This is a genomic window from Lacrimispora sp. (assembly GCF_031982545.1).
GTDB lineage: Bacteria > Bacillota > Clostridia > Lachnospirales > Lachnospiraceae > Lacrimispora.
This window is the reverse complement of sequence record NZ_DALYXB010000014.1, coordinates 57,672-154,851: the sequence shown is the minus strand read 5'-3', so window position 1 is coordinate 154,851 and position 97,180 is coordinate 57,672. Positions and strand designations below refer to the sequence as shown.

General features: G+C 42.3%; 88 protein-coding genes (1 of these 88 running past the window's edge). 17 read left to right on the top strand and 71 right to left on the bottom strand.

The genetic code is table 11. The annotated features are described in order from the left end of the window. Positions 1 to 60 precede the first annotated feature (60 nt). The 17 genes from dnaB to ABS301_RS21245 form a co-directional block, all read right to left on the bottom strand. Positions 61 to 1,395 carry a replicative DNA helicase gene (gene dnaB / locus ABS301_RS21325; RefSeq protein ID WP_349667922.1) on the bottom strand — a complete coding sequence of 445 codons (1,335 nt, stop codon included), beginning with the start codon at positions 1,393 to 1,395 and terminating at the stop codon, positions 61 to 63. Positions 1,396 to 1,406: 11 nt separating this feature from the next. Continuing rightward, on the bottom strand, positions 1,407 to 1,853 hold the full coding sequence (gene rplI / locus ABS301_RS21320; RefSeq protein WP_349674120.1) for a 50S ribosomal protein L9: 447 nt from the start codon (positions 1,851 to 1,853) through the stop codon (positions 1,407 to 1,409). Beyond that, complete coding sequence (locus ABS301_RS21315) at positions 1,853 to 3,913, bottom strand: DHH family phosphoesterase (protein ID WP_349674119.1); 2,061 nt, start codon at positions 3,911 to 3,913, stop codon at positions 1,853 to 1,855. Before ABS301_RS21315 ends, rplI begins: the two co-directional genes overlap by 1 nt. A gap of 112 nt (positions 3,914 to 4,025) precedes the next feature. Continuing rightward, positions 4,026 to 4,430: a LytR/AlgR family response regulator transcription factor gene (locus ABS301_RS21310; RefSeq protein WP_349674118.1), complete on the bottom strand. Its 405-nt coding sequence runs from the start codon at positions 4,428 to 4,430 to the stop codon at positions 4,026 to 4,028. Positions 4,431 to 4,620: 190 nt separating this feature from the next. Beyond that, entirely contained in the window at positions 4,621 to 4,962 is a 342-nt protein-coding gene (locus ABS301_RS21305; protein ID WP_349674117.1) for a P-II family nitrogen regulator, read from the bottom strand. 17 nt (positions 4,963 to 4,979) lie between these two features. After that, positions 4,980 to 6,215 (bottom strand): ammonium transporter, encoded by a 1,236-nt coding sequence (locus ABS301_RS21300; RefSeq protein WP_349674116.1) that lies wholly within the window; start codon positions 6,213 to 6,215, stop codon positions 4,980 to 4,982. A gap of 182 nt (positions 6,216 to 6,397) precedes the next feature. Then, positions 6,398 to 8,104, bottom strand: coding sequence for a carbon starvation CstA family protein (locus ABS301_RS21295; RefSeq protein WP_349674115.1), 1,707 nt, complete (start codon positions 8,102 to 8,104; stop codon positions 6,398 to 6,400). Positions 8,105 to 8,533: 429 nt separating this feature from the next. Next, entirely contained in the window at positions 8,534 to 10,063 is a 1,530-nt protein-coding gene (locus tag ABS301_RS21290) for a bifunctional metallophosphatase/5'-nucleotidase (RefSeq protein ID WP_349674114.1), read from the bottom strand. A gap of 4 nt (positions 10,064 to 10,067) precedes the next feature. Next, positions 10,068 to 10,877, bottom strand: coding sequence for a phosphonate ABC transporter, permease protein PhnE (gene phnE, locus ABS301_RS21285; protein WP_349674113.1), 810 nt, complete (start codon positions 10,875 to 10,877; stop codon positions 10,068 to 10,070). 13 nt (positions 10,878 to 10,890) lie between these two features. Beyond that, positions 10,891 to 11,712: a phosphonate ABC transporter, permease protein PhnE gene (gene phnE / locus ABS301_RS21280; protein ID WP_349674112.1), complete on the bottom strand. Its 822-nt coding sequence runs from the start codon at positions 11,710 to 11,712 to the stop codon at positions 10,891 to 10,893. Next, positions 11,709 to 12,467: a phosphonate ABC transporter ATP-binding protein gene (gene phnC / locus ABS301_RS21275; RefSeq protein ID WP_502877991.1), complete on the bottom strand. Its 759-nt coding sequence runs from the start codon at positions 12,465 to 12,467 to the stop codon at positions 11,709 to 11,711. The genes phnE (ABS301_RS21280) and phnC overlap by 4 nt, the downstream gene beginning before the upstream one ends. A gap of 81 nt (positions 12,468 to 12,548) precedes the next feature. Beyond that, entirely contained in the window at positions 12,549 to 13,664 is a 1,116-nt protein-coding gene (locus ABS301_RS21270) for a phosphate/phosphite/phosphonate ABC transporter substrate-binding protein (RefSeq protein WP_349674110.1), read from the bottom strand. 52 nt (positions 13,665 to 13,716) lie between these two features. Beyond that, positions 13,717 to 14,691: a LacI family DNA-binding transcriptional regulator gene (locus tag ABS301_RS21265; protein ID WP_349674109.1), complete on the bottom strand. Its 975-nt coding sequence runs from the start codon at positions 14,689 to 14,691 to the stop codon at positions 13,717 to 13,719. A gap of 164 nt (positions 14,692 to 14,855) precedes the next feature. Continuing rightward, positions 14,856 to 17,063: a DNA topoisomerase III gene (locus ABS301_RS21260; protein ID WP_349674108.1), complete on the bottom strand. Its 2,208-nt coding sequence runs from the start codon at positions 17,061 to 17,063 to the stop codon at positions 14,856 to 14,858. 49 nt (positions 17,064 to 17,112) lie between these two features. Then, positions 17,113 to 18,072: a M14 family metallopeptidase gene (locus ABS301_RS21255; protein WP_349674107.1), complete on the bottom strand. Its 960-nt coding sequence runs from the start codon at positions 18,070 to 18,072 to the stop codon at positions 17,113 to 17,115. A gap of 18 nt (positions 18,073 to 18,090) precedes the next feature. Then, positions 18,091 to 18,297, bottom strand: coding sequence for a hypothetical protein (locus ABS301_RS21250; protein WP_349674106.1), 207 nt, complete (start codon positions 18,295 to 18,297; stop codon positions 18,091 to 18,093). A gap of 240 nt (positions 18,298 to 18,537) precedes the next feature. After that, complete coding sequence (locus ABS301_RS21245) at positions 18,538 to 19,338, bottom strand: alpha/beta hydrolase (protein WP_349674105.1); 801 nt, start codon at positions 19,336 to 19,338, stop codon at positions 18,538 to 18,540. A 268-nt stretch (positions 19,339 to 19,606) separates the two neighbouring features. On the opposite strand from ABS301_RS21245, the gene ABS301_RS21240 reads away from it, so the two are divergent. Beyond that, positions 19,607 to 22,108, top strand: a complete 2,502-nt coding sequence (locus ABS301_RS21240) for a glycoside hydrolase family 31 protein (RefSeq protein WP_349674104.1) — start codon at positions 19,607 to 19,609, stop codon at positions 22,106 to 22,108. A 146-nt stretch (positions 22,109 to 22,254) separates the two neighbouring features. Here ABS301_RS21240 and gltS read toward each other — a convergent pair whose 3' ends face one another. After that, complete coding sequence (gltS, locus tag ABS301_RS21235; protein WP_349674103.1) at positions 22,255 to 23,436, bottom strand: sodium/glutamate symporter; 1,182 nt, start codon at positions 23,434 to 23,436, stop codon at positions 22,255 to 22,257. Between the two features lie 13 nt (positions 23,437 to 23,449). Then, positions 23,450 to 24,139, bottom strand: coding sequence for an RraA family protein (locus tag ABS301_RS21230; RefSeq protein ID WP_349674102.1), 690 nt, complete (start codon positions 24,137 to 24,139; stop codon positions 23,450 to 23,452). Positions 24,140 to 24,276: 137 nt separating this feature from the next. Between ABS301_RS21230 and ABS301_RS21225 the strand changes: the two genes are divergently transcribed. Then, complete coding sequence (locus ABS301_RS21225) at positions 24,277 to 25,188, top strand: LysR family transcriptional regulator (RefSeq protein WP_349674101.1); 912 nt, start codon at positions 24,277 to 24,279, stop codon at positions 25,186 to 25,188. Positions 25,189 to 25,283: 95 nt separating this feature from the next. Here ABS301_RS21225 and ABS301_RS21220 read toward each other — a convergent pair whose 3' ends face one another. From ABS301_RS21220 to ABS301_RS21210, 3 genes are read right to left on the bottom strand one after another with little or no spacing between them, the layout of a single operon-like run. Then, complete coding sequence (locus tag ABS301_RS21220; RefSeq protein WP_349674100.1) at positions 25,284 to 26,183, bottom strand: LysR family transcriptional regulator; 900 nt, start codon at positions 26,181 to 26,183, stop codon at positions 25,284 to 25,286. Between the two features lie 56 nt (positions 26,184 to 26,239). Then, a complete protein-coding gene (locus ABS301_RS21215; RefSeq protein ID WP_349674099.1) occupies positions 26,240 to 27,505 on the bottom strand; it encodes an aminotransferase class V-fold PLP-dependent enzyme in 1,266 nt (421 codons plus the stop codon). Positions 27,506 to 27,507: 2 nt separating this feature from the next. Beyond that, positions 27,508 to 28,848: an APC family permease gene (locus ABS301_RS21210; protein ID WP_349674098.1), complete on the bottom strand. Its 1,341-nt coding sequence runs from the start codon at positions 28,846 to 28,848 to the stop codon at positions 27,508 to 27,510. Between the two features lie 445 nt (positions 28,849 to 29,293). On the opposite strand from ABS301_RS21210, the gene ABS301_RS21205 reads away from it, so the two are divergent. After that, the gene (locus ABS301_RS21205; RefSeq protein ID WP_349674097.1) at positions 29,294 to 30,136 is read left to right on the top strand and encodes a helix-turn-helix domain-containing protein; all 843 of its coding nucleotides are present in this window, start codon (positions 29,294 to 29,296) and stop codon (positions 30,134 to 30,136) included. On the opposite strand, the gene ABS301_RS21200 is transcribed toward ABS301_RS21205, so the two are convergent. Both ABS301_RS21200 and ABS301_RS21195 read right to left on the bottom strand, forming a co-directional pair. After that, positions 30,133 to 31,128 carry an alpha/beta hydrolase gene (locus tag ABS301_RS21200; protein WP_349674096.1) on the bottom strand — a complete coding sequence of 332 codons (996 nt, stop codon included), beginning with the start codon at positions 31,126 to 31,128 and terminating at the stop codon, positions 30,133 to 30,135. The genes ABS301_RS21205 and ABS301_RS21200 overlap by 4 nt on opposite strands. A 13-nt stretch (positions 31,129 to 31,141) precedes the next feature. Beyond that, the gene (locus ABS301_RS21195) at positions 31,142 to 32,530 is read right to left on the bottom strand and encodes an MATE family efflux transporter (protein ID WP_349674124.1); all 1,389 of its coding nucleotides are present in this window, start codon (positions 32,528 to 32,530) and stop codon (positions 31,142 to 31,144) included. 191 nt (positions 32,531 to 32,721) lie between these two features. Between ABS301_RS21195 and ABS301_RS21190 the strand changes: the two genes are divergently transcribed. Next, the gene (locus tag ABS301_RS21190) at positions 32,722 to 32,868 is read left to right on the top strand and encodes an LDCC motif putative metal-binding protein (protein ID WP_349674095.1); all 147 of its coding nucleotides are present in this window, start codon (positions 32,722 to 32,724) and stop codon (positions 32,866 to 32,868) included. A gap of 60 nt (positions 32,869 to 32,928) precedes the next feature. Here the strand turns inward: ABS301_RS21190 and ABS301_RS21185 are convergent, their stop codons facing one another. The 10 genes from ABS301_RS21185 to licT form a co-directional block, all read right to left on the bottom strand. Continuing rightward, entirely contained in the window at positions 32,929 to 33,945 is a 1,017-nt protein-coding gene (locus ABS301_RS21185) for an ABC transporter permease subunit (protein WP_349674094.1), read from the bottom strand. Then, positions 33,946 to 35,001, bottom strand: a complete 1,056-nt coding sequence (locus ABS301_RS21180) for an ABC transporter permease (RefSeq protein ID WP_349674093.1) — start codon at positions 34,999 to 35,001, stop codon at positions 33,946 to 33,948. Next, positions 34,994 to 36,514 (bottom strand): sugar ABC transporter ATP-binding protein, encoded by a 1,521-nt coding sequence (locus ABS301_RS21175; protein ID WP_349674092.1) that lies wholly within the window; start codon positions 36,512 to 36,514, stop codon positions 34,994 to 34,996. The genes ABS301_RS21180 and ABS301_RS21175 overlap by 8 nt, the downstream gene beginning before the upstream one ends. 149 nt (positions 36,515 to 36,663) lie before the next feature. Continuing rightward, positions 36,664 to 37,746, bottom strand: coding sequence for an ABC transporter substrate-binding protein (locus tag ABS301_RS21170; protein WP_349674091.1), 1,083 nt, complete (start codon positions 37,744 to 37,746; stop codon positions 36,664 to 36,666). A 168-nt stretch (positions 37,747 to 37,914) separates the two neighbouring features. Then, entirely contained in the window at positions 37,915 to 39,357 is a 1,443-nt protein-coding gene (locus ABS301_RS21165) for a sensor histidine kinase (RefSeq protein ID WP_349674090.1), read from the bottom strand. After that, positions 39,341 to 40,966 (bottom strand): response regulator, encoded by a 1,626-nt coding sequence (locus tag ABS301_RS21160; RefSeq protein ID WP_349674089.1) that lies wholly within the window; start codon positions 40,964 to 40,966, stop codon positions 39,341 to 39,343. The genes ABS301_RS21165 and ABS301_RS21160 overlap by 17 nt, the downstream gene beginning before the upstream one ends. Positions 40,967 to 41,155: 189 nt before the next feature. Then, positions 41,156 to 42,907 carry a carboxylesterase family protein gene (locus ABS301_RS21155; RefSeq protein WP_349674088.1) on the bottom strand — a complete coding sequence of 584 codons (1,752 nt, stop codon included), beginning with the start codon at positions 42,905 to 42,907 and terminating at the stop codon, positions 41,156 to 41,158. Positions 42,908 to 42,928: 21 nt separating this feature from the next. Next, positions 42,929 to 44,368, bottom strand: a complete 1,440-nt coding sequence (locus tag ABS301_RS21150; protein ID WP_349674087.1) for a glycoside hydrolase family 1 protein — start codon at positions 44,366 to 44,368, stop codon at positions 42,929 to 42,931. 19 nt (positions 44,369 to 44,387) lie between these two features. Next, entirely contained in the window at positions 44,388 to 46,259 is a 1,872-nt protein-coding gene (locus ABS301_RS21145) for a beta-glucoside-specific PTS transporter subunit IIABC (RefSeq protein ID WP_349674086.1), read from the bottom strand. Positions 46,260 to 46,464: 205 nt separating this feature from the next. Then, positions 46,465 to 47,304 (bottom strand): BglG family transcription antiterminator LicT, encoded by an 840-nt coding sequence (gene licT / locus ABS301_RS21140; protein WP_349674085.1) that lies wholly within the window; start codon positions 47,302 to 47,304, stop codon positions 46,465 to 46,467. Between the two features lie 336 nt (positions 47,305 to 47,640). Here licT and ABS301_RS21135 point away from each other — a divergent pair, with 336 nt between their 5' ends. Then, positions 47,641 to 48,399, top strand: a complete 759-nt coding sequence (locus ABS301_RS21135; RefSeq protein WP_349674084.1) for a class I SAM-dependent methyltransferase — start codon at positions 47,641 to 47,643, stop codon at positions 48,397 to 48,399. A gap of 72 nt (positions 48,400 to 48,471) precedes the next feature. Here the strand turns inward: ABS301_RS21135 and ABS301_RS21130 are convergent, their stop codons facing one another. Genes ABS301_RS21130 through ABS301_RS21115 form a run of 4 tightly spaced genes read right to left on the bottom strand, consistent with a single transcriptional unit; the run spans position 48,472 to position 54,029 of the window. Next, complete coding sequence (locus ABS301_RS21130; RefSeq protein WP_349674083.1) at positions 48,472 to 50,925, bottom strand: glycoside hydrolase family 31 protein; 2,454 nt, start codon at positions 50,923 to 50,925, stop codon at positions 48,472 to 48,474. Between the two features lie 4 nt (positions 50,926 to 50,929). Then, positions 50,930 to 51,757: a carbohydrate ABC transporter permease gene (locus tag ABS301_RS21125; protein WP_349674082.1), complete on the bottom strand. Its 828-nt coding sequence runs from the start codon at positions 51,755 to 51,757 to the stop codon at positions 50,930 to 50,932. Beyond that, positions 51,757 to 52,635, bottom strand: a complete 879-nt coding sequence (locus ABS301_RS21120; protein WP_349674081.1) for a carbohydrate ABC transporter permease — start codon at positions 52,633 to 52,635, stop codon at positions 51,757 to 51,759. Before ABS301_RS21120 ends, ABS301_RS21125 begins: the two co-directional genes overlap by 1 nt. Before the next feature lie 35 nt (positions 52,636 to 52,670). After that, a complete protein-coding gene (locus ABS301_RS21115) occupies positions 52,671 to 54,029 on the bottom strand; it encodes an ABC transporter substrate-binding protein (protein WP_349674080.1) in 1,359 nt (452 codons plus the stop codon). Positions 54,030 to 54,178: 149 nt separating this feature from the next. On the opposite strand from ABS301_RS21115, the gene ABS301_RS21110 reads away from it, so the two are divergent. Together ABS301_RS21110 and ABS301_RS21105 are read left to right on the top strand one after the other, a co-directional pair. Beyond that, entirely contained in the window at positions 54,179 to 56,023 is a 1,845-nt protein-coding gene (locus ABS301_RS21110) for a cache domain-containing sensor histidine kinase (RefSeq protein WP_349674079.1), read from the top strand. After that, complete coding sequence (locus tag ABS301_RS21105; RefSeq protein WP_349674078.1) at positions 56,020 to 56,760, top strand: response regulator transcription factor; 741 nt, start codon at positions 56,020 to 56,022, stop codon at positions 56,758 to 56,760. Before ABS301_RS21110 ends, ABS301_RS21105 begins: the two co-directional genes overlap by 4 nt. Positions 56,761 to 56,809: 49 nt before the next feature. Here the strand turns inward: ABS301_RS21105 and dagF are convergent, their stop codons facing one another. Genes dagF through ABS301_RS21075 form a run of 6 tightly spaced genes read right to left on the bottom strand, consistent with a single transcriptional unit; the run spans position 56,810 to position 61,197 of the window. Next, positions 56,810 to 57,544 (bottom strand): 2-dehydro-3-deoxy-phosphogluconate aldolase, encoded by a 735-nt coding sequence (gene dagF, locus ABS301_RS21100; protein ID WP_349674077.1) that lies wholly within the window; start codon positions 57,542 to 57,544, stop codon positions 56,810 to 56,812. Positions 57,545 to 57,547: 3 nt separating this feature from the next. After that, complete coding sequence (locus ABS301_RS21095) at positions 57,548 to 58,678, bottom strand: DgaE family pyridoxal phosphate-dependent ammonia lyase (RefSeq protein ID WP_349674076.1); 1,131 nt, start codon at positions 58,676 to 58,678, stop codon at positions 57,548 to 57,550. Positions 58,679 to 58,696: 18 nt separating this feature from the next. Continuing rightward, on the bottom strand, positions 58,697 to 59,524 hold the full coding sequence (locus ABS301_RS21090) for a PTS system mannose/fructose/sorbose family transporter subunit IID (protein ID WP_104437840.1): 828 nt from the start codon (positions 59,522 to 59,524) through the stop codon (positions 58,697 to 58,699). Position 59,525: 1 nt separating this feature from the next. After that, positions 59,526 to 60,275: a PTS mannose/fructose/sorbose/N-acetylgalactosamine transporter subunit IIC gene (locus ABS301_RS21085; protein WP_104437841.1), complete on the bottom strand. Its 750-nt coding sequence runs from the start codon at positions 60,273 to 60,275 to the stop codon at positions 59,526 to 59,528. 12 nt (positions 60,276 to 60,287) lie between these two features. After that, positions 60,288 to 60,779: a PTS sugar transporter subunit IIB gene (locus ABS301_RS21080; RefSeq protein ID WP_349674075.1), complete on the bottom strand. Its 492-nt coding sequence runs from the start codon at positions 60,777 to 60,779 to the stop codon at positions 60,288 to 60,290. Position 60,780: 1 nt separating this feature from the next. Beyond that, positions 60,781 to 61,197, bottom strand: coding sequence for a PTS sugar transporter subunit IIA (locus ABS301_RS21075; protein WP_170072407.1), 417 nt, complete (start codon positions 61,195 to 61,197; stop codon positions 60,781 to 60,783). A gap of 275 nt (positions 61,198 to 61,472) precedes the next feature. Between ABS301_RS21075 and ABS301_RS21070 the strand changes: the two genes are divergently transcribed. Further along, positions 61,473 to 62,342: a MurR/RpiR family transcriptional regulator gene (locus ABS301_RS21070; RefSeq protein WP_349674074.1), complete on the top strand. Its 870-nt coding sequence runs from the start codon at positions 61,473 to 61,475 to the stop codon at positions 62,340 to 62,342. An 81-nt stretch (positions 62,343 to 62,423) separates the two neighbouring features. Here the strand turns inward: ABS301_RS21070 and ABS301_RS21065 are convergent, their stop codons facing one another. After that, positions 62,424 to 63,716 (bottom strand): four-carbon acid sugar kinase family protein, encoded by a 1,293-nt coding sequence (locus ABS301_RS21065; protein ID WP_349674073.1) that lies wholly within the window; start codon positions 63,714 to 63,716, stop codon positions 62,424 to 62,426. Between the two features lie 264 nt (positions 63,717 to 63,980). Here ABS301_RS21065 and ABS301_RS21060 point away from each other — a divergent pair, with 264 nt between their 5' ends. Then, a complete protein-coding gene (locus ABS301_RS21060; protein ID WP_349674072.1) occupies positions 63,981 to 65,765 on the top strand; it encodes a sigma-54-dependent transcriptional regulator in 1,785 nt (594 codons plus the stop codon). Positions 65,766 to 65,829: 64 nt separating this feature from the next. Next, complete coding sequence (locus ABS301_RS21055; protein ID WP_349674071.1) at positions 65,830 to 68,469, top strand: cation-translocating P-type ATPase; 2,640 nt, start codon at positions 65,830 to 65,832, stop codon at positions 68,467 to 68,469. A gap of 62 nt (positions 68,470 to 68,531) precedes the next feature. On the opposite strand, the gene ABS301_RS21050 is transcribed toward ABS301_RS21055, so the two are convergent. Further along, a complete protein-coding gene (locus ABS301_RS21050; protein ID WP_349674070.1) occupies positions 68,532 to 69,101 on the bottom strand; it encodes a TetR/AcrR family transcriptional regulator in 570 nt (189 codons plus the stop codon). Positions 69,102 to 69,255: 154 nt separating this feature from the next. Between ABS301_RS21050 and ABS301_RS21045 the strand changes: the two genes are divergently transcribed. After that, positions 69,256 to 69,765: an HXXEE domain-containing protein gene (locus tag ABS301_RS21045; protein WP_349674069.1), complete on the top strand. Its 510-nt coding sequence runs from the start codon at positions 69,256 to 69,258 to the stop codon at positions 69,763 to 69,765. Positions 69,766 to 69,794: 29 nt separating this feature from the next. Here the strand turns inward: ABS301_RS21045 and ABS301_RS21040 are convergent, their stop codons facing one another. The 16 genes from ABS301_RS21040 to ABS301_RS20965 form a co-directional block, all read right to left on the bottom strand. Next, positions 69,795 to 70,226: a GNAT family N-acetyltransferase gene (locus ABS301_RS21040; RefSeq protein ID WP_349674068.1), complete on the bottom strand. Its 432-nt coding sequence runs from the start codon at positions 70,224 to 70,226 to the stop codon at positions 69,795 to 69,797. An 18-nt stretch (positions 70,227 to 70,244) separates the two neighbouring features. Then, positions 70,245 to 70,643, bottom strand: a complete 399-nt coding sequence (locus ABS301_RS21035; protein WP_349674067.1) for a hypothetical protein — start codon at positions 70,641 to 70,643, stop codon at positions 70,245 to 70,247. Between the two features lie 23 nt (positions 70,644 to 70,666). Further along, the gene (locus ABS301_RS21030; RefSeq protein ID WP_349674066.1) at positions 70,667 to 71,428 is read right to left on the bottom strand and encodes a class I SAM-dependent methyltransferase; all 762 of its coding nucleotides are present in this window, start codon (positions 71,426 to 71,428) and stop codon (positions 70,667 to 70,669) included. Between the two features lie 52 nt (positions 71,429 to 71,480). Beyond that, the gene (locus ABS301_RS21025; RefSeq protein ID WP_349674065.1) at positions 71,481 to 71,963 is read right to left on the bottom strand and encodes a hypothetical protein; all 483 of its coding nucleotides are present in this window, start codon (positions 71,961 to 71,963) and stop codon (positions 71,481 to 71,483) included. A 28-nt stretch (positions 71,964 to 71,991) separates the two neighbouring features. Then, positions 71,992 to 72,780 (bottom strand): class I SAM-dependent methyltransferase, encoded by a 789-nt coding sequence (locus ABS301_RS21020; RefSeq protein WP_349674064.1) that lies wholly within the window; start codon positions 72,778 to 72,780, stop codon positions 71,992 to 71,994. Between the two features lie 231 nt (positions 72,781 to 73,011). Then, positions 73,012 to 73,524, bottom strand: a complete 513-nt coding sequence (locus ABS301_RS21015) for a GNAT family N-acetyltransferase (RefSeq protein WP_349674063.1) — start codon at positions 73,522 to 73,524, stop codon at positions 73,012 to 73,014. Between the two features lie 415 nt (positions 73,525 to 73,939). Beyond that, positions 73,940 to 74,206: a 30S ribosomal protein S18 gene (gene rpsR, locus ABS301_RS21010; protein WP_097004577.1), complete on the bottom strand. Its 267-nt coding sequence runs from the start codon at positions 74,204 to 74,206 to the stop codon at positions 73,940 to 73,942. 20 nt (positions 74,207 to 74,226) lie between these two features. Continuing rightward, positions 74,227 to 74,679: a single-stranded DNA-binding protein gene (locus tag ABS301_RS21005; RefSeq protein WP_104437856.1), complete on the bottom strand. Its 453-nt coding sequence runs from the start codon at positions 74,677 to 74,679 to the stop codon at positions 74,227 to 74,229. Between the two features lie 22 nt (positions 74,680 to 74,701). Next, the gene (gene rpsF, locus ABS301_RS21000; protein WP_349670140.1) at positions 74,702 to 74,989 is read right to left on the bottom strand and encodes a 30S ribosomal protein S6; all 288 of its coding nucleotides are present in this window, start codon (positions 74,987 to 74,989) and stop codon (positions 74,702 to 74,704) included. Positions 74,990 to 75,141: 152 nt separating this feature from the next. Then, positions 75,142 to 75,339 carry a DUF951 domain-containing protein gene (locus ABS301_RS20995; protein ID WP_104437858.1) on the bottom strand — a complete coding sequence of 66 codons (198 nt, stop codon included), beginning with the start codon at positions 75,337 to 75,339 and terminating at the stop codon, positions 75,142 to 75,144. Between the two features lie 47 nt (positions 75,340 to 75,386). Continuing rightward, the gene (locus ABS301_RS20990) at positions 75,387 to 76,376 is read right to left on the bottom strand and encodes an aldo/keto reductase (RefSeq protein WP_349674123.1); all 990 of its coding nucleotides are present in this window, start codon (positions 76,374 to 76,376) and stop codon (positions 75,387 to 75,389) included. A 31-nt stretch (positions 76,377 to 76,407) separates the two neighbouring features. Continuing rightward, a complete protein-coding gene (locus ABS301_RS20985; RefSeq protein WP_349674062.1) occupies positions 76,408 to 77,139 on the bottom strand; it encodes an NAD-dependent protein deacylase in 732 nt (243 codons plus the stop codon). Between the two features lie 72 nt (positions 77,140 to 77,211). After that, positions 77,212 to 78,261, bottom strand: coding sequence for a GNAT family N-acetyltransferase (locus tag ABS301_RS20980; protein WP_349674061.1), 1,050 nt, complete (start codon positions 78,259 to 78,261; stop codon positions 77,212 to 77,214). A gap of 3 nt (positions 78,262 to 78,264) precedes the next feature. Beyond that, positions 78,265 to 79,185, bottom strand: coding sequence for a DUF2156 domain-containing protein (locus tag ABS301_RS20975; protein WP_349674060.1), 921 nt, complete (start codon positions 79,183 to 79,185; stop codon positions 78,265 to 78,267). Positions 79,186 to 79,209: 24 nt separating this feature from the next. Next, on the bottom strand, positions 79,210 to 79,614 hold the full coding sequence (locus tag ABS301_RS20970; protein WP_349674059.1) for a hypothetical protein: 405 nt from the start codon (positions 79,612 to 79,614) through the stop codon (positions 79,210 to 79,212). A 93-nt stretch (positions 79,615 to 79,707) separates the two neighbouring features. Continuing rightward, positions 79,708 to 80,676, bottom strand: coding sequence for an AraC family transcriptional regulator (locus tag ABS301_RS20965; protein ID WP_349674058.1), 969 nt, complete (start codon positions 80,674 to 80,676; stop codon positions 79,708 to 79,710). Between the two features lie 187 nt (positions 80,677 to 80,863). Here ABS301_RS20965 and ABS301_RS20960 point away from each other — a divergent pair, with 187 nt between their 5' ends. After that, positions 80,864 to 81,106, top strand: a complete 243-nt coding sequence (locus ABS301_RS20960; protein WP_349674057.1) for an HPr family phosphocarrier protein — start codon at positions 80,864 to 80,866, stop codon at positions 81,104 to 81,106. A gap of 76 nt (positions 81,107 to 81,182) precedes the next feature. Here the strand turns inward: ABS301_RS20960 and ABS301_RS20955 are convergent, their stop codons facing one another. From ABS301_RS20955 to dapA, 9 genes are all read right to left on the bottom strand, one after another. Continuing rightward, a complete protein-coding gene (locus ABS301_RS20955; RefSeq protein WP_349674056.1) occupies positions 81,183 to 83,204 on the bottom strand; it encodes a methyl-accepting chemotaxis protein in 2,022 nt (673 codons plus the stop codon). A 108-nt stretch (positions 83,205 to 83,312) separates the two neighbouring features. Beyond that, a complete protein-coding gene (locus ABS301_RS20950) occupies positions 83,313 to 84,884 on the bottom strand; it encodes a glycoside hydrolase family 43 protein (protein WP_349674055.1) in 1,572 nt (523 codons plus the stop codon). Positions 84,885 to 84,908: 24 nt separating this feature from the next. Beyond that, positions 84,909 to 86,288 carry an ABC transporter substrate-binding protein gene (locus tag ABS301_RS20945; RefSeq protein WP_349674054.1) on the bottom strand — a complete coding sequence of 460 codons (1,380 nt, stop codon included), beginning with the start codon at positions 86,286 to 86,288 and terminating at the stop codon, positions 84,909 to 84,911. 28 nt (positions 86,289 to 86,316) lie between these two features. Beyond that, complete coding sequence (locus tag ABS301_RS20940; protein ID WP_349674053.1) at positions 86,317 to 87,165, bottom strand: carbohydrate ABC transporter permease; 849 nt, start codon at positions 87,163 to 87,165, stop codon at positions 86,317 to 86,319. Positions 87,166 to 87,170: 5 nt separating this feature from the next. After that, complete coding sequence (locus ABS301_RS20935) at positions 87,171 to 88,103, bottom strand: carbohydrate ABC transporter permease (protein WP_502877990.1); 933 nt, start codon at positions 88,101 to 88,103, stop codon at positions 87,171 to 87,173. Positions 88,104 to 88,129: 26 nt separating this feature from the next. Continuing rightward, positions 88,130 to 89,272 carry an enolase C-terminal domain-like protein gene (locus ABS301_RS20930; RefSeq protein WP_349674052.1) on the bottom strand — a complete coding sequence of 381 codons (1,143 nt, stop codon included), beginning with the start codon at positions 89,270 to 89,272 and terminating at the stop codon, positions 88,130 to 88,132. Between the two features lie 195 nt (positions 89,273 to 89,467). Continuing rightward, positions 89,468 to 91,405, bottom strand: coding sequence for a sigma 54-interacting transcriptional regulator (locus ABS301_RS20925; RefSeq protein ID WP_349674051.1), 1,938 nt, complete (start codon positions 91,403 to 91,405; stop codon positions 89,468 to 89,470). A gap of 18 nt (positions 91,406 to 91,423) precedes the next feature. Then, a complete protein-coding gene (locus tag ABS301_RS20920; RefSeq protein WP_349674050.1) occupies positions 91,424 to 92,290 on the bottom strand; it encodes an MBL fold metallo-hydrolase in 867 nt (288 codons plus the stop codon). A 153-nt stretch (positions 92,291 to 92,443) separates the two neighbouring features. Beyond that, a complete protein-coding gene (dapA, locus tag ABS301_RS20915; RefSeq protein ID WP_349674049.1) occupies positions 92,444 to 93,334 on the bottom strand; it encodes a 4-hydroxy-tetrahydrodipicolinate synthase in 891 nt (296 codons plus the stop codon). Positions 93,335 to 93,453: 119 nt separating this feature from the next. On the opposite strand from dapA, the gene dpsA reads away from it, so the two are divergent. The 5 genes from dpsA to ABS301_RS20890 form a co-directional block, all read left to right on the top strand. Continuing rightward, positions 93,454 to 94,296 (top strand): dipicolinate synthase subunit DpsA, encoded by an 843-nt coding sequence (gene dpsA / locus ABS301_RS20910; protein WP_349674048.1) that lies wholly within the window; start codon positions 93,454 to 93,456, stop codon positions 94,294 to 94,296. A gap of 15 nt (positions 94,297 to 94,311) precedes the next feature. Further along, a complete protein-coding gene (locus ABS301_RS20905; protein WP_349674047.1) occupies positions 94,312 to 94,890 on the top strand; it encodes a dipicolinate synthase subunit B in 579 nt (192 codons plus the stop codon). A 166-nt stretch (positions 94,891 to 95,056) separates the two neighbouring features. Next, a complete protein-coding gene (locus ABS301_RS20900) occupies positions 95,057 to 95,752 on the top strand; it encodes a response regulator transcription factor (RefSeq protein WP_349674046.1) in 696 nt (231 codons plus the stop codon). A gap of 2 nt (positions 95,753 to 95,754) precedes the next feature. After that, positions 95,755 to 96,681 (top strand): sensor histidine kinase, encoded by a 927-nt coding sequence (locus ABS301_RS20895; protein WP_349674045.1) that lies wholly within the window; start codon positions 95,755 to 95,757, stop codon positions 96,679 to 96,681. Between the two features lie 95 nt (positions 96,682 to 96,776). After that, positions 96,777 to 97,180, top strand: partial view of an ABC transporter ATP-binding protein gene (locus tag ABS301_RS20890; protein ID WP_502877992.1) — the 5' portion only. The gene runs 511 nt beyond the window's last position; only the first 404 of its 915 coding nucleotides appear in the window; it begins with the start codon at positions 96,777 to 96,779; its stop codon lies beyond the right edge, outside the window.

Here is a 97,180-nt window from a genome sequence, read left to right as displayed (position 1 = left end):
CTCTGGGAAAAACAAATGCATTTGTTTTTCCCAGAGGGGCTACCCCTTTTTCTATCCTGCTCATTGCCGGGCCATGTTTGCAAACTTCGTATACTCCGGTCTCCACACCAGATTCACTGTTCCAATCGGACCATTTCTCTGCTTGGCTATAATAACTTCCGCTATATTCGGCATATCAGTATCCTTATTATAATAATCATCTCGATACAAAAACATAACCACATCGGCATCCTGCTCGATTGCTCCCGACTCTCTAAGATCCGATAACATCGGCCGATGATCCGGCCTTGTCTCACAGGCTCGGCTTAACTGGGACAGCGCTATTACCGGCGCACTTAACTCTCTTGCAAGGGCTTTTAATGATCGGGAGATCTCGGAAATCTCCTGCTGACGATTCTCTCCGCCTTTTCCGCTTCCGCTCATCAACTGTAAGTAGTCAATAATCACTACGCTTAACCCGTATTCTAACTTCATCTTCCTGCACCTGGAACGTAGCTCCATAATTGAAATTCCAGGGGTGTCATCTATAATTAACTTGGAATTTCCTATTACCCCGATTCCTTCCACTACCGCATCCCAGTCACTATCCGATAACGTTCCTGTCCTTAACTTCTGGGAATCTACATTGGACTCCATGGCCAGCATACGGTTTACTAACTGCTCCTTTGACATCTCCAGACTGAATACCATGGCTGGAAGACCCTTCTTCACAGCGATATGATCTACCAGATTCAATACGAATGCAGTCTTACCCATAGAAGGACGAGCCGCAATCAGAACGAAATCTGACGGCTGAAGTCCGGAAGTCTTATAATCCAGATCAATAAAACCGGTTGGAACTCCTGTTACGGTTCCCTGATTCTTGGAGGCTTCCTCAATTTTCTCCAGTACATTCATGGCTACCTGACGAATGGGTACGAAATCTCCGGAATTACGGTTCTGGAGTAAGTTAAATATGGTCTTCTCTGTAGACGCCAGAATATCCTCCAGAGGTTCCTTTCCTGCATAACAGGTATTGGCTATATCCTCGTTTATCTTAATCAGACGCCTTAATACAGCCTTGTCCCGTACTATTTTAGCATAGGACCTTACATTCGCAGAGGTTGGAACTGTCGTAATGATGTCTCTTACAAATTCCAGGCTGGATACCTCAGGGGGAACATCTTTTTCTTTTAAACGGTTCTGCAACGTGATTAAGTCCACCGGCAGATTCTCATTAAAAAGCTCCAGCATGGCTTCAAACATGACGCCATACTGGTGCTGATAAAAATCTCCTGCTGTAACGATCTCGGAAGCAGCAATGATCGCATCCCGATCCATCAGCATGGATCCGATGACGGACTGCTCAGCCTCAATGCTGTGAGGGAGTATCCGTTTGATCAGGGCCTCATCCATATCTGTGCCTCCTAGCTCTCTATTACCTTAACATTCAGTTTCGCAGTTACATCCTTATGAAGCTTAACAGGAACCTCATGGGTACCAAATGTCTTTAACGGCTCAGGAAGAACCAGTTTCTTCTTATCAATATCCAGTCCAAGCTGGTTTGTGATCGCCTGGGCAATCTCCTTACCGGATACGGAACCAAATGCTCTTCCGCCTTCCCCTGCACGGATTGTCAGCGTAATGGAAGATTCTTCAATCTTCTTACCCAGCTCTCTTGCTGCTTCCAGCTGGTCTGCTGCGATCTTCGCTTCATTGGCTTTCTGAAGTTTTAAGTCGTTTAAATTTTTTGTATTTGCTTCCATTCCCAGTTTTTTCGGGAGAATGAAATTTCTTGCATATCCGTCATTGACCTTAACGATCTGTCCCTTTTTTCCCAGTGCTTTTACATCTTCTAATAATACAATATCCATTATGATATGTCTCCCTTCTCTAACATCTCTTTAATAACCGCTTTTACCTGGTTTCTTGCTTCTTCTATGCTTACACCGGCAAGCTGGGCACCTGCAATGGTTCTGTGTCCGCCGCCGCCAAGCTTCTCCATCATCACCTGAACATTGACTTCGTCAATGGAACGGGCACTTAAATATACCGTATTGTTATACTCTGTCATAACCACAGAAGCCTTAATGCCTGATATATCTAACAGTTCATTGGCTGCCTGTGCACCTACTACGGTTGGGCTGTCAATTCCCTCAGAGGGGCATGTGCTGATAGCAAAGTTTCCTTCAAAGATCTCAGCCTCTCTGACTGCTTCCGCTTTTGCCTTATAATCATCAAGATCATCCCGGAACAGCTTCCTGACACGGACAACATCTGCACCGTTCCTTCTTAAAAAGGCTGCGGCTTCAAAGGTTCTTACACCTGTCTGATTGGTGAAATTATGGGTATCGATCACAATTCCTGCATATAGAGCATCTGCTTCCGCAGATTTGATCTTAATTCCATCAGCAATGTACTGAAGCACCTCAGCTACCATCTCACAGGCAGAGGATGCATACGGCTCTACATAGGATAAAACCGCATTATCAATGATCTCACTGCTCTGTCTGTGATGATCCAGAACCACGATGGTTTTCACCATACGAAGGAGCTGGGGTTCATCGGTAATGCTTGGCCGGTTCACATCCACTACAACAAGCAGGGTATTGGCATCAACCAGACTGGCTGCTGCATCACCTTTTAAAAATAAATCCTCCGGATAATCCGGATTACCCACAAACCGGTCCTTCATGGGACGGACGGAAGTGGTGACTTCATTAATAACAATATTAGCCTTTTTGTCCATGGCAGTAGCAATCCGGTAGATTCCAACGGCAGCGCCAAAGGAATCGATATCGGTCAGGCGGTGTCCCATAATTAAGATCCGGTCCTTCGTTTCCATCAGTTCCCGCAGTGCATGTGCCTTTACACGGGCCTTTACACGGGTTGTCTTCTCCACCTGGGGAGCTTTTCCTCCAAAGTACTGGATTCGTTCTCCATCCTTGATCACTGCCTGGTCGCCGCCGCGCCCAAGTGCCATATCAATGGCAATTCTTGCAAAATCTAAATTCTTATAGTAACTGTCGCCGTTCATTCCAAGACCAATACTTAATGTGACCGACATTTCATTGCCGATATTGACGGTCTTCACTTCTTCCAGAATGGAAAAACGGTTTTCTTTCAGTTCTGCAATGTAACACTGCTTGATGGCGACGAAGTACTTGTCTTTCTCCAGCTTTTTTACAATTCCATTCATAGTGGTGATGTACTTTGTGATCTTTCGGTCAATGAGCGCCGTTAAAAGAGAGCGGCGTACTTCTTCTACGCTTTCCAATGCCTCATCGTAGTTATCCAGATAAATAAGACCTGCAACCATCTTCTGGTCATCTACCATCTGTTTATATGTGAGAATCTCTGTTTCATCAAATAAATAAACTGCCAGCAGCGTATGTTCTGCATCATTCATTCCTTCAGTTTCGCTCATCAGTTCCGATGCATCGTTCATATGCACTGCTTTGAGCTGAATCTGATACTTCCTGTCATTGCATACTCCATGAAGTGTTACAGCTCCATCTGCCAGCTTCAGCACATCTTTTGTAATCTCCGGAAAGATACCGGTTAAATTCTTTCTCGATGCCCTGATATGCTTCTCTTCTCCCAGAACCACGGAAAATTCGTCATTCCCCCATAGAATTCTACCAGTTTCATCTGCAATTGCGTAAGGAATCTCAAGATCATTGAGGAGCTTCTTCTGCATCCAGGAGTACTCTGCAGAGAATTCCACAAGACCGCTTAGCAGACGTCTCTTTCTATAAAAAGAAAGCCAGAAGGCGATACCTGCATACATCAGCGTAAACAGAGCCATAATGATCCCTGCTTTTGCGCTCACTGCACCGATCACTGCATTGGCAACAATTAACAGTCCGGTTAAGTAAAGAGGCCATTGCATGTAGATCCCCAGCTGTCCCTTTATTTTAAACTTCTCTTTCATATTTAACTCCTTATGGAAAAAAGGTTCTTTTTTCACTATCTTCCTATTATAACATAGGATATAGGGTTCGTCCATTAAAAAGCAAAAACGGGGAAGAGACGAACCCCTGGGTCTATCTGGCTATTTCAGCCGTACTGTCGGCCTCTGCCCCTGACCTTTTCTCTTTATATAAGCGTATCACCTTACCGATCTGCGCCCTTGTGTATGGCTTAACAATAAACGCAAATACACGAATTTTAAATGCTTCCAATGAAAATCCCGGGATTCCGGACAGAAGTACAACTTCTGGCGGTTCAGGAAGTTCGTAAAGTTTGGATGCCAGTGTAATACCACTGATATCCGGCATGACAATATCCGAAAAAACCAGATCGACCGGATGTTCCTTTATAAACTGCATTGCCGTAATGGCTTCCGGAAAGCTTCCGCACAATTCTATTTCACTCATATCCTTTAAAATACCTGTCAGTTTCACCAATAGTTCCTCTGAATTATCTACAACTACAACCCTGATGCTCATAACTCCTCCGCTAGTCCATTTATAATTTCTTTTAATCGTTATGGAAATATGATAATTATAACGATTATCTGGTTTTAATTCAATGGGCATATGCCCCGATCTATCATATTCATTCCCATAAAAAAATGTTTCTAACAAAAAAAGGCAGTAAAACCGGAAAAATCCTGCTTTACTGCCTTATAAAATACAACTATTTAATTGCGTCATCTCCCCGCTCTCCTGTGCGGATTCTGACGGCATCCTGTATATCGGATATAAAAATTTTACCGTCACCATACTCTCCTGTATAAGCTCGTCTGGTAATTGCGGATATTACGGCCTCTGACTTGTCGTCAGTAACAAATAATTCTATCTTTATTTTAGTAAGGAAATTATAATCCACCTCTGCTCCACGGACAAACTCCGTCCAGCCCTTCTGATTTCCGCAGCCCATCACCTGCATAATACTGAGCCCGTTTAATTTCAGTTCGTCCATAATTTCCTTAATATCTTCCAGTTTTTCCGGACGGATAAATGCTTCAATTTTCTTCACGTTATAATCCCCCTTCCTTAATCCATACCATTAAATGCAGGATAAGCAGTCTCCCCATGCTCTGAGGTATCAAGTCCTGTCATTTCGGCTCTTCCTGAAACTTTTATTCCTTTGGTTATGGCAGACGCAATTCCTGCGGCAATCAGAGTACCTGCCACTGCAATCAGGATCGTAATTGCAATCGCACCAATCTGGCGAAGGAATAACTGAATCTCACCGTAAACAAGCCCATTGTATGGCAAAGCTGGATTTATGCCTTTATTTGCAAAAATACCGGTAGCAATCCCTCCCCAGATCCCGCCGATTCCATGACAGCCAAATACATCAAGAGCGTCATCGTACTGAAATCTTGGTTTTACCCTGGTGATGAAGAAATAACAGATGGGGCTTACGAGAGCTCCGATTATGACAGAGGCCCAGATTGGAACGAACCCTGCTCCCGGTGTAATTGCCACAAGGCCAATTACTAACCCTGTTGACGTTCCCACCAGAGTAGGTTTGCCATTTTTTATTACCTCAATCAGTACCCATGAAAGCATGGCAGAAGCTGCCGCTGTATTTGTTGTCATAAAAGCATGAGCCGCCAGTTCATTGGCTCCCAGAGCGCTTCCTGCGTTGAAACCAAACCAGCCGAACCACAAAAGGGCGGCTCCCAGAAACACAAAAGGAACATTGTGTGGATGATAAGGTGCTTTGCCAAGATTCTTACGTTTTCCAAGTATGATAGACAGAACCAGTGCGCTCACACCGGAACTGATATGTACCACGTCGCCTCCGGCAAAGTCCACAGAGCCCATCTGAAAGAGCAGTCCGCCTCCCCACACCATATGGGCCAGGGGATAATAAATGAGAAGAGACCAGAGCACCATAAAAATAACCAGAGAGGAAAACTTCATACGTTCTGCAACCGCACCTGTGATCAGTGCCGGAGCGATAACTGCAAACATCATTTGAAAAATGGCAAATATAAGTGTATTGGGGTAAGGAAGAGTCACATCGGTTAAGGTATCGAAAGATAGTCCGAACCAGTTAAGATTTCCAATGACACCTCCAATATCTCCGCTAAAGGACAGGGAAAAACCAACCAGAACCCACATAATGGATCCGATTCCCATCATAATAGCTGAAGACATGATCATGTTTACAACACTTTTCCGTTTTACCATACCCCCATAAAAAAATGCAAGTCCCGGGGTCATAAGAAGTACAAGAGCGGAGCTGATCAGCATCCAGGAAATATCTCCATGATCCATAAAAACACCTCTTCCGTTAATTTTGAGCAAAAAAATTAAGCCATAATCGTGTGCGTCTCTGCACTGATTATGGCTTCTTTGCCTTAAAGTTAATTATATAAATTACATTGCTAGACTAATACATGATTATAGTTTTGTCAAGTAAATTATTAAAGTTGAATTGGTATTTTTATGAAGTACCTTTAAGCTAATACATTTTCTCCAGTACTTGCGTCATTTTCGGTCTCTTTTCCTACTAATTTTTTCAAACCTTCTACGGCAACTACCATTCCCAATATTAGCAGCAATACTGCGAAAACAAGCTGAAGTGCATTGCCAAATACAAATTTACCCGACAGAGACGAGACTAAGTCCTTAATTTTTAATCCCAAAGCGGTAAAAGTAACTCCCAGCATAATGACCATAGGTCCCCACAGCATAAAGCCCTTCCGGCTGGTTTTCTTTAAAAACACTGCACATGCAATTAACGCCAGTGCGGAAAGCAGCTGGTTTGCGGAACCAAATAGGGGCCAGATACTGCTGTAACCAGCTCTTGATAATGCATAACATAAGATCAGGGTAATAATTGTTGCAAAGTACTTATTGGTCAGGAGTTTATTTAAGGAGCTTCTTTCCTCTTGCGGCGTATCATCGGCAAAAAATTCCTGAAAAGCAATTCGCCCAACTCTGGCTACAGAATCAAGACTTGTCATGGCAAATGCAGAAATAGACAGGGTAATCAGTGTGTAACACAACGTTTCCGGAAGTCCGATTGTTGTTAAAAAAACAGCGATTGCCCTTGCAAAAAGCTGGGGCGGTGTTCCAGCAGGAAGTCCTTCCTTCGTGGCAACAAATCCCGCCGCGATCAGGGCTGCAATTGCAAGGAGGCTCTCAAGCAGCATTGCGCCAAAGGAAACCGGTAGCATATTCCTTTCGTTCTTAATCTGTTTTGAGGCAGTCCCGGAAGCCACCAGGGAATGAAAACCGGAAACTGCGCCGCAGGCAATGGTAACAAAAAGGGTAGGAAACAGATACGAGATGCTTCCGCCTGCGCTTACCAGTTTAAATCCGGTAAAAGATGGAAGGTTCATGGTAGGATTATACACGATGATTCCAATTACCGATCCCACGATCATGGCTATTAAAAGATAGCTGTTTAAATAATCCCGGGGCTGAAGCAGTGCCCATACCGGAGTTACGCAAGCAACTATTACATAAATAAACACAAAAATAAGCCAGATATTCTGAGGGATGTAAATCGGAAAAATCAGTCCCAGCCCTACAGATAATACCAGAAGTCCAATTGCTGTCAGCGTATTAACCATTTTGCCAAATTTGCTGTATTTTAAGAAAAACCCAAGAACCACTGCAAACACAATAAACAGCATTGACGTGGTTGCCACTGCTCCATTGGCGGTCACTGGCGCTCCCTCAGTTGAAAAACCGTTAAATGTGCCCGCCACAATATCTGCAAACGCTGCCACTACCAGAATGGAAAACAGCCAGGTAAATAAAAGAAACAGCCGCTTCCCCATTTTCCCTATGTAAAGCTCAATGATATATCCAATGGAACGTCCTTTGTTTTTTACAGAAGCATACATGGAGGAAAAATCCTGTACAGCACCAAAAAATACTCCTCCAAGCAGGATCCACAGTAAAACCGGAAGCCAGCCAAACATGGCTGCCTGAATCGGCCCGTTAATAGGCCCGGCTCCGGCTATGGAAGCAAACTGATGACCAAATACAACATTGGTATCCGCAGGAACATAATCCACCCCATCCTCCAGTTCAAAAGCCGGAGTTTTTGCCTCCGGGTCAATTCCCCAGGTCTTTGCAAGATATCTTCCGTAAATTAAATACGCTCCCCCAAGAAATAAAATCGCAAGAACCATCATAGTTAAACCATTCATAGAATCTCTCCTTTCATACTCAGACAAAAGCCACATACATTTGTCCCTGATAACGAAAAAAGTCCCTGCATCAAAAGATGCAGAGACGAATGAACCAATCCGCGTTACCACTCTGTTTGCTGCAAATTGCAGCCGCTTAAATCCACCGCCTGTCGGGCAGCGGCTCTTTGCTAACGGAAAGACCCGTCCTTACTTAATCAATCCTCCTGTCGGGAAGTCTTTCAGTTCGGAACTCATGGGTGATGGTCTGTTCCTTCCTTTGCGCCCTTTCCATCTGACGAGCTGCTCTCTGTAAAGGAATGTGGGGAATCAGACTGTATCCCAGTCATTGCTTTTTCGATATCACATTTGCTGAAATGGAGTTTACCACTTTACAGTGAGAAATTCAATACTTTTTCTCAACAAGAACATACATAATATCTATATCATTTATAACCTGTGGTTATATAAGTTCATACCGCCACATCGTCTTATCTCCGTATGAGGGTGGTTCTTTAAATACTCCAGTGCAAGTTGGGGAACATCTGTGCCAAATCGCTCTAACACGGGACACTGTTTGTAAACCTCATAGCCTCCTGTTCCACTTGCACGGTAATCGCTCATACACAGCTTCAGCTTCCTGTCCTCAATTGGTTTGCCATCAAAAAGAATACTGACCACTCTGTCTCCTACCGGTCTTTCCAGATCAATCTCATATGTAATCCCGGCAAAATAATCATAGTTATAATGCTCCACCTTAGGCTTTAGGAATACTTCTGATATCTTAACCATTCCATGATTCATAGTAAAGTATTCTCCACAGCGTTCCAGTGCCTGCTTTAAAACTTCCTGGTTAACCTCCAGTACCACCAGAGTATTGGAGAAAGGATAAACTCTTACAAGATCCCGCATGGTGACATGTGCTGGAAGTGCAATGGGATTATTGCCAAGTCCGATGCAGGAAATATCAGCTTTGGTATACTCCATCTGTATCTGATTAAAAAAGTCTGCCACCTGACTTCCGCCAAGCGCCATTTCAAGCTTCTCTTTTTCCGGTATGGCTTCCTTTAAGCTTCCGATTTCAAGATCCAGCCAGTTTTGTACCTGTCCCTCCAACGGAAGCAATGATTCATATGGTTCCCTGTTGTGGCAGGATCCTGCTGGCAATATGGAGGAAGAAACTTTGCAGATTCCATCTTCATATTCCATTTCAATACAGGCATACTGAACAGCATTGGCCGTCAGCTGCAGTGTGTGGGTTCCAAAGCAGTCTCTCCCCTTAACCGTCATATGCTGGTGAGCCGTTAACAAAATATCGTAATTGAGCTCTTTTAAAATCCGGTATCCGATATTTTCATTGCCGGATGTCAGCACTGCTCCGGTCTCCAGATCACATTCATAACCCCCATGATAGATGCAGACCGTAATGTCTGATTCCTTTTTTAAATGTTCCAGTTCTTTCTTCGCTGCAGCAAATGCATCCGTAATCTGGATTTGCTCCAGGTGTTTGGGGTTTTCCCATACATTTACGTAATCTGTAACAATACCGGCAACTCCCAGGCGAAGCCCGTTTTCCAATGGAAAGATATAACTGGAGGTAATTCCTGTGTCCCCTTTTAAATCATTTGTATTAGCACAAAGGCAGACTGCATTTAGTTTTTTCATATAGCCCGATAGCCGGTCATAACCAAAGTTAAAATCGTGATTTCCAGGTACGACTGCGTCATAGTAAGCCGCATTGTACACCTGCGCCAACGGTTCATTTTCTAACAGTTCTCCGGCCTGTTCTGTGATAAAAGCCGCCATGGGGGAGCCGGATATGGTGTCTCCCCCATCAAAGATCAGCGTATTCCCATCCTTTTCAAAATTGGAAATACAGTTTAAAAGTCCCATGGGACGTTCCGTCTTATCCCCATAACTGGTGGGAAACAGATAGCCATGAACATCCGAAGTATAATAAATTTTTGCATTTCTTTTCAATCATTTACCCCCTTGCCAGCTTCACCCGGATTCTGGTGGAAATATATTCCACGATCAGAACCAGAAGGATGAGCCCTACCAGTATAGCGCCTGCCTCATTCCACCGGTAGGCATTCATGGCAAAGATTAACGGAGCTCCGATACCTCCTGCTCCAACCAGACCAAGAACTGTGGCATCTCTTAAGTTAATATCAAACCGGTATATTACCGTTGATGCAAAGTTAGGAATCAGCTGAGGTAAGATTCCATACCGGATCTTCTGAAACGTGTTACAGCCACATGCATCTAAAGATTCCAGAATTCTGGTATCCAGATCCTCTATGGCCTCAATGTACATCTTGGAAACCATTCCAATGGAGCAGACCGACATGGTAAGAAGTCCTGTAAATGCTCCCGGTCCGCTGACACGGATAAACATCAGTCCATATACAAAAGCAGGAATGGTCCGCACCGCCATTATCACCAGACGTGTGACGTAAGCAATGGGAGCCGGCATTAAATTAGATGCGGATAAAAAAGACAGGGGAATTGCCAGAAACGCTCCCACAATCGTGCCTAAAAATGCAATACAGACAGTCTCCAAAAGCAGATAAGGCACTCCCTGAAGGGTTAAATTAAACAAGAGCTTCCCGTCCGGATGAAAGATACCACTTAAAATATTTCCGGCAATCTGTACTCCGGAAAGACCGGTTTTGGATACATCCACTGCCGATCCGGACCAGATAAGCATAGCAAGGACAATGGCAGAGACCGTAACCTGATACACGGTATTCCTGGGACGTTCTTCATAGGCCTTTTCAATCTGTTTATTCATAGTTTGCCACCTCCTATACCAGTTTCCGGCGGCAGTAACGGCTCACCGTTTCTATGAAAAATACAGTAACAAACAGCATAATGAGTATCATACCTACACTGGGATACTCTCTCCAGCCCAGCTTCTCATTTAAAATCAATCCCAGACCGCCTGCCCCCACATAACCCAGAATGGCGGCATAACGTACATTTCCCTCAAAACAGAATAACCCGTTTGATAGATAGGAGGGGAGTACCTGGGGAATAATAGCACGGACAAATGCCCGGACTCTGGTAGCTCCAATGGCTTCCATTGCTTCAAATGCACCCATATCAGCTGTCTCAATTTCTTCGTATAGAATCTTTCCCATATAAGCAAATGTGAACACTGCAATGGCAGTGGTTCCTGCCAGAGTACCCAGTCCAAAAACATAGGTAGCAATCAGCGCAGTAACCAGAGTTGGGAGAGTTCTCACAATACTTAAAAGCAGCCTCATTATACCAACTGCTGCGTTGTTTTTAACGATATTAGTGGAAGCTGCCATGGCAAAGGGGATCACAGTGACAGCACCGATCACGGTTCCAAGAAGTGACATCTTTAAGGTATCAAATAACGGTTTCCAGACCTGTGCGCTGTAGCCCCATTGGGGAGGAGCCATCATTCCAAGAATAACAAAGAACTGGCTTCCCCGTTCCCGTAAAACTCCTAAATCAAATCCTGTAATCTTAACGGACAATGCAGTGAAAAGTACCAGAATCAGTGCAACAAGAGGGAGTCTGGATGCTGGCTTTAAGACTGTTTTTCCGTTTGAAAGAACCATTTTTTTCGGCGGAAATATCTTGTCGTAAATGCTCATCCCACTGCCTCCTCTTCCGTTTTACCTTCATAGATTTCATCAAGAATTTCCTGGGTCACTTCTGTAGCCGGACCGTCATAAACAATCCTGCCTGCCCGGATTCCAACCACACGGCCTGCATATTGCAGTGCCAGGTCTACATGATGAATGTTTAAGAGAATGGTGATGTTCATCTCCTTGTTGATTCTTAGAAAGTCGCCCATAACCTGCTTTGCTGTAACCGGATCCAGAGAAGCAACCGGCTCATCGGCCAGAATAATCTGAGGGTTCTGAGCCAGAGTTCTTGCAAGAGCAACTCGCTGCTGCTGTCCTCCGGAGAGCTGGTCCGCCCGGACAAATGCCTTGTCTAAGATTCCCACTTTATCAAGTGCCTCTAACGCTTCCAGCTTATCCTTCTTTGGAAAGATTCCAAAGAGAGCCTTAAAAAACGGAAGATCCGGTACCTTTGACATGAGAACGTTGTTAATTACCCGGGTTCTGGTCACCAGATTAAAGGACTGGAAGATCATACCGATTCTGCGGCGGAAACGGCGCAGCGCCTTCCCCCTTAATTCCATAACATTGACTCCGTCTACCGTAAGTGTCCCTTCTGTTATGTCATGCATTCGGTTAATGGTTCTTAAAAGTGTTGATTTACCAGCGCCGGATAAACCGATTATGGCCACAAATTCTCCCTGCTCAATCTTTAAATCAACGTCTTTTAAAGCCTGAAAGCCGTTGGAATAGGTTTTGCCCACCTGATTAAATTCAATCATACATACCCTCATTTCCCAGAAAAAAACGGAGGCGCGCTAATTCTTCCGATCACGTCGCCTCCGCAGCCTGTTTTATATTATTTATTTGGCATTTAATTCCTTGATCATCTTCTGTGCTGCACGTTCATCATCATAATCGGAGCTCTTAGCCGCCTGATAACCCTTGTGGCTGTAAATAGCAATGACTTTCTTGCCATCATCCGTATTTCCGATGTTGATCATAGCAGTCTGGACTGCTTTTTTGAAACTGTCATCCATGATCTTGGAAGTCTTGCTTACACTGACTGTATCATTGAAGATTGGAGGGGTTACACCAATAACATTGGTCTCTTCCCAGATGGAACCGGTTCTGCCATACTCTGATTTCCATTTTTCCTCATAATCCCTGCGTGCATCTGCATATGTACATAAAACGTCTACCTGACCGGAAGCCAGTCTGGCAAATGCGCTGCCGTAAGAATCGGACTGAACTGCATGGGAAAGATTTAAAATATTTTTCTCAAAGTTCTTCTGAAGCCATAAAGATGGGTAAATGTATCCTGCTGATGAGGAAGAGGACATTACGCTCCAGTTTACGCCGTCTAAATCTTCAAAGGTCAGTGCTTGTCCGCCATTAATCTTTGCTGCCAGTGCTTTTCCCTTTTCAGAAGGTCCTGCAATGATCAGGGCCCGGTAAGAAGTTGCCTGATTTGTGGCTGCCTCAGTTGCCTTGCCGTCATTCCAATCCTTTGCACTATCGGAATTCTTGCTCAGACCATCTCTGGTTGCAGTCAGAAGTACTTCTGCTCCATCATCGTAAAGAGCATAAGTTCCTCCCGGAATAAAACCGATGTCTGCAGTGCCAGCAGAAAGAGCTTCCCCCACTGCTTCATAGCTGGTTCCAACCGTAATTACCACTTCACCGATATCATAACCCTCTTTGCCCAGTTCTGTCTTTAACAGACCTTTTAAAGGCTCTGTAGCGGTGACGATTTCCTGTGGCTCTCTGGAAGGTACAAAATAAACATTCAGCTTATCAATCTTCTTATTCTCTGCCTTTGTCTCCGCTGCGGTTGTTGCTCCTGCTGCAGAAGAAGTGCTTTCTGTCCCTGCTGCGGTTGTCTCTGCCGGTGCTCCGGTCTTACCTGCGCCAGAACATCCGCCAATCATTGATGCGCAGAGTGCTGCTGCCATTAATACAGAAACTGATTTTTTCATACTGCTCTCCTTTTCGTGTGATTCATCGGTTTTTTCTTGGGATCATGAGGCATTACGCGCTGTCACCCACCTCCAGCTTGGTGGGAAGATAAATTGTCATATTGTCTTTCCGGCCTTCCGTAATCTGTTCCAGCAAAAGCTTGATGGCAGTCTGCCATACAATATCAGGAAACATGCGGACTTTGGTATAGGTGGGCCATTTGGACTCAATGGTCTCAATATCCTTGTAGATCACCACCGCAATATCCTTTGGCACACGAAGTCCTGCATCCTGAAATGCTTCCAAGGCTCCTTCTGCAACTTCTTCACTTCCTAAAAGAACCGCTTCGGGAAGATGACCCGATAAAATGGCTTTCTTTGCCAGCTCATAGCCGCTTTCCCGGCTGATTTCGCCTATGTAGAAATTCTCTTCCGCATAATATCCGCTCTCCATAAAGGAATCCCGGATTCCTTCCAGTCTCCGGTAACCGATCTTTACCTGTCCTTCTTCATAAAGACCGCCTATAAAGCCGACAGAACGATACTTCTTCCGTACCATAAGATAATTAAGCATCTCACAGATTCCCTTTGTAAAATCCATAACAATGCTGTCATACTCATAATTCTTGGGATCCGAGTTAATAAATACGATGCAATAGCTCTGCATTCTTAAAAACTCCATCTCCTCCTGGGAAAAAACACCGAAAGCCATAATCCCGTCATACTGACCCGGCTGATTCTTATCGAGGCGGCAGAATTTCACTTCCTGCTTTCCAGACATGGACTTTACAATTAAGTCCAGGGAGGATAGCCTGATATTGGTTCTGTCCGTACGGATGATATGCCAGTCAGCCACTCCTATGACAATTTCCTTCTTTTTCTGCGCGTGACGCATTCTGGGTGGGACATATTTTAATTCGTGGGCAATTTTAAATATCCTCTTTTTTACCTCCGGGCTCACCGCAATGGTATCATCCTGGTTTAGCACCCGGGACACTGCAGCAGCTGAAACACCCGCAAGCTTTGAAATCTCTTTAATCGTAGCCATAATCTATATCCTCACCTTTCAAATTCATTATAATAACAGTCCATGCCACCGTCAATATGAATAGTAAATTTTTACTAAACTTTTACCAAAGTATATCGAAAACTTTGCATAATTAGAAATACCGGAAAGAAATTAAAGTTTCCTTCCGGTATCCAGGTACACTGTCAGTCTTTTTCTCCTCCTAAATTCAGCTTTGCAAACGCATCCGCAAAAGGAGAATTGATCGGCTCAGCGGCCTCATTCTTCTGCTTATTTATATATTTTGCCACATCTTTCTTGGAGACGCCGGCCCCTTCTTTCGTCCGGCGTTCTTTAAAGGCAGTCAGCTTTTCTTTGTAACCGCATCTGCAGACAAAGATCTGTCCGTCTCCTTTTCCTTTCAGTTCCAGCTTTTTATGGCAGACCGGGCATCTGGCATTGCTGGTTCTTGAAACCACTTCCCGGTGTCCGCATTCCCGGTCCTGACAGACTAGCATCTCACTGTTTTTTCCTTTGACAGAAAGCATCCGCTTTCCGCAAACGGGACATTTGGTATTGGTCAGATTATCATGACGGAAATTTCCTTCTCCGGTTTTGATCATCTGAATTAATTCTTCTGAGTACAGTCTGATGTCCTTCATAAAAGAACCTCGCTTCAGTTTTCCAGCTGCGATAGAAGACAGTTTCATCTCCCAGTCAGCAGTCAGCTCCGGCTTTTTTAAATCCTCCGGTACCAGAGTCAGAAGCTGCTTTGCCTTTGATGTCAGGTAAATGTCTTTTCCTTTTTTCTCAAGAAGAAAGCTGGAAAAAAGTTTTTCTATAATATCTGCTCTGGTTGCCACAGTTCCCAGACCTCCGGTTTCTCCCAGGGTTTTTGCCATATTCCGGTCCTTTGTCTCCAGATAGGAGACAGGATTTTCCATGGCTGAGAGGAGAGTAGCCTCATTAAATGGAGCCGGCGGCTTTGTCTTTCCTTCCGTCAGTAACAGCGTAAAGCCTTTTACCGGATCGCCCTTTCTCACAGAAGGAAGATTCTGTTCTTTTACTTCCACTTCTTCATCCTCGTCTTCGTCCGGGGATTCATAGACTTCCTTCCAGCCGGGTGCTTTTACCGTTTTTCCTCTTGCAACCAGGTTTTCTCCCCCTATCAGCACCTCAAGCTCGGTCTGTTCATATTCAAACGGGGGATACAAAACCGCCAGAAATCTTCTGACTACCAGGTCATAGACCCGCCTCTCATCAATGGTCATATGATCCAGCTGGACAAACTGTTCGGTGGGAATGATGGCATGATGATCGGATACTTTTTTATCATCTACAAAATAGGGCTTTGCTTCTATCTTCACATTGTGCAGTTTCCCTGCAAGCTTTCTGTAAGGCCCCACACCGCAGGCTTCCAGCCTTTCTTTGATCGAGGGGACAATATCAGAGCTTAAATACCGGGAATCTGTTCTCGGGTAAGTCAGCACTTTATGATTCTCGTACAGCCTCTGCATAATATTGAGGGTTTCTTTTGCTGAATAATTAAACTTCCGGTTTGCCTCTCTTTGAAGCTCTGTCAAATCATACAACTGGGGGGCAAAACTTTTTTTCGGAGTGCTTTTTACCTCGGTAATGATCCCGTCTTTTCCGTTATCCATCTGCTTAAGCAGTCCTTCTAAGCGATCCCGGTCAAAAGAACGGTAATTTTTAGACTTTTCATCCCGCCAGATAAATGTCAACGCCGGCTGGGAAGCCTTTGCTGTGATACCATAATAGGACTTTGGCACAAAGTTTTTAATCTCTTCTTCTCTCCTTGCAATCATAGCTAAGGTAGGAGTCTGAACACGTCCGCAGCTTAGCTGGGCATTGTATTTGCAGGTCAGCGCTCTGGTCGCATTGATTCCCACCAGCCAGTCCGCTTCTGCACGGCACATGGCTGCATCGTAGAGATTATCGTATTCATGTCCGTTCTTCAGACGGGCAAAGCCTTCATTGATGGCTTTATCTGTAACAGAAGAGATCCAGAGCCGTTTTATTGGCTTTTTGTTTCCTGCTTTTTCCAGAATCAGGCGGGCTACCAGTTCCCCTTCCCGTCCCGCATCGGTTGCAATGATGATTTCTCCCACATCACTTCTGTGAATCTGCTTTTTCACCACACTGTACTGCTTTCCGGTCTGCTTGATTACCTCAAGACGGAACTGATCCGGCATCAAAGGAAGATCTTCCATCTTCCATTCCTTATATTTAGGATCGTAATCCTCCGGGTCTGCCAGAGTGACTAAATGGCCTAACCCCCAGGTGATTACATAGGCGTTCCCTTCCAGAACACCTCCCTGATTCTTTGTACAGTGAAGAACCCGGGCAATATCCCGGGCGACGGATGGTTTCTCTGCTATAATTAAAGATTTCATTTTATTCCTCCAATGGCATTTCTGTCTTTATTATAGCTCATTGGACGAATTATGACAACTGGCGGTACTCTCCATAAGCAATCAGCGAGTCTCCTTCCCTCACCCCCATGGCTGTTGTCTCATATAAAACAATCCCGTCAAAGTTAGCATGACATTGCTGGAGAGATGCCCTCCACACATCTTCCACTGTTCCCAACAATTCTCCCTTTAAAAACCGTTCACCCGGCTGTTTCGTCGGATGCCAGAAGCCATCTGCCAATGAATCCGTATAAACAGCATTTATCACTTCATTCTGAATATGATCTTTTCTCTCCATCCGGTCTTTGCTTATAACACCAAGAACCGAAAGAACATTTCGTACATCCTGTTTATAGGAAATTAGCTGTTCATTTGTAAAACTTCCTCCCCCTCCCCGTTCCATCAGGATCGAGGGGACTCCCTGGATTGCCGCATAATTGTAGGAACCAGTGGTTGCGGAGGATTTTACACGAATTTCCATTCCTGTTGCCTCGGCCATTATTCTGGATTTTTCAGTAACCTCTTCTCTGGCAATTCCAGGATAATACACAAAAGGCATTACCTGTTCATGAATATCTCCAGCATGAAGATCTATATAATAGTCTGCCTTATTATGAAGCTCATGCTCTATGGTGTAAGCAATTTTTTCGGATAGACTTCCATCTTTTTTTCCTGGAAATACCCGATTTAGATTCTTCCCATCTTCCGGCACAAAAAGTCGGGTATAGGAAAATGCTGCCTGGGGATTTGCAGCAAGGAGAAATACAATGGTTCCGTTTATCTTTTCCGGATCAAACTCCGTTGACAATTCTCTGGCCGTTTGTATTCCAATGTATTCTGCACCATGTATTCCGGCTGTAATAAGAACTACCGGTCCTTCTTTGCTGCCGCACACAGCGCAGAATGGCAGTTCTAAATCATGATTTTCCACCTGCAGCATTCCTTGAATCCGCTTGCCTGATTGAAGTTTTATGGTTTTTGTCTGAAGCATGTTCTTTCTCCTCTCTTATTATGAAACAGCCTGATCGGGCGCCTTTGTTTCATTGCCCTCACCTACATGGAGTATTGCACCCAGAAGCTTTTTAGCATAAGTGTGACTCACTTCACGAATGGTATCTGTTTTTCTCACTTCCACTGCTTTTCCTTTATAAAGAAATAATACATGACTGCACAAATAAGTAATTGCCACAAAGTATTCCAGTTGTTTTATCTCCATTTATTCCTCCGTTAACCGAATTTTCCGCCTGTTTCTTAACCAAAAAAGCCGTACTGTCATGCGGTAACAGGTACGGCTTTTTCGTAGGAGTCATGATCCCTCACGGGTCAAATGAAGGATGCAATCAGAGGGTTAGTCTGATGTTAGAATATTCACACGCAGTTAGGATTAACTAACTGTCATAATAATATCACAAGATTTTTGAAAAAACAAGCCCTCTTTTTAGGAAAGAATTCTCAATTAAACCGGTAACATCCATTGCAGGACATTCTTGATGTACTGATCCCAGAAATCCCAGTTATGATTGCCCGATCCTTCCTCATAAATAACATGGGCACCCTTTTCTTCCATAATTTTCTTTACTTCTTTATTCATTTCATAAAGGAAATCTTCCGTTCCACAGGCCTGATAAAGCTCCGGTACGATTCCGTCATTTACGCAGCGGTCATACAGAACCATCAGATCTGCACTGCTTCCAGCAATCTCATCCGGATTTTCAAAAATATTTTTCCAGGGGAACGGACCATCAATGGATCCATTTTTGATTTCCTCAAAGGTTTTTACAATATTAAGCGCACCAGACATACTGGCAGCCTTGGCATACTGCTCCGGTTTTGACAATCCCAAAAACCATGCTCCATAGCCTCCCATGGACAGTCCTGCTACAAAGGTATCCTCCCGTCTTTTGGAAACCGGAAAAATACTTTTAATAAATCCGGGAAGTTCTTCTGAAAAGAAGGTAAAGTAGCGGTTTCCACGGTACATATCCTGATAGAAGCTGTTTTCCGCTGATGCCATAACTACTACGCAGCAATGCTTTTGAGCATAACGCTCGATGTTGGAAAAACGCATCCAGGAGCTGTAATCTCCAAACGCTCCATGAAGCAGATACAGGACTGGCAGACCTTTTTCATAAGGAAATGCTTTCTTTGCTGATTCACTGGTGATCTGCTCATTTCCCTCTGGTGTTGGTACAAAAACGTTGATGTCCACTGTATGTCCCAAAGAATAACTATAATAATGACAATTCATACTGGCCATGGTTGAATCCTCCTTTTTTCCTTCATTATATTCGTATTCGTCATTCAGTGCTAGACAAAAATTACACTTTTTTAGTATATCCTATACCTATTTTGCTCTTTTATCCCCAGGTTTACGTCTGTATCCGGCATATTTCCCTCTGAAAGAGTGCAAGATATGTATAGTTTTGACTGACAGTCTGCAATTTTAGTCTAGTATTTGATTGCCGTTTTCTTTATGATAATATCACAAACCTGTTTTAGAATTACAGTAAAGGAGTATATGCCTTATGAAGTTATGTACAAACGTGAATGAAGTAAAGGAGATGGATGGTTATTTTAAAATCATTACCAATTCCATCGAGATCCGGGTACACTTTTTAACAGAAACCATTTTAAGAATCCGAGCCGGATTTGACGGTGATTTTGCGGAAGAATCCTACAGTCTGGTTATGACCGCATGGGAGGATCGCATAGACGGGCTTTTAAAAGGGCAGAGAAAACGGGTTGTTCCAGCCACCGCAAGTCTCAGCCAGACCGGAGAACAGGCCATTCTGACCGGGACCCAGTTGAAGGTTGTGATTGAAAAAGATCCATTCCGTATCTGCGTTTATGATAAAGAAGGTACTTGCCTTCATTCTGATATTGTAGACCTTGGATATTTAGAGGACAGCAATCATCGCCGGATTCACACCAGCGAGATTTCACCCCAGGACTGCTTCTACGGATTTGGTGAAAAGAGCGGGCAGTGGAATAAAGCGCAGAAATTCCTATCCATGAGCCCCAAGGATGCCATGGGTTATAACCCAAAGGAAACCGATTCCCTGTATAAGCACATTCCGTTTTACATTAAATTAAACCGCAGTTCCAAAAAAGCAGTGGGATATTTCTATCATAATACTTATGAATGCGATTTTGATATGGGTAGAGAAAAGAGCAATTACTGGAAACCTCACAGCCGTTATCGTACCGACGGCGGTGATATCGATTTATTCCTGATTGCCGGTCCTTCTATCCGTGAAGTTGTTTCCCGGTATACTGATCTTACAGGTAAATCCGCCATGCTTCCCCGGTATGCACTTGGATATCTTGGCTCGTCCATGTATTATCCTGAACTGGAGGCTGACTGTGATGACGCAATCGCAGAGTTTATTGACACAACCAAAGAAGAGGATATCCCGGTGGATGGTTTCCAGCTTTCCTCCGGTTACACCTCTCAGGACACCGAACAGGGTGTAAAACGCTGTGTATTTACCTGGAATGAAAAACGTTTTAAAAATCCAAGAGACTTCTTTGCACAGATGAAAAAAAGAGGAATTACTGTATCTCCAAACGTAAAACCTGGAATTCTTCTTTCCCATCCCAATCTGGAACAGATGAAAGCAAAAGATATCTTTGTAAAAGACAGCCAGAGCGACGAGCCCGGTATTGGTACCTGGTGGGGCGGCAAGGGAGTTTTCGCTGATTTTACCAAACCCATAACCCGCAGTGTATGGAAAGAACTGTTAAAGGAAAATGTTCTGGAAATGGGAACCTGCTCGGTATGGAACGATAACTGTGAATATGACAGCATGGTGGACAAAGACTGCCGCTGTGATTTTGAAGGCAAAGGCGGTACCATCGGTCAGTTAAAATCCGTAATGTCCAACATCATGTGCCAGATCACCGATGAGGCCATTCATGAAACCTTTGAAAACACCAGACCCTTTATTGTATGCCGGTCCGGACACAGCGGAATTCAGCGCTACGCTCAGACCTGGGCTGGTGATAACTTAACCTGCTGGGATTCACTAAAATATAACATTGCAACCATACTGGGCATGAGTTTAAGCGGCGTGGCAAACCAGGGCTGTGACATCGGCGGATTTTACGGTACATCTCCGGAAGCAGAGCTGATGGTCCGCTGGATTCAAAACGGTATTTTCCAGCCGAGATTTTCCGTACACTCCGTAAATACAGATAATACGGTGACAGAACCCTGGATGTACGGAAATCACACCGGATATATCCGGGATGCAATCAAGTTCCGCTACAGACTGATCCCTTACCTGTACTCTCTTATGGAACGTGCCCACGAAACCGGGTTACCTATTATGGAACCCATGTGCAGCGCATTCCAGAATGACCCTGCCAGTTATGAAGAGGGCATAGATTTTATGATTGGAGATTCTCTGCTGGTAGCTAATATTGTGGAAAAAGGTGCTCTTACAAGAAGCGTCTACCTGCCCCAGGGGGAGACGTTCTATGATTTCTATACCAGAGAAAAATTCGAGGGAGGACAAACCCTTGAGTTCCCGGTAACAATGGCAAGTATTCCGCTCTTTGTACGGGAAGGTGCAATCATTCCTATGGCAGCCAACCAGATGAATAACTTAACCACCGAGACTGTTACGGGAATCCACCTGCTGCTTGCTGCTGGTAAAGACAATTCATTTACACTCTACGAGGATGATGGCACTACATTAAATTATCATAACGGAGATTATTTAAAGACTGGAATCACAATGACTTCTGGTGAACAGACCGTGGTGGAATTCAAGCAGGAAGGCAGCTATCAGACCACGGTTGAGAATATTTATTTAGATGTAATCCGCAGAGACAAGGCACCGTTCTGGATTACATTAGACGGCGAAGAACTGCCTCATTTCCTGTATGGTAAAAAATTCGAAGCCGCAGACTGCGGCTGGTACTACAGCCAGACATTAAAATCCGTTCAGATTAAATATCCGAATCCTAAAAAAGACTGCAGACTTGTGATTTCATTCCAGCAGTTTGATATGATTGGTATGTAATTTTACAAAAGTGTCAAGTTATCCTCTCCCTCTTTTGTAAATAGCTTTATTACACAAAAAACATCCTGATAGTTAAGCACAGTCTCTTTTTCTGTGTTTGACTATCAGGATTCAGTCTATCATGATACAAGGATAATCAATATAATTTATTTTACCAAATTGATAAAAGCAGTTATGACTATCGGGTTGAAAATATTTATAAATACTACTGTGATAACCGGCAATACGAACCATGCATTGGGTGCCGGACCATTTTCCTCTATAATAGAAGACATATTGGCAATCGCGTTAGGAGTCTGTCCCAATCCTACTCCACAATGACCGGCTGCCATAACTGCAGCGTCGTAGTTTCCTCCCATTGTTCTGAATGTTACTGTTGCAGCATAGATCGCCATAACAAAGGTCTGGACCAGGAGTATTACCAGCATAGGGGCTGCAAGTCCTACCAGCTTAGCTATATTAAGGGACATTAATGCCATGGAAAGGAACAGGTTAAGTGAAATATTCCCAATAATATCGATCTCTTCCATTCGGAATTCGGTATGACATGCCTCCGCAATGTTACGGAAAATTGCACCAGCAAATAAACAGCCTACATAATAAGGAAATGTCAGCCCAGTCAAGTTAAGCCCCCAGGAAATAACAGATCCCACACCCGCTGCCAATAGAACGGACAATACAGAATTCAAAAAGTTCTTTTCAATAAGTGATACATGACTCTTTTCCTCAACTTCCATCTGTAAACCGGCATCCGCCTTCAGATGATACTTATCAATCAGACGCTTTGCAACCGGGCCTCCAACCAGACTTCCTGCCAACAAACCAAATGTCGCTGCCGCAACCCCTACTGTAGTTCCGCCTTCTGCGCCCAGCTTTTCCAGTGTCGGTCCAAAGGCTGCTCCTGATCCGACTCCACCTGACATGGATATAGAGCCCATAGCAATTCCCAGAAGTTTATTTAATCCCAGCATTTGTGCCAGACCAATCCCTACCACATTCTGTATTGCCAGAAAAAATACAGCTACCACTGCCAGTATTGCTCCCTGTTTCCCACTCTTTTTGATAATAGGTATGCTAACGGTAAAACCCGTGCATGTGAAAAAGAGGTTCATAAAAAAATCCTGCAGTGTATTAGTCAGCTTTACCTCAATAAGATTTGATTTAGATAAACCAAAAATCAAAAAGCTACACAGTAAACCTCCTACAACAGGTGCAGGTATAAAATATTTTTGAAATAGTGGAATACGATTTTTAATACTTCTCCCTATTATATATACAATTGCTCCTAAAGCAACCGTTTGTATTACATCAAGTGTTACTGTAAACATAGAAACCCTCCCCTTATTCTTGAGCAAGTATTATCTGACAGTTATCCTTTTCCAGTTTCCGATACAACCAGCTTAGATCCAGCGTACCCTTCTCCTCTATGGATTTCATCATATCCGCTTCTTTTTCTATTACTTTTAATGCTTTTTCATATAATATTTCTGCATCTTCCGGTCTTATGGCTATAATTCCGGTATCATCACCCACAATAATATCACCTGGATAAATAACCTGATTTCCAATGCTGACAGGAATATTAACGCAGCCTGGTCCATTTTTATATGGTCCGTTGCAAGTGGAACTGACTGCATATACCGGAAAATCCATTTCTGAGAGCTGTTTTTTATCCCGGATCGCACCATCTACCACGAAGCCGGCTATACCTCTTTTTTTTGCATAGGAAGCCATGATTTCCCCGCAAAGCGCCCGTTCTGTATATCCTCCTCCAGCAACAATAATCACATCTCCTGGTTTTGCATTATCAATGGCATAGTAAAATAAAAGGTTATCTCCCCCTACAGCGGTTAAGGTATATGCCGTTCCAAGAAGAGTGCTGTCATTTAATGGCTCCAATGAAGACGCAAGCGAAGATGTCCGATTCATACAATCCCCGATATTGGCAACTGGGATACTACGGAATTTTTCTACTAACTCTTTCGATGGTCTTTTAAAATCCTGATAAATTTTATAACCTACATTATCCATATCATAATACCTCCAATTACTGACTGGTCATGCGCATGTACCAAATCTCTGATTTATCATAGCAAGTATTATATTTGTTGTAAAACGAATAATTATTATATATAATATTAATAATTATAATGTTTCAGGAGGGGAATATGACAATAGAAGAAATTGAAGCTTTTATGTCAGTTGTAGAATACAAAACCTTATCTCTGGCTGCAGAAAAGCTATTTATAAGCCAAAGTACTATAAGCCAGCGTATCAAACGCCTGGAAAATGAGCTTGGAGTAAAGCTATTCATGAGACAACGCGGACAGCGTACTGCAGAACTCACCTCCCACGGAACGGATCTGGTACCAATTGCGCAGCAATGGGCAAGCCTTTGGAGAGACATGTATTCTCTTCATACATCGTCTGTCAAAACTCTGCTTTCCATTGGAAGTGTAGATTTGATAAATAACTTTACATTTGTGCCCTTATACAAAAAAATTCTTAATCTCTACCCTGATATTGAGCTGGCAGTTCAGACATTCCACTCTGCTGAAATACACAGCCTGTTAGAAAACCGTATTATCGATATCGGTTTCGTTTTCAGTCAAATCAAATATCCTGATATTATATCCAGGCCTGTATACCGTGAAAAAATGTATCTGATTACTCATGAGGGAAGTAACTACTATAGCGGAATCAGCACTTCACAGTTAGATCCCCGCAAGGAGGCATATCTGCGCTGGGGAGCAGACTATGAATTGTGGCATGGCAGTAACTGGAATAATTCACAGCATATGATTACCGTCAATACCGGCTCCACCCTGATTCACTATCTTGATAAGCCAGGGAACTGGGCTATCGGCCCCATCTCGTTAATACGTTCCATGCAGAAAACAGAGAAAATCGCCTTTTATGAGTTAAAAGAATCTCCGCCGCCAAGAATCTGCTACCAGCTGACACACCGGTACCCCAAACCCAGTAAGCTGAATGCCCTGAATATGATTGAGCGGGAAGTTGAAGTCTTTGCATCATCCAATGAAAATATCTGCAGATTTGAGCCCTGGATGCTGGAATAAAAGAAGGTTATACAAGAAGACATTCCCCACAGTACGGGGTTGTCCGCTCATATAACCTTTTATTTTCGTGTAGTATGTCTATGTTGTTAATCCCATCATATATTATCCATGAACAGATCCGTATCAGATAAAAATAGATCAAAGATCTGGTTAAAAGAACGTATACTGGCGGCATTTTTACTGTCTGGGTATTTATGCATGATTTTATAACATACCCATTCAGGAGGCGGCTCTGCAATGTCGTATACCTGTACACTGAGATTTTTAAGTATGGTTTTTAAACTGCTTAGCTGTACAATGGCCCAGTACTGCTCATCATCAAGGAAATTACATAATGCCGTTACGGAATCTATCTTGATATGAGGAGATACCGTTGACGGCCACCAGTAATCGTGCCATTTAAGATAATCATACCCCCAGCTCTGAAAAAGTTCCATGGATGGATCAAGCTCAGAGGGATGAACTTTTTTTCTCCCCTGGGGTCTGGCACAGGGTCTGATTAATACATATTTCTGCTTAAAAACCGGTTGGGTAATAATCTCTTCGTAGTAGGAATCCGAAGAGACAAAACCGATATCCGCTTCTCTGCGTTTTACCAGATCGTATATTTCAGGTGTATGGCCGGTCTGAATTTTAACATTCACCCCATGCTCTTTTTTTGATATTTCTTTTAAGACTGTGGGCAGCATCATGACATTCACACTGTCTATTGATGCTACTGACAAGGTCTTGGAATAGCTGTGCTTTAGCAGCTCAATCTCACGATGCAGGGCGATCCATCTTTGGGCAAGCGACATGAATTCCTCTCCCCGGACAGTGAGTTCCACCGTACGCTTTCCCTTTTTTCTTGTAAAAAGCTTATACTGAAGCTCATCCTCCAGTCTGTTCAGCCTGTGAGTAACCGTTGACTGAGAGATAAACAGGTGGTCTGCTGCTTTTGTTAAATTCAGAGAATCAGCGACAGCCAGATAGGTTTCTAATTCTGTAAAATCCATATTCCCTCCCCCATTTCTATTCTAATTATATAGGCAGGAGGGAATATCTGTCAACGTTACAGCTTTGATATTTCTTCCGTAACTTCTAAAAATTGATCCAGCTCATCTATGCTGTTGCAGTGAAGAGGGGACACCCTGATTGCTCCTTTTAAATTAAACGATTCCAGCATTCTTCTGGAGTATAAACTTGACGCAACTCTTTCATAAACAATTACGCCCCGTTTTTCATATTCCTTTACTGCATCAGCATAATCAATGTTATCAAAGCCGATACCTATAATTAAATCGCGGGTTGTTAAAGATCCATGATCCATGAATACGTTAATTCCCTTCCTGCCTCGAAGTCCCCTGTTTTTTTCTGTTCCTTCCAAAAGATGATACAGCAAGGCTCTTTCGTGAAGAGCAATCTGCTCCATTCCATTTGCGAATGCCTCTCTTCTGGAGGTTTCTGCTTTATCCTCTGACAGACTGCAGACATAATTAATAATCTCCGTAATCATGGCATACTGGGCCGGTGCGGGACTTCCTAATTCCCATTCCCCCTCTTTTTTTCCGGCCAGTTTATGATGAGGAAGTTTTGCCATACGCTCAGATATGTATGCCACGCCGATTCCTCTTACGCCAAAGAACTTATAAGGTGCAAATGTAACGGCATCTACGTCAAGTCCGAAAAAATCCATGGCGCCATGGGGAGTATGCTGTACCGCGTCTACAATGATATAAAGATCCGGTTTGATTTTACGTGCAGTCTTAATAATTTCAGGAATATTAAAAATGGCGCCGGAAATATTGGAAGCATACATCACATTTAATAAAACAGTATCCTGATCAATAAGACCTGCGATTTCCTCTGCGTCCACACCGCCGGTAAGGGGGTTACTCTTTGCAACACGTACTTCTTTTCCTGTTTTCTCTGCATAATACCCCACAGCATCAAAAGCTGACGGATGCTCCAGAACGGAAGTCACAATATTGGTACCCGGAATGTTTTCTGCTACTGATCCAGTCAGCTGGAATATTGCCTGAGATGCCGTCAGTGCTGTGACAATGGATCCGCCTTTTATATTGAAAATTGTTCTTACATCATCTTTTCCCTGCTCTTCAATCTCCTGAAGATATTTTGCCATTTTATGATTTCTCTCCGAACAGTCAGGAATCATATCAATTTCCCGGAAACGCTCTTCTGCTTTTTTTAAACGGAATGAACCTCCTGCATTATCAAAGAACAATCTGCTGCAGCCGTTTGCATCTTTATCCACATAATAAAACTGCTCTCTGATTTCTTTTAATTTATCCTGACTAAATAATTTACCTTGTTCCATTCTTATTTTTCTCCTTTATCACTATGATATTTTTTAACCAAATATAAATAAATCGGAATACCGGATATCATAAAAACAATTGAAATAACGGCTATCTTAGGCTGATAAACAATCGTTGAAATTAAAACAAAGAAGCCACCTATGATGCCGAATACTGGTACAATGGGATAGAGAGGAACCTTATATGGTCTTTCTCTGTCAGGCCATTTCTTCCTTAATACAAAAATCCCCACAAACGTAAGAATATAGAAGGTCCAGATGACGAAGGAACCAATATCTGTCAGGATATTGAAATCACCAATGCATATCATCATGATAATTGTAATCATCATCATAAAGAAACCGCCGTTTACCGGCATCTGTGATCTTTTACTCAAGCTACCGAAAAAGGTGCTGAAAGGAAGAAGGTTTCTGATTCCAAGAGCATATGGAATTCTCCATCCGGCTCTTACGAAACCGGTAAGCGAACCGAAAACAGAAATCATAATTCCTATGGTGATCAGCTTGCCTCCAAAGCTGGGAAACAGGATACGTGCCACATCTGCTGCCGGTGTTGCAGTTGCTGCAAGAGCGCTGGCAGGCATTACTTTTAAATACGCAACATTGATCACTAAATATACCAGCGTTACCATGCTGATTCCGCCGATAATGGCCTTAGGCAGGTTTTTACCTGGGTTTTTCATTTCTCCTGCGATATTTGTAACATTCATCCAGCCGTCAGTCGCATAAAGTGTAGCCAGCAATGCGGCTGATATTGCCTTCCAAAAGGAACGGGTTGGATCTGTAAATGGAATCAGCTGTATTTTTACAGGTTCAGGGTTTAAAAAAAGACCCGCTAAAATAATCAGTATAATAGGAATAAATTTCAAAAAAGTTGCCAGTTTCTGTAACAGATCAGTGGTTCTATTACCAAGCGCATTGATAATATTGATAAATATGATAATTGAAATAGCAATTGGGATGATCTGCTTCTGGGCAAGCGCCAGCAGGCTGACAATCTGAGTTGCACAAATAACTGCTGCTGCGGCAAAGCGGACAGGATAAAATATAATAGTTTGTGCCCAGGCGATTAAATATCCGTACAGCCTTCCATAGATTTTTTCTAAGTAAGTCATCATTCCGCCGGTCTCGGGAATGAGTGTTCCAATCTCCGCAATTGTCAGTCCGCCTGCAAGTGCAAGAAGACCGCCCAGAACCCAGGCAAGAAGTCCCAACCCCGGTGTTCCTGATGCCCCAAAAACAGCAGTGGGTTTAAAAAACACACCAGAGCCGATAATGGTTCCGATTACCATAACAAAGGCACTGAAACCTGACACTTCCTTTTTAAGCTTATCTTCTTTCATGTAATTCCTCCAATAAAATTCTAATAACTTCTTTTTCACATGTGAATTATTACCTGCTAACAACTACACTCTATCATGAATTCTGCACAACATAAAATGAATTATTTTAAGTAAAGTTATGAATATATTTCATAGCTTGTCTTTATTTTAATACATTAAACAATATTTCCGCACACCAAAAAGCCCGTCCCTGTCATGCGGTTACAGGGGCGGGTTTTTTGTAGGAGTCATGATCCCTCACGGGTCAATGAAGGATAATCTCAGAGGGTTAGTCTGATGTATAGAATATTCACATGTAGTTAGTTATTGCTAACTAAGTTCATGATATCACAGGAGCCAGGAAAAAGCAAGAACATTTACTGAGAGCATTTCTCATTAATCCTATATTGATATCCGGACATTAAAACGTTATAATGAAGCCAGTTATACCCATGGAGGTACAATCTTGATTGATACAGCAAGTTTCATTATGGCAGGAGGCCAGACGATCGCCATTGAGCGGATTCAGGGCGTGAACGATAACATGGCCAAATCCCATTATCACGAATATTTTGAATTATATTATCTGGAATACGGAAAACGATATCATATGGTGAACGATAATATTTATTCTTTAAACTCAGGGGAATTTATTATCTTTCCTCCCTACTCCATGCACCATTCCTATGGAGATAACGACGTGCCCTTTAAACGGGTTCTGGTCTATTTTTCCCCAGAAACAGTCATTGTGCCGGAAGTTCTCCACACCCTCAGCCAGTCAGCCGGAGTCTATCGGTTTGATACAAAAGCCAGCCAGTCCGTTCATCTTCTGTTAAACGATATTTTAAAAGAACAGGGCGATGGGGAAGGGTTTCATTCTGATGCCATGAAGATGCTGCTCAATCTTCTTTTAATTAAAATCGCCAGAAGAGCGGATGAAAAAGCAGCCCCGGAGAACCGGAGCCGCATTACGGAAATTCTTCACTACCTTCACAGCCATTCTTCGGAAAACATTACACTGGAGGATCTGGCCTCCCGCTTTTATTTAAGCCCTTATTACTTATGCCGGGAGTTTAAGCGCTATACCAACAGCACCATTATCCAGTACATCAATCACATTCGCATCATCCATGCTCAAAGGCTTTTTATGGAGACAAACCGGACAATCACAGATATCAGCAAAGAGGTGGGCTTTTCCAATGTAACCCATTTTAACCGTGTATTTAAGTCCATAATCGGCATGTCACCTTCTAAAAACCGCAAGCAGTATGCTGATCAGAAAAAACAGGACAATAAGAAGAGTCCTTAACGTACCTCTTCCCAGAAGCTGACGGCGTCTGCCAGCCAGCCATTAAGTTCCGTCCCGTTTCCAAGACCAAAGCTGTGTCCGCCATGCTCCATAAACCGCACTCTGCGAGGGACATTTAAGCTTTTTAGCTGTTCTTCCATTAAGTAGCTGGCTTCAATATTAACCACTGGATCATCCTTGCTGTGAATCAGATAGCAGGGAGGATAATCCTGATCCATAAGGTGTTCCACACTGTACTCTGCCAGCCCTTCTTTTGTAAAATTCTCCCCTCCGATCCGTTCTAAATACTTCACGGCTGCTGCCCGCTCAGAATCAGATGCCCGCTCCATATCCTTTAAAAACTGAACCGTCGAGATGCTGGGATAACCAAGAAACAGGGCACCCGGCTTATGAATGTCATAGGCCGCATATCCCTTCTCTTTCGTTCCCCATACAGCTGCCAGATGGCCTCCTGCGGAAAATCCCGCCACTGCATAGCCTTCCATTCTGATTTGAAACTTCTCGCGATTGGCATCAAGAAATTTAAGAGCTGCCGCAGTATCCTCCATAGGTTTGGGAAGAAGGTTCTTCTGACCTGTCCGGTAAATTAAGATAAATGCAGAATACCCCATTCGGTTTAACTGCTCGGCAATGGGATAGCCTTCAACCAGAACCCATTCCCTTGCATACCCTCCTCCCGGACACACAAGTACAAAGGGCTTATCCGGGTCTCCCGGCATATGAATCAGTTTCACCTGTTCCTTATCCGGTTCTTTTTCCCATTCCTCTTTTGGATAAACATCGTAGATCACCTGGGTGTTTGCTTCCATTACCTCATAAATCCGTTTTATCGCAGGCAGTATCCCACACCGTTCATTTCCATAATCACCAATTTTACGCTTCCATACATCCTCTGTCATATGAGTGAAAAAAAAATCAGAAAACTGGGAGAGCTCTTTTTCTGTGCAAAGCTCTTCAATCGTTGTATCAACGGAAACAGACTCAAACATCATACCCTCTCCTCTCTTATGCCTCATGGTCCAGAACGATATTCTGAATCCATACCCCTTTCTTTACCAGAACAAAACCGATGATACATTTAATAATATCTACCATCTGGCACATAAAATAAAGCGGAATAATGGGGATCTGGGTGTATCGGCTCAGCAGATACGCTGCCGGAATACTTGCCACCCACATAAACACACTGTCAAAGAAAAAGGTAACGACCGTCTTTCCTCCGGAACGCAGTGTAAAATAAGATACATTCATAAATGCATTCATCGGCATAATAAAGGCCAGAATCCGGATAAACTGAACTGCTAAGTGCTTTACCTCATCGGTTGTATTGTAAATCATCGGGAACAGAGGTGCTACAATCGCCAGGATTGTACCCATTACCGCGCAGGATGCAACGGAGAACACGATCAGCTTGGTATCTGTTTCTCTGGCTTCCTCCATCTTTCCCGCACCCAGAAGCTGGCCTACAATAATGGAAACAGACACTCCAAGAGCAAGATAAACCACATTAAACACATTGCCAATGGTGTTGGAGATATTTAATCCCGCCACAGCAGTCAGTCCCCTGACAGAGTAGCATTGCATTAACATTGCCACTCCGCTTGCCCACAAAGCTTCGTTTACAATCAAAGGCGTACCCTTCACAAAGATTTTGCCGACCAGACCCGCTGGTATATGCATGCTCTTATATGCATCCTCAATAAATGGAAAGCGTTTCTTATGCTTATGGGTCCAGACTATTACAATCATAGTCTCAATATACCTTGCCACAACAGTGGCAATTCCTGCGCCCACCACGCCAAGAACCGGTGCTCCGAATTTACCGAAGATAAGAATATAGTTAAGGACCAGATTAACCAGCACTGCAACAATTCCTGCCTTCATGGGAATTACGGTTTCCCCGCACTCACGAAGAGTACTGGTGTATGCCTGCTCAATGGCAAAGGGTAAGAGCCCAACTATCATAACAAGCATGTATTTGCGGCCATTGGTAAGAGCAATTGTAAGATCTCCGCCGCTTTCTTCTCCATGAAGGTACATGTAAATCAAGTTCTCTCCGTAAAAATAAAATATGACAGCAGCCACAGCTGCCAGGAACAGACAGCATATAAATTTAAACCGGAAGGTGTGCCTTACTCCGTCATGCTTTCCACAGCCATAAAACTGGGCTCCAAAGATACCCGCACCAGAGACGATGCCGAACACACTGACATTAAAAACAAATATCAGCTGGTTTACAATGGCAACTCCGGACATCTCCCCGGTACCCACCATTCCCACCATGATGTTATCGAGAAGACTGACAAAATTAGTAATTCCGTTCTGGATCATAATAGGAATTGCAATGGCCAGTACCATTTTATAAAATGCTTTGTTTCCAATAAATTTTTTCATACTCATAACAGTAAAAGCGTACTTTTTCTGTGCTACCTCCGTTTTTTCCAAATTTCATTCCTGTACTTTTTAAAAGCAGGTTTCCTCGATTATAATAAATATAACCTGCAAAGGCAATCAAAACTTCTACATAATTTCTACAAATCAGGATATTACCATTAACTCAGAATACAATGCAGGAGGTTGTGCCAATGAAACTTGGACAGCGAATAAAAAAAGCATTTCAGAACTACCTGGCTGATTTGGCCAAAACGAACAAAGAAACCTTTGGCAATCAGACGATGGACTGCTGCAATCTTAACCGCAGACCGGAGAACCAGAAAAAAAGCGGCCAGTGATGAGAAAAAAACAGAAGCCGGGAGAAGGCATATCCCCCCGGCTTCTGTTTTTTTCATATTTTATTTCTTTTCCTTTGCCTTTGCAAATAAACTCTGAAGAATGATAAAGAATGCAAGCAGCGCTGCAATCGTAATCTTGGTCCACCAGGAAGAAAGCGTCCCCTGGAAAGTAATGAAGGTTTCAATTGTTCCCTTAATTAAAACTCCAAACAGACTGCCAAACACGTTGCCCACCCCTCCTGTAAGCAGGGTTCCCCCAATTACCGCTGAGGCGATGGCTTCCATTTCAAAGCCCTTTGCCTGTTCAACAAAACCGGCGCAGGTATTTAACGCGAACAAGAAACCGCCCAACGAACATAAGAAACCATTGATCACATAAACAAGAAGCTTGGTCCGCCTGACATTTAATCCCATCATCAGCGCTGACTGTTCGTTTCCGCCTACCGCATAAATGGTTCTTCCAAATTTGGTAAACTTTAAAAGAACAAATATACCGATTAACACAATCAGTGCAATGATCACACTGGGATAAATAAATGAATAATTCATCACACCTTTTTTGTTTACGGTACCGCCTAAAAAGGTTAAGTTAATTTTGCTCTTTGCCCATTTTAAAAATAGCTCATTTTTAATACTGATCATTTCCTGGCTGATAATGGCAGTCAGGCCCCTTGCAAAGAACATTCCGGCCAATGTAACAATAAAGGGCTGGATCTTTAAATATGCGATTAAAAATCCCTGTACCAGACCAAATACAATTCCCATAATCAGAACGATTACAAGGGCAGGAACAGCTCCCATTCCCTTAATTTCCATCATCCATGCAAGCATCATGCAGGTCAGGGCTACAATGGAACCAACCGAAATATCAATTCCACCGGTTATCATAACCATTGTCATACCCGCTGCAATTACAATCAGACCGGCGTTGGAAATAAACAGGTTTAAAAATACCTGAGGCTTTGCAAACCCTTTGCTCTTGAATATGATCAGACCGGCTGCATACATCACCAAAAAGAGAAGGATGGTGATAATCAGTAAAAATACCTTTCCATCAATTTTTTCTCTCTTCTTCATTTATGCCACCTTCTTTCCTGACTTAACGTTTATCTGCAGTTTACTCACCATACGCTTTAACTCAGTTGACTGTAACGCCACAATTACAACAACTACAATCGCTTTATATACCGGAATCTGGTCTGGAGAAACACCCATGGCATAAAGGGTGGTGCTCAGCGCCTGAATGGTGTAAGCTCCGATGACACTTCCTAACAGTGAAAATTTTCCGCCTGCAAGGCTGTTTCCTCCAAGTGCCACTGCAAGAATGGCATCTAACTCCAGATTCAGTCCAATGTTGTTGGCATCGGCAGAATAGATTCTGGAAGAGGCCACAAGTCCGGATATACCGGCGCAGAGACCGCAGAAAACATAAGAAAGAAAAATAATCATTGCAGACTTAATCCCCATCAGTTTGGAAGCCTTCGCATTAATTCCCACAGTCTGAATATAAAGTCCCAATGTCGTTTTCTTTAACAGAACATAGGTGAGCAGTACCACGATCAGAGCCACAAACACAGGAGTGGGAATGGGGATGCCAGGGATGCTGGAACCCAGCATCTTATAGGATTCCACGCGGATATAGGTAATCTGCCCTTTTGTTATGAGCTGTGCAATTCCCCGTCCGGCGGTAAATAAAATCAAAGTTGCCACCATGGGCTGAATCTTAAGCTTTGCAACAAGGAAACCATTAAAGCAGCCGCATAAAATTCCTGCAAGAATAGCAGCCAGTACCCCCAGAATATAAGGATTCACAAACTCATTTACAGACTGCTGTCCCCCTGAAAGAATGAAGCAGCACACCGCTCCCGCCACAGACATGACAGCCCCTACTGAGATATCTGTACCACCTGAAGCAGCAACTACCAATGTCATTCCAACAGCCAGAATAACCAGATCGCTTGCACGATTAATTACGTCAATAATATATCCATAGAGAACGCCGTTTTTAATCGTTACCTCAAAGAAGCCGGGAGTCTTGATCAAATTGGAAAACAGAACAAGCACCAGACAGAAGAGGGGCAGAAACAAGCGGTATCCTGTCAGTCTTTTTATAAATGCCTTTCCCTTATTCATCTGTTCCACCTCCTGCAATCGCCTTCATGATATGGTTCTGATCAAGTTCATCCTCCATAAGCTCAGAAACCTTCTCCCGGTCTCTTAAAACTGCCATCCGGCTGCAGGTACGGATCATCTCCTCAATTTCAGAGGAAATAAACATAACAGTAACACCCTCTTTTGCCAGCTGGACCACCAGTTTTTGAATCTCAGTCTTAGTACCAACATCAATTCCTCTGGTCGGTTCATCAAGAATCAGAAAATCAGGATCTGTGAGAAGCCATCTTCCCAGTATTACCTTCTGCTGGTTTCCACCGCTTAAACTTCTTACGGGAGTATCCAGGCTTGCGGTCTTAATCTGAAGCAGCTTCACATACTTGTTAGCCAGTTCCTCCTGTTCCTTGCTTCCAATTGGATGGAACATGCCTCTCTTAGCCTGAAGAGCCAGAATTAGATTCTCCCTTACCGATAAATCAGCAACAATTCCTTCCTCTTTCCGATTCTCCGGCAGATATGCCATACCAGCCATCATGGCATCAAGAGGGGTATGGAGAACTACAGTCTTTCCATTGACCTTCAGCTCCCCGCTGTCCGGTTTATCTGCCCCGTACAGACTTCTTGCAAGCTCTGAACGGCCGGAACCCAGGAGTCCGGTCAGCCCGATCACTTCTCCCTTATAAATCTGAAAATCAAATGGTTTTATGGTTCCCTGCCTGCCGATTCCTTTGGCATCAATAACTGCCTCACTGGATTTTCCGGCAGTTTTTCCATCTTTTTTAATGGCTTCCAGATCATCAAAATCCTTACCCATCATCTTGGCTACCAGCTGTACTCTGGGAAGCTTTTCTACTTCATATTCTCCTACCAGACCGCCGTTTCTAAGTACGGTTATCTTATCGCAGACTTCATAAACCTGCTCCAGAAAATGAGTAACAAAGATAATCCCCACTCCGTCTGCTTTCAGACGCTTCATCAACCGGAACAGCTTTTCTACCTCATTGTCATCTAAGGAGGAGGTAGGTTCATCAAGAATCAGAACCTTTGCTGACATATCCACAGCTCTTGCTATGGCTATCATCTGCTGCAGCGCAATGGAATAATTCTCCAGTGCCTTTGTTACGTCTATGTTCATATCCAGTTTGGAAAGAAGCTCTGCTGCTTTCCGGTTCATGGTCTTCCAGTCGATGAGACCTGCCCTCTTTGGTTCCCTTCCGATAAACAGGTTCTCAGCCACCGATAGATTGGGACAGAGATTGACTTCCTGATATACGGTACTGATCCCATGCTCCTGGGCTTCCTGGGGAGAATGGTTAATAATCGTCTGGCTTTCACCTTTAATTTTTATCTCACCTGATTCAAATTCTTCTACCCCGGTCAAAACCTTTATGAGCGTTGATTTACCTGCTCCGTTTTCTCCCATAAGAGCATGGATCTCCCCGCTTCTTAAGGTAAAATCCACATGGTCTAAGGCACGTACCCCGGGAAATGTCTTCGATATATTTTTCATGCTAAGTACTATCTCATTGGGCATAAAATCCCTCCTTTTTCTCCACTTTTCTGCTTTTCACTGCATGTCAGGAGATTAAAAAAGGTGCCTGGAGGAGGACTGACCCCGTCCTCCATTCCCTGCACCTGTTTCTCTGGCTATCATTCTGCTTTCAGCGCCTTAGTCCCAACCAATTAATACTGTCTCTTTGGTTTTTCAGCTGCTGCTGTATCTGCCGGGAATACGCCTTCCTTTACATATGCAATCTTATCAACTTTTTCGCCCTTCTCCAGCTTCTGAATGATCTCAGCTACACGAGGACCGTGAAGAGGATTACACTCTACGGAAACGTTCATATCTCCTGCGATCATGGAGTCAAATGCTGCAGAAACTGCATCAAAGGAAATGATAATGATATCGCCCTTCGGTCCACAGGTCTTCCCTGCAGCCTTGATCGCATCAATCGCACCAAATGCCATGTTGTCGTTCTCAGCAATTACAACATTAATATCTTTATAGGTCTTTAAGAAGGATTCCATAACTTCCTGACCCTTTGCCTGTGTAAATTCACCAGTCTGACGCTCTAACATCTTCCACTTCGGGTGATCTTTCATCTTCTCTTCCACGCCGTTGGTACGTCCAATCTGTGCGGAAGAACCGATGGTACCCTGAAGAGTAACGATATTGATATCACTGTCTGCTTTGTTATTCTTCTTTAAATAATCATCAAGCCATGCTACTGCATCATAACCTTCCTGAAGGAAGTTGGAACCAACCCATGCAGTATATAAGGAATCATCAGATACATTAATCATACGGTCAACGATGATAACCGGAATGCCTGCGTCCTTCGCTTCCTGTAATACGGTATCCCAGCCAGTTTCTGTAACTGGTGCGATAACGATATAATCAACATCCTGCTGAATAAAGTTACGAACTGCCTTTAACTGATTTTCCTGTTTCTGCTGTGCATCATCAAAAATCAGCTTGTAACCGTTTGCTTCTGTAAACGTTGACTTCATGGATTCGGTATTTGCCGTTCTCCAGTCAGACTCTGCACCAACCTGAGAAAATCCCACTACAATTTCCTTTTTCTCTGCAGGTGCTGCTGTGGTGGTTGCTGCTTCCGTTTTTGCTGCTTCTGTTGTCTCTGCTTTTGTTTCAGTAGCAGCAGGTGCTGCTGTCGTTGCGGCTGTCTGAGATCCGCTGCAACCGGATAAAATCATGGCGGTTGTCATAACCGCAGCTGTCAAAAAGCTTAAAACTCTTTTCTTCATATCCGTTCCCTCCAATAAGAATAAATCACTATTAAGTAACTACCTGTATCATAGACCCATCCCCCTGATTTCTCAATACAATATCTTTTGCAAAGGGTTAAGTTTCTTACGCTATTTCCATGTATTCCGGAAAATAAGTTGATTTTTTTCGGATAAAAGTTGATTTTTTTATATATTTCCCCATATTACTGCCGGAATCCTTACCGTAACAGCCGTTCCAACTCCGTACTCGCTTTCAATGGTAAGTCCATACGCCTCACCAAAATTCAGTCGGATCCGCTCTGCCACATTGGCAATTCCAAAGCCTTCTCCTACATGAAAATCCGCTTTGCTGCCGCCGGCAATCTGATGCTCCATCTTTCTTACCTCATCCGGTTTCATTCCAATCCCGTTATCCTCTACCTTTAAAAGAATATCTTCATTCTCCTGCCAGCCACTGATCCGTAAGAATCCTTTTTTTCTGCAATTTTTTATTCCATGGTAAAGTGCATTTTCCACAATGGGCTGCAGGGTAAGTTTTAATATGGAATAATCCCGGATCCGTTCTTCAAAATCAATCTCATAATCCATAATGTCCTCATAGCGGAAATGCTGGATTAATAAATAACTTTTTATATGCTCTGCTTCCTCTTTAATCGTAATAAAATCCCGCCCGTTGTTCAAACCAATTCTTAAAAAAGAAGACAGTGCAGTAATCATCTCCACCACCTCCTGATGCTGCTTTCCCTCGGCCAGCCAGACAATGGTATCTAACGTATTATATAGAAAATGGGGATTAATCTGAGCCTGAAGCAGCTTCAGTTCTGTTTTTCTCTTTAACTCCTGTTCTTCCTTAATGTGGCGGATCAGCTCTCCGATTCGGTACACCATCTGGTCATACTGTTCCCCCAGCACCTTAATTTCCCTGATGTTGCTTTTTGGTGCACTGACTTCCAGATTCCCGTCTGCCAGCTTCATGGTGTATTCACACAGCTCCTCAATGGGCTTTGTGATTTTCTTTCCAAATGAAGAAAAGGAAGCAATTAAAAATACGATCAGATAAGAAGCGATCACAATACAAAGAGCAATGACCTGTCTTGTCTGGGTGTCAAGCTTCTGCCGCACAGACTCCAATGTCCTTGTCTCATTATAGATATAATCGGACATGGATTCCTGGATTAAATCAGTAATTGCATAGATATCCTGGTCAAGACGTGCCATATTCCGGTCATAATCCCCGATAATGTTGCTGGTCTGAATATCCTCAATTCTTTTTTCCAGCATTCCGATTAAAACCACGATCCCATCCAGCCCCTTTTTACTGGTTTCCTGGGGAGTGGTGTCTTTCAGTTCCAAAAACATCTTTTTAGAATCTTCCAGATCTTCATACGGGTTCAAGGATTCAAAGGTGTCTGCTCCGATCACAATCCGGTACATCTTATAATCAATGTTGGACTTAAAATCAAAATTAAACTCCGTAGCCATGGTAAGGTTACGTATACTCTGACGATACTGTTGATTCTGCCATTCCATGGTATATAGCAATATCCCAATCATAATGATGACCGGGATAAATAAAATTGCCTGCATGTTTTTTATTTTCGCCTTAATTGAATCACTTTTGTACTTCATTTTCTCCCCCTGACCGAAACGCCTTCGGTGTGATTCCGTGAATCTTCTTAAACAGGTAACTGAAATAATGGGGATCCTTATATCCCACCTGATATCCGATTTCTGAAGTCCTCAAATCCGTTTTCAACAGTAATTCCCTGGCAGCATCCATGCGTACCTTTGTTAAGTATTCCACAAATGTAATTTCCATCTCCTGGCTGAAAATAGTACTGAAATGATTGGGGCTGATATTTACCGCCGACGCCACAGCATTTAGTGAAATATCTTCGTCCTGATAGTGGGCCGCTATATAATCCACTGCCTTTTCAAGAACCAGCCGGTACTTTTTCTGGGAACAGGTAGTTCGAAAACCAATGGCCTTTGCAAGGATCTCCCTGGTATACTTAACCGCAGATTCCATGGAGTTCACACAGGGCTGCATAGTCTTCGCATCTCCAAACTCCTTTAAAACCTGTTCCGGCTCAAAACCCAGCTGAGACACAAACCCAATAACTGCCAGATACACGTCCATCAGGATGTACTGTCTGAAAATCAGTGAATTAATATTATTACCGCAGGCTTCCATATATTCCTCAACGAAATACTTCACCTCAGGGACTGATCCGTTCTTTAAGAAGTTGGGAATAATGTCACGGCTTAACTTGGTGATATCAATTCCCTCCAGGCTGATACTTCCCGTATCATTATGAATCCGCACTGCTGCCTCCGCCGTTAGAATCTGGTTGCGGTCCAGCATATAACGGCAGGCATAAGCCCTGCTTGCTGCTTTAAAGGAAGTGCGGATTTCACTGAGTCTGCACACCGGAGTCCCGATCCCTCCAAAATACTCCATCTCAGGAAATGATTCCGCCAGACGTATGAGAATTTCCGAATAACAGGTTACCTTCCGTTCCATATCGGATTCTTCTCCCATAATTAGAAAGCTATACCCTTCTGAAAGCCGGTTAAATCCGATAATGTCGGCTCTTCCCTCCAGTTCTTCCTTCAGCCTCTTATCAAACAGTACATTCTCATCCGAGTACTGATCCTGGCTCTCCGCTCCTTTTGCCTGAAACAAAATGAGATTGTACATAGGGGCAGATAAAGAAAGATTGTGCTCCTGAGCTTTTCGAAGCAATTCAGAAAGTCCCAGCTTCCCTGATACAATAATATCAAATAACCGGTCCCGGTCCATCTGCTTACGTTCTTCCTGCTGCTTTAGAAATTCCTGCTTGTATCCCTTCTCGCTTTTTTCCTGCATGATTGTCTCACTCATTCGTTCCAACGCTTCCAAAAGCTGGCTGCTGCTCACCGGTTTTAAGAGATAATCCGCAGCTCCGATCTTAATCGCCCGTTTGGCGTACTCAAAATCATCGTATCCGCTGAAAAACATAATATGTATATCCGGTAATGCCCGTTTTGCCATCTCCGCCAGTTCCAGTCCATCCATAAAAGGCATCCGGATATCCGTAAGCAGTATATCCGGCTTCGATTTTAATATCATGGGATAAGCCAACTCTCCATCCGGCGCCTCCCCGGCAAATTCAAACCCATATTTTTCCCAGGCAATTCCGTTCTTAATTCCTTCACGGACAATTTTTTCATCCTCTGCAAGAAATATCTTAACCATGTCTGATTCCCCCTGTCAGCCGCATTTCTATGATTCGATTATATAAAATCCTCTATGGAAATATAAGAGAATAATTTCCGCCGCTTCATTTTCATTCGTAAAAAAACATACCTCTCCCCATATAGTACCACAAAAAAAGAGATTCGTAACTCCCGGTTTTTCAGGAATTACAAATCTCTTTTCAGACTCTTATTCTACGTCACTCCAAAGGCTCTTATTACCGTAATGTTCATCTAATCCACGGCTGAACCACCGTCCGTTCAGAACATTTTTAATCATTTTATCCTTAATCTCATCAGAAACGCTGGTATCCTGATCCATTGCTTTCATGATATCCTGGTAGGTGGTTGTTACATCTTTTTCTTCTACAACTGCATCGGTTTGTGTCCCGTCAAATACCATGGACACCTTTTTATCCGGTTTCCAGCTGCTCCACGCTGCCAGCCCATCACCATTTGGATCTCCAGATTTTAAGAAGTTCGCCAGATAACTGTTGTACTGCTTCGCCATTGCCTGATAGCCTGCCTTACCAAATGCATCCGGGAAAAACTCAAGATAATTATGTTTGGCAGAAAGCATGGGTACGAATATGCCATGGAATGCACCATAATCACCTAAATCTTTCACTGAAGACTGATCACTGCCGTAATTAACCTGGCAGATATAAATATCAGACTGATAATGATCAGACATCTTCACCGCACTTTCCTGAGCATTAAAGATCCGGTACATATCACTTCCGTATTTGCTGGCAAATGCTTTGGCTGCCTTAATCTCATCCTCTGAATATCCTGCCATGTCATCACTCTTAAAATATCCGTCTCCCAGACAGAACATGGAGAACTCAGAGCTTCCCGTAAGCATCATGAGCGGAACGCTGTTATAATCTTCTGTATCAAATCCATTTTTCGGAATGACCACTCCGTCCTCATAAAGATGAGGGAATACACTCATACGAATTGCAGCATTCCCCATAAGAGGCACCAGACGTTCTGCTGATATGGAATAAAGGTATTCCTTAACATCAGCTGAATCTGTCATCAGCCACTGGTAAGCAGCGTTTTCATCTGCTGCCTTCTTATCCTCAACCGCAAGGGGTGCTATGGCTTTAGCAATCTTTTTCGCACTTAAAGCTTCTGACGCTGTGGTCATACCTCCGCTGAAGGCAATTGCTTTCTGAAATTTGCCCTTAAACTGAGGACTGATCAGCATTGCCATAACATCACGGCCTCCTGCTGAAAATCCGGAAATAGTAATATTACCCGGATCTCCGCCGAATGCTTCAATGTTTTCCTTTACCCAGTCAAGAGCATAGGCGATGTCAAGCATGGCAAAGTTTCCGGTTCCATTCTCTCCGGCAGTTAATGCCGGCAGGCAGTTAAAGCCTAAAAGCCCAAGGCGGTAATCCACAGAAACATAAACGCAGTTATCATTCTTTACCAGATCAGCTCCGGGAATTTCCCCTGCCTTTCCAGTCTGATTATTGCCTCCGTGAATAAATACAAGCACAGGAAGCTTTTTACTGTTCTCTTTTGCATATACATCAAGCTTTAAACAATCCTCACTTCCCTTACTCTCATTGCCGGAAAGCTGAATTGCTGGCTGTGATGCTTCGGTACAATTTAATTCCTCCGTCCAGGCAGCCGGTGCAGTCGGTGCCTGCCATCTTAATTCACCCACCGGTGCCTTTCCGTATGGAATTCCGTACCAGGTCAGGAGCTCCCCTTCCTGTACCCCTTTTACCGGGCCGTATGTGGTAGAAACCACTGCGCCCCCGTCTTTTGTATCGTCTGACGTAACGGATGCTGCTTTTGTCGCTGCAGCCGTTGTTTCAGTTGTTGTCTGCAAAGCAGATGTTTCTGTTTTTGCCGCGCTGCCACAACCAGCTGCCATAACCATGGTCATTAAAACCAGACCAGTTGCCAAACCTCTTTTTTTCATATTAATAACTCCCCAGTTATATTAATCTAATACTTCTCCATTGGTTTCAATTACATTCTTATACCAGTCAAAAGATTTTTTCTTTTTTCTGGATAAATCCCCGGTTCCGTCATCGTATTTCTCGACATAGATGAAACCGTAACGTTTTGCCATTTCTCCTGTAGAAGCGCTGACCAGATCAATGCATCCCCATGGCGTATAGCCCATTAAATCCACACCGTCAGCAACTGCTTCACGCATCTGCTCGATATGTTTCTTTAAATAGCTGATTCTGTAATCATCCTGAATGCTTCCGTCTTCTTCCTTTTTATCGTAGGCACCCAGACCGTTTTCCACAACCATAAGCGGTATCTCATAGCGGCCATAAAGCTCGTTTAATGTATAGCGCAGACCCTTGGGATCAATCTGCCAGCCCCAGTCACTTGCTTCCAGATAGGGGTTCTTGGCTCCACCCATTAAATTGCCGGAGGTTTTTTCAAGCTCCGGATCAGCGGAAGCACAGTTGGACATATAGTAGCTGAACGTATAATAATCCACGCAGCCGTCTTTGATAATCTCTAAATCACCTGGTTCCATCTTAATTTCAAGACCATTTTCTTTGAAATATCGGTTCATGAATGTAGGATACTCACCACGCACCTGAACATCTCCGCAGAACTGATTTAAGATCTGGTTTCTTTTCTGGGCCTCCAGAATATCATCGGGATTGCAGGTCATTGGATAGGTGGTAATGTGGCAGATCATACAGCCGATTTTACAGTCAGGATCAATCTCATGACCTGCCTTCACAGCAAGGGCACTGGCAACAAACTGATGATGCAGACCCTGGAAGCGAAGTTGAGGATTATCGACCTGATTGGTGAAATCAGTCGTTCCTTCATTTAAAATACCAAGAGAGAGAAACCCTCCCATAGGCATTGTTCCGGCATTAATTTCATTAAATGTCAGCCAGTACTTTACCTTTCCTTTATAACGCTTAAACAGCGTCCTGGCATAACTCACGAATAAATCAATGCACTCTCGGGAGGACCAGCCGTTGTATTTTTCTGTCAGTGCAAATGGCATCTCATAGTGAGAGATGGTAATGAGAGGCTCAATGTTATGGCTTCTGCATTCATCGATTACACGGTCATAGAAAGCAAGTCCTTCTTCGTTTGGAGTTTCCTCCATGCCTGTTGGAAAAATCCTGGTCCAGGCAATGGAGAAACGAAATACTTTAAATCCCATCTCTGCAAACAGAGCAATATCTTCTTTATAGTGATGATAAAAATCAATCGCTTCATGGCTTGGGTAGAAGGTGTCAGGCTCTAAGGTCCTTGTGATCCGCTTGGATCTTGTATGGGAACCTCCAGTACATACATCGGAAGCAGATATTCCCTTCCCGTCTACATCCCAGGCACCCTCACACTGGTTAGCTGCTACTGCGCCTCCCCACAAAAAGTTATCAGAAAATACAGACATCTTACACCTCTTTCATTTATTAGACAATTGTTAATAAAGTTTCACCTGTTTTCACCCGTTTTTTATCTGTGGTCTTCAGGCTGACAAAGTTAACCATATTGGATACCAGAACCGGAGTGGTAACCGGGAAACCGGCTTCTTTAATTTTATTCATATCAAATTCCAGAAGCAGACTGCCTTTTTTCACCTTGTCTCCAGCCTTGCAGTGGAGTGTGAAGCCTTCTCCACCAAGCTGAACGGTATCAAGACCTACATGAATCAGAATTTCAACTCCTGTATCTGTAGTAATTCCCACTGCATGTTTGGAATCAACAACAGCACTGATGATCCCATCAGCAGGAGCATATACTTTTCCTTCAGAAGGAATAATTGCCAGACCTTCTCCTAAAATACCGCCGGCAAATACTGCATCCTCTACCTGACTCAGCGGAATTACATCTCCGCTTAATGGGCTTGCCAGCTCAATTGTATCCACAAGTGTCCTCTTCTCCGGAACAGGAGCTTCAATAATTTCTTCTGGTGATTCTTCATTTACTTCCGGCTTATAAAGAACTAAGGTCATAACAAAGGAAACAACCAGTGATATAATAAGAGTTACCACACCGTTTAATAAGTTCCCAAACCCGGTTCCGCCAATCATCTGAATTAAAGATAATCCGGAAGGAGATCCTCCCATGGAATAAGCTACCAGATGCATGATTCCTGCATAAAATCCAGCAGCACCGGCACCGATTACAGCAGCGATCATAGGAGTCTTATATTTTAATGTAACACCATACATAGCTGGTTCTGTTACACCGGCTATAATTGCAGAAATGCCTGAAGCAGTTGCTGTAGATTTTGCATCTTTGTCTTTCGTGCGTACTGCAACTGCTAAAGATGCACTGCCCTGTGCTAAGTTAGAGCAGAACATGGTAATAATTAAGATTGCATCAAATCCCAAACTGGAAAGACCGGTTAATGCAATCGGAATTAATGCATAATGCATACCTGTCATTACGATAAACGGCATACCTGCAGAAAGTATCATAATTGCAAGCCAGCCTGCCTTACTATATAATAAATTAATACCAGAAGCCAGGTAATTTCCAAGGATGCTTCCGATTGGTCCAACTACAATAAGAGCAATGGGAATCGTAATAAAAATAACAAGTAAAGGCTTCAAAAATACTTTAACAAGGCTTGGGCAGACTTTATCTGCAAATCTCTCCACATAACCCATAAGCGGTACAATCAGCAATACTGGAAGTACAGATGAGGGATAAGAGGCCGCTGTTACCGGCAGGCCAAAATATGAGGTATTTCCCTTTAATAAAAGTGCTGTAATGTCTGGATGAATCATTAATGCAGCAACTACCATTGCAAGGTAAATATTAGAGCCAAGGCGTTTTGCTGTTGTCATGGCAAGCAATATTGGCATGTAGTAAAAGAATGCATCTCCTGCTGCATTTAAAATCACATAAGTGCTGCCTGTTTTGTCAATCAGACTAAACGTAGTAAGTAGTGTCAGAACTACCTTAATCATACCACAGCCAAGCATAGCAGGAAGAAGTGGTGTCATACAGCCTGCTATAAAACCGGAAAGCCTTGAAAATAAGTTCTCCTTGGGACCGCCTTCCGAAGAACCTGTACTTTCTTCAAAATGGCCCAGCTTTAACATCTCCTTGTAAACATTGCTGACTTCATTTCCAATTACCACCTGATATTGTCCGCCCTGGCGAATAACGCGAATGACTCCTGGAATTTTTTCAACTTCAGCATCCTTTGGTATCGCTGAATCTTTTAGTACAAACCGCAGACGTGTCATGCAGTGTGTCAATCCTGATACGTTTTTTTCTCCGCCGACTTTATTTAAGATTGTTTCTGCGGTCTTAGCATAATCTAATGCCATAAAATGATCCCCCTTTATAAGGTTATTTTAATAGTCTATCTGAAAAGGTGTCTATAACACCTCATCATTCAAAAAGTAATAAAAAAGACCCTGCTAAAAGCTGACTGCCTGATAATAATCCGCAGCCGCTTATGTGCAGGGTCCTGCCCGGATCATAAAGTCCGGTAACAATCCCATCTTTCTGTTTTAACAGTGCTCTAAAAAACTAAGTTAGTTCTCTCGTCACTTTTTCTATATGAATCATCAGATACATCATCTCTTCCCGGTCCATCTCATAATAGTACCGGTCATGAATATAATCAGCTATTTTAACAATACAGTTGTATGATTTGCGGTATTTATCCTTCAAAAGCTGATACCACTCATCATCCGTAGATTCGTACTGCTTGTTTTGCAGCATACGCTGTGCAAAAAATCGAATGTGTGTTACGAAACGCCTGTAATCCCAGGTTTCCGTATTTAGTTTTACCTGATAAGCAGCTTCAACAATATCCACTATATCACGGATAATGCCTGTAATTAACTCCAGATTGTCAGGCTCCTGCTTTTTGTTCTGCCCATAGACAAAATGAAATGCCAGAAACATGGCTTCATCCTCTTCCATGGAAATATTAAGCCTTCTTTGGATTAAATCAACCGCATACTGACCCACCTTAAATTCGCTGGGATAAAACCTCTTTCCTTCCCATAGCATGGCGTTTCGAAGAATAATTCCATCTTTATAACGCTCAGCCGCACCTGCGATATGATCACAGATCGTCAGTATGATCCTGGAATCCAGCTGCATGCCAAACTCATTCTTTGCATAATCAGCAGTCTGTTCGCTGATCTCCCAATATTCCTGAGGAAGTTTTGCAAAATATTCTTCAAAATGACGGGCGTCACGCTTATCATTCTGAATAAACACACGCTCTACCAGTTTGTGGTCCACTTCATCGCCTTTTTTCTTACCAAAGCCGATTGCTTTCCCTTTCAGTATGATCTCTTTTCCCTCAGTATTATAAGCTAATACCATATTATTATTCAGAACCTTCTCTATCTTCATAAGCCCCTTCAGATAAAAAAAATAGACAAGCCATCAGGACCACTTACCACATACTGCTAACATGTGATATTAACCCTGTAGATCTTGCCTGCCTTACCAGTCACAAACTACACATCTATTTTCTAGGTACAGTATATCATGGATACCTAAGGAGATCTATATACAAATCCGATAAAATTACTGTATATTTTTGTCGAAAATGCACAACACAAATATTTTGTATATAGCCGCACTCTATTATCAATCATACCATTTTTTTTTATTCAAGTCTACTAATTTTCTGTTTTTTAATTTAAAATAATGATGCCGGCAATAAAGAATTTGGAGGAACGATAGATGATAGAAAAAGGATCAGACTGGTATAAAAATATATGGAGCCTGGATATAAAAAATCATTCATGGGTGGAGGATACGAAACAGCAGATTGATTTTATTATTAAAACATTAGACTTAAGAAAAGATCAACGAATTCTTGATCTGGCCTGTGGTTTTGGAAGGCATAGTCTGGAACTGTCAAGAAGAGGATTTCAGGTTGTCGGAGCAGATATTACCAAAGACTATATAACAGATGCAGAAAATGCAGCAAAGAAAGAGGGGTTAAGCGCCCGGTTCATACTTTCAGATATTCGTGATCTTAAATTTAATCAGGAGTTCGATGTTGTCTTAAACTTGGCAGACGGTGCTATTGGTTATCTGGAAAATGATAGTGAAAATTTAAAGATATTTGATGTGATAGCAGATGCATTAAAACCTGGCGGAAAGCACTTTATGGATCTGTGCAATGCGGAATATGCAGAATTACACTTTCCAGCCACCAGTTGGGAGGCAGGGGAGAATGCGCTCTCTCTATCCTGTTTTGAATGGAACGCGGAAAAGAGAATTATGCTTTATGGGGGTAAAACTATTTCTTATGGAGAACCCCTGGTTAAACCGGAAATCCTCCGCGGTGATACAATCCGGCTCTATTCTCATGAAGAACTGGATGAAATTTTAGAGAATAGAAATATGATGATATTACAAACCTATTCCAATTATTATGGAAAACCAGAAACTTCAAAAGAGCTTCAATTAATGGTATATTCTATTAAATCATAAAATCTGTTACCACTAAAATCGGAGAAATGTACTCGTGAACAAAATACATTTCTCCGGTTCTTCCCATATCGTTTAGCAGGTTTCACCCTCAGGATCCGTCTCCTGCATTTTAACTTTTATTTCCTTACCATTATAACAAAAAGTCTTGGTTATTCCTGAAGAAGTATGAACCACACAGATCCGCCCGGATATGGACTGATCAAATACAAAGCTGCTTTCACCCACACACAACTCTTTCTCAGCATCATTCCATGAAACTGGAATCAGGTTATACGTTCCGCTCTCGTATTCATACCCATCTCCTGTATCTTCATATAGTTCAAAAACTCCATCTTTTCCTTCATATATATGGAATTCAAATGGGGTATTGACCGCTTCTAACGTATACTCAAGTCCCTGCTCCATGGGGATAATGCCACCTTCCCGTACAAATAGCAGTATCCGGTCAAGAATGGCTTCCACTGTAACCCACTGTCCGCCTTCGTATTTTTCCCCAGACTCAAAATCATACCAGCTTACTCCAGAGGGAAGATAACAGTTCCACTGCTTCTTTGTCTCTAAGCTGCTGTTTTCCGGCTCATAATACATGGGTTCTGTCACAGGGCAAACCAGAAGAGAATCCCCATACATGAACTGGGAGCCCAATTCACAGGCAGTCTCATCTTCCGGAAAATCAAACAGAAGGCTGCGAAACATGGTGTAATCATGAAGCGCCACCTTTCCGGCCAGCGAATAGGTGTATGGCAAAAGCTGATATCTCAGACGGATACATTTCTCCAGTGCATCATAAAACATAGTTCCAGGCTCCCCGAAATTCCAGATCTCTCTTGGAGTATCAGTTCCATGAGAACGGAACATAGGAAGAAATGCGCTAAACTGCATCCATCTGACGTAAAGCTCCTGGTACGCCCCGTCTTCTGTTCCCAGTTCATATCCGCCCTGCCAGAACCATTTTGGTTCCGGATCATTATGGCAGCCGCAGCCACGCTTCTTCCAGTTGTCCTTTACCACAAAGAAGCCGCCTGCGTCTAAAGTCCAGTAAGGGTGCCCGCTCATGCAAAAATTAAGCCCTTCCCGTATCTGCTTCTGAAATGTTTCCCATGTTGCGCAGATATCCCCTGACCAGAGGACAGTGCCATAAGCCTGTGAACCTGCATAGCCGGAACGGGTGAGATTTAATACCCGTTTATCCTCACAGCTGTTTCTCTGATTCTCATAGATTCCTCTGGCATGAACTGCACCGTACAGATTTGCTTCCCCTGGGTCTAAATATTTCTTATGTTCTTCTCCAACAATCAGATAACGCTCCCATGGCTCCTTTTTATAGCTGCCCCTCCAGTCAGGCCCGCTAAACGGCTCTGTGGAATCACACCACCACGCATCCACACCTGCCGAAAAAAGTTCCTGTTCAAGCTGCTTCCAATACATATTTCTACCTTCAGGGTTAAACGCATCATACGTGGAGAAATCATTTAAAAGGAGATTCTCTTTTTTAAATTCCTCGTAATTCTCTCCATCAGAACTCATATTTGGCCATACAGAAACCATTACATGAACGTGTTTCCTGTGAAGCGCCTCTACCGCTGCCTGAAAATCCGGATAACGGGTTTTATCCAGAATCTTATTGCCCCATTTTCCATCCCCCCAGGTATTCCAGTCCTGTACAATTCCATCAATTGGTATTTTCCTTTTTCTATATTCATTTGCTACAGCAAGGAGTTCTTCCTGGGTATGATAGGCCTCTTTTGACTGAATGTATCCAAAAGACCATTTAGGCAGCATGGGTGCATGACCGGTCAGCCTTCTGACCCCTGACATGATTTCATCCAGATTATTGCCCTGTATAATATAGTAGGAAAGCTGATCAATGGTATCAAAATAGACGTAAGATCCCCGGCAATCATCATTGAACGTCATCAAAGACCCGCAGTCAAATAATATGCCGTAGCCCTGGTCTGATACGAGAAATGGGATGGGACTCCTCATGTTATGCTGGTACAGATACTGAGTGGTTCCTCTATAATTATAGATCCCTTCCTCTCCCTGCCCCAAACCGTGAATCCGTTCTTTTTCCTGCCATTTAAAATACAATTTTCCCCGGTAAGCAGTCCGCACCTTTTGAGAAACCAGATTATTGACAAAGTTTCTCTCTCCATCCACAGTTTTTACCCGTGAAACATCAAGATTATCCCCACTTACTGTATAGCCATAAACAGGAATCTCCTCCAGTTCCCTTCCGGCTTCCTCAAAAAGCAGCTTCCCCGTATCGGCAAGAGTCCAGCATACTGCCCCAGTTCTTATGTCAACCTTCACATTCATCCGCCCGTTTCCCAGCAGACAAAAGGATTCCGTACTCTCGTAATCCAGTTTCCCCTGCTCCGGCAGCTGGATTCCAAGAGGGGAGGTTACCTGCTTTCTCCCAACTTTGCTGCAACTGCAATGGATCATATCTGATGCAATATTCCGATAAGTCAGGGTCACTCCCCCTGCTTCGATCACAATCACCCCACTATTATTCTCTGACATAACGTTATCCTTTCACTGCTCCGGCCGTCATACCGGATACAATATATTTCTGCCCCAGCAAATATACCAGGATTACCGGAAGGCTGGTCAGCAGAATATCTGCACAAACCAGATTCCAGTCTTTAAAATACATACCGAAAAAATTATATACGGACAATGTCATCGGCCATTTAGAAGAACTGCTTAAAAAATACAGAGGCGAAACAAATTCATTCCATGTATTTAAAAAGGTCAGTACTATCACCGTGGCAATCGCAGGCTTTAATAGTGGAAGAATGACTGATGCAAAAAGTCTCACCGGTGAGCAGCCATCAATCACGGCGGCTTCATCAAGCTCTGACGGCAGCTTTGCCACAAATCCATGAATCAGAAATACTGAAAATGGCAGCTGCATTGCCGTATACAAAAGCACAATTCCAAGTCTTGTATTATTCAGTGTAAGAAACATCATAACTTTTGTCAATGCCACATAGTTAACCGGCATGGTAATTCCAAGCACCATGTAAAGATAGAGAAAACGGTTTAATTTGGAACGGTTTCTTGAAAATACATAAGAAGCCATTGATGCAAGCACGGTACACAGGAACACACTGACTACGGAGTAGATGCAGCTGTTCATAAATGAGGTAAGAAGCTTTCCCTTTTCTATTACTACCAGAAAATTATTCCACTGTAACGGAAGTGCCGGAAGCTTCAGATTCATCTCCGACGCTCCCAGACTGTCTTTAAAAGAATTTAACAATATTAAAAGCATGGGAATAAGGCATATTGCGGTTATAATCCACGCCGCTGCATTCACTGCTGCAGCGGCAGTTTTCTTTTTTGCTTTCATTATTCCTGCACCTCGTCTTTCGTCATCAGACGGATCATGAAGAATCCGATAAACACCATAAATAAAAACATAACGGATGAAAGAGCCGTACCTATGGCATATTGACCAGTGCCGAATTTTTTAAATACTGCCGTATAAAGAACCTCTGTCGTAGCCTTACCCGGACCACCATTTGTTAACGCATAGATCATGTCAAAGACCTTAAGACCGTAGATCACATTTAAAACAGTGGTTGTGGCCAGAGTTGGTAAAAGCAGCGGCAGCGTGATGAACCGGAATTTCTGCCATCCAGAAGCTCCGTCGATACTGCACGCCTCATAATAATCCGAGGAGATAGACAGGATTCCGGCAATTAAAATCGTCATGATGTATCCGGTGCCGCGCCAGATATCCACTGCCATTACCGACTTGAATGCGTACGCGGGACTTGTAAGCCATGGTTTTGCAAGACCACCAAGACCGATACCTTTAAAAAATGTGTTTAACAACCCGGTTGACGGATTTAAAATAGAAGTGAAAATCATTCCCAGTATCAGGGTGGACAGCACAGAGGGCATAAACATAACACCCCGGTGAAAATTCAAAAAGCGAATGGACTTTGTAAGCAGAACTGCAAGCGCAAGTCCCAGTATATTTTTTATAACAGTTGTGCCAAGAGTGAATACCAGAGTGTTTTTCATAATCTTTAGATAATTTCCGTCAGCGGAAAATACAGTCTTAAAATTTTCCAGCCCCACAAACTTCAGCTGGTCTGAATAAGATGACCAGTCCGTAAAAGAATAACCGATTCCAATCACTCCGGGAAGGACAAATAACACCGAATAAAGGAGCAATGCCCCAGCTGCAAACCACGTAGGATATATCTTTTTTCTATTCATCGTATTCACTCTCTTTCAACTGATCTTCCATGCTGTCATTTCCAGTCGGGATCGCCTGCTGCCTTCGCCTGCTGGACTCTCACTTCATCAATGGATGCCAGAACTTCCTCCGGAGACATTTCTCCCACGATCATGGCAGACAAATTTGCTCCCATCTCACTCCACTGCGGATTTACATATTTTACAGCTGTCTGAATTACAGTACCTTTTTTATCATATCTGTTATAGAAATCCTGAATCGTATCTGTATACATGCTGGGTGCGTTGTTAAATGGAAGTTTGTTGAACTTACCTACATGTTCAGTCAGGTACTTAAGATTTTCTTCCTTTGCCAGGAATTCTAAGTACTGCTGTGCTTCAGCTGCGTGCTTGGAGCCGCTGAATATAAATCTTGCAGGACCTGCCGGGTTCACGTTTAATGTCTGGTTGTCAGCCAGCGGAATTACAAAATAGCCAATGTCATCCACTGCAATCTCAGAGTTAACCTTATTCACTTCGACTCCAAACCCCTGATTGGCCACTGTCATCGCATATTTACCGGAGGCTATGTTTTTTGCTGAATCAGCATAGGTATTGGACATGTAGTCTTCTCCCCAGTATCCCTTGGCAACCATGTCATTTATCTGGTCCAGAATTGTCATCATGGTTGCATTTCCTTTGAAAGTCGCCTGGTTGCTGTTCCATTTATCAACTATGCCAGGTTCTGCTGTTTCAGCCTCAACACCTGCCTCAGGCAGCCATAATGTATGATGCCATCCATCTGACACACACTCATAGATCGGAGTAATTCCTGCTGCCTTAATGGTATCGCACACTTTTTGGAAGCTTTCATAATCTTTTGGAATCTCCAGATTCAGTTTTTTGAAAATCTGTTTATTATAACCGATTGCCCATACAGAAGATACGTCCTGTATCGGCTGCCCATATAGCTTACCATCTACAGACAACTGATCCGCCACCAGTGGTTCAACCTGGCTTCCCCATGAGGTTTTTGTTAAATCCACCGCATTTTTTTCCACATTGATCTGAGCCTTAATATCAAATTTACCGCTCTGTGCCCCAAAAATATCCGTGCACTCCCCGGTGTTTAACTTTGTCATCAGAAGATTCACATACTGATCCGATGGAATAATCTGATAATCAACCTTGATTCCTGTTTCCTGTGTGAATTTCTTGGACAGTTCAATTTCTGCATCCTGAATCCAGTCCTGGCTGGCCATAAAAGAAAGAGTAACTCCACCTTTTTCCGACGCAGCAGATGTCTTCGCTTCCCCAGACGTGCTTTCTCCTGCAGCCGTACTTTTCTGCGGAGCATTCTCCTCTTTTGAACAACCGGAAAATGAAAGGGCAGCGGCCAGAGCCAGACTGAATACAGCTAACTTTTTTAACTTCATAAAAAATACCTCCCCAAAATTAATTGTTGACTTTTATCATGTTATCTGTATTATATAGTGTAATATACACATTTTTGAATGAACATTTTGATCTGTTTTCATGTATATTTTTAACCAACGGAAAAAATTATAGGAGGAAAGGGCTGAAAATGACAGCGAATAAAACAAAAAATATTAAGAAACGCAGCATAATGTCAACACTTTTTCTTCCCTATACTGCTTTATTCATTGCAGTAATCCTGGCATTTACGGTTCACACAGTTTTTAGTGAAACCGGCAAGATAAAGGTAAATGCCTTTTCTTCCCTACAGAATAATGCCGCCATGATTATGGGCAGCTTTGATTCCGTCATTCACGACCTTGATACTGTATCTCAGAATATTATTTATTCCAACCTGATCAAAGAAAAATTTGGTATGTATATCAATTATCAGGACAACACCTTAAGTTCAGATGAAATTTATGAAAACATTAATAACACTAAAATCCTGTTCGACCTGATTATCGCCATGATCGGTCCCAATTCTCCCGCCGATCAGACTTACCTTTATTCCCTTGATTATGGCAAATTTGGAGTAGGTCTTGATAATCATGCATCAAAGGAACGGGTGAGTGAAAAAGACTGGTGCAGTAAGGTGGTTGAGGCGAAGGGCAAGAAATATATATACTGCGATAAAGACGACACTCTTGGACGCTTTTATTCGTATTCGGGTGATAATTATTTTGTATCACTCTGCCGCTTGTATTACAGCCCGCTCAATGTTCCACAGGGAATTGTAGAGGTCAAAAAATCCTTTAAAAGTATAGCAAATACAGTAAATACCTTTAACAGCCCGTATCAGGAAGATGTATACATTTTCAGTCCGGAAGGGAAGACCATCTATACGACTGGCAGCTCCGGCACACCAGACAGCTATTACAAATTGATACAGGCCCAGCAAAGCAAACCCGCCAAAAGCTCGGGGGTAAATCCCATATATTTAAAATCCCAAAATAAATACATCATTTACTCTTCATCTGATTATACCGGTTTTACTACAGCTCTTGTTATTGATAACCGCATGCTGATGCAGCCGGTTCATCAATACTTAAACACAGCTTTTATACTTCTGTTTATCGTCATGCTCGTAACCGTTATGGTGTCCTATTTGATTTCACGGAGAATTGCCACTCCGCTTTATAAAATCTACCACCAGGTACGTGCATTCCAGCTGACAGGAGAAGAAAAAGACACTACTGAATTTGAGGAAATGGAAATTGGCATTACAGAGGTGAACACCTTATACCAGGCTCTGTTAAAAATGCAGAGACAGGCGAGGAAATCAATGGAACGGGAACTTCAGCTTCAAAACAGTGACATGCAATCCAGAATGCTGGCCCTGCAGGCGCAGATGAACCCTCATTTTCTATACAACTCTCTGGCTACCATACAGGCAATGGCGGACGAAAACATGAACAGCGAGATTATTCTCATGTGTCAGACCATTTCCAGAATCCTGCGTTATATCTCTTCCGACAGCGAACAGCTGGTCCTTTTAAAAGATGAACTTGACCATACCAGTGATTATCTGGAATGCATGAAGGTGAGGTACTGTGACTCTCTTCAATTTGAATTTGACATACCGGAAAAAATGCATCAGGTCCGGCTTCCAAAACTCTGCCTCCAGCTGATCGTGGAAAATGCAATCAAATATTCGACTAAATCAAGTCCACCATGGAGTGTGAAAATTCTTGGTATTATGACCAACACCTATTGGGAGCTGCAAATCCGGGACAATGGTCCTGGCTTTTCCAGTGAAGACCTGGAAAAACTGCAAAACCAGATTAACCTGATCGAGAAAAACGGCGTTCTGCCCAATCTGGAAATAGACGGGATGGGATTGATGAATATTTACATCCGATTTAAAATCCTCTACCACGGCAATCATATATTTAGACTGAGCAACAATGTACCCCATGGAGCCATTGTTGTCATAGGAGGAATGATCCCTTGAAATATTCTGTTTTAATTGTTGAAGATGAAGCCTTAATTGCCAGAAATATAGCCAGAAGAATCGAACAGTTAAATCCCGCTTTTGAGGTGACAGCCATTGCAACCAATGGTCTGGAAGGTCTGGATATGGCGAAAGAACATCTGCCCAATGTAATTTTCACAGACATACGGATGCCGGAGATGGATGGACTTGAGTTAGTCCGAAATATACACGAAAAATTTCCGTTTATCTTATGTGTGATCATCAGCGGATATACAGATTTTGAATACGCAAAAGAAGCGCTCCTGTACGAGGTGAGCAATTATTTACTGAAGCCAGTCAATTATGAGGAACTGGAAAAGACACTGGCTGCCCTGGAAACCAAGCTTCTGGCTGCCCTGGACCGGTTTGACTCCGTAACACTCCTTCATTCCTCAAACAGGGCAAAAGAAATCGTGGAATTGATAAAAGAATACATTCACAAGAATTATCAGACTCAGATCGATTTCACCACACTGGCTTCTGAATTTGGTTTTTCTGTGCCTTATTTAAGCAAAATATTTTTCAAATACACAGAGATTACACCTTCCAAATATTTAAGAAACTACAGACTTAATATAGCAAGGCAGCTTCTTCGCAATCCGGATCTGTCCATTGCCGATATAAGCCAGCTGACCGGTTACCTTGACCCGTTTCATTTCAGTAAAACCTTTAAGCATGTTTATGGAATCAGTCCCAGTGAATACAGAAATGAATAAGATTAAAAAAGCTGTTTTCCCGCCCCGCAGACAGGAAAACAGCTTATATTTAATCTAAAATCTCCCGAATCATATCATAAAGTTTCACAACATCGGAAATTCTCGTTGCTCCCGTTTCTTTATCAATTATCGAAGAATATACATGAGGAATAATGTGTTCCACTCCTGCATCAACTGCAATCTTTAAAATCTCAGAAAAATTATCAAGATCAATTCCTCCGGTTGGCTCCAGTCCGAATCCGCTCTCTGCACAGGCTGTGGCTACCGCCTCAAACTCCTCTTTTACCTTTAGTCCGCCCATGGGAAAATACTTTAAGGAATCGGCTCCCTGCTCCTTTGCCATTGCAATTGCAGTTTTAACCGGAACGATTGCCGGCTCCATATCTTTACAAAGCGGACCAGTTGAGATTTTAACATAACCCACTTTACCGCAGGGAGCAACCATGGAATTTAAAAATGGTCCCTCACCCGTTTTGGCTCTGGTATATCCGCCTGCCGTAAAGGTCTGGTTAATATGCTTTGGCTTAATCTGCCCGGATATATCCGCAACTGCTTTCCATTGTCCGGGATTTCCTGCACCCAGGCCAACGGAAATATTATTGTCTACTGCTTTCTGATATCGTTTCATATCCTCCACTGCTTGTTCCACATCCGGATAATTTGCCGACAAAATCCCAACTGCAACATGACCCCCTGCAGCCTCATAAATTGCCTTAGCATTATCAACGGAATTTGTCAGACAGTTTAAGCAGACTCTTCCTTTGTAAAAATTTAAACCTTCCATCTTCTATTTCCCTCCATTTACTGATTTGTGAATCTCTTTAAGCCTCTGTTCAATGATTTCCAGTTCTTTCTCACTGTTTAAAGGCCTGGGATCAATTGCGATGGAACCGATATTTGCCTGATAATCTCTGGTAAAGATGGCTACATCTCCCCGTTGCAGCTCTCTTACCACGTCTTTGGCATTCATCCCGTATTGCTGGGGATTAAAATCAATTTTACAACGGAATATCTCTCTTCCCGCCTCATCCTTAATAATTGATGTTTTGCAGCCTGGTATCTCCCCTACACATGCTGCAAACCGTTCCAGCTCTTCTTTGGAGACAGGGCTTGTCTTTCCCCCGGCAATATATTCTTCCACTGCCGTTACAAGTCCCATGGTGCACTCTTTCCCCACCTTCATGGCTCTGCCGATGCCTTTGTACTGGAGTCTCATGTTGTCAGCCAGTTCTTTTGTCTTACATGCAACGAAACCGCTGGTAGGGCCTTCAATGGCTTTTGCACCGCTGTAGCATACAAAATCCGCACCCATGGCTGCATAGATGTTTAAATCTTCTTCTGCTGCCGCATCCACGATACATGGAATCCCAAGACGTTCTGCCAGCTCAATAACAGATCTGGCTTCCGGCATTTCCTTTTGAACGCAGTGATGGGATTTGACAAAAAGAATTGCCAGCGTATCCTTGGTTACTGCCTGTTGAATATCTTCTACAGAAGCTCCGTTGGCATATCCTGCTTCAACGATTTTCCCTCCGGCAATCTGTACCATCTCTGCAACCGGCGCCCCAAAGTCCACGTTATGCCCTTTTAAAATAATAACTTCCCTTTTCGTAACAGAAGGCAGAAGGTCAAAAAGGTGTTTTACTTTCTGTAAGTTTCCTCCGCAGATCAGGGAAGCTACTGCAAGTGCGATTCCGGCAGAGGCGCTGGATGTAACACAGGCATCGGCAGTTCCGATAAGATCCCCGATTCTTCTGCCTGCATAGACATAGAGATCGTCAATTACCACATAGTTGCCGGCTGCCTCCACCAGTGTTTCCCCCACACCTTTCGATATGGTGGAAACACCCAGCTTTGTCATTCTACCGGAAGCATTAATCACGGCCTGAAGACCGCTTTTACTGTATATGTTTTCCATGATTACTCCTTAAGACCATTACAGAATTCCAAGCAGAGAAGTAATGACAGATACTGCCACGACTGTAAGCAGGATTCTGTTGTAATACGGTCCTTTCTTTCTAAGATAAAAATAGATGATAAACACGGCTGCCAGAGGAAGAAGACCTGGTGCTACCGTATTCAGTATGTCCTGTACCACAATCTGCGTTCCGCTGGAAAAACCAAACTTCAAAGGTGTTGAAATGGTGACGTAGCTTGCGGATAATGCCCCCATCATGGTAAGACCGATGACATTTGCTGTAAAAATAATGGATTTCATCTTGCCGCCATGAAGCAGTGATACCACAGACTTTTTGCCTAATGTGTAGCCATTATGAATCAGCCAGTAAGCAATTGCAATGGTAATTGCCGGATACAGGATCAGCGGCATAATGCCTCCCAGTGCAGAACCGCTGCTTGCAAAAGGTAAAAAGATAGAAATGATAATCGGCATGATTGCTGCCCATACGATTGCATCACCCATTCCTGCAAGCGGTCCCATCAGTCCGGTTTTAATACCCGTAATTGCCTCGTCTGTTACATTCTCTCCATTGGCCTTTTGTTCTTCCATGGAAATGGCAATTCCCTGAATGATGGCTCCAAAGATTCCTTCTGTGTTAAAGAAAACCAGGTGACGTTTTAAGGCTGCACTCAGTTCCTCGTCGGTATCATACAGCTTCTTTAAAACCGGCGTCATGGACGCACAGAATACAAGACTCTGCAGACGCTCGTAGGAATTGGAAAGTTCTGCGCCTGCATAATAGATCCACATGGATTTGGTAATATCTTTTTTATTCAGTTTTTTTACCTGTGTCTGCTCTCCCATTTTAAATCGCCTCCTCCTTTAACTGGAATAAACCTAACAACAATGCAACGCAGGTTGCAAAAATTGCTACAGCCATGGTATCAAGTTTTAAGTACATAACTGCGAAAAATCCTGTTATAAAGAACGGTATCAGTGACTTCTTTCCAATTACGGATAAGGTAATGGCAAAACCAAGAGCCGGAAGAATTCCTCCCATGATTTCAAAGGAATGCATCAGCCACTGAGGAAGAACTGCGATCAGCTTCTCTACTGCTGTTACACCAAAAAAGTCAATTGCAAAAACGATTGGAAAACGAATTACCAGTCCTGCGATAGCCGGGTAAAGAAACGCTGCCCTTAAAATTCCTTTTGTATCTGCTTTTTCCGCATACCGGTCTGCCATATGAACCCAGACTGCATTGGTACTTCTTCTTAACTGATCCACAAATACTCCAATGACTCCAAATGGAATCGCCAGAGCAATGGCAACCTCAGGAGACATATTGGACATTACTCCAAGAGGAATTGCAATACATCCTGCAAGAGCAGGATCACTTGGCACATTGCCGCCGGGAGTGGATGTAACCCCTAAATAAACCAACTGAAGTCCTGCACCAATCTTCATGGCCAAAGGCATGTTTCCCGTCAGAAGCCCTACAAAAACACCAATGACAACTGGCTGAAGAAGCATGGAAGAAAAGGTATACCCAAATCTCAAACGGCAGAACCAATAATAAAACCCCATACATACAGCTAACATCAACACACTCATATCATACTCTCCTTAGTTATTGTATTTTTTTAAAATGGTGTGAAAATCCTGCGGTACATCTTCCGGAATCGTCTGGAAGATAATCTTTACTCCTGCCTCCTGTAACGAAATCAACTTTTCCACATCTGCATCATCTAAAGTGATATTCTGAAATACCACTTTCCGGTTCGGAGCTCCCCCCAGCCCTCCTACCTGAATATCAGTGACCTTAATTCCTCCTTCATATACTTCCTTCATGCTTGCTAAATCCGGAAGCAGTAAAAGTATCCGGCCACTGCCAAACTGGTCTTCATTCCAATTCTTTACTGCGTCTGCTCTGCTTAAACACTCTACCTTAACCCCCGCTGGTGCTGACATTAAGTAGATCTCAAGCATAAATTCATCCGCAGCCAGACTGTCGCTTACTACAACAATCCGATTGGCCTGCGACTGATTCACCCACTTGGTCATAACCTGTCCATGAATCAGTCTGCTGTCAATTCTGCATAATACAATCTCTGCCATTTTAACTCTCCTTTTTTTCCATTGACTTAGTGACCTCACCGATCACATCAATGATTGATGACTGCCCCTGCTGCAAAACCACATCGAAGTTACAATCTCCGGTGTACTGGATCTGGGTACAGGCTTCAATCATGAGCGGCGCATTCAGTCCCGAAACCACCTTAATATTCCGCTCCCGTCCGATTTTAGCACCTGCATTGGTGGTTGTTCCGCCAAATACATCCGTAAAAATCAGGGACTTCTCCGGCATACCGGCTGCATATTCATCCACCTTGGCGTAATACTCTGCAAACGTAACCTCCGGCAAAAGCGGAATCTCATGAACAAAATCAACGCTTCCCATAATCATTTTCAGACTTTCCGTCAGCGCCTTTCCCCATCCTCCGTGAGTTAAGAGCAAAATCTGCGGTTTCTCCATCTCGTACCTCCTTATTTATCAGTTTTGTATATCCTTTAGTCATTCGAATTGTAGCATACTACATTTTTCATGTCAATAATGTATTTATATTATTTTCACAGTTTTAATTATGTATTTTGCTACTTTTTTGTAATTATAACTTTTTTAATCAAGGAATATTGAATTATAAATCAGAATTATGATATACTTAATCTGAAATTCACTACATAACTGCTACAGAAATAACAAAACGGCTTCCCTTTTCCGGGAAGATTGAAAGGAAGGCTGTATTTCAAATGACAGAAAACTATGAACTTTTTACCTTAATGGCCCGTATAGACGGCATGTCCAACCAGTTCACCAAAACAGACTGGAAAATAGTACAATACATTAAAAAATCTACCTTGAAATTTATTGAACTCAGCGCTCAGGAACTGGCAAAGGAGATCGGAACATCCGATGCCAGCATTATCCGTTTCGCTCAAAAAGTAGGATACTCCGGCCTGAATGAATTAAAATATACGATGCAGAAGGAAATTGACAAAAGTTCTTCCTCCGTAAACCATTCCGACTACTCCGCTCTGCTTAATGACTACAAGATGCTTCTGGACAGCCTGTTTCATTTAACCAATCCAACAGACATCAGCCACACCAGAGAATTGATGTTAAAATCACGGCGGATCTTTATTATCGGACTGAACTTTAATCAGAATATAGCGGAAATAATTGCCCATAAATTTATGACACTGGGTCTTACCGTACAGGCACTTACCAACTATGATACACTGAAGCTATACCAAAGTCTTTCTCAGGAGACGGATCTCTTTATCACCATTTCTCTCTCCGGCAATCACAAACAGCTGGCTTCCATACTGGCTGATTTAAAGAAAAATGGCAGCAGCGTCCTGCTCATCACCAATTATGAGAAGTCTCTCTGTTCTCCCTATGCCAATATCATCCTGGTGATTCCGAAGACAGACCTGCTCTTTAGCAGCAATACCATAACAAGGGAAATCCTGATACTGGTTCTATTTGATATGTTATTCCATGATTTCCTTTCTGAGGATGTAAAATCATTCCAGTTTTTTCAAAAGGCTGCATCTTATTCCAGATTAAACAGCGATGATACCAGAGATGGTCTGCAAAAATTCATGGATCTTCTCTAAACTTATTTGCATATGAAAAAGAGCCCGTGATTTTACAGGAATTTAAGTTTCTGTAAAACCGCGGGCTCTTTTCAGCCTTGGTCAGTAATTTATTTCAATAGCCACGTGCTCAGACTCCATGGGGTGTAAAAAATACTTCCTTGATAAATCAGTAAAAAGAGCTTCTTGTCCAAATCCACCGGATTTTGAAATTAATTTTATGTTTTTCCCTTTATAAAGAGCTTCTGAAAGCACGACTCCCTTCTCTAATTCACAGATGGGCGAAATAGCTTTAATCCCTGTCTGCTTTGCAAACTGATAAAGGAGATCACCTCCCATAAGAAAAGCAGTGGCTTTCAGTTCCTTATCTAACAATGCTTCAATCATATATCCCATAACAGAGACAATTTCTGTCCGAAGCTGTTCCTGTGTAATCCCATTTTCTTTTGCATATTGATAAGTAGCTTCCGGTTCTCCTGGGCCGTTAGCATTTAAGATAACAACCGGATTCTCCTCACAGGAACGCAAAATCTTATTTACCAGAGCATTGTCAGACCCTTTTCCGATCCAGGAACGGTCAAGCTTTTCTTTTGGCGACAGAACGTACTGGGGTACACCTTTTTGACTGGCATCCTCGCACTGGGCAAGTGACACTGGGTGAATACTGCCACAGGCGATGAACATATGAGGTGATAAGACTGGAGTTACAGGCTTTCTGCCCTGTATACCCAGCATTTTAGGAAGGAGAGCCGCGAACCCTGCGCATCCTGCCAACAAGCAGGAAGCCTTTCCTGCCATTAGCGTAAGGGCGATCCTTTCCATATCCTTAGATGTGTGGGAATCGTGTATCAGAATGCCTTCCTTGTCCTTCCATTCTTCATTTTCCAATTGATTAATTACATGAGTAGGAATCAAGGTCTGTGAAGATATAATACTTGGAATATCAGAATAAAGAACCGGATCAAACGGATCATTCCCAAAGATACTTTCCGCTATTGGTATCCCATCTGCATAATGGACTCCGTTTTTTGTTATTCGACCCATCTCAGGATAGGCAGGAATAAAATGAATCTGTTTAAAACCGCTGGCATCAAGTACTGCTGAAAGCTCCGCTCCAATATTACCCCGAAGCACAGAGTCTGTTTTTTTATATATATAGGGAATTCCGGCATTTCTCGCCCGCTGGGTTATGGAAAACACTGTTTTATACGCCTGTTCCTGGTTTAAATGGCGGGTCTCGGTATTTATAACCAGAACGTCAATATCCTGAGTAAAATCGGACATATTAAAATCAGAATCCAGAGTCACATAGGTTGCTGCCCCGTCAGCTGAAAGCTGAACGCCCGTATCCAGTGCTCCTGTGAAGTCATCCGATATTATCAATAATTTAATCATATTTCTACCTTTTCCAGAATTATTAATTGATCAGGTTCTTAGTAAGACACCTTTATTTTACACATCATACCATACAATCAATTTTGAGAAAATAAACTCAGGGTCTGTTTTGGTTTATATATGAAACACGTGGAAAAAGAATTACTATTATTCCTAGTAAATGTATACATTTTTTATAAATATATAAATACTGCACAAATTATGGTATAATGAATCTCAGATTTGTGTTTCAAATAAGAACGTTATATGATAAGGAGGATACCCATGTCTGATAAGATACGAATTCTGGCAATTGCACCTTATGAAGGTATGAAATCTATTATGTCAAAGCTTGCAGAGGAATATCCAAGCATCGAATTGAATATCCTGGTGGGCGATCTTAAAAAGGGTGTGGAAATTGCCCAAAGTAACTTTTATGAGAATTATGATGTGGTAATTTCCCGTGGAGGTACAGCAAAGCTGTTGCGGCAATCCATCTCTCTGCCTGTTATTGAAATCCATACATCGGCATACGATATACTTCGTACGTTAAAGCTCTCCAATGCAGACACGAAAAAGGTTGCCATTGCCGGTTTCTCCAGCATAACAGAACAAAGTCAGTTTCTAAAAGAGGTTCTTCCCTACCCCATCGATGTTTTTTCCATCAACTCTACAGAAGAGGCTTTACCAATACTAAAACAGATTGCAGCTCTTGGTTATGAAGCAATACTCTGTGATATGATTACTTATACAACGGCGAGAAACCTTGGTATGGATGCATTTCTTCTTACCTCCGGAGTGGAAAGCATACGGGATGCCCTTCATACTGCACTTGAATATTGCAGGTACTACACTCAGCTAAGAAGTGAAAACAACTTTTTCAGAAGCCTTGTCAAGCTAAGAGATATGCGTACCGTTGTTTTCGACAATGACGGGAAGCTGATCTTTTCAACCATATCAGAAACTGATACAACAATTATCGATTCTCTGCACTTGGAAATTAACAATATACCTCTGGATGAAAAGCGCAATTTAATTTTCAGGAAGAACAACCTGATCTACTCTGTGCAGGCTCAGCGTCTGCTTTCTGCAGGAACCGGTTATATAGCCTTTTACATTACCGTAAACAAAGCTCCTTCAAATGGTGCAAAAAGCGGCATTCAATACAGCAACCAGAGAGAGATTGAAAAAGAGTTTTATGAAAGCATATACAGCGTCACTAATTTTTTCGCCCAATTTTACAAAACCATTGATCAGGTTAACAAGGATTTATATCCGGTCATCATTACCGGAGAGGAAGGCACGGGAAAGGAACAGATTGCCAAGGCCATCTATCTGCGCAGCTCTGTTAAGGATCAGCCATTTATTGAAATAGACTGCAGCTTATTAAATGAAAAGGTGTGGGAATATTTAACCAGTCACCACAATTCCCCTCTCTGCAGCAGCGGGAACACCATCTTTATAAAGAACATGAATTTATTAAGCGAAGAACGGCAGAGACAGCTTTGGATCAATATAATCGATACCGATGCCTGCAAGCGAAACCGGCTTCTTATCTCCTTTCTCTGCAACTCCTACGGCATTACGGATTCCGGTTCCATGGAATTTATTAACCGGTTGAAATTATTTGTTTTTACGCTTCCTACACTCAGAGCAGATGTTTCCCGGATAGAGCCGATAGCAAATCTCTATTTAAATCAGCTGAATATGGAAAACGATAAACAGGTTCTGGGTTTTTCACCAGATGCCATGGAAGAATTGCAGCGCTATCACTGGCCTTATAACTACATGCAGTTCAGCCGGGTAATGAATAATCTCTTTGTCCTGTCCCAGGGACCATATATTGGAATCGAAGAAGTAAAAGAAGTATTACACAAGGAAGTCACTCTCACCTCCGCCTCTGCAAACGGTTATATGAATATGCTGAATTTATCCCAACCACTGAATAAAATCAACCGGGAAGTAGCGCTCATTGTACTGGATACCCAGAATGGGAACCACACAAAAGCCGCCAAAAGTCTGGGAATCAGCAGAACAACATTGTGGAGACTGATTAACTCTGATAATTAAAGAAAAAAAGGGATACACTAACCATCATTGATTAGCAAGACATAAACAATATAGGAGAAAAACAATGCAAAAAGAATACTTATTGGAATCCAATGAAGTTATAAAACAGCTTGATTCATCTCCTCATGGACTTTCAGAAGCCCAGGTTCGGGAACGTCAGGAGAAGTACGGCTTAAACAGATTAAAAGAGGGTAAAAAAACAAGTCTTTTTAAGAAATTTTTAAAAGAACTGGCCAACTTTATGACGATTGTACTGATTGCTGCTGCAGTAGTTTCGGGAGCTACATCCATGTATTCAGGAGAAAGCATGATTGATACTGTCATTATCCTGATCGTAGTGGTGATTAATGCAATTCTTGGTGTCTATCAGGAATCCAAAGCTGAATCTGCCATAGCATCTCTTCAGGAAATGACGGCTGCCACATCAAAAGTTTTCCGAAACGGCAAGCTTGAAGTCATCCGCTCCGAGCAGCTTGTGCCTGGCGACATCATCACTTTGGAGGCAGGAGATTCCGTCCCTGCCGATTCCAGAATATTGGAAAGCGCAAGTCTAAAGGCAGAAGAAGCCGCACTGACAGGTGAATCCGTCTCAGTTTCCAAGCATAGCGATGTGTTAGAAACCGGAAAAGGCGAAGTAGCACTGGCAGACAGAAAAAATATGATTTATACCGGTTCTACAATCGTTTATGGCCGGGGTAAGGCAATCGTCTGCTACACCGGTATGGAGACGGAGATCGGCCATATCGCCGATGCCCTTAATACTGCAAAAGACGAAGAAACTCCCCTACAAATCAAGCTAAATCAGCTTTCCAAGGTGTTGTCCATTATGGTTCTGGGGATCTGCGCCTTAATGTTTGCTGTAAACATCATTCGAATTGGAGTCTCCGGCAGCGGCATTCATCTGGAAGAACTGATTGATACTTTTATGATTGCTGTTTCACTTGCTGTTGCCGCAATACCGGAGGGTCTGGCAGCTGTAGTCACCATTCTCCTATCCATCGGCGTGACTAAAATGTCCCGTAAACACGCGATTGTCAGAAAGCTGACAGCCGTTGAAACCTTAGGCTGCACCCAGATCATCTGCTCTGACAAGACCGGAACCTTAACACAAAACAAAATGACGGTGGTAGAGCACGCCACGTCAGATGAACCCCTTCTTATGACTGCAATGGCACTGTGCTCCGATGCAGTCCTTGACCCGGACAGCCTTCAGGCGGTAGGAGAACCTACGGAATGCGCTTTGGTAAATGACGCATATAAAAATAACTTATCAAAGCCGGTACTAGCCAAAGATTATGAAAGAATCGGAGAGGCACCCTTTGATTCCGTAAGAAAAATGATGTCAACCGTGCACAAAAAGAAGGACGGCTCAATAATCCAGTTTACCAAGGGCGCACCGGACGAGGTATTAAAACGCTGCAGCCATGCGTTTATAAATGGAAACATCGTAGCCATGACAGATGATATCCGCCATGATATCATTAAGGCTAACAAAGCAATGGCAGACCGGGCACTCCGGGTTTTATGCGCTTCCATGCGAAACTGGGATCAGTCTCCCCATGACTTTTCACCTGAAGTGCTGGAGAATGAACTGATCTATCTTGGCCTCTCCGGCATGATTGATCCAGTCCGTCCTGAAGTAAAGGCGGCGATTAAGGAATGCCAGAATGCCAGTATTCGCCCGATCATGATTACAGGCGATCACAAAGATACTGCCGTAGCCATAGCAAAGGAACTGGGTATTCTTGAAAATGAGAGCATGGCTATCACCGGCGGGGAGCTGGAAAAACTATCCGATGAGGAACTGGAGAAAAAGATTACCAGCTTTTCGGTCTATGCGCGGGTACAGCCAGAGCACAAAGTCCGTATTGTGAAGACATGGAAGAAGCTCTCTAAAGTAACTGCCATGACGGGAGATGGCGTCAACGATGCTCCAGCCATTAAAGAAGCCGATATTGGTGTGGGAATGGGAATCACAGGAACTGACGTTACAAAAGATGTTGCTGATATGGTTCTGGCAGACGACAATTTTGCTACCATTGTTGCGGCAGTCGCCGAAGGGCGAAGGATTTATGACAATATACGAAAAGCAATCCAGTTCCTGCTTTCCTCTAACCTGGCAGAGGTAATTGCAGTATTTGTAGCCAGTCTCATTGGCTTTACCATCTTAAAACCAGTTCATTTGCTTTGGATCAACCTGATCACTGATTGTTTCCCGGCCATTGGTCTGGGTATGGAAGCAGAAGAAGCAGATATTATGAAACGAGCCCCCAGAGACCCAAAAGACAGTATTTTTTCTGATGGCGTTGGTATCGAAATCGCTTTACAGGGTTTTGTCATTGCACTCCTGACCTTAATCGCATACTTCGTAGGCCATTATGTGGAAAGTGGTGTTTGGGAAATTGCCCAAAGCGCAGACGGCATGACAATGGCTTTCCTTACATTGTCTCTCCTTGAGATGTTTCATTCGTTTAATATGCGTTCCAGAACTCGTTCCATCTTTCATCTGAAAACAAAGAACAGCTTTTTAAATGGTTCCCTGCTGATGTCGTTTATTTTAACAACCGCCGTTATTTACGTTCCTTTTTTAAGAAAAGCATTTTCTTTTGAGCATATCTCACTTCTGGAGTATGCCGTGGCTGTGCTGATTGCAGTTTCAATCATACCGATTATGGAAATCGTAAAATTAATAAAACGCAGATAATAACAGGCTGTCGGATTCATCTGTTTCTTACTTGGAACAGATTGATCTGGCGGCCTGACTATTTACTCTCTGGGATAGTTAAATACTTTTGCCAGATACATAAAAAGCTGAGTATGTCTGGTCAGCTCCTCGTATCCATCATTTTTCAGGCACCATTTCATTGCAGTCAGCACAAGAGATGCATATTGATTCGACAAATAATCTAATAGTTCTATGGACTTTCTATTTGTCTTTAACTGTCTCTCATAAAAGCTCTCTTGAAGGAAATTGTACATATCCTCATATAAGTGAATGGTTTCTGTATGTATTTCAAAAAGCGCCAGAATTTCTTCTCTCCTGTCAGATAGAATCTGATACATTGGTTTAATAATCATAATGGCATCTTCCATTTTATCGCATTCAAGTCTGTCCATGACTCCCACTTTTAAAACATCAAATACGCCGTTGCAAAGAGATTCTGCCAACTGATATTTATCCATATAATGCTTGTAGAATGTAGAACGATTAATGAGTGCACGGTCAAGAATATCCTGAACCGTTATTTTATGAAAGTCCTTTTCTTTCAGCAACGAGAGAAATGAATTCTCAATGTTTTTTCTGGTTTTTCTCACGCGCAAATCATTCTGGTTCATGAGTACTCCTTTCCAGACAACAATTTAATACATTCAATATAGATAAGCAACATTCTGTATCTTATTATAGCTTATTACTATAACAAGTAAAATTCTGTTGATTGAAACTTTCCGTCATTTGATTAAAATAAAATCAAAAAGGAGAGATAAAATTATGAATGAGTTAAGATGGTTTACCTGGCTATTTCCGTTATTATTTATTGTACACGATATGGAAGAGATTATGAGAGCAAAACAATGGTGTAAAAAAGGATTAAGACAATTTATTCCCCTTCCCATCACACCCTTTGGCAACACTAACAACACAGCAGCTTTTTCCGTTGGGGTATTTGAAGAACTTATTTTGTGGATGTCTGCCACTTTACTGGGAAACATCACCGGTTTTTATGGATTATGGTATGGTCTGCTGACAGCAAACATTATTCATCTGGTTCTATTCCACATTATCCTCTTACCTTTATCTTACCGGCATTACGTGCCTGGCGAAGTCACGGCATGGCTGACTCTGTTGCCCTGTTGCTACATCCTGATTCTTGCGCAGAGGATCTTAAATTACTCAGTCATAGAGATTACACTTTGGGTCATTGTCGGCCTGGTTTTTGCTTTCGGAAATATGAAAATTCTTCATAAAAACATGCATCAGCTGGAAAGACTTATTGGATAATCGGATTAAAATACATGAGGCAGCCCAAACTATATTTTTTTAATCAAAAACATTTCCATGGGCTGCTCATATCCCGGGATATTAATAATTAATCCGCCGCTATCCTGATACCCCGATTTTCTATAGAAATGCTGAGCATCTTCATCCACCTGGGTAGACGTCATCAGCATTCCATATCCCATTGACTTCATATCGTTTTCCCAAAACTCCATTAATTTCCTTCCATAGCCCTTATTACGACTATCAGAGTTAACATAAAGCATTGTACAAAATGGAGTATTATCCCAAAAGAGATTATATCTTAATAAGCCATACGGGATATTATTTTCTAACAGAACATACCCCATTTTATCCCTGATCTTTTTTTCAAATTCAGTCTTCGGCAAATGTTTATCAAGCTTTAGCCAGAAATTTCTATCTTCTTCCTGTACATATCTTATACTCACCATCGGAATCTTCACTCTGCCTCCTGATATCTCTCAACAATAATCCTCATATTCTTCATTTGTCATTAACCGGTACCCATTCTCTTCTTCCCATATAAACTCGACATCTTCTAATGAAGCCTCCCATACCGCATCTGGAATCACTCTTCGAAGGGAAGTCAGCCACTCTATGAGAAAGAATAATGCCTCTGTCTGCATTTCCACTATTTCATCATCCATACCATTACCATCATCACACGGATATGGAAGCTTCACAGCACCAGAAAAAATGCATGTGGGTTCAGCCAGATCATAGGAGTACTGGCACAGCGTCTCGCCTCTTCCCGGGAAGGGATAATTTTCTTCGCATTCTTTTAAAATCTGATCAATCTTCTCCTGCTCTGACTGGGTAAGAGGGTAGTTTCTATTTGCCTGATAATAAATACTTGTCATAATCCCGCTCCTTTTCAAATAACTTACTTTCTCAATATTATCATGCTATGTAAGCTATATCCTAACAAACTTTTATCTTCACAGGTTTTTAAATGAAATTGATACCACTTATTAAAACTTTCCTCATCAGCAACATTGATTTTATCAGAAAGTAAATAATTTATTCCGTCTACGGCAAGATGGCAAACAATTTCCGTATGAAAACTCAATGCCATTTCCTCTATTTGATAAGGAGCCATATATAGGAACATCCCATCTGTAGTCCTGTTTTCAAACCATTTCTCCGCCTGATCCATGTTTTTCAACTCATCATCCAACTCAACAATAACTCCAGCCATCGTATTAATGTAGGAAATAATCAACAATCCACCTGGTTTTAACACACGCAGACATTCTTTCATGATACCCGATCTTATCTCATCATTAACATGATAAAACGCTCCCATACATAGTACTGCATCGAAACTATCATCACAAAACCTTGAAAGATCCAGCATATTTCCAACATATATATCTTTTAATACAGGATTACTCTTTTGCTTCTCACGAATAATATCAATATTACCAGGAACGATATCTCCTGCAATAACCTCATATCCTAATTCAGCCAAAGGAAACGCATAGTTTCCAGTCCCTGCACAACCATCTAATAAAAAAGCCCCTTCTTTAATAAACTTCTTTAAATAATGCATACTGGTCAGCCATTCTATCTTATGGCTATTATTTCGAAACAGCCTGCCATCTTCATCGTATGCTTTATAATAATTAATAATTTCGCGTTCCATGACCCCTCCACCTAATTCACTTTTTGATTTAGCCAAAACGCTTAATTTTATATTACTCTGTAATTTTTAAATAGTAGCATACTTTATCATTCTTTTCCCGCTGTTTATTCCATGTACATTCAATCGCATCCTTAACATTTTTTGCATCCTGAAAATCTGCTTGTCTTTTTTTACAATGTTCCGCAAGCAGTTCATCACTTATATCAAGATATATCAGCACTTCGCAATCCAACAGTATTAAAGTGAATAATGGGTGTCCGGGTTTCACCGTTACCCTCTCTCTGACCAGCCTGCCAGCAAAGTCACCAATTTCTTTCGTCCATGGTTTCTGGCATAAATGCGCTTCCTCTTCTTCGGTTAATTGGGGCCACAATTCATCATCCATATCCACAGTCTCTGGAATCAGCTCATGTAATGTAGACTTTCCGCAACAAGTAGTAGCCATGATACAAATACGGTCATTTTTGTGTTTATCAAATATTTTTTTCAAGGAATCTACCGTTTCTTTTGCTGATGTATTTATTTCCATATTCATCTGTTCCCCTCTTTGTTTGTTTATGCTATTAATCCTGCGGCTTTCTTGCAAGCTGCAAATCTATGGTATCATAGATTGTAATTTTACCTCCCAGATTGTCTATTGCTGTTTCAATCTCTGAAAAGAACTTTGCTCTTATGCTTTCTTCAATTGCTATATGGTCAGAGTAAGTACCAAGAAGAGATGTATATTCTTTCGCAGTAAAAGTTCTTGTTCTATGATATACTTTATAACTTATGTCAACAAAGCCGTATTGACTCGCTATATAAGCACGTTCTTTCGCTGCATTTTCGCTATATTCATTATTGTTACGTGTCCCGGGCATGTATACAGAATAAACCTTTTGAATCGCATTATGTATTTCCTCTCTCCCCTTATCCTTATACGGATGGTTGGCAAAGCGTGCAAATACACCACCACTTTTTAATAGTGCAAAAACTTTCTTATATCCAACTTCCTCTGGTATCCAGTGGAATGCTGATGCTGAATATATTAAATCACATGTATTGTCTTCGCATTTAAAGTCCTCAAACTTTGCTGCTATCGCAGAAAAATTTGGGTATTCCTTAAATATATTACGACATAATTCAGCCAGGTTTGTACCATACTCCACAGCTATCAGGTTACAGCCCGTTTTTAAAATTGGTAATGTCGCCTGACCACCTCCAATTCCAATCTCCACTACATTACTGGACTGATTAATTGGGATATAATTGAAAATATCTTTATATAACTCTGGAACGTATCCCGGACGTAATTTTTCATACTTTTCTGCCACTGTATTAAAGGTCCATTCCAATCCTTGAATTACCGACATGACATTCCCCCTTATCCTATATATGTTGATATTAAAGCAACGTAATCATATAAGACTAAGCTTATCATCTTTATCTATATATTTCTATATAATTGAGCAGAAATCTTTATAACTACCTCCACCAGCAGAAATGAACCCATATTAAATCGCATTGCTCTATTTTCGTCCTCCAGAGCCAAAAGAGACATCGTACTCACTGTTCTATTTCCGTAAAGATTTCTCACTTGTGCACTATTTTTGGCTCTTAATAATATAATTATGCTCTTGTTCAGTAGAACTAACCAATTTAAAATTACAATTGCTCAATACTTTAATAGAACCAATATTTGTTTTTAGAACTTTTGCAGTTATACCTTTAGCGCCTTGAAGTCTACAAGCCCAGTTTATTAATGTTTCTAAAGCCTCAGTCATAAATCCTTTCTTTCTGTAATTAGGTGAAATACTGTATCCAACTTCTGAATAACCATCTATATCTGGTGCCCCTTTAAACCCTATAAACCCTATTCCTTTTTGATTCTCCTTATTAATAATCAACCAATATGTATACCATTCATGAATATCTTCGTTAATATTATGCATTTTCATTAGTTTCTTTGAAATTGCAAATATAGTGGAATCTAATATTGCTTCTAATTCAATTGAAGTTTTAATCTTATCAATATTATTATTATTTATATATTGTAATTCCTGAAAAGATAAAGGTTTCAAGAATAATCTTTCAGATTCTAAACATTTCTTATTCAACTTAGCACCCCCGTTTTTTAAGTCTCACATGTTACAGAATATACAATAACAACAAAAAGGACGACATAAGCCATCCTTTTATTATATTTAGCAGTGTTCTCTGCCATTGAGATGAGTTTTACGTCTTTATTCCGGCTTATCTATTAATATTATATTGAATAAACATAATTTCTTCAACACCAACTCAAAAATAAGTTTTGCAGCTTCTCCACATCACCAGTACGAATATTTCTATATAACACTAATTTCTTCTATAAATCAAATATAAAAAAGACCTCACACTTTCATGTGAAGTCTTTCTATATCACGAAACTTTCTTCCCGTCCAATACTTCGTCCGAAAAAATCATCCCGATTTGAGTAAATTTTGAGTAAAACTCCTTTACCCTATCCGCAAACCCTTATCAAATAAGGATTTACTCCATAGTGTAAGGCATAAGAGCGATATGTCTAGCTCTCTTGATTGCAACAGTCAGTGCTCTCTGATGCTTAGCACAGTTGCCAGTGATACGTCTGGGAAGAATTTTTCCTCTTTCAGACACGTATCTTTTTAATTTATTTACATCTTTATAATCGATAACGCCATTCTTCTCGCCGCAGAATACGCATACTTTTTTTCTTCTGCGCATGCCGCCTCTTCTCATCTTAGCGCCATCAGCTTTATCATTCCTGTTAAATGCCATTGGTATACCTCCTGTTAGATTTAGTTGAATGGAAGTCCTTCGTCTTCGACTCCATCCGGGATATTCATAAATCCATCGCCGATTGCACTGGAGGGAGCTGGTCTGGAGGTTGGCTGATAGCCACCGCCTTCACCTGGAGCGCCGCCCTTGCTGTCTGCGAATTCCTGATCTTCTACAACGATATCTGTTGTATATACTTTTACGCCGTCTTTATTCGTATAACTTCCAGTCTGGATCCTTCCGGAAATCAGTACTCTCATACCCTGACGGAAATACTTCTCTGCAAACTCACCTGCTTTGTCAAATGCTACACAGTTGATAAAATCAGCGGTCTGCTCATTGCCGTCCTGACTTCTGCGGCTTCTGCGATCAACAGCAAGGGTATACCTTGCGATGGCCATAGCACGCTCGCCCTGGGAATATCTTACTTCTGGATCACGGGTCAATCTGCCCATAAGGATTACTCTGTTCATACGATCACGCTTTCTTTATCTATTATGCTTCTTGTTTCACGCATAAGTATCTGATAACCGGCTCCATAATACGAACGTTTTCTTCTAATTCGTTCGGTGTATTGGACGCGCCATCAAATTTGATGAAGTAGTAGAATCCTTCTTTCATTTTCTGAATTTCGTAAGCTAATCTCTTCTTACCCCATTCATCAACGCCAGTTACAGCTCCGCCGAAACGAGTAATGTAACCATTAATCTTTTCCATGGCAGCTGCTCTCTCTTCATCTTCGAGCTTTGCGTTCAGAACAATCGTTAATTCATATTTGTTCATGCTTGTTTACCTCCTTGTGGTCTCTGGCCCCTGACTTCAGTTTCAGGAGCAAGGATTAATATGTGTCACGGTACAGTATTATACCGGAAATTTATGATAAAAGCAAGTCCTTTTCCTACTTTCATTACTTTTTTCTTAATATAATAGGGATTTTATGATTTTGGCTGCCCATCTTTTCCCTTTAATCCCCTGGTATTCTTCTCCACCAGCTTCCTGGGTACCATAATCTGATGGCCGCATCCCGTGCATTTTAAACGAAAATCAGCTCCAACACGCAGAATTTCCCATTCCTGGCTCCCGCATGGATGCTGCTTTTTTAATTTTACAACATCTCCAACTTCATAGATCATATCATACACCTGTCCCGTACGTTTTATTTTCTCTTTCAAATAAGACGCTATTTTAAAATAATATCAATTTCCTTCAGTTCCTGTTCGGTAAAAGACAGATTCTCCAGACATGCAGCATTATCTTTCAGCTGCTTTACGCTGCTGGCTCCTATTAAAACTGAGGTCACAGCTGGTTCCCGAAGAACCCAGGAAAGTGCCATCTGCGCCAGTGTCTGTCCTCTACTTCCGGCCAGCTCATCAAGACGTCTGATTTGCTCAAGCCGTTCCTCAGTCAGATAACGTCCGCCAATGGTAGTTCCCTTTCTGGCAGCCCTGGAATCCGCCGGAACACCATTTAAATACCGGTTTGTCAAAGCTCCCTGCGCAAGAGGGCTGTAGCAGATGCACCCGGTTCCCTGTTCCAGCAGTGCTCCAAACAAACCATCTTCCGCTCCCCGTTCCAGCATGTTGTATCTTGGCTGATCAATGAGACACGGAACTCCCATATCTCTTAACATGGAGATCGCTTTTACCGCTTCCTGCTCACCATAATTAGAGATTCCTGCATAAAGAGCTTTTCCCTGTTTTACAATATCTGCCAAAGCCCCCATGGTCTCCTCCAAAGGAGTTTCCGGGTCCGGTCTGTGATGATAGAATATATCTACGTATTCAAGCCCCATGCGTTTTAAACTCTGATCCAGACTGGACATTAAATACTTTCTGGAACCCCAGTTTCCATAGGGGCCAGGCCACATATCATATCCAGCTTTTGTAGAGATAATCAGCTCATCCCGATAAGGAAGCAGATCACTCTTTAAAACTGTTCCAAAATTCTCTTCCGCTTTTCCAGGTGCAGGAAACCCATAATTATTAGCCAGGTCAAAATGGGTAATTCCCATGTCAAATGCACTTAAAAGAATTTCTCTCTGTTCAGATACCGGTTTTTCCAGTCCAAAATTCTGCCATAATCCCAGAGATACCATGGGAAGCATGATTCCACTTCTTCCGCAACGCTTGTACTTCATTGTGTCATATCTGTTTTCTGCTGCCTGATACATCGTTTTGCTCTCCTTCTTATCCTGAACCGCTTCAGACTCCCACTGCATCATGGAGCACTTCCCCGATGCTGCCGCTGATCACCAGATTGGCTTTCCCATCCATTGGTGTAACGGTTTTGTTAATAAGCACCATTTTGCTGCCTCTGTAATAATCAATCAGTCCGGCCGCCGGATAGACAGTCAGCGAAGTCCCTCCTATGATGAGCAAATCTGCCTGGGAGATGTAAGCGACTGACTTACTTAGCACACCTTCATCCAGACTTTCCTCATATAAGACCACATCCGGTTTAATCACCCCGCTGCATGTACACCTTGGAATCCCGTCCTCCCCCATGGAAGAAAGCATGTCTTCCAATGAAAAAAACTTCATACACCGGGTGCAATGATTTCTCCTGACAGATCCATGAAGCTCCAGCACATTCTTACTCCCTGCTTCCTGATGAAGTCCGTCTATATTCTGAGTAATAACCGCTTTTAATTTTCCCAAATCTTCCAGCTTTGCAAGAGCCAGATGAGCCGGATTGGGTTTTGCGTCCGGAAATAACATCTTATTTTTATAAAAACGGTAAAATTCCTTTGGTTTGGACCGGTAAAAACTGTGACTGATAATAGTCTCCGGGGGATACTCATACTCCTGATGATACAGCCCGTCAACGCCTCTGAAATCGGGAATATTGCTTTCTGTTGATACCCCCGCTCCGCCAAAAAATACAATATTCTGGCTTTCCATGATCCAGTCCTTTAACAGACTTCGTTCATTCATCGACTTATCCCTCCAACATGCAGGGGCGGATTCAGCTGAACCCGCCCGTAACTGATTTTCATAATTAAAAAATCAGGTTATTTCATCGAAAAACACTCCATTTAAAGGTCTTACCCGGTCTGCCATGGTTTGTCGGTTTTCCGGAACCTCAGGCTTTCCATAGCCGAAAAGCCAGGAGGTTAGTTCGCTGATCCCCATAACCAGATGAGGTTTTATCTTATTATTATCTGTTACCGGAGTCATTGAGGAACCATCTTTTGTAAGCTTCCAGCGAAAAACACCGTTGTTTTGACGTATAAAATCATCCTTAACTTCAATAAACAATTCCATTTCACTGACAGGACAATCCTCTTTCAGCCTGATCACGGAGATAAACTGCTCCAGATGAATGATACGCCCCATTACAGCCGGTCTTACATTGCCAACTTCCTTTACATAATCCCCGAGAACAATAAGCTCCCGCTGGTTTTCTGCAAGTTCTCCGTAATAAGCCCATACACCGGCAAGCCGTTCTCTTTCATCTCTGGTGAAAAGAAGAATCATGTCTCCCCTGTCACTTCTTACTTCTCTGCATAAATTCCGGTAATACTCCTCATCTCTGTGAGCGTACACCTCATATTTTTTTTCCAGCTGGCGGCCAACAAACCTGGCGGCCTCCTTGCAGTCATCAGACCGTTCCATAAACGCACGGCTACTTAACCGGGTTCTTCCCTTTTCGTTAAGTACCCGCTTTGGCAGATCACAGATATAGGTAAAATCAAAGGGATGGTAAATAGCAGGATCAACCGGAACCAAAAAGCAAAACTCCATCCGCTCCATATACATATCTGAAAAACAACGGGCAAGCAGTCTTCTCATATAACCCTGATGACGGAAATCCGGATCAGTCGCCACTCCGGCAATATAATCCACCTTCCATATGCGGTCTTTTACCACCACTTCATAGGGATTGCGATGGAGCATCGCAGCAGGCTGACCTCCGCTCCATGCAGTTAAAATCTTATTCTTGTGGACTCTGTCCGAATAATAATAATCCAGAAAGCTCTTGGAATCCTCAGAGAAAACTTTTTCCCATAACGCCCGGCTTTCACTTTTTTCTTCCTGCTTCAAATACCGTACCATAGTTTAGAAACCCTTCTGTACCACTGAGTATTTTCTTGCAAAATCAACGGGATAATAAGACATCTTTGCTTTTCTTAAGCCTTCCATTCCCACATCATCTTCCCGGTTCACCAAAATCAGTTCTTCCGGATATGCATGGGTGATAAACTGCTGGTTAATAAACTGGTAAAGGCCTTTAATATTCGGATCGGCCTTCTCAATATGAATAACAGCCATTTTTTCAAAGTGGTTGTAGCTGCCTATGGTAAATGCCTTTAACATACCGTCTATAAAAACTCCTGCCATTCTTACATTTAAGAAAGAACAGTTTTTTAATATGCTGTGAATTCCCATCACTTCATAATCCAGCTGACGGGTAAACTCTGCAGCCTCTACCTTGTTCTCCCACCACTCATTTAAGAATTCCACCACGCTGTCCCTGTCGGAACAACATAAGGTACGGTACTCATATCTTCCCTCATATTCTTTCAGAAAAGAGTTTAAATGATTCTTCTTTTTGTGAAGCTTCTTTCCGGAAAGTGTCCTTAATGATTGAGCGTCATAGAGATAATCCTTTAAATCTTCTACCTCTTTCACTTCAAACTGATCGGGATCAAGCTTTAGATACTCAATCGCCGCCTCATCTGCCAGAGAGATTCGAAGAGGCTTTTTTAAAACCTCATTAAAGTATTCTTTCATTTCATCAAAATAGTAAGAAAGATCTTCTTCCCTGCACATAGGCATTGCTGTAAAGGGCTGGCCATCCTTTTCCATCAAAAACTGCAATGCTTTATTGTCACTGATTGCGTACTTCACATGGTAGTATTCCCTCCAGATAAAACAATCCAGATATACACTATCACAGGTCTTATTTGGCCGCAGGGCATAAAATGGAGTTATCTTTTCGACATCACTCGCCTCAATTGGCTTAAATTGTAAATTCATAATTATTCCCTTCTATTTTTATCACTAGCTTTTCTTAATAAAATCAGTATTACACTTGGGACAGTGAATTTTTATTTTTCCTTTTCCCCTTGGTACCCTGATTTTTTGTCCGCAGCCTGGACATTTATAAATGTGAAACTTAATGCTCTGCTGCATCCGGAAACGCCATTTGCGAAATGTTTCTACGATAGCAAAACAAAACCGCTCAAATTTTTGATTTTCATCAAATCGTCTCCTGATATTTCTTGAAAACATACGATAGTAGCTTACTAACAGGACTGCAACTGCTATGAGATCCACCCAGGGACTCTTTATAAACAGACCTGCAACAAATAAAATAAATGCCGTGGCTGTTAAAAATTTCCCCAATTTATCAGCGCCATATCTTCCCGTCATAAATCGAATTAATTGATCTCTCATTTGATTCATGCTGTATAATCGCCCCTTTTCTTTGCCTTAACTATAATAACCTATCCAGCCAAAGTCAATGTTATGAGCATATATTTCATAATCTTTTCAGAATTAATCCCTGGACTTATCCCGGTACTGCTTCGGCGTCAGACCATAGCGTTCTTTAAAAATCCGGTGAAAATAACTGCTGTTCTCATAACCGATTTCCTGTATAATTTCTTCCACTGATTTGCTGGATGAAGTAAGGCAGTTAGCTGCCCTGCAAAGTCGGATCAGCTGTAAGCATTCTGTAAAAGTCATCTGATAATACCGCTTAAACAACCGGCTGACATAATAGGTTGGCTGCATGACTTTTAAAGAAAATTCCTCCAGTGTAGCCGAGGTATAGTGATTTTCAAGATACTGATACGCTGTTAGGGCAATCTGCTCTTCATACTGTGTCGTATCATGGGATTCCACCTTATCAGCATCATGAAGCAGTTCCATAATTAACATGGACATGGTCGCCTGATTAATCTCCTGCCTGCACTTTTTTTCCACCATCAGAGACCAGATCATATTCTCCAACAGGTTCCTTGCAGGTAAAATTTCCTGCAGGCGGAAATGGAGATAATCCGCCACCGAATGATTTTCAGATACTGCACCCGCAATAAAATGCCTTAAGATCCCCCCATCCTCTGTAATAAGAGATGGATGAGAGAAAAACTCCGGCTTCAGGAAAAAATGAATTGCTATATCATCTTCCCCTAAAGGCTCTATCGCATGACTGGTACCCTCTCTTAGCAGAAGAAGGTCACTGGTATCCAGTTTAATCCTTTCGGTCTTATTAATAATCTGGACAGCACTGCCACTGTACATATAAACAAGCTCTACATAATTATGACTATGGTCCGGAATTGCTATATAGCGGGGCTGACAGTAAAGCCCAATCATGCTGCCCTCTTCTATAATCAGATCCTTATCCACCACACTGCCATCCAAATTTCTTACATAGTATGTCAAAATTGAAGATGCATCCTTGATAATACCGTTTTTCTCTTCCGATGTCTTCCTCAAAAATTTCAGAAGTTCTTCATTCATATTGTCCTCCAAACGGCAAACCTACTCGCACTTCCCCCGATTAATTATATCACCACTATGACATTATTTGCAAGAAAAGACGGTTTTTATACAAATTTAGACATAGCTTATTTATGAAACTGGTCCTATAATCTAGCTATGTATTAATTTTTGTACAATCAATATAATTTCTAAGAGGTATGACATCATGAAAAAGTATCCAATACGTTTGGCTAACATGGAAGAAGCTGCCGCTTTTGTTAAAGCGACGAATCATTTTGAGGTCGATATGGACATCTGCAAAGGAAGTATTGTTATTGACGCCAAATCTATTTTAGGCATCATGACCATTTGTTCTGATTGCAATCTTGAACTGATCATTTACAATAACAACCATGACGATGTTTTGGAATCGTTATCACCATTTCTGGTAAATCAAAAAACTGCATAACCACTACATAAAAAGCAAGAAGAGGCCTCCAAAAACTAACTATGATCTGTTAGTTTTCGACAGCCTCTTATTTAAATTAATTACGATTTAATTGAAATTCATCAACCAGTTCTTTTAATACTGCAGCCATATCAGACAGCTCTTTGCTGGCAGCTGCACTTTCCTCTGCAGTTGCGGAGTTGGTCTGCACTACTGCTGAGATCTGATCGATACCCACAGTGACCTGACGGATTGCTTCCGACTGCCTGACGGAGGCTTCTGAGATCCGTTCTATCATCTCCGATACGGAACGGGTGCTTACAACTGCCGTTGAAAGAGACTCTGCTGCGTCTTTTACCAGGCCAGAGCCATTCATAACTGACTGAATGGAGTTTTCAATAAGATGTGTAGTATTCTGAGCTGCTTCTGAGCTTTTCGATGCCAGATTGCGGACTTCATCTGCGACTACAGCAAATCCTTTTCCCGCTTCCCCTGCCCTGGCTGCTTCCACAGCCGCATTGAGTGCAAGGATATTGGTCTGAAATGCAATATCTTCAATGGTCTTGATAATCTTGCTGATCTCCCTGGAATTCTCACTAATTTCCTCCATGGCAGTAACCAGAGCCTCCATGTGGCTGCTGCTGGTTTCCAGCTCACCAGTGGCTACAACCGCCTGTTCATTGGCGCTGGTGGAATCCTGGGCGTTCTTATCAATGTTATGTGAGATGTCATTGATGGTGGCCGCCAGCTCTTCTACTGCACTGGCCTGCTCTGTTGCTCCCTGTGCAAGTGCCTGTGAACTTCCGCTTATGTTCTGTGATCCATAGGCTACCTGTTCCGAAGCATTTACAATTCTCTCCATGGTTAACGTTAAGGTACTGCTGATTTTAAGCAGGGCATTCTTAACCTTCTCAAAATTTCCTTTGTAATCATATTCCAGCCGGAACGCCAGATTCTTGTCTGCAATCTGGTTGAGAACCGAAGTGATTTCATCAATATAATTTACATAATCTTTCAGCTGTAATACGGTATTGCCCAATGAAGCAGCGACCATACCAATTTCATCATTATCAAAGTTCTCCATAGCCAGATCCAGTTTACCCTCTGCAATCTGTTCTGCAACATTGGACAGATTTTTAAGGGGGCTAGTCAACCGTCTGGAAATAAGAATAATTAAGAGAACCAGTAGTGCCGATCCCAGTAAAAAGACAGAGACAATTGTGACAGTCACAGCCGTGCGGGAAGCAAGAACTTCTGATCGTGGTATACTGGAGAGTACAAGCCAGCCGGAATTTCCCACCTTATTTACTGCACCGAAATAATTTTCCTTATTCATGGAGTATGTATAGCTACCTGCTGCCTGTCCGGTTATGGCCTGTTTGATATTATCAGATATTTCCACTTCCGAAACGTTCTTCTGAATCATATCATTGTTTGGGTGATAAACGATTTGTCCTCCCTCAGTGGCCAGAACCACGAATCCGCCTGTCCCGATTTTGTAATTACTCATAATGGTAACAAGCTGGGACAGCTTAATATCCAGTCCCATCACACCAAGGGGTTTTCCAGTGCTGCTGTCAAATACGCCGCAAACGGCACTGACAATGACCTGTCCGGTACTGGCATCCACATATGGCTCCGTCAAGATTGGGTGATCCAGTTCCATCGCCCGGTACCAGGGCCTGCTTGAGATATCCCAGCCGTCTTCCGATGTAAAGTTGTCCGACTGGGTTACCTGACTCAAATCCAGATCTGCAACCCATGCAGCGAGAATGTTATCCTTATCCGTTGCCTGTATCTTGTCCAGGGTTTTCTTAATCTCCGGATATCCCTGGCTGTCAGGCATTCTGACTTTTCCAGTCGCATTCTTTAAATACTCTTCCACCTGCTGGCTTGCCGCAGCACTCTTCATCTCAGCCAGATAAAAAGTCAGGAAAGAGTCCACCTGATTTGCCGCCGCTAAGGATGCCGAATTAAGATTTTCCATGGACTGATGTTCCATGCTTTTTCCTACCTGCATAGTAATCAGGAACCCTGACAAAATTAATATTACTATGACTGGAGCAGAAATACCGAAAAGCAGCTTTGTAAATATGCGTTTTTTTCTCTTGTTCATCATAGACATCCTTTCTCCCTCTAAAATTTATACTTTAATATAGCATGGAGAAAATGGGATAGCAAGAAGAAGGGTAATGTATTTATAAACTAAAGTATTTACTTTATTTAATTATTCCGCATAATAATCAAACCAGTCAAAATCAGCAAAATTGCTGCTCTCGGCATGATTAGAAGACGCATACAAACCAATTACTGTTCCAGTATAACCGCCTGCTGTTTCTCTGTTTAACAGACTACCATCCACTTGATTCAAAAGCATGTCTTGTTTTTTTCCATCGAGAGAATAGGAAAAATCAATAGATTGATAATTCATTTGTATATAGAATGTAATTTTATTTTTGTTCCATGGAAGAGAACGAAGAATTTCATCCTGCCCATCAAAACATCTGGTAAGACGCAGCTCTTTTTTGCCGTCAAAGTTACCGTACTCTATTCGTATATGGTATTTATGGTTCATCAGCAAAACCATTCCAGCTGACTCCCCCGGCCTGGCAGGATCAAACTCCATGGCTGCTGCAGCCTTAAAGCACAGGTGCTGCTGGCGGCACCCCACAAAAGAACAAAAGCTTTCCTGTTTTATTGTATTCGGATGAAGATAAAGCCTTAAAAATCCTGACCTCTCTGTCAGACTGTATATGGGGAACCTGGGTGTTCTCAGCATAAGCCATTTATACGGCAGCTCCATGCAGTCAAAGTTCTCCCGCTCCCATTCAGTCTGCCATTTCTGCTCTGGCAAATCCGGCGCAGGATAACAAAACTCAACATGTCCGGTCCCGGGTGAGAAAAGCGGCCATTCTTCCTCCCACTCAACCGGAACAGCAAACGTCTCTCTTCCAAGATTTCCATAATTTCCGCCATCCTGTCTTGTAGCCAAGAGTACTGCCCACCATTCTCCGTTATGCAGTTGAATAAGATCACTATGACCTGGATTTTTAATCGGATAATCATTCCTTAAATTTCTGTGTGTAATTAAAGGATTTCTGGGATCTGCTTCATAAGAGCCTGTAAGCTTTCTGCTGCGGAACATGGTACTGGCATGATTGCGGAACGTACCTCCTTCCGCAATCATCAGATAATACCAGTCTCCGATATGATAAATATGGGGTCCTTCCGGTGCGGCAGCATTCATAAATGCTCCCTGTTTCAGCAAAATAGATCGCTCACCGATTAATTCTCCCCGCTCTAAATTCAGTTCCTGCAGCCAGATATACCTTCCTTTTTCCGGTTCCAGTGGAAATGGTCTTAAGTTTCCCAGATAGTAAGCTTTTTCTCCGTCAAATACGAGAGATGGATCAATTCCCTCCGCTCCCTTTATAACTATGGGTTGGGACCATGGTCCTTCCGGGTTCTCTGACCATACATAGAAATTGACATTCTCGTGGTATAAACTGTTCTTAACGAGTGTACTGATAACATAAAAACGTTGTTTTTCTTCATTATAAAAAATTGATGAGGCATAAATACCCTTGGAAGATGCGACTCCATCCAGATCAAGCTGCTCTGGCCTGGAGAGGACATTACCAATTTGATGCCAATTTACAAAATCGTTTGAGTGAAAGAGAGGGATTCCCGGAAAATACTCAAAGGTAGAGGTCACCAGATAGTAGTCAGATCCTTTTCTGCATACGGAAGGATCGGGATAAAATCCGGGAAGAATTGGATTCTTTAAAATTTTGCTCATAAAACTCTCCCTCTCTTTTTATAATTATTTTGCTGCTTCTAACTGTTTATTAATATCATTAACCAAATATTCTGCTACTCCTGCTGCATCATCCTGTTTATAACTGAGCATCTGCATACCCATATAATAAGTACCGTCTGGATTTTTAAGTGCAGAACGTTCAAATACAGGATCAAACTTAAAAGTAGTCCATTCCATGACCTTTTTATTTGCTATTGCTGCCAGGCTATTGGACAAATCAAGAGATGCAAGACCATTTTTGTTCGCCGGCACTCCTCTGGTATCTCCAAGGATCTTTGCTCCTTCCGGATCACCGAACAGGAACTGGATCAGCGCAGCTGACTCTGCCGGATATTTTGAAGCTTTGGGGATTGCAAATACCATGGAGGCTTTTGTCATGCCGCCTTTATAGTCTCCCATATTAACATAATCTCCTACCTCAAATTCAAATCCAGGGGCTGCCTCCTGATATTTCTTTAAGTTGCTGTCCCAAATATACATACCTGCATAATGCCCGTCAATCCATCGCTGGTTTGTATCCACCAATTCTGAACCATCACCCGCAAGAACCTTCAAAGTAGGAATTACATGCTTTTCTTCCAATAAGCTGATCCATTCCAATCCCTCCTGTACCTCATCCTTGCTGTATTGCAGCTGATAGTTTTCTACCCAGGGTTTTCCGTATTTGCACTGCAAATAATAAACCATCAGTGTCATGCGGTCCAGTTCATTTAATATAATCGGATAGTAGGTGCCATCTTTATAAGCTGCAAAAGCTTCTCCAACAGCATACAGTTCATCTAAATTCTTAGGAATTTGTACCCCCACATCTTTCAGCCTTGTGGTATTCCAGAAGAATACACGCCCCGTATTGCTTGCTGGTAATGCCTGTAAAACTCCATTCGTCGTATAGTAATCCAGATCTGACTTATCATATGCTTTTAAATCAATAATATCTGAAACCTTGTTTAAATCATAAAAAAGGCTTCCGTCCGGCGAATAATTAAATACCCAGTCCATATTCAGCTGAACCACATCTGCTGCTGAGCCTGATTTCAGAGCCAGTGCGACCTTTTCCTCGTGACCCGTAAACGATTCGTATTCTGCTTCTACTTTTATGTTGGGATACTTTGCCTCAAATGCCTTGATTCCCTCCAGTGTTGCCTGATGCCTGCTGTCTCCCCCCCACCAGTTCATACGAAGAGTTATGGGATCAGTCGTATTTACTTTAAGCCCTTCCGCTTCTACAGACTCCGCTGCTCCCTGGCTCGCAGCCTGTGTTTCTGATACGGTTGTCTCCCCCTGTGGTTTACTGTTCTCTGTCGGCATGCAGCCTGCAAGAGATGCTGCTAATAAACCGAATAAAGCAAATACTGTCGTCTGTTTCCAATTGTTTCTCTTCATGTTTCTCCTCCTCCAAAAATTTGTATTTTTAACCTTTTACCCCGCCTGCTGCAATTCCATCTACAAAAGAATTCTGTGCCAAAAAAAACACTGCTAATGACGGGATAATCGCTATCAGCGACATTGCCAGAACCCGATTCCATTCAAATCCCACATCTGCATCCATTGACATACGCAGAAAAATGGAAACCGGATATTTTGCTACTGTATTGACATAAATTAACGGCCCCATAAAGTCATTGGAAGCCCACATAAACTGAAACAAAGCGCATGATACAATGGAAGGCTTCAGCATTGGCACAATTACATACCACAGTGTCTGTAATACATTACAGCCGTCTATTTTCGCTGCCTCTTCCAGTTCTTTTGGAATCCCCCTGAGAAACTGGATCAGCATATATACAAAATAGGTGTCCCCTGCAAATAGCGAGGGAATAATCAGGGGCAGATAAGAATCCAGCCAGCCAATCTGATTAAACAATATGTACTGTGGAACATTGAGCACAACCTGAGGTAAAAATAACGTAGATAATAGTACTGCAAAGGAAAATTTCTTTCCGATAAATTGAAATCTTGCAAAACCATATGCTGTAAAAACTGCTGAAAAAACAGTGACGGCAACTTTGGGAAGAACAAATTTATAAGTGTTCCACATAAAAAACAGAAGCGTCATTCCTTCATAACCCTTAAATCCTCGAACATACCCCTCCACTGTTGGCAATTTTGGAATAAATCCTATACTTGAGAAGATTTCTGCATTGGTTTTAAATGAAGCACCCACCATCCAGATTAATGGATATACCATTACAGTGCCTACTAATATCAGGATCAGGTAACGAAGAAATGTATTAATTCTGTCTCTCTTTTCTCTTGTCATTGTTCCTACCTCCCATCCTCATCGCTGTAATATACCCAGTACTTCTGGCTGACAAAAGCAATAATGGTGAATGTGGTAATAATTAAAAACAGAAGCCAGGCAATGGCGCTTGCCATACCCATTTCATAGCTTTTAAACGCATTATTGTAAACCAGTAATGATACCAGTGTGGTTGACCGCAGAGGACCTCCTCTTGTGATAATAAAGGGGCCGTTAAATTCCTGGAATTTGTGGCAAAGCTGTGTAACAAAGTTATAAAAAATTACCGGTGTGATAAGAGGTACTGTAATATTAAAAAACTGTCTCCATTTTCCAGCTCCATCTATGGAGGCCGCCTCATACAGATCCGCAGACACCCCCTTTAATGCTGCCAGAAAAATAACCATTGGAGAACCAAACTGCCAGATACGCAGAAGCACAATAACTAAAAATGCGCCCCTTGTATCACCCAGCCAGTTAAAAGGTTCCATTCCAAATTTTGCAGATATCATATTGATCAGACCTTCTGTCTTAAAGAGAAATCTCCATAAAACTGCAATGGATACCGAACCTCCTAAAATAGAGGGTATGTAATAGGCAGTTCTAAAAAAATTGACCCCTCTTATTTTAAAGTTCAAAATGTATGCAATAAACAGAGCGAAAGAAAGTTCCAGCGGAACTGTAAAAAACGCATACTTAAAAGTCTGGCCAAAAGCTGTCATAGTCAGCTTATCCTGAAGTATCGCCTTGTAGTTTTCCAGTCCCACGAATGCAGCTGTCCGAAACAGATTGTATTCATGAAAGCTGTATATAAACGATGCCATAAAAGGATAGAATTTAAATATGGCAAAACCGATCCACCAGGGCAGTATAAATAAAAAACCAAAGTTCTTTTTTATAAAATCCCTGGGATTTTTATATCTTGATACCCAGAGATTTCTTCTGTAATTTTTTTCCAAAGTTGTCCCTCCCGCAACGATAGTTGTTATTCTGTATAGAATATTTTTTTGCTCTCCAGCAGCCCGTCCTTTTCCAGTTTTTCAAGATCCATACGCTGAGGATTTCCAGGCAGATCGGGCTGACAGTAAAATCTACCGTTCCTCTCTTCTGGTTGGAACAGGGTATATTTACCAACTGGCTTACTGATCGGCTCATGATATTCGATCATTTCATCCTCACCGTACAGGCATCCGAAAATAGCATTTAAATAAATTCTTCCTCCGGAGGAGAACGTGATTCCCTTATTTCTGGCTAAATCACGAATTTTCAGCATATCATCAATCCGGCTCATCCGTCCTATGGAAGGCTGCAGATGATCCACTCCCTTTTCCGCATATGTTTCATAGGCATAGTAAATTCTCATTGATTCTCCAAATGCCAATGGCATGGAAACTCCCAACTCTTTTAGCTGCTTAATTCCATTCATATCGTGAGCGTGTATCGGTTCTTCGAACCATGCAAGATCGTAAGGCTCCGCCAATTTTGCAAAACGATATGCATCATCAACATTCCATCGCTGATTTGCATCAACTGCAATTCCAATCCTGGAGCCCACAGCTTCCCTAACCTTTCTAAGCCTGCGTATATCACGCTCCATGTCCCTTCCATCACTGCTGCCGACCTTGAATTTTACCGTCTGATACCCTTCCTGCACATACCTGAGCATATCATCTACCAGCTCTTCGTCCTCCAGAAGCAGGGATCCTCCTCCTTTATAGGCAGCTGCCCAGTCTTTCTCTGCTCCAAGAAACCGGTGAAGCGGCTTACCCGCTCTTTGAGCCAGAATATCCAGCATCATTAAATCCAGCTGTCCGACTTCCACCGCCTGACCACTCTGAAATCCGGAATTTCTCATTTTCCAGTAAAGAGTATCTCTCCACTGACTGTATGTTCTTGTCTGTCCATCTAAGATCATAGGAAGAATATTTTTTACAAAGCTTCTTCCTACACATAGATGAGCACACGCCCCTTCTGAATCATAAAGTTCAATACAGCCCTGCTCGGGTGCATATTTTCCCATTCCCCCAGTCCCATCCTTAAAAGGTTTTGGTAATGGAATCGAGTGAAAATTATAATAAACTGCTTTGACAAATTGAATGTTATCCTGAAACTGAAATATATTGTTCATATGCGCCTCCGTTATCACTTGCCTTGAAATTCTTTTCAAGTATAGCCTTATCCCTCCCCCGATACAATTGACACATTAACACAGAAAATGCATGCACAATTTACATTCTGTGCATGCATTTCATATTGCTCAATATTTATTCCAAATGCGGTTAATCCATTGCAAAATCATTTCACTTTGCAAAAGAGTCCAGGGTTATTTTTCACTGATTTCAAATTTTTTTATTTTTCTCCATAATGTGGTTGTGCTGATATTCAGTTCTCTGGCAGTTAAGGTACGATTACCGTTATACTTATTAAGTATTGATTTAATAAGTGTGCGTTCCGGGTTTTCCGCGGTTCCTGCAGGACTCCATTGCTGCAACTTTTCCTCTTCTTCCAATGAAACTGCGTAGATACTGGTATCCCGGTGATAGAGTTCATCAAGTAAGTCCCTGACATATGCCTCTGTAATGGTTCGTTTCCCTACTGTCAGAATCATTCTCTCGCAGAATGCTTCCAGCTGAATACTGTTTCCTTCCCATGGATAATCCAAAAGAACCTGTTTTACGCCAGGAGCCATCACATGATACCGGGAATACTGTTCCATATATTTTCTGGTATACAGATCCAGTAAATACCCCACATCCTCCCGTCTGTCCTTTAAATTGGGGATCTTTAAACGCAGAGATTTCAGGGTAAAATACAAATCAGACCGAAACTTAAATTCACTGCGCAGCTGAGTTAAATTTTTTGCCGTACATGCAATAATCCTTGTATCAATCATCAGCGTATCTTCAATCCGGTTACCTCTGATTAATCGTTTTGTGCGAATCGCACGAATGAGATTATACTGGGCCTGAAGCGTCAGCTTGTCAATACTTTGAATTACAAGTGTCCCGTGATTGGCCTGGGCAAGGGCTCCGGGTTCTTCTTCCGCCTGTCCCTCTCTTTTACTGCCAAACAGAGTTCTTGTCTGCTGATCCTCTGTCAATCCTGCCATGTTAATAACAATAAAGGGTCCATTCTTTCTCATACTATAATTATGAATACCCTGAGTGACCGCTTCTAACTCCGGGCCCGATATCGCCTCAATCAGCATGGGACTGGAAGACTGGGCATATAATTTTGCCAGTTCTACAATTTTATGCATATCTTTCAAATTCTTGCTGATATCATCAAAAGTACCATAAGCTACATATCCTCTTAAATACTGCTCCTTCATAACATCTTTATCGTTCATATCAAGCCGTTTTAAGCGGTTGCAGGAAATAATTGCGCCATCAATACGGGTTCCCACAACAATCGGCTCCATGGAGACGACTATGGACTGGTCGAGCAGCGTTATAAATGTGGAATAGTTTTCCATACGGCCTTCCAGAATCTGATTTAACACTGCTTCTTCAAGATCTTTTAAAAAGCGGGTTACTGGTTTTCCCACACATTGTTCCGAGCTGCACCCCAGTATTTGCTCCATGGCACGATTCATTACCAGAATCTTTCCTGCCACACTGATTTTGATAATGCCATTAAATGCGCTGTCCAGAACCGTTGAAAACTGAGCATAATTGTGCTGTTCAATCTCTGACATATAGTAAAGAGACTCTGCATTTTTAAGCGCCACCCGTATGGCTTCTCCAGTGGAGGACATATAAAGGCCTGGAATTCCCATCTGATATGCCCCATCCAGTGCTGACTGACCTCCGATAATAATGTCCAGCCCATCCTTTCCTGCCTCTTCAATGGTATTTCGCCATTCATTAAAATCTTTTAATATATACCGTTTTAGATCAACATGGTATAACTGGTTGAAGTATGTTGTATCACATAGCATGTCCCCCCAGCCAAAGATTCCGATTTTGGGGCACTCCTTCTCCACAATGCTTTTTGCCCGGATCACCAGAAGTCCCAGTTCTTGTGCTGTCATAACAATTTCAGCTACCGCTACATTGGTATGTCGCCGGATCTCTGCCGCCTGCCTGCCTCTTGCTATGATAATATTTACGCCCTCCGAAATAGCCTTCTGTGCTTCTGTAACCGCCTCCTCCACCCGGATTCTTTTTACTATGGTAACATGATTCTCTTTTTCTTTCAGTATCCCCTTTGCCTGCTCATACATCTCATCGCTTGGCACAAATAATGCAATTCCGGACATCCCAATTCACCAGCTTTCTTACTTTTCTATCAGATCAGTCCCTGCTTCCTCTTCCTCCAGCATGATCTCATACCGATTCTTTACCGTATCCAGATAACGTTTCCATTCAGATGGGTCTATAAATGGATTGGCTTCTTCTGGATTCTGTATCATTAACTGCCGCTTCTCCACAGTACGATTATGGCCCGCGTGATTCCCCAGCATAATGTCAACAGGCTCTTCATATACCCGTTCAATCCCCTCCAGAAATTCTTTCCTGCTCTGTTTTCTGTCATAACGCTCTATAAAGGTTCTGCATAGAGTATTAAGTCCTGCTCCGCCGTGCATACCTGCAGTCAGACGGACACCATTTTCCTCCGTTTCAAAAAAGAATGAAATAACTCCATCCGAATGTCCGGGAGTAGAAACGATCCGGATTCTGGTATTACCAAGGGTAATAATATCACCGTCTTTCATAATCAAATCAGGCTCAAAGGGCCTGAAATAGCTACAGCCACAGTCGCATGCCAATACCAGCTCAGGTCTTTCATGAAACATGAATGCATCGCCCTCTCCCAGACAGGTTCGCGCCCCGGAAAGTTCTTTTAGTAAAGCGGTTCCTCCAATATGATCAAAGTGACCATGGGTATGAATGATATAACGGATATCTTTTGGATTAAACCCCAATTCCCAAATTGACTCAATCAGCATGGCCACGGTAGTTGGATAGGTAGTATCAACAAGTATCAACCCATCCCCTGTATCAATTAAATGAGAGCCCACACTTTTATTTCCTGTATAATACAGGTTTCCGTATATCCGAAAAGGTTCCACACGGTATTTTTCGGGATACAGATAGAAATCTTCTCTGGATTTTACATTAAATTCATATTTAGACACCTGCATTTATTCACCTCCGATAAAATTTTCTTTTATTATCTTACAGAGAAATCCAATTTGCAACTCTATTCGCGATTCTTTGTCGTATAGTTTTAATTAAAACAAAAGAAACGCTTCATAGACTTTGTAGTTATGAAGCGCTTCTTTCATTTATCAAGTTTAAAAATGGCTAAAGTAAGATTCCATGACCTCTTTCAATTTTTCTTTGTCGGTTTCTTTTAACGGAACCAGAGGCAGCCGGTATTTTTCTTCACACAGTCCCAGTACAGATAAAGCCGCTTTCACCGGTACAGGGTTTACATCCATAAACATAGCATTCATAATGCGTAATAACTCTAACTGCATATCTCTGCTCTTTTTCACCTGTCCTTCAAAAAACAGTTGACACATGGTATGCATTTCCTGGGGCATAATGTTAGCCAGGACCGAAATCACGCCCTTCCCCCCAAGAGACATAATCGGTACAGTCTGATCATCATTTCCCGAATAGAGATCCAGCCGGTCTCCGCACAGAGCCGCAACTTTTGCAATATGGGAAATATTTCCACCAGCCTCCTTCACAGCTCTTATATTGGGATGCTCCGAAAGCTTTAAATAAGTTTCAGGCTCAATATTAACCCCTGTACGCGTGGGAACATTGTACAAAATAATCGGAATGTCCACGCGGTCCGCTATGGTATTAAAATGCTCCACCAGTCCATGCTGGGAGGTCTTGTTATAGTACGGTGTGACCAGCAAAAGTGCTGATGCTCCAAGTGATTGTGCCTTTCTGGAAAGCCTTACTGATTTTGACGTAGAATTGCTTCCCGTCCCCATAATCACGGGAACCCTGTGATTTACATAATGCACCACAAATTCCAGCAGTTCTGTCTTTTCCTTCTCTTCCAGCGTTGAGGATTCTCCTGTCGTTCCGTTTACCACAATTGCATCTGTACCATTTTCCAGCTGAAATTTCAACAGCCGCTCCATAGCCACAAGGTCCAAATTCCCATGTTGATCCATGGGCGTAACAATGGCTGTAGCAGAGCCTTTAAAAATCCCATCATTCATAGACATTCATTCCTAAAAAATAGGTTCATACTAACAGAAATATGACAAACATTCCCAGATGGTACCATACACAAATCATTTTTTTTATCATATAAACCAGTATAAGGAGTGATGACCGTATGCATAAATTTCTTCTATTAGGCGGCGACTCAAGACAGCTTTATTTAAGCCGCATTTTAACTGAAAACGGCTTTTTTACTGTTCTTCATTCTGACGGAGACGAACCTGACTTCTCACTGAAGGAAGCCATGGAAACCTGCAATATCATTCTCTGTCCTATTCCGTTTACCAAGGATAAAATCAGCCTGTTTTCTGCCCATGAAATGAACGACCTTGGAATTGGCAATCTCTTAAGCCATCTTACCTCCGACCATATCCTGTTTGGAGGCAATATTCCGGCATATGTGAAAGAATATGCCAGAAAAAATGAAATTGGCTGCTTCGACTATATGGATATGGAAGATGTCACCATAAAAAACACTATTGCAACTGCAGAAGGCGCCATTGCAGAGGCCATACGGTTAAGCCCGGGCTGTCTCCATCAGAGCAAATGCCTGATCACCGGGTTCGGAAGATGTGCCAAAACCCTGGCACTTAAGCTAAAAGGCCTCGACCTTACAATTACCATAGCAGGAAGAAAAGCAAACCAGCTGGCTCTTGCATCAGCCATGGGTTTTGAAACCATTTTATTAAGTGATTTAGAAAAAGAAATAGGCAGATATGATTATATCTTCAACACCATACCAGCACTGGTCATTGATGAGAAACTTGTCTCTCTGGCCTCCCGGCAGGCAACTATTATCGATATTGCCTCCGCCCCGGGTGGCGTGGACTTTGAAGCCTGCAGGCAGCAGGGAATCCGTGCAAAGCTTAGCCTTGGCCTCCCTGGAATCTATGCTCCCGAAACCTCGGCGAAAATTCTGTATGAAGCAATTCTCACCTGTTTATCTCAAACTGTTTAGGCAAAGGAGTGCATTATGAAACTGGAAGGAAAAAAAGTAGGCCTGGCAATTACCGGGTCCTTTTGTACTTTTGACAAAATAGAAGAAGAAATAAAAGTTCTAGCAGATGAAGGGGCAGATATCTATCCCATTTTCTCTTCCAACGTCCAGACCACAGATTCCCGGTTTGGCAGTACCAAAGAATATATGGAACGAATTACTGAAATAGCAGGAAATAAGCCAATACTCCGTCTGGAAGAAGCAGAGCCCATTGGGCCAAAAGGATATTTAGACATCCTTCTGATTGCTCCCTGCACCGGCAATACACTGGCAAAGCTGGCAAACGGAATTACCGACTCACCAGTTCTTATGGCTGCAAAAGCACATTTAAGAAATGAGAAACCTCTGGTTATCTCTCTTTCTACCAATGATGCTCTTGGAATGAATTTTAAAAATATCGGCATACTCTACAATACAAAAAATATTTATTTTGTGCCTTTTGGCCAGGATAGTCCCGTGAAAAAGCCGAATTCCATGATTGCCCGAACCGAACTAATTAGTAAGACACTGGAATATGCACTGGATGGCAGGCAGATTCAGCCAGTGATTATTTAAAGAGACAATTATAAATTCAATGTGTTTCCAACACGACCTCCCCCATTTCCATCGGGGGAGGTTTTCGGATATATTCAGTCAACTCTCTTGAATTTATCTGCACATCCGTTTACACTGAAAGCAAAATGGATCTATCTGATAAAACATTGGTTTAAGGGGGAGAAACTTGGATTGCCAAATATTAATAATAGACGATGATAAAGATTTATGTGTTTTAATCAAACAATGCACTGCAAAAGAAGGAATACGTGCAGATTATTGTCACTCAGGCTTAAACGGCCTGGAAATGCTGGATAAAAAGAAATACCATCTTATTCTACTGGATGTGATGATGCCTGGAATGAATGGATTTCAGACCTTGGATAAAATACGCAATAAAAGCAATATTCCTATCCTTATGCTGACTGCGAAAGATGACTCCACCTCAAAGATATATGGTCTTCGTTCCGGTGCTGACGATTATCTGGCAAAACCCTTCAATATGGAGGAATTAATTGCCCGGATTATCTCACTGGTTCGCAGATACACCCGATTCAATGAAATACAGGACAGATCCCAGCCGCTCATATATGTGGGAATGAGTATTGATTTTGACAACAGAAATGTTACAACTCAAAATGGTACCTTTGAACTGCCCCCTAAGGAATTTGATCTTCTGCTTTACTGTGCCAGGAACCAGGGCAGGATTTTAACAAAACAGCAGATTTATGAAGCGGTATGGAAAGAAGCGTATGTTTATGATGACAGCAATATCATGGCAATTATCAGCCGCCTCCGTAAAAAGATAGAACCCGATCCAGGTACTCCCTTTTACATTCAGACTATTAAAGGAATTGGCTATCGTTTTAATAAGGAGGTATAAAAATGGTTGTGATACTTCTTTTAAGCATCCTTCTGTGTATATCACTTTCTTTTGCAATTTTCTGTTATTCCAAGTTACTTGCAGTCAGGAAGCAATTAAAAGAAATAACAGCAGCATTATCAGATATTCAGGGCGGAAATGGTAACCGCAAAATTCTGGCTGTCCATAATGATCTAACCGCTGAGCTTTCCTATCAGCTAAATGAAATTGTATATGGGTATGAAGAACAGATCTATCAGCTCAAGGCAGCAGATGAAGCAAACCGGCAGCTTATGACCAGCTTGTCCCATGATATAAGAACTCCTTTAACCACTCTGATCGGATATTTAGATGCCATAAAAAAAGGAATTGCCGGTCCTGAAGAACAGGCAGACTATGTGGAAACAGCCCGATTGAAAGCACATAATCTTAAGGACTATATTGACCAGTTATTTGACTGCTTTAAGTTAAACTCCGGCGAATTTACTTTGTCTGCAGAAGAGATTGAGCTGGCAGAACTGACACGTAATATTTTAAAGAACTGGATACCTGTCTTTGAAGAGAATCAGCTTCAATATGAAATAGAGATACCAGAACAACCTGTTTTTATTAATGCTGACCCTGACGGTTACCAGCGGGTTATCAATAATCTGATCCAAAATGTAATCAGCCACAGCCATGCAGACAAAATAACATTTCAAATGTACCTAAAAGAGGCGGCTGTTATCATTTGTATTCTGGACAACGGAATCGGAATTGCTCCGGCTGACTTACATCATATTTTTGATCGTTTATACAAATGTGATAAGGGACGTTCTGACAAAGGCAGTGGTCTTGGATTGTTCATCGTCAGACAACTGACAGAAAAAATGAATGGGATCATAGATGTGCAGAGTGAACCAGGCATTTATAGTGAGTTTATCATTCATTTTCCGGCTGTTGAACCATAATTGCAAGATTAATGCAAGGTTCCGGCAAGGTTCATGCAAGGTTCTGGGTTTAGAATGGTTTCAATGAGAAAAGGAGGTAATCTGATTTGGGTGATATGATCATTGAGACAATCAATCTTACAAAACAGTATGGTGAGCAGAAAAGTGTTAATAACTTAAATCTCCAGGTGAGGCAGGGGCGTATATATGGTTTATTAGGGCGGAACGGAGCTGGTAAGACTACAACGATGAAACTCCTTCTAAATCTGACAAATCCTACTTTCGGAGAAATACGCATATTTGGAAAGAATATAAAAAAGGATGCTAAAAATATTTTGCCCCGAATCGGAAGTCTGATAGAATCACCTGGCTTTTATCCGAATCTGACTGGTACCGAAAACCTGAAAATTTTCGCATTGCTGAGGGGCACTCCCACCCGCAATGCAATACAAAATTCTTTGGAGACAGTAGGATTGCCTTATGGTGATAAAAAGCTGTTCTCACAATACTCACTAGGCAT

Bases quoted from the DNA above. Each gene is read 5' to 3' on its own strand.
- ABS301_RS21265 (WP_349674109.1), bottom strand. From the start codon at position 14,691: ATGGCTACGATTAAAGAGATTTCAAAGCTTGCGGGTGTTTCAGCTGCT.
- ABS301_RS21225 (WP_349674101.1), top strand. From the start codon at position 24,277: ATGACAATAGAAGAAATTGAAGCTTTTATGTCAGTTGTAGAATACAAA.
- ABS301_RS21175 (WP_349674092.1), bottom strand. From the start codon at position 36,514: ATGCCCAATGAGATAGTACTTAGCATGAAAAATATATCGAAGACATTT.
- ABS301_RS20970 (WP_349674059.1), bottom strand. From the start codon at position 79,614: ATGAATCAAATGAGAGATCAATTAATTCGATTTATGACGGGAAGATAT.
- ABS301_RS21185 (WP_349674094.1), bottom strand. From the start codon at position 33,945: ATGAAGAAGAGAGAAAAAATTGATGGAAAGGTATTTTTACTGATTATC.
- rpsF (WP_349670140.1), bottom strand. From the start codon at position 74,989: ATGAACAAATATGAATTAACGATTGTTCTGAACGCAAAGCTCGAAGAT.
- ABS301_RS21195 (WP_349674124.1), bottom strand. From the start codon at position 32,530: ATGAAAAAATTTATTGGAAACAAAGCATTTTATAAAATGGTACTGGCC.
- ABS301_RS20920 (WP_349674050.1), bottom strand. From the start codon at position 92,290: ATGCAGGTGTCTAAATATGAATTTAATGTAAAATCCAGAGAAGATTTC.
- ABS301_RS21220 (WP_349674100.1), bottom strand. From the start codon at position 26,183: ATGGATTTTACAGAATTAGAAACCTATCTGGCTGTCGCTGATTCTCTG.
- ABS301_RS21145 (WP_349674086.1), bottom strand. From the start codon at position 46,259: ATGGCATTAGATTATGCTAAGACCGCAGAAACAATCTTAAATAAAGTC.
- ABS301_RS20905 (WP_349674047.1), top strand. From the start codon at position 94,312: ATGAAACTGGAAGGAAAAAAAGTAGGCCTGGCAATTACCGGGTCCTTT.
- ABS301_RS21210 (WP_349674098.1), bottom strand. From the start codon at position 28,848: ATGAAAGAAGATAAGCTTAAAAAGGAAGTGTCAGGTTTCAGTGCCTTT.
- ABS301_RS21150 (WP_349674087.1), bottom strand. From the start codon at position 44,368: ATGTCTGTATTTTCTGATAACTTTTTGTGGGGAGGCGCAGTAGCAGCT.
- ABS301_RS21215 (WP_349674099.1), bottom strand. From the start codon at position 27,505: ATGGAACAAGGTAAATTATTTAGTCAGGATAAATTAAAAGAAATCAGA.
- ABS301_RS20955 (WP_349674056.1), bottom strand. From the start codon at position 83,204: ATGATGAACAAGAGAAAAAAACGCATATTTACAAAGCTGCTTTTCGGT.
- ABS301_RS21045 (WP_349674069.1), top strand. From the start codon at position 69,256: ATGAATGAGTTAAGATGGTTTACCTGGCTATTTCCGTTATTATTTATT.
- rplI (WP_349674120.1), bottom strand. From the start codon at position 1,853: ATGGATATTGTATTATTAGAAGATGTAAAAGCACTGGGAAAAAAGGGA.
- ABS301_RS20940 (WP_349674053.1), bottom strand. From the start codon at position 87,165: ATGACAAGAGAAAAGAGAGACAGAATTAATACATTTCTTCGTTACCTG.
- ABS301_RS21245 (WP_349674105.1), bottom strand. From the start codon at position 19,338: ATGGCCAGTATGAATTGTCATTATTATAGTTATTCTTTGGGACATACA.
- ABS301_RS20950 (WP_349674055.1), bottom strand. From the start codon at position 84,884: ATGAGCAAAATTTTAAAGAATCCAATTCTTCCCGGATTTTATCCCGAT.
- ABS301_RS20975 (WP_349674060.1), bottom strand. From the start codon at position 79,185: ATGAATTTACAATTTAAGCCAATTGAGGCGAGTGATGTCGAAAAGATA.
- ABS301_RS21050 (WP_349674070.1), bottom strand. From the start codon at position 69,101: ATGAACCAGAATGATTTGCGCGTGAGAAAAACCAGAAAAAACATTGAG.
- ABS301_RS21025 (WP_349674065.1), bottom strand. From the start codon at position 71,963: ATGAATATGGAAATAAATACATCAGCAAAAGAAACGGTAGATTCCTTG.
- ABS301_RS21035 (WP_349674067.1), bottom strand. From the start codon at position 70,643: ATGACAAGTATTTATTATCAGGCAAATAGAAACTACCCTCTTACCCAG.
- ABS301_RS21230 (WP_349674102.1), bottom strand. From the start codon at position 24,139: ATGGATAATGTAGGTTATAAAATTTATCAGGATTTTAAAAGACCATCG.
- ABS301_RS21120 (WP_349674081.1), bottom strand. From the start codon at position 52,635: ATGAATAGAAAAAAGATATATCCTACGTGGTTTGCAGCTGGGGCATTG.
- ABS301_RS21125 (WP_349674082.1), bottom strand. From the start codon at position 51,757: ATGAAAGCAAAAAAGAAAACTGCCGCTGCAGCAGTGAATGCAGCGGCG.
- ABS301_RS21135 (WP_349674084.1), top strand. From the start codon at position 47,641: ATGATAGAAAAAGGATCAGACTGGTATAAAAATATATGGAGCCTGGAT.
- ABS301_RS21085 (WP_104437841.1), bottom strand. From the start codon at position 60,275: ATGAGTGTGTTGATGTTAGCTGTATGTATGGGGTTTTATTATTGGTTC.
- dagF (WP_349674077.1), bottom strand. From the start codon at position 57,544: ATGGAAGGTTTAAATTTTTACAAAGGAAGAGTCTGCTTAAACTGTCTG.
- ABS301_RS21075 (WP_170072407.1), bottom strand. From the start codon at position 61,197: ATGGAGAAACCGCAGATTTTGCTCTTAACTCACGGAGGATGGGGAAAG.
- ABS301_RS21080 (WP_349674075.1), bottom strand. From the start codon at position 60,779: ATGGCAGAGATTGTATTATGCAGAATTGACAGCAGACTGATTCATGGA.
- ABS301_RS20895 (WP_349674045.1), top strand. From the start codon at position 95,755: ATGGTTGTGATACTTCTTTTAAGCATCCTTCTGTGTATATCACTTTCT.
- ABS301_RS21095 (WP_349674076.1), bottom strand. From the start codon at position 58,678: ATGGAAAACATATACAGTAAAAGCGGTCTTCAGGCCGTGATTAATGCT.
- ABS301_RS21300 (WP_349674116.1), bottom strand. From the start codon at position 6,215: ATGGATCATGGAGATATTTCCTGGATGCTGATCAGCTCCGCTCTTGTA.
- ABS301_RS21090 (WP_104437840.1), bottom strand. From the start codon at position 59,524: ATGGGAGAGCAGACACAGGTAAAAAAACTGAATAAAAAAGATATTACC.
- ABS301_RS21260 (WP_349674108.1), bottom strand. From the start codon at position 17,063: ATGAAATCTTTAATTATAGCAGAGAAACCATCCGTCGCCCGGGATATT.
- ABS301_RS21170 (WP_349674091.1), bottom strand. From the start codon at position 37,746: ATGAAGAAAAGAGTTTTAAGCTTTTTGACAGCTGCGGTTATGACAACC.
- ABS301_RS21190 (WP_349674095.1), top strand. From the start codon at position 32,722: ATGAAACTTGGACAGCGAATAAAAAAAGCATTTCAGAACTACCTGGCT.
- ABS301_RS21030 (WP_349674066.1), bottom strand. From the start codon at position 71,428: ATGGAACGCGAAATTATTAATTATTATAAAGCATACGATGAAGATGGC.
- ABS301_RS21180 (WP_349674093.1), bottom strand. From the start codon at position 35,001: ATGAATAAGGGAAAGGCATTTATAAAAAGACTGACAGGATACCGCTTG.
- dapA (WP_349674049.1), bottom strand. From the start codon at position 93,334: ATGAATGATGGGATTTTTAAAGGCTCTGCTACAGCCATTGTTACGCCC.
- phnE (WP_349674112.1), bottom strand. From the start codon at position 11,712: ATGAGCATTTACGACAAGATATTTCCGCCGAAAAAAATGGTTCTTTCA.
- ABS301_RS20925 (WP_349674051.1), bottom strand. From the start codon at position 91,405: ATGTCCGGAATTGCATTATTTGTGCCAAGCGATGAGATGTATGAGCAG.
- ABS301_RS21295 (WP_349674115.1), bottom strand. From the start codon at position 8,104: ATGAATGGTTTAACTATGATGGTTCTTGCGATTTTATTTCTTGGGGGA.
- ABS301_RS21005 (WP_104437856.1), bottom strand. From the start codon at position 74,679: ATGAACAGAGTAATCCTTATGGGCAGATTGACCCGTGATCCAGAAGTA.
- dnaB (WP_349667922.1), bottom strand. From the start codon at position 1,395: ATGGATGAGGCCCTGATCAAACGGATACTCCCTCACAGCATTGAGGCT.
- rpsR (WP_097004577.1), bottom strand. From the start codon at position 74,206: ATGGCATTTAACAGGAATGATAAAGCTGATGGCGCTAAGATGAGAAGA.
- ABS301_RS21070 (WP_349674074.1), top strand. From the start codon at position 61,473: ATGACAGAAAACTATGAACTTTTTACCTTAATGGCCCGTATAGACGGC.
- ABS301_RS21255 (WP_349674107.1), bottom strand. From the start codon at position 18,072: ATGCTTCAGACAAAAACCATAAAACTTCAATCAGGCAAGCGGATTCAA.
- ABS301_RS20965 (WP_349674058.1), bottom strand. From the start codon at position 80,676: ATGAATGAAGAACTTCTGAAATTTTTGAGGAAGACATCGGAAGAGAAA.
- ABS301_RS20995 (WP_104437858.1), bottom strand. From the start codon at position 75,339: ATGATCTATGAAGTTGGAGATGTTGTAAAATTAAAAAAGCAGCATCCA.
- gltS (WP_349674103.1), bottom strand. From the start codon at position 23,436: ATGTTTACAGTAACACTTGATGTAATACAAACGGTTGCTTTAGGAGCA.
- ABS301_RS20980 (WP_349674061.1), bottom strand. From the start codon at position 78,261: ATGGTACGGTATTTGAAGCAGGAAGAAAAAAGTGAAAGCCGGGCGTTA.
- ABS301_RS21250 (WP_349674106.1), bottom strand. From the start codon at position 18,297: ATGGAGATAAAACAACTGGAATACTTTGTGGCAATTACTTATTTGTGC.
- ABS301_RS20985 (WP_349674062.1), bottom strand. From the start codon at position 77,139: ATGAATGAACGAAGTCTGTTAAAGGACTGGATCATGGAAAGCCAGAAT.
- ABS301_RS21240 (WP_349674104.1), top strand. From the start codon at position 19,607: ATGAAGTTATGTACAAACGTGAATGAAGTAAAGGAGATGGATGGTTAT.
- dpsA (WP_349674048.1), top strand. From the start codon at position 93,454: ATGCATAAATTTCTTCTATTAGGCGGCGACTCAAGACAGCTTTATTTA.
- ABS301_RS20990 (WP_349674123.1), bottom strand. From the start codon at position 76,376: ATGTATCAGGCAGCAGAAAACAGATATGACACAATGAAGTACAAGCGT.
- ABS301_RS21200 (WP_349674096.1), bottom strand. From the start codon at position 31,128: ATGATGTTTGAGTCTGTTTCCGTTGATACAACGATTGAAGAGCTTTGC.
- ABS301_RS21115 (WP_349674080.1), bottom strand. From the start codon at position 54,029: ATGAAGTTAAAAAAGTTAGCTGTATTCAGTCTGGCTCTGGCCGCTGCC.
- phnE (WP_349674113.1), bottom strand. From the start codon at position 10,877: ATGAATAAACAGATTGAAAAGGCCTATGAAGAACGTCCCAGGAATACC.
- ABS301_RS20960 (WP_349674057.1), top strand. From the start codon at position 80,864: ATGAAAAAGTATCCAATACGTTTGGCTAACATGGAAGAAGCTGCCGCT.
- ABS301_RS21055 (WP_349674071.1), top strand. From the start codon at position 65,830: ATGCAAAAAGAATACTTATTGGAATCCAATGAAGTTATAAAACAGCTT.
- ABS301_RS21270 (WP_349674110.1), bottom strand. From the start codon at position 13,664: ATGAAAAAATCAGTTTCTGTATTAATGGCAGCAGCACTCTGCGCATCA.
- ABS301_RS21165 (WP_349674090.1), bottom strand. From the start codon at position 39,357: ATGAAGTACAAAAGTGATTCAATTAAGGCGAAAATAAAAAACATGCAG.
- ABS301_RS21110 (WP_349674079.1), top strand. From the start codon at position 54,179: ATGACAGCGAATAAAACAAAAAATATTAAGAAACGCAGCATAATGTCA.
- ABS301_RS21160 (WP_349674089.1), bottom strand. From the start codon at position 40,966: ATGGTTAAGATATTTCTTGCAGAGGATGAAAAAATTGTCCGTGAAGGA.
- ABS301_RS21155 (WP_349674088.1), bottom strand. From the start codon at position 42,907: ATGAAAAAAAGAGGTTTGGCAACTGGTCTGGTTTTAATGACCATGGTT.
- ABS301_RS21065 (WP_349674073.1), bottom strand. From the start codon at position 63,716: ATGATTAAATTATTGATAATATCGGATGACTTCACAGGAGCACTGGAT.
- phnC (WP_502877991.1), bottom strand. From the start codon at position 12,467: ATGATTGAATTTAATCAGGTGGGCAAAACCTATTCCAACGGCTTTCAG.
- ABS301_RS21315 (WP_349674119.1), bottom strand. From the start codon at position 3,913: ATGAAAGAGAAGTTTAAAATAAAGGGACAGCTGGGGATCTACATGCAA.
- ABS301_RS20945 (WP_349674054.1), bottom strand. From the start codon at position 86,288: ATGAAGAGAAACAATTGGAAACAGACGACAGTATTTGCTTTATTCGGT.
- ABS301_RS21020 (WP_349674064.1), bottom strand. From the start codon at position 72,780: ATGTCGGTAATTCAAGGATTGGAATGGACCTTTAATACAGTGGCAGAA.
- ABS301_RS21060 (WP_349674072.1), top strand. From the start codon at position 63,981: ATGTCTGATAAGATACGAATTCTGGCAATTGCACCTTATGAAGGTATG.
- ABS301_RS20930 (WP_349674052.1), bottom strand. From the start codon at position 89,272: ATGAACAATATATTTCAGTTTCAGGATAACATTCAATTTGTCAAAGCA.
- licT (WP_349674085.1), bottom strand. From the start codon at position 47,304: ATGAAGATAGAGAAGGTTCTGAATAATAATATGGTATTAGCTTATAAT.
- ABS301_RS21310 (WP_349674118.1), bottom strand. From the start codon at position 4,430: ATGAGCATCAGGGTTGTAGTTGTAGATAATTCAGAGGAACTATTGGTG.
- ABS301_RS21130 (WP_349674083.1), bottom strand. From the start codon at position 50,925: ATGTCAGAGAATAATAGTGGGGTGATTGTGATCGAAGCAGGGGGAGTG.